Source organism: Paenibacillus ihumii, assembly GCF_001403875.1.
GTDB lineage: Bacteria > Bacillota > Bacilli > Paenibacillales > Paenibacillaceae > Fontibacillus > Fontibacillus ihumii.
In genome coordinates, this window is record NZ_LN884297.1 from 1 (window position 1) to 115,343 (window position 115,343).

97 protein-coding genes, 2 tRNA genes, 1 rRNA gene, 1 riboswitch and 1 other annotated feature (1 of these 102 running past the window's edge) are annotated in these 115,343 nt (G+C 51.5%); of the genes, 15 read left to right on the forward strand and 85 right to left on the reverse strand.

The genetic code is table 11. The features are described 5' to 3' along the window. The 25 genes from BN2762_RS02830 to BN2762_RS02950 all read right to left on the reverse strand — a co-directional run. A 16S ribosomal RNA gene (locus tag BN2762_RS02830) occupies positions 1-223 on the reverse strand; the annotation flags it as partial. A 415-nt stretch (positions 224-638) separates the two neighbouring features. Then, the gene (locus tag BN2762_RS02835) at positions 639-2,231 is read right to left on the reverse strand and encodes a LysM peptidoglycan-binding domain-containing protein (RefSeq protein ID WP_055105529.1); all 1,593 of its coding nucleotides are present in this window, start codon (positions 2,229-2,231) and stop codon (positions 639-641) included. 157 nt (positions 2,232-2,388) lie between these two features. Beyond that, positions 2,389-3,267: a branched-chain-amino-acid transaminase gene (gene ilvE, locus BN2762_RS02840; protein ID WP_055105530.1), complete on the reverse strand. Its 879-nt coding sequence runs from the start codon at positions 3,265-3,267 to the stop codon at positions 2,389-2,391. Then, the gene (gene pheA / locus BN2762_RS02845; protein WP_055105531.1) at positions 3,267-4,166 is read right to left on the reverse strand and encodes a prephenate dehydratase; all 900 of its coding nucleotides are present in this window, start codon (positions 4,164-4,166) and stop codon (positions 3,267-3,269) included. The genes ilvE and pheA overlap by 1 nt, the downstream gene beginning before the upstream one ends. Next, positions 4,163-5,131: a homoserine kinase gene (gene thrB, locus BN2762_RS02850; protein WP_055105532.1), complete on the reverse strand. Its 969-nt coding sequence runs from the start codon at positions 5,129-5,131 to the stop codon at positions 4,163-4,165. Before thrB ends, pheA begins: the two co-directional genes overlap by 4 nt. Beyond that, complete coding sequence (thrC, locus tag BN2762_RS02855; RefSeq protein ID WP_055105533.1) at positions 5,128-6,198, reverse strand: threonine synthase; 1,071 nt, start codon at positions 6,196-6,198, stop codon at positions 5,128-5,130. The genes thrB and thrC overlap by 4 nt, the downstream gene beginning before the upstream one ends. Positions 6,199-6,241: 43 nt before the next feature. Further along, positions 6,242-7,528 carry a homoserine dehydrogenase gene (locus tag BN2762_RS02860; protein ID WP_055105534.1) on the reverse strand — a complete coding sequence of 429 codons (1,287 nt, stop codon included), beginning with the start codon at positions 7,526-7,528 and terminating at the stop codon, positions 6,242-6,244. A 62-nt stretch (positions 7,529-7,590) separates the two neighbouring features. Continuing rightward, positions 7,591-8,028: an ACT domain-containing protein gene (locus BN2762_RS02865; RefSeq protein ID WP_055105535.1), complete on the reverse strand. Its 438-nt coding sequence runs from the start codon at positions 8,026-8,028 to the stop codon at positions 7,591-7,593. A gap of 169 nt (positions 8,029-8,197) precedes the next feature. Then, complete coding sequence (gene obgE / locus BN2762_RS02870) at positions 8,198-9,508, reverse strand: GTPase ObgE (protein WP_055105536.1); 1,311 nt, start codon at positions 9,506-9,508, stop codon at positions 8,198-8,200. Continuing rightward, positions 9,499-10,263 (reverse strand): Spo0B domain-containing protein, encoded by a 765-nt coding sequence (locus tag BN2762_RS02875; RefSeq protein ID WP_055105537.1) that lies wholly within the window; start codon positions 10,261-10,263, stop codon positions 9,499-9,501. Before BN2762_RS02875 ends, obgE begins: the two co-directional genes overlap by 10 nt. A gap of 262 nt (positions 10,264-10,525) precedes the next feature. After that, positions 10,526-10,837: a 50S ribosomal protein L27 gene (gene rpmA / locus BN2762_RS02880; RefSeq protein WP_055105538.1), complete on the reverse strand. Its 312-nt coding sequence runs from the start codon at positions 10,835-10,837 to the stop codon at positions 10,526-10,528. A 19-nt stretch (positions 10,838-10,856) separates the two neighbouring features. Further along, positions 10,857-11,189 carry a ribosomal-processing cysteine protease Prp gene (locus BN2762_RS02885; RefSeq protein WP_055105539.1) on the reverse strand — a complete coding sequence of 111 codons (333 nt, stop codon included), beginning with the start codon at positions 11,187-11,189 and terminating at the stop codon, positions 10,857-10,859. Positions 11,190-11,203: 14 nt separating this feature from the next. After that, positions 11,204-11,515: a 50S ribosomal protein L21 gene (gene rplU, locus BN2762_RS02890; RefSeq protein ID WP_055105540.1), complete on the reverse strand. Its 312-nt coding sequence runs from the start codon at positions 11,513-11,515 to the stop codon at positions 11,204-11,206. A gap of 14 nt (positions 11,516-11,529) precedes the next feature. After that, positions 11,530-11,612, reverse strand: a sequence feature (ribosomal protein L21 leader region). 74 nt (positions 11,613-11,686) lie between these two features. Beyond that, positions 11,687-12,871, reverse strand: a complete 1,185-nt coding sequence (locus BN2762_RS02895) for an Rne/Rng family ribonuclease (RefSeq protein ID WP_392391561.1) — start codon at positions 12,869-12,871, stop codon at positions 11,687-11,689. Between the two features lie 72 nt (positions 12,872-12,943). Further along, the gene (locus tag BN2762_RS02900; RefSeq protein ID WP_055105542.1) at positions 12,944-13,801 is read right to left on the reverse strand and encodes a M50 family metallopeptidase; all 858 of its coding nucleotides are present in this window, start codon (positions 13,799-13,801) and stop codon (positions 12,944-12,946) included. Further along, positions 13,794-14,729 (reverse strand): M23 family metallopeptidase, encoded by a 936-nt coding sequence (locus tag BN2762_RS02905; RefSeq protein WP_055105543.1) that lies wholly within the window; start codon positions 14,727-14,729, stop codon positions 13,794-13,796. Before BN2762_RS02905 ends, BN2762_RS02900 begins: the two co-directional genes overlap by 8 nt. Positions 14,730-14,934: 205 nt before the next feature. Further along, on the reverse strand, positions 14,935-16,083 hold the full coding sequence (locus BN2762_RS02910) for an FtsW/RodA/SpoVE family cell cycle protein (protein ID WP_055105942.1): 1,149 nt from the start codon (positions 16,081-16,083) through the stop codon (positions 14,935-14,937). A gap of 6 nt (positions 16,084-16,089) precedes the next feature. Continuing rightward, complete coding sequence (minD, locus tag BN2762_RS02915; RefSeq protein WP_055105544.1) at positions 16,090-16,884, reverse strand: septum site-determining protein MinD; 795 nt, start codon at positions 16,882-16,884, stop codon at positions 16,090-16,092. A 3-nt stretch (positions 16,885-16,887) separates the two neighbouring features. After that, positions 16,888-17,550, reverse strand: a complete 663-nt coding sequence (minC, locus tag BN2762_RS02920) for a septum site-determining protein MinC (RefSeq protein WP_055105545.1) — start codon at positions 17,548-17,550, stop codon at positions 16,888-16,890. 78 nt (positions 17,551-17,628) lie between these two features. Continuing rightward, complete coding sequence (gene mreD, locus BN2762_RS02925) at positions 17,629-18,162, reverse strand: rod shape-determining protein MreD (RefSeq protein ID WP_055105546.1); 534 nt, start codon at positions 18,160-18,162, stop codon at positions 17,629-17,631. Further along, the gene (gene mreC, locus BN2762_RS02930; protein WP_055105547.1) at positions 18,162-19,037 is read right to left on the reverse strand and encodes a rod shape-determining protein MreC; all 876 of its coding nucleotides are present in this window, start codon (positions 19,035-19,037) and stop codon (positions 18,162-18,164) included. Before mreC ends, mreD begins: the two co-directional genes overlap by 1 nt. 132 nt (positions 19,038-19,169) lie before the next feature. Further along, entirely contained in the window at positions 19,170-20,201 is a 1,032-nt protein-coding gene (locus BN2762_RS02935; RefSeq protein ID WP_055105548.1) for a rod shape-determining protein, read from the reverse strand. 39 nt (positions 20,202-20,240) lie between these two features. Further along, a complete protein-coding gene (gene radC, locus BN2762_RS02940; RefSeq protein WP_055105549.1) occupies positions 20,241-20,930 on the reverse strand; it encodes a RadC family protein in 690 nt (229 codons plus the stop codon). A gap of 170 nt (positions 20,931-21,100) precedes the next feature. Next, positions 21,101-21,712: a Maf family protein gene (locus tag BN2762_RS02945; RefSeq protein WP_055105550.1), complete on the reverse strand. Its 612-nt coding sequence runs from the start codon at positions 21,710-21,712 to the stop codon at positions 21,101-21,103. A gap of 166 nt (positions 21,713-21,878) precedes the next feature. Then, the gene (locus tag BN2762_RS02950) at positions 21,879-22,997 is read right to left on the reverse strand and encodes an SPOR domain-containing protein (protein ID WP_230202407.1); all 1,119 of its coding nucleotides are present in this window, start codon (positions 22,995-22,997) and stop codon (positions 21,879-21,881) included. 140 nt (positions 22,998-23,137) lie between these two features. After that, positions 23,138-23,249: riboswitch (TPP riboswitch) on the forward strand. Positions 23,250-23,385: 136 nt separating this feature from the next. Between BN2762_RS02950 and BN2762_RS02955 the strand changes: the two genes are divergently transcribed. From BN2762_RS02955 to BN2762_RS02970, 4 genes are read left to right on the forward strand one after another with little or no spacing between them, the layout of a single operon-like run. Beyond that, positions 23,386-24,021, forward strand: a complete 636-nt coding sequence (locus BN2762_RS02955; RefSeq protein WP_055105552.1) for a YkoF family thiamine/hydroxymethylpyrimidine-binding protein — start codon at positions 23,386-23,388, stop codon at positions 24,019-24,021. A 2-nt stretch (positions 24,022-24,023) separates the two neighbouring features. Next, entirely contained in the window at positions 24,024-24,623 is a 600-nt protein-coding gene (locus tag BN2762_RS02960; RefSeq protein WP_055105553.1) for an ECF transporter S component, read from the forward strand. Continuing rightward, the gene (locus tag BN2762_RS02965) at positions 24,623-26,449 is read left to right on the forward strand and encodes an ABC transporter ATP-binding protein (protein ID WP_055105554.1); all 1,827 of its coding nucleotides are present in this window, start codon (positions 24,623-24,625) and stop codon (positions 26,447-26,449) included. Before BN2762_RS02960 ends, BN2762_RS02965 begins: the two co-directional genes overlap by 1 nt. After that, the gene (locus tag BN2762_RS02970; RefSeq protein ID WP_055105555.1) at positions 26,446-27,255 is read left to right on the forward strand and encodes an energy-coupling factor transporter transmembrane component T family protein; all 810 of its coding nucleotides are present in this window, start codon (positions 26,446-26,448) and stop codon (positions 27,253-27,255) included. The genes BN2762_RS02965 and BN2762_RS02970 overlap by 4 nt, the downstream gene beginning before the upstream one ends. A 72-nt stretch (positions 27,256-27,327) precedes the next feature. Here the strand turns inward: BN2762_RS02970 and murC are convergent, their stop codons facing one another. The 26 genes from murC to BN2762_RS03100 form a co-directional block, all read right to left on the reverse strand. Continuing rightward, on the reverse strand, positions 27,328-28,647 hold the full coding sequence (gene murC / locus BN2762_RS02975; protein ID WP_392391556.1) for a UDP-N-acetylmuramate--L-alanine ligase: 1,320 nt from the start codon (positions 28,645-28,647) through the stop codon (positions 27,328-27,330). Between the two features lie 59 nt (positions 28,648-28,706). Then, entirely contained in the window at positions 28,707-30,083 is a 1,377-nt protein-coding gene (locus tag BN2762_RS02980; RefSeq protein ID WP_055105557.1) for a bifunctional folylpolyglutamate synthase/dihydrofolate synthase, read from the reverse strand. 127 nt (positions 30,084-30,210) lie between these two features. Next, positions 30,211-32,880, reverse strand: a complete 2,670-nt coding sequence (locus BN2762_RS02985; RefSeq protein ID WP_055105558.1) for a valine--tRNA ligase — start codon at positions 32,878-32,880, stop codon at positions 30,211-30,213. Between the two features lie 496 nt (positions 32,881-33,376). Beyond that, the gene (locus BN2762_RS02990) at positions 33,377-35,722 is read right to left on the reverse strand and encodes a glycoside hydrolase family 9 protein (protein WP_055105559.1); all 2,346 of its coding nucleotides are present in this window, start codon (positions 35,720-35,722) and stop codon (positions 33,377-33,379) included. A gap of 28 nt (positions 35,723-35,750) precedes the next feature. Then, entirely contained in the window at positions 35,751-37,958 is a 2,208-nt protein-coding gene (locus BN2762_RS02995) for an endo-1,4-beta-xylanase (RefSeq protein WP_055105560.1), read from the reverse strand. A 94-nt stretch (positions 37,959-38,052) separates the two neighbouring features. Continuing rightward, positions 38,053-40,233: a glycoside hydrolase family 6 protein gene (locus BN2762_RS03000; protein WP_055105561.1), complete on the reverse strand. Its 2,181-nt coding sequence runs from the start codon at positions 40,231-40,233 to the stop codon at positions 38,053-38,055. Between the two features lie 505 nt (positions 40,234-40,738). Further along, positions 40,739-42,097 carry a LysM peptidoglycan-binding domain-containing protein gene (locus BN2762_RS03005; RefSeq protein WP_055105562.1) on the reverse strand — a complete coding sequence of 453 codons (1,359 nt, stop codon included), beginning with the start codon at positions 42,095-42,097 and terminating at the stop codon, positions 40,739-40,741. A 164-nt stretch (positions 42,098-42,261) separates the two neighbouring features. Then, positions 42,262-43,122: an RluA family pseudouridine synthase gene (locus tag BN2762_RS03010; protein WP_392391562.1), complete on the reverse strand. Its 861-nt coding sequence runs from the start codon at positions 43,120-43,122 to the stop codon at positions 42,262-42,264. Between the two features lie 44 nt (positions 43,123-43,166). Further along, positions 43,167-44,468 (reverse strand): glutamate-1-semialdehyde 2,1-aminomutase, encoded by a 1,302-nt coding sequence (gene hemL / locus BN2762_RS03015; RefSeq protein WP_055105564.1) that lies wholly within the window; start codon positions 44,466-44,468, stop codon positions 43,167-43,169. Positions 44,469-44,567: 99 nt separating this feature from the next. After that, positions 44,568-45,572, reverse strand: coding sequence for a porphobilinogen synthase (hemB, locus tag BN2762_RS03020; protein ID WP_055105565.1), 1,005 nt, complete (start codon positions 45,570-45,572; stop codon positions 44,568-44,570). Positions 45,573-46,289: 717 nt separating this feature from the next. Next, positions 46,290-47,834, reverse strand: a complete 1,545-nt coding sequence (gene cobA, locus BN2762_RS03025) for a uroporphyrinogen-III C-methyltransferase (RefSeq protein WP_055105566.1) — start codon at positions 47,832-47,834, stop codon at positions 46,290-46,292. An 8-nt stretch (positions 47,835-47,842) separates the two neighbouring features. After that, positions 47,843-48,802 (reverse strand): hydroxymethylbilane synthase, encoded by a 960-nt coding sequence (gene hemC, locus BN2762_RS03030; RefSeq protein WP_055105567.1) that lies wholly within the window; start codon positions 48,800-48,802, stop codon positions 47,843-47,845. 2 nt (positions 48,803-48,804) lie between these two features. Further along, positions 48,805-49,458, reverse strand: a complete 654-nt coding sequence (locus BN2762_RS03035) for a precorrin-2 dehydrogenase/sirohydrochlorin ferrochelatase family protein (RefSeq protein ID WP_074048556.1) — start codon at positions 49,456-49,458, stop codon at positions 48,805-48,807. 276 nt (positions 49,459-49,734) lie between these two features. Next, positions 49,735-51,147, reverse strand: coding sequence for a glutamyl-tRNA reductase (hemA, locus tag BN2762_RS03040; RefSeq protein WP_055105569.1), 1,413 nt, complete (start codon positions 51,145-51,147; stop codon positions 49,735-49,737). Between the two features lie 243 nt (positions 51,148-51,390). After that, complete coding sequence (speD, locus tag BN2762_RS03045) at positions 51,391-51,789, reverse strand: adenosylmethionine decarboxylase (protein ID WP_055105570.1); 399 nt, start codon at positions 51,787-51,789, stop codon at positions 51,391-51,393. A 328-nt stretch (positions 51,790-52,117) separates the two neighbouring features. Beyond that, complete coding sequence (locus tag BN2762_RS03050; RefSeq protein WP_055105571.1) at positions 52,118-52,705, reverse strand: hypothetical protein; 588 nt, start codon at positions 52,703-52,705, stop codon at positions 52,118-52,120. A 210-nt stretch (positions 52,706-52,915) separates the two neighbouring features. Then, positions 52,916-53,524 (reverse strand): ribosome biogenesis GTP-binding protein YihA/YsxC, encoded by a 609-nt coding sequence (gene yihA / locus BN2762_RS03055; RefSeq protein WP_055105572.1) that lies wholly within the window; start codon positions 53,522-53,524, stop codon positions 52,916-52,918. Between the two features lie 15 nt (positions 53,525-53,539). After that, a complete protein-coding gene (gene lon / locus BN2762_RS03060; protein ID WP_055105573.1) occupies positions 53,540-55,876 on the reverse strand; it encodes an endopeptidase La in 2,337 nt (778 codons plus the stop codon). A 200-nt stretch (positions 55,877-56,076) separates the two neighbouring features. Continuing rightward, the gene (gene lonB / locus BN2762_RS03065; protein WP_055105943.1) at positions 56,077-57,786 is read right to left on the reverse strand and encodes an ATP-dependent protease LonB; all 1,710 of its coding nucleotides are present in this window, start codon (positions 57,784-57,786) and stop codon (positions 56,077-56,079) included. A gap of 566 nt (positions 57,787-58,352) precedes the next feature. Further along, on the reverse strand, positions 58,353-59,264 hold the full coding sequence (locus tag BN2762_RS03070) for an IS3 family transposase (protein WP_222861019.1): 912 nt from the start codon (positions 59,262-59,264) through the stop codon (positions 58,353-58,355). Next, positions 59,222-59,536 (reverse strand): transposase, encoded by a 315-nt coding sequence (locus tag BN2762_RS27450; RefSeq protein ID WP_055105575.1) that lies wholly within the window; start codon positions 59,534-59,536, stop codon positions 59,222-59,224. The genes BN2762_RS03070 and BN2762_RS27450 overlap by 43 nt, the downstream gene beginning before the upstream one ends. Positions 59,537-60,160: 624 nt before the next feature. Then, the gene (gene ispG, locus BN2762_RS03080; RefSeq protein ID WP_055105576.1) at positions 60,161-61,285 is read right to left on the reverse strand and encodes a flavodoxin-dependent (E)-4-hydroxy-3-methylbut-2-enyl-diphosphate synthase; all 1,125 of its coding nucleotides are present in this window, start codon (positions 61,283-61,285) and stop codon (positions 60,161-60,163) included. A gap of 119 nt (positions 61,286-61,404) precedes the next feature. Further along, positions 61,405-62,661 (reverse strand): ATP-dependent protease ATP-binding subunit ClpX, encoded by a 1,257-nt coding sequence (gene clpX, locus BN2762_RS03085; protein ID WP_055105577.1) that lies wholly within the window; start codon positions 62,659-62,661, stop codon positions 61,405-61,407. Between the two features lie 12 nt (positions 62,662-62,673). Next, positions 62,674-63,264, reverse strand: a complete 591-nt coding sequence (gene clpP, locus BN2762_RS03090; RefSeq protein ID WP_055105578.1) for an ATP-dependent Clp endopeptidase proteolytic subunit ClpP — start codon at positions 63,262-63,264, stop codon at positions 62,674-62,676. Positions 63,265-63,516: 252 nt separating this feature from the next. After that, positions 63,517-64,875 (reverse strand): trigger factor, encoded by a 1,359-nt coding sequence (gene tig / locus BN2762_RS03095; RefSeq protein ID WP_055105579.1) that lies wholly within the window; start codon positions 64,873-64,875, stop codon positions 63,517-63,519. Positions 64,876-65,077: 202 nt separating this feature from the next. Beyond that, positions 65,078-65,902, reverse strand: a complete 825-nt coding sequence (locus BN2762_RS03100; RefSeq protein WP_055105580.1) for a hypothetical protein — start codon at positions 65,900-65,902, stop codon at positions 65,078-65,080. A 402-nt stretch (positions 65,903-66,304) separates the two neighbouring features. On the opposite strand from BN2762_RS03100, the gene BN2762_RS03105 reads away from it, so the two are divergent. The 5 genes from BN2762_RS03105 to BN2762_RS03125 all read left to right on the forward strand — a co-directional run bounded on the left by BN2762_RS03105 (position 66,305) and on the right by BN2762_RS03125 (position 69,169). Continuing rightward, positions 66,305-66,378 (forward strand) — tRNA-Arg (locus tag BN2762_RS03105). A gap of 439 nt (positions 66,379-66,817) precedes the next feature. After that, entirely contained in the window at positions 66,818-67,285 is a 468-nt protein-coding gene (locus tag BN2762_RS03110) for a hypothetical protein (RefSeq protein WP_055105581.1), read from the forward strand. Positions 67,286-67,520: 235 nt separating this feature from the next. Then, positions 67,521-68,102: a thioredoxin family protein gene (locus BN2762_RS03115; protein ID WP_055105582.1), complete on the forward strand. Its 582-nt coding sequence runs from the start codon at positions 67,521-67,523 to the stop codon at positions 68,100-68,102. A gap of 4 nt (positions 68,103-68,106) precedes the next feature. Further along, positions 68,107-68,598: a glutathione peroxidase gene (locus BN2762_RS03120; RefSeq protein WP_055105583.1), complete on the forward strand. Its 492-nt coding sequence runs from the start codon at positions 68,107-68,109 to the stop codon at positions 68,596-68,598. Between the two features lie 193 nt (positions 68,599-68,791). Continuing rightward, positions 68,792-69,169: a PilZ domain-containing protein gene (locus tag BN2762_RS03125; RefSeq protein WP_055105584.1), complete on the forward strand. Its 378-nt coding sequence runs from the start codon at positions 68,792-68,794 to the stop codon at positions 69,167-69,169. A 254-nt stretch (positions 69,170-69,423) separates the two neighbouring features. On the opposite strand, the gene BN2762_RS03130 is transcribed toward BN2762_RS03125, so the two are convergent. The 9 genes from BN2762_RS03130 to BN2762_RS03170 form a co-directional block, all read right to left on the reverse strand. Then, the gene (locus BN2762_RS03130; protein ID WP_055105585.1) at positions 69,424-71,859 is read right to left on the reverse strand and encodes a hypothetical protein; all 2,436 of its coding nucleotides are present in this window, start codon (positions 71,857-71,859) and stop codon (positions 69,424-69,426) included. A gap of 31 nt (positions 71,860-71,890) precedes the next feature. After that, the gene (locus BN2762_RS03135; RefSeq protein ID WP_055105586.1) at positions 71,891-72,730 is read right to left on the reverse strand and encodes a carbohydrate ABC transporter permease; all 840 of its coding nucleotides are present in this window, start codon (positions 72,728-72,730) and stop codon (positions 71,891-71,893) included. Further along, the gene (locus BN2762_RS03140; protein WP_055105587.1) at positions 72,730-73,668 is read right to left on the reverse strand and encodes a carbohydrate ABC transporter permease; all 939 of its coding nucleotides are present in this window, start codon (positions 73,666-73,668) and stop codon (positions 72,730-72,732) included. Before BN2762_RS03140 ends, BN2762_RS03135 begins: the two co-directional genes overlap by 1 nt. Positions 73,669-73,776: 108 nt before the next feature. Continuing rightward, on the reverse strand, positions 73,777-75,099 hold the full coding sequence (locus BN2762_RS03145) for an ABC transporter substrate-binding protein (RefSeq protein ID WP_055105944.1): 1,323 nt from the start codon (positions 75,097-75,099) through the stop codon (positions 73,777-73,779). A gap of 182 nt (positions 75,100-75,281) precedes the next feature. After that, positions 75,282-76,319, reverse strand: coding sequence for a LacI family DNA-binding transcriptional regulator (locus tag BN2762_RS03150; protein WP_055105588.1), 1,038 nt, complete (start codon positions 76,317-76,319; stop codon positions 75,282-75,284). 121 nt (positions 76,320-76,440) lie between these two features. Beyond that, a complete protein-coding gene (locus BN2762_RS03155; protein ID WP_074048557.1) occupies positions 76,441-76,800 on the reverse strand; it encodes a YxeA family protein in 360 nt (119 codons plus the stop codon). A gap of 19 nt (positions 76,801-76,819) precedes the next feature. After that, a complete protein-coding gene (locus BN2762_RS03160; protein ID WP_083484744.1) occupies positions 76,820-77,554 on the reverse strand; it encodes an ABC transporter permease in 735 nt (244 codons plus the stop codon). Positions 77,555-77,566: 12 nt separating this feature from the next. Continuing rightward, the gene (locus BN2762_RS03165; protein WP_316246754.1) at positions 77,567-78,325 is read right to left on the reverse strand and encodes an ABC transporter permease; all 759 of its coding nucleotides are present in this window, start codon (positions 78,323-78,325) and stop codon (positions 77,567-77,569) included. Next, entirely contained in the window at positions 78,322-79,233 is a 912-nt protein-coding gene (locus BN2762_RS03170; RefSeq protein ID WP_055105589.1) for an ABC transporter ATP-binding protein, read from the reverse strand. The genes BN2762_RS03165 and BN2762_RS03170 overlap by 4 nt, the downstream gene beginning before the upstream one ends. Before the next feature lie 165 nt (positions 79,234-79,398). On the opposite strand from BN2762_RS03170, the gene BN2762_RS03175 reads away from it, so the two are divergent. From BN2762_RS03175 to BN2762_RS03190, 3 genes are all read left to right on the forward strand, one after another. Continuing rightward, positions 79,399-80,109, forward strand: a complete 711-nt coding sequence (locus BN2762_RS03175) for a response regulator transcription factor (RefSeq protein ID WP_055105948.1) — start codon at positions 79,399-79,401, stop codon at positions 80,107-80,109. Between the two features lie 134 nt (positions 80,110-80,243). Continuing rightward, positions 80,244-81,497 carry a sensor histidine kinase gene (locus BN2762_RS03180; protein ID WP_316246755.1) on the forward strand — a complete coding sequence of 418 codons (1,254 nt, stop codon included), beginning with the start codon at positions 80,244-80,246 and terminating at the stop codon, positions 81,495-81,497. Between the two features lie 770 nt (positions 81,498-82,267). After that, entirely contained in the window at positions 82,268-83,011 is a 744-nt protein-coding gene (locus BN2762_RS03190) for a DUF1266 domain-containing protein (protein ID WP_230202408.1), read from the forward strand. 1,256 nt (positions 83,012-84,267) lie between these two features. Here BN2762_RS03190 and BN2762_RS03195 read toward each other — a convergent pair. The 18 genes from BN2762_RS03195 to BN2762_RS03280 form a co-directional block, all read right to left on the reverse strand. Continuing rightward, a tRNA-Arg gene (locus tag BN2762_RS03195) sits at positions 84,268-84,341 on the reverse strand. A gap of 304 nt (positions 84,342-84,645) precedes the next feature. Then, positions 84,646-85,065, reverse strand: a complete 420-nt coding sequence (locus BN2762_RS03200; RefSeq protein ID WP_055105593.1) for an OsmC family protein — start codon at positions 85,063-85,065, stop codon at positions 84,646-84,648. A gap of 23 nt (positions 85,066-85,088) precedes the next feature. After that, a complete protein-coding gene (locus BN2762_RS03205) occupies positions 85,089-86,057 on the reverse strand; it encodes an ABC transporter ATP-binding protein (protein WP_055105594.1) in 969 nt (322 codons plus the stop codon). Beyond that, positions 86,041-87,030, reverse strand: coding sequence for an ABC transporter ATP-binding protein (locus BN2762_RS03210; protein ID WP_055105595.1), 990 nt, complete (start codon positions 87,028-87,030; stop codon positions 86,041-86,043). Before BN2762_RS03210 ends, BN2762_RS03205 begins: the two co-directional genes overlap by 17 nt. Before the next feature lie 73 nt (positions 87,031-87,103). Further along, on the reverse strand, positions 87,104-88,717 hold the full coding sequence (locus tag BN2762_RS03215) for an ABC transporter substrate-binding protein (RefSeq protein ID WP_055105596.1): 1,614 nt from the start codon (positions 88,715-88,717) through the stop codon (positions 87,104-87,106). A 28-nt stretch (positions 88,718-88,745) separates the two neighbouring features. Beyond that, on the reverse strand, positions 88,746-89,612 hold the full coding sequence (locus BN2762_RS03220) for an ABC transporter permease (RefSeq protein ID WP_074048558.1): 867 nt from the start codon (positions 89,610-89,612) through the stop codon (positions 88,746-88,748). Continuing rightward, entirely contained in the window at positions 89,605-90,615 is a 1,011-nt protein-coding gene (locus tag BN2762_RS03225; protein ID WP_055105598.1) for an ABC transporter permease, read from the reverse strand. Before BN2762_RS03225 ends, BN2762_RS03220 begins: the two co-directional genes overlap by 8 nt. Positions 90,616-90,651: 36 nt before the next feature. Then, on the reverse strand, positions 90,652-91,233 hold the full coding sequence (locus tag BN2762_RS03230) for a TetR/AcrR family transcriptional regulator (RefSeq protein WP_083484745.1): 582 nt from the start codon (positions 91,231-91,233) through the stop codon (positions 90,652-90,654). A gap of 207 nt (positions 91,234-91,440) precedes the next feature. Beyond that, complete coding sequence (locus tag BN2762_RS03235; protein WP_316246756.1) at positions 91,441-91,863, reverse strand: hypothetical protein; 423 nt, start codon at positions 91,861-91,863, stop codon at positions 91,441-91,443. Continuing rightward, positions 91,838-92,158, reverse strand: a complete 321-nt coding sequence (locus BN2762_RS03240; RefSeq protein WP_392391557.1) for a hypothetical protein — start codon at positions 92,156-92,158, stop codon at positions 91,838-91,840. The genes BN2762_RS03235 and BN2762_RS03240 overlap by 26 nt, the downstream gene beginning before the upstream one ends. 190 nt (positions 92,159-92,348) lie before the next feature. After that, positions 92,349-94,574: a Tex family protein gene (locus BN2762_RS03245; protein ID WP_055105601.1), complete on the reverse strand. Its 2,226-nt coding sequence runs from the start codon at positions 94,572-94,574 to the stop codon at positions 92,349-92,351. A 240-nt stretch (positions 94,575-94,814) separates the two neighbouring features. Continuing rightward, positions 94,815-95,177: a DUF4190 domain-containing protein gene (locus tag BN2762_RS03250; RefSeq protein WP_055105602.1), complete on the reverse strand. Its 363-nt coding sequence runs from the start codon at positions 95,175-95,177 to the stop codon at positions 94,815-94,817. A 205-nt stretch (positions 95,178-95,382) separates the two neighbouring features. Then, positions 95,383-95,733, reverse strand: coding sequence for a type II toxin-antitoxin system PemK/MazF family toxin (locus BN2762_RS03255; RefSeq protein ID WP_055105603.1), 351 nt, complete (start codon positions 95,731-95,733; stop codon positions 95,383-95,385). A gap of 3 nt (positions 95,734-95,736) precedes the next feature. After that, a complete protein-coding gene (locus BN2762_RS03260; RefSeq protein ID WP_019638235.1) occupies positions 95,737-96,018 on the reverse strand; it encodes a CopG family ribbon-helix-helix protein in 282 nt (93 codons plus the stop codon). A 258-nt stretch (positions 96,019-96,276) separates the two neighbouring features. Then, entirely contained in the window at positions 96,277-97,461 is a 1,185-nt protein-coding gene (alr, locus tag BN2762_RS03265) for an alanine racemase (RefSeq protein ID WP_055105604.1), read from the reverse strand. Between the two features lie 226 nt (positions 97,462-97,687). Further along, positions 97,688-98,791: a LolA family protein gene (locus BN2762_RS03270; RefSeq protein ID WP_055105605.1), complete on the reverse strand. Its 1,104-nt coding sequence runs from the start codon at positions 98,789-98,791 to the stop codon at positions 97,688-97,690. Between the two features lie 281 nt (positions 98,792-99,072). Continuing rightward, entirely contained in the window at positions 99,073-99,429 is a 357-nt protein-coding gene (locus BN2762_RS03275) for a hypothetical protein (RefSeq protein WP_055105606.1), read from the reverse strand. 179 nt (positions 99,430-99,608) lie between these two features. After that, on the reverse strand, positions 99,609-100,475 hold the full coding sequence (locus BN2762_RS03280; protein ID WP_055105607.1) for a response regulator: 867 nt from the start codon (positions 100,473-100,475) through the stop codon (positions 99,609-99,611). Between the two features lie 252 nt (positions 100,476-100,727). Here BN2762_RS03280 and BN2762_RS03285 point away from each other — a divergent pair, with 252 nt between their 5' ends. Beyond that, positions 100,728-102,275 carry a methyl-accepting chemotaxis protein gene (locus BN2762_RS03285; protein ID WP_222861010.1) on the forward strand — a complete coding sequence of 516 codons (1,548 nt, stop codon included), beginning with the start codon at positions 100,728-100,730 and terminating at the stop codon, positions 102,273-102,275. A gap of 69 nt (positions 102,276-102,344) precedes the next feature. Here BN2762_RS03285 and BN2762_RS03290 read toward each other — a convergent pair whose 3' ends face one another. The 5 genes from BN2762_RS03290 to BN2762_RS26730 form a co-directional block, all read right to left on the reverse strand. Continuing rightward, positions 102,345-106,097, reverse strand: coding sequence for an S-layer homology domain-containing protein (locus tag BN2762_RS03290; RefSeq protein WP_055105609.1), 3,753 nt, complete (start codon positions 106,095-106,097; stop codon positions 102,345-102,347). A 218-nt stretch (positions 106,098-106,315) separates the two neighbouring features. Continuing rightward, a complete protein-coding gene (locus BN2762_RS03295) occupies positions 106,316-108,121 on the reverse strand; it encodes a protein kinase domain-containing protein (RefSeq protein ID WP_083484746.1) in 1,806 nt (601 codons plus the stop codon). 116 nt (positions 108,122-108,237) lie between these two features. Beyond that, a complete protein-coding gene (locus tag BN2762_RS03300; protein ID WP_055105611.1) occupies positions 108,238-108,492 on the reverse strand; it encodes a hypothetical protein in 255 nt (84 codons plus the stop codon). Positions 108,493-108,581: 89 nt separating this feature from the next. Next, a complete protein-coding gene (locus BN2762_RS03305; RefSeq protein ID WP_055105612.1) occupies positions 108,582-109,832 on the reverse strand; it encodes an MDR family MFS transporter in 1,251 nt (416 codons plus the stop codon). Between the two features lie 416 nt (positions 109,833-110,248). Beyond that, positions 110,249-110,410: a hypothetical protein gene (locus BN2762_RS26730; RefSeq protein ID WP_154674761.1), complete on the reverse strand. Its 162-nt coding sequence runs from the start codon at positions 110,408-110,410 to the stop codon at positions 110,249-110,251. Between the two features lie 271 nt (positions 110,411-110,681). On the opposite strand from BN2762_RS26730, the gene BN2762_RS03310 reads away from it, so the two are divergent. Both BN2762_RS03310 and aspA read left to right on the forward strand, forming a co-directional pair. After that, complete coding sequence (locus tag BN2762_RS03310) at positions 110,682-111,929, forward strand: GNAT family N-acetyltransferase (protein WP_055105613.1); 1,248 nt, start codon at positions 110,682-110,684, stop codon at positions 111,927-111,929. A gap of 101 nt (positions 111,930-112,030) precedes the next feature. Beyond that, entirely contained in the window at positions 112,031-113,470 is a 1,440-nt protein-coding gene (gene aspA, locus BN2762_RS03315) for an aspartate ammonia-lyase (protein ID WP_055105614.1), read from the forward strand. Here aspA and BN2762_RS03320 read toward each other — a convergent pair. Both BN2762_RS03320 and BN2762_RS03325 read right to left on the reverse strand, forming a co-directional pair. Next, a complete protein-coding gene (locus BN2762_RS03320) occupies positions 113,446-115,209 on the reverse strand; it encodes a sensor histidine kinase (RefSeq protein ID WP_055105950.1) in 1,764 nt (587 codons plus the stop codon). The genes aspA and BN2762_RS03320 overlap by 25 nt on opposite strands. A gap of 25 nt (positions 115,210-115,234) precedes the next feature. Beyond that, positions 115,235-115,343: the end of a response regulator gene (locus BN2762_RS03325; protein WP_055105615.1), read on the reverse strand. It continues 1,466 nt past the right edge of the window; 109 of the gene's 1,575 nt are visible here — the last part of the coding sequence; its start codon lies beyond the right edge, outside the window; it ends in the stop codon at positions 115,235-115,237.

Consider the following 115,343-nt stretch of genomic DNA (forward strand, 5'->3'; position numbering starts at 1 on the left):
GCTCCGTCTTTCATTGCTTCTTCATGCGATGAAGCAAATTATCCGGTATTAGCTAACGTTTCCGCTAGTTATCCCAGGCTGAGGGGCAGGTTGCCTACGTATTACTCACCCGTCCGCCGCTAGGTTGGTTCGGAAGCAAGCTTCCAAAACAACCCCGCTCGACTTGCATGTATTAGGCACGCCGCCAGCGTTCGTCCTGAGCCAGGATCAAACTCTCCAATAAAGTTGGACATCCCTCACCCGAAGGCGATGACGATCCAGTTGGAATAAGCTGATTAAGCTCATTTTGAATCTGACGAGATCAGATTTGCATCTGACTCTATTATTTAGATTTCACTTCCGTGAAACCCGCTCACTCGTTGTTCAGTTTTCAAAGATCAACTTCGTTTTTTGTGTGTCGCTGTGTTTCAGCGGCGACTTAAATAATATAACATATACTATTTCGAATAGCAAGTATTTTTTGATAGAAATAATTTCTTTTAAATCCTTGCCATCCAACCCCGCGATGAAATATCCTGTCATCTTTTGTCGGGACATTTACTATATCATATGATGCAAGCATTCAGCAAGTGATTTTGCAATCATTTTATATAGAAAAAAAAGGGAGGAGTGCTCTTCGCGCCTCCTCTCGCTTTTGATTAACTATTAATCCACGGATTTCGTTTGCCTCTTCTTTTTTTAAGTGTTGATCTCTTTCCTTTTGACGCTGAGCCTCGCCCTTGTTGATTGCTTTTATTTGCTTCAGAAATCTTAACCTCTTTTTTTGCGGGCTGCTTTGCGCCTGTCGATTGTTTAGCCTCCGGATCAGAAGATCTTTCTCCAATTTCATTGCCTTCATTGACTGCCTGAGTCACACCTTGCTCTTCCCTAGTCCCGCCTTTATAGCAATATTCCTTCAAATGATCCGGTGCGCCGAATCCGCCTAACGGGGATTCAGGAACATTCGGCATACCTCCATAATATGGCTGGGCCGGATATGGCCCGTTAGCATAAGGCTGAATAGGCGCCGGATATCCCGAACAGCCGCAAGGCGAATAGGAATGCTTTGGTTCATAATAAGGCGCCTGCCAAGGATGCGGAGCGTTCGGTGAAGCATTAACCGCCGCTAAGGGAGCGTTGTTCGGTGGAAACTGGGCATGCCCCCAAGAAGCATTCTCCCCTCCATGGAACGGCGAATTAGGTCCGTAGCTTTCCGGCATAACATGGCCTTGCTCATGATAACCATAGGAAGGATAAGGTTGGTAAGTATGGCTGCCATAGTGTCCATAATGATCCATCGGAGCGCATGGGTTTACGTACTGAGGCGACTGATATGGAGCATTGGAAAGGCCCGGGTACTCGCCCTTGGCAGATTCGTTTGGCCAGGCTGGCGGAAAATCATAATAGGAGGACACCTTCTCATTCTCAACCTGATAAGGAAGGAACAAATTTTCCGTTTGCTTGCCGTGGCCCGAGCATCCGCAAGGCGGATAAGGCAGCGACTGCTCCGGCTTAAGCACAGGCGGCGGCTCAACCTGGAATTGATATGGCGAGATCAGCTCTGGACATTTCTGTTTGGGGGGGCAAGGCGGCTCCTCGTATTTGATCGGCTTGACCTCCATTTGTGGAAGCTGCTGAGGAATAACTGGCATGATGTTCTCGACAATTTTAATATTTTCGACCTTAACGCTTTCCAGCTTAATGTTCTCCGGCTTTACTATCGGGGCTGGGTTCGGCTTTTCCGCGATTGGTTTAACATTCTCAGGCTTAACATTCTCCGGTTTAATGTTCTCAGGCTTAATGTTTTCCGGTTTTATATTCTCCGGCTTGATATTCTCCTTAGGCGCCGTATTCTTCTTCTCCACCGGACTAACCGGTGCGGGATGAGCTGCAATATTATCAGGCGGATTGTTTGACCCCGCTGATTCGGGGCTCGGAATGTTGACAACCTCCCCTACTTTGAGGACGTTAGGGTCGCTTAACTGAGGATTCGCATTCACCAAAGCCTGCAAAGACACTCCCCAAGCTTTGGCCAGCTTCCAGAGGGAGTCCCCTTGCTTCACGGTATGCTTGTAGATGATCCCCTCCCCTACAGGTACAGCCGTTGCCGGAATTTTCACCTTCATCCCTACGCTTAGAACATCTGGGTTGCTGATTTGCGGATTGGCCTCAATTAACTTCTGTAAAGGAACATCATACTTTTTTGATAAATCAAATAAAGTATCTCCTTTTTTTACAATGTGTATTTTCACGCGCTAAAGACCTCCTAGGTATCTTCTCCGGACCGTGATCTTCGCCCGGGGCCCATTTAATACATCCTATGCAGGAGCCCGGCTTTTGACATCCATGTAACGAAAAAAACCTATCCTTCTTTGAATAAAAAAGGATAGGTTTCACAATAGAAGCTGATTACCAGACTTTCAAGCCGTCTTTATCAACGATGCTGCGGAATTCCTCCAGCAGCTGGAGCGTGATTGGCCCGGCATGTCCTTCACCGATAATGCGCCCGTCTACCTCGCGTACCGCAATTACCTCAGCAGCCGTCCCGGTCAGGAACACCTCGTCGGCTACGTATACGTCATGAAGCGTGAACGGCTCTTCCTTGAGCTTATAGCCCTTCTCGTGGCAAATATCTATGATCGCCTGCCGGGTAATGCCCTCAAGCGCACCCAGGTAGCATGGCGGAGTCGTAATAACCCCGTTTTTCACGATAAAAATATTATCCCCGGACCCCTCAGTGACGTAGCCTTGCGAGTTCAACATAATGGCCTCTCCTGCACCCGACAGGTTCGACTGGATTTTAACTAAAATATTGTTCAAATAGTTCAACGATTTGATTTTCGGATTCAGCGCATCCGGAATATTGCGTTTCGTGGAGACGGATACTGTCTTCAGACCAGTTCTATACGCTTCCTCTGAATAAATTGCGAGCTGCTCAGCGATGATAATGACAGAGGCCTTAGGGCACCGGTTCGGGTCAAGGCCCAGGTTGCCGGCACCGCGGGATACAACCAGGCGGATATAACCGTCGCGAAGCTCGTTGCGGCGCAGGGTCTCCACCAAGGCGTCCTCCATCTCCTGATAGGTTAAAGGAATATTCAGCATGATGGACTTCGCGGAATCGTACAAGCGGTCCAAGTGCTCCTTGCATTTAAAAATATTTCCGTTATAGATGCGAATTCCTTCGAATATTCCGTCGCCGTATAGGAAACCGTGATCGTACACGGATACCTTTGCATTTTCCTTTGTTACGAATTGTCCATCTAAATAAATCCATTGTTCTGCCATTATTTCCGCACCTCCAGCTTTTGGTTTTTTACAGAATAACTCGGGTAGGATCCGAGTATGCGCACTTGGCAGCCTAATGCCTCAATTTCCCCAATGGCCGACTGCAGCAACACAGAGTCCAGGGAAGATAGAACATCCATGTAAAAATAATAACTTCCAAGCCGTTTCTTCGTAGGCCTCGATTCGATCCGGGATAGATTCAGCTTGCGCCAGGCAAATGCCGACAGGACCTGATGAAGCGCACCCGGAAAGTCCTCCGGAAGCGTAACGAGGATACTCGTCTTATCCTGAGCCGCATCGTTCCTCTTCAACTGGAGCGGCTCCTGGCCGACCAGGACAAAACGGGTATAGTTGTTATCGTGATCCGTTACCTGTTCCGCTAAAATATCGAGGCCATGCGTCTTGGCGCCCAGCGCCGTGCCGATAGCCGTCAAGCCCTCTCCCGGCCGCTGCTTCACCATCTTAACGGCCTCCGATGTGCTTGCGACATGCTCCAGCTCCGCCTGAGGCATATGAGCCTTCAAAAACTGCATGCACTGCGCCATGGCTACCGGATGGGAGAGCACCTTCGTCACCTTGGAATAATCCAGCAAATTCGAATCGGAATCCGAAACAAACTCTTGCTTGTCACCGATTAAATTCTGGATGGACGGATATACCCACTCTACCTGCATCGGGATATCGACTTCGTGTACGAGCCAGTCCATATGCAAGCTGACAGAGCCTTCAATCGTATTCTCTACTGGGATAACGCTGTACTGGCTTTCCCCATTTGCCGTTGCCAGAAATACGTCGGAAATCTGCTTGCAATGGAGCAACTGAACCTGTTCTTCGCCGAATAGATGAAGAACTGCTTCATGCGATACCGTGCCTTCCGGCAGCAATGCGATCACTTTCATGCTCTGATTTCCCCTTTTATGGAATCGATAAACTGCTCACCTTTTGTTATAGTAAGCGTCTGAGCACCTTGTGTGCAAGGTCTCAGCCAAATCGTCCGAGCCTCAATTCCCTGCTCATTGAGCACTCCGAGCAAGAAATGCTCTAATTCTGTCCCTTTTCCCTCTCTGCGGTCCGTCAGTGCCAGCAGCGTAGGGCCAGCTCCGCTAAGGGCCGCCCCCAAAGCCCCGTGCTCTGCGGCCTCTTCCAATATCCGCGCCATGCCTGGAACCAGCGAAGCGCGGAACGGCTGATGCAGACGATCCTTCATCGCCGTGCGGATCAAGTCCAATCTGCCGGAAGCCATCGCGGCGGTGAAGAGAGAGGTACGGCTGATGTTGAACACGGCATCGCCCAGGCTGACCTGTTCCGGAAGCACCTGTCTTGCTTTCGCCGTGGAGAGCTGGAACTCGGGAATCGCCACCAGCACCTCCAGATCGTCCGGCGGCTCGATCCGCAAATAATCAGCATGGGATCCATCCCAGACCGCCGTAATCAATCCGCCGAATAAGGAGGCTCCGACATTGTCCGGATGCTTCTCCAGGGCGGTCGCCATATCGAACAGCTTGGCCTGATCCAGAGGAGCGCCAATTAGCTCATTCGCGGCGACGAGCGTACCGACGATCGCCGATGCACTGCTGCCAAGTCCTCGGGTAAGAGGGATGTCAGAATACATGGATATTTCCAGCTCAGGAAGGTCAACCCCCGCTTCACGAAATACGGATTGGGCTACCTCGTAAATAAGATTGTTCTTATTCGTAGGAATCCCCAGCATCTGATCGCCGTATAGGTGGATTTCCGTCGTATCCGCCGGCTTCATTTCAATCCAGGCATAGAGCGATAGAGCCATGCCGAGCGTATCGAAGCCCGGTCCAAGATTGGCCGTGCTGGCAGGCACCTTTACGCGCACGCCCGCTTCGGACATCATTGCTGCTCTCCTTGCAGCTTCGCGATAGCCGCCATAACCGCTTCTTCCGTATCCTTGACGACAAGCGGCTCGCTGCCGATGCTCTTGATCGCAATATTAGGATCCTTCAAGCCATGGCCGGTCAATACGCAGACGACGGTCTCCCCGCCTTTAAAATAGCCCTCACGATGGAGCTTATACACGCCGGCAACGGAAGCAGCAGAAGCCGGTTCAGCAAACACGCCTTCGCGTGCAGCGATCGTCTTATACGCCGTCAGTATTTCCTCGTCGGTTACGTAGTTGATTTGCCCGCCGGACTCCTCCGCTGCAGCGACAGCCGTTTTCCAGCTGGCTGGATTGCCGATCCGGATGGCGGTTGCTACCGTTTCGGGCTCCAGAATCGGCTCGCCTTTGACGATAGCCATGGCTCCTTCGGCTTCAAACCCGACCATGCGCGGCAGCGAACTGCTCTTGCCATGCTGATGGTATTCCTTGAAGCCCTTCCAATAAGCGGAAATGTTCCCCGCATTGCCGACCGGAATGGCCAGCACGTCCGGAGCCTTGCCTAACTGGTCGCAGACCTCAAAGGCTGCTGTCTTCTGCCCTTCAATCCGATACGGATTCACCGAATTAACCAATGTGATCGGATGCTTGGCCGTAATGTCGCGGACGATTTCTAGCGCACGGTCGAAGTTTCCTTCGATCGCAATAACCTTGGCTCCGTAGATCATCGCTTGGGCCAGCTTGCCGAGAGCGATGTTATTGTTCGGAATCAAAACGATACAGTTCAGGCCCGCGCGAGCCGCGTATGCTGCGGCTGCGGCGGAGGTGTTCCCCGTAGAAGCGCACATGATCGTGCTGCTGCCTTCCTCAATGGCTTTAGCCACCGCCATAACCATGCCGCGATCTTTAAATGAACCCGTCGGATTAAGTCCCTCGTATTTGAAATACAAGTCGAGGCCCAATTCCTCGGACAGATTATCCGCGCGCACAAGCGGCGTATTTCCTTCATGCAGAGTCAGCAGCGGCGTATTGTCATTGACTGGCAAATATTCTTTGTACGTATGCAGCAATCCAAGATATCTCATGAAATAAAACCCCTTCTATATTAGGAATGAAACGCAATTAAGCCTAACCTTCTACCCGGTATACACTCTTGACGCGGCGAATGACCTTCAGCGTCTCGAAATGCTTCAGCACTTTATCCATGTTGGCCTTCGAGGCATGGTGAGTAACGATAATGATTTCCGCATCCGGCGTATGCTCGTTCGGCGATTGCACAACCGATTCCAGACTGACGTCATATTCCCCGAACACCTGGGTAATTTGGGCAAGCACGCCTGCTTTGTCGTCAACTTCAAGCAGCAGGAAGTTCTTGTAGGCGATTTGCTCGTCGCTCTTAAGCTTCTTCGGCTTGTAGGGAACCATGGATTTCAGGCCGTTAACCCCCAGCTTCAGATTCTTTACAACCGCAACCAGATCCGCAACAACTGAGGTCGCCGTCGGCATTTCCCCAGCGCCGGCTCCGTAGAACATCGTCTCGCCCACTGCCTCGCCATGAACGTAGACCGCATTGAACACGCCGTTAACGGCTGCGATCGGATGGCTCTTCTTGACCATCGTCGGCTGTACGCTGACGCTGAACTCATCGTCCTGGCGATCGGCGATGCCAAGCAGCTTCATTTCGTAGCCAAGCTTCTTCGCATAAGCGATATCCTCTTTGGATACGCTCGAAATGCCCCGGACATCCACATCGCTAAGCTCCACATTCGTGCGGAAGCCAAGCGTGCCCAGAATAACCATCTTGCGGGCGGCATCCAGGCCTTCTACGTCGGAGGTGGGATCCGCCTCAGCATAGCCAAGCTCCTGAGCTTCCTTGAGAACATCCTCGTAGGATGCATCCTCCTGACTCATCTTGCTCAAAATAAAGTTCGTCGTCCCGTTGACGATCCCCATAATTTTAACGATCCGATCGGAGGAGAAGCCCTCAATCAATGTACGGATGATCGGAATGCCCCCGGCCACGCTCGCTTCATAAAATACGTCGCATTGCTTCTCTAGCGCCTTGGCCATAATTTCCGTGCCGTAAAGGGCCATTAAATCTTTATTCGCCGTCACGATATGCTTGCCGCGTTCCAATGCTTCAAGAATATAAGACCTGGTGGCCTCGACGCCGCCCATCACCTCGACGATGACATCGATTTCGGGATCGCGGATCACCTCCCAAGGATCCTCTGTAAGCTTGCTTGGTTCGATTTCAATGCTTCTGGCCTTCTCCAGATTCTTGACGGCTACCTTCTCAATGATGATCGGAGAGCCGACCTGGCTGCTCAAATCCTCCTGGTGACCTTCGACGATGCGCACAACGCCAGTTCCTACAGTGCCTAGCCCGAGTAAACCTACCTTAACGGGTTTCAATATAAGTCCCCTCCTGTTCCCTATGCGGGTTATTATCGAAAATTGTATTGCTGCGGGAGTACCTATCCTTGACCGACGATTTGGATTTTCTTTACGCCGGGAATATCCTGCAGAGCCTTGAGCATCTTATCCAGCTCCTCTGTCAGTCGCGACGTTTCTACAGATATGACTACATTGGCTCTTCCTTGCAAAGGGATGCTCTGATTAATCGTGAGCACGTTCCCGCCCGATCCGGCAATCAGAGACAGTACTTGGGATAAAATGCCGGAGCGATGCTCGAGGTCGAACGATATCGTTACGATTTCTTCCCGTTCCATTTGATTCAGTGGATGAATGCCGTCCTTGTACTTATAAAAAGCACTGCGGCTAAGCCCGACCTGCAGCGTCGCTTCATGCACGGTCTTGACGTCCCCTGCGGCAAGCAGCTGCTTTACCTGAAGCGTCTTGATTACCGCCTCCGGCAAAATATCCTCACGGACCAAGTAATAACGCTCCTTCACAAACGTCCTCCCCTTAGAGACTGTTGTTTTCGTATAGTGGACATTATAACGGAAAGAAAGTCCGGAGGCAACCTATTTTCCGTACAGATTTTTGCGGATTTCCATCGCCGTAGAATCTGTCCGGAAAACAACAAAGAGCACCCGGCAAGGTGCTCTTCTTATGCAAGCATTAATAGTAGCTGCTTCCCTCAACAAATTCGAATTCAAAATCGCCAATCCGAACGATCGTCCCATCCTTGGCACCACGTTTGCGCAATTCATCGTCCACGCCCATATGGCGCATCGTCCGCGCGAGCTTGAGAATCGCGTCATGCGTATTCAGTTGCATCCGCTTCATCATTCTTTCGATCTTCGCGCTCTCGACGACAAAGTCCTCGTTCTCGCGGCGAATCACGAAGTCCTGCTCTTCTTCCTTCTCCAGCTTGTAAATTTTGCGCTCGCTTAAATCGGTCACTTCTTCGATTGCCGGCTCCTCCGGAATTTGATCGAGCAGGTCGGCCGTTCTATAGAGCAATTCCTTAACGCCCTGCCGAGTCAGAGAGGAAATCGGCATAATCTCAAGATCAGGGCGAATTTCGCCGACCTGCTTGCGGAATTTCTCCAGATGCTCCTCCGCTTCAGGCATATCCATTTTGTTCGCGGCTACGATTTGCGGACGCTTCTCCAGCTCCGCATTATACAGCTTGAGCTCTTCATTGATCTTCATCCAGTCTTCAAAGGGATCGCGGCCTTCAGACCCGGCCATATCGACGACATGGATAATGACGCGCGTCCGCTCCACGTGGCGGAGGAATTCATGCCCGAGTCCGACGCCTTCATGTGCGCCTTCAATGAGCCCCGGCAGGTCGGCCATTACGAAGCTGCGTCCCTCGCTGACGTCCACCACCCCGAGGTTTGGGGTAATTGTGGTAAAATGGTAAGCCCCGATCTTCGGTTGAGCTGCGGACACGACCGACAGCAGCGTAGACTTGCCGACGCTCGGAAATCCGACCAGGCCTACGTCGGCCATCACCTTAAGCTCCAGCACGAGCCAGCGCTCCTGGCCTTCCTCCCCATGCTCAGCCAGCTCTGGAGCCGGATTGCTTGGCGTCGCAAAGCGGGTGTTGCCCCGCCCTCCGCGGCCGCCGCGGGCCACAACGACCTGCTGGCCGTGCCTCGTCAGGTCGGCGAGCACCTCCTGGGTATCGTCATCGATAATGACCGTGCCCGGCGGGATCCGGACGATCAAATTCTCGGCATTGGCGCCATGCTGGCTCTTGTTCCGGCCCTTGACCCCGCGGTCTGCCTTAAAGTGCCGCTGATAGCGGAAATCCATAAGCGTTCGCAGCCCTTCATCCACCCGGAAAATGACGTCGCCGCCCTTGCCGCCGTCGCCGCCCGCAGGGCCGCCTTCCGGAACATACTTCTCCCGGCGGAAGGCAACGATGCCGTCGCCGCCGTCACCGCCTTTTACATACACTTTTGCTTTATCTATAAACATGCATTCACCTCTTTTGAATTTCCGCACGGCATCCTAAGCCGCACCGAAGCCGCTTCGGAATCTCCATGTTCGGCACGGATTGGCTTCCCGGATACGGCCTCACCGAGCCGCTCCTGCAGGATCTCCCTGTTCCCGGGAGCACCCTCCTGCTCGAAGCTCACCAGCACCTCGCCCTGCTCTAGCCCTATCGACATTTTAAGCTGCAGCATTTCTCCCCAGGAGGAGCGGCCGGCAATTTGGAAAGCCCGGATCGTCGCAATGATCGCCTCTGTCAAATCCTCGGCATCCTCTGATGTTAGCAGCCTTCCGAGCTCCAATTCATCCTCGATGTCGACCGCTAGCTGAACGGAGCTGTTTACTTCACGGAAAGATTGCAGGTAAAATACCAGCGAAGGGATGCCTAACCGAGATATTTTGCTCTCGACAGCCATCCTTTCCTTTATTCTGTCCACACAGCTGGCCAGTTTATCAACTTTGCCAAGCTGAATGTATCCGTACAATATTTGCAGGTCGTTCATCCAATCATGCCGATGATGGCCCAGCGTAGCGGCCGCGGTTCTTTGGACCGATTCCAGCAGCTGCTTGCGTTCATGAGCCATCTGTTTCTTCAAATACTTCATATAGCCCCACAACACCGCCAGCAAACATACGCACAACACAACATACCATACTGTCGATTCAACGAAGTATAATATCACCAACATAGCAAGCGTAAGTATTCCGGCCATGACCGGTACTGTGAACCGATGTTTCATGAATTTCCCCGTTCCTCTTCATTTGGATACTAGACCTTTTTAACATCTTTACCCAGTATATCACAATCCTTGTCCCGGCAATATCTAAAGAAAAAAGTCTGCCGGACCGGCGACTCTCCAAGGAGCCAGGCCGCGTTAAGCGGAAAATGTCTCCGTGAGATCAGGCCGATAACGCTCCGCTGCTTATGCTTGCTGATATCTTAAAAAAGCCCCCGGCACGAATGCCGAGGGCTCATAAGCGAAGCTATGGCAGCGACAGCGATTAAGCTTCGACTGCAGCCGCTACAGGAGCAGCTTCCACAGGGTAGACGCTCACTTTCTTGCGATCGCGTCCCCAACGTTCGAATTTAACAACGCCATCCACTTTCGCAAACAGCGTGTCGTCTTTACCGATTCCCACGTTGGTACCCGGATGAATCTTCGTTCCGCGTTGGCGAACAAGAATGCTTCCGCCCGTTACAGTCTGGCCGTCGGCACGCTTCACGCCAAGACGTTTAGCGATACTGTCGCGTCCGTTCTTCGTGGAACCTACGCCCTTCTTGGATGCGAATAACTGGAGATCCAATTTTAACATCGTAGTCTACCTCCTTCTTTTAAATAATAATATCCTGTATCTGAATATACTCACCGTATGTCATTTCGATACTTTGCAGCATAACGACCATGGAAGCGAGGAGTAGCTGTGCCTGCTCCCGAGACTCCGGCTGTTTCACATGAGGAAGATTCGCGCTTAAGAAGCCGTTCTTCATCTTGGAATCCATCACGACTCCAGTGAGCGATTCGATGGAATTAACCGTACCTACGGTAACGGCGGATACCCCGGCGCACACAATGTCTTGACCCGGATCGGCATAATGGGCATGACCTTCTACCTTAAACCCCCGTATGTCGTTATCCTTGCCGCGCAATATGGAGACGCTAATCAAGATACGCCACCTTCTTACGCTTGGATTTTCTCGATGGTCACTTTCGTGTATGGTTGACGATGACCTTGCTTCTTGTGGTAGTTCTTCTTCGGTTTGTATTTGTAAACGACAACCTTGCGGCCTTTGCCGTGTTTTTCAACTTTCGCTGTTACACTAGCACCGGCTACTACAGGAGTTCCCGCCACCAAACCGTCGCCTTTGGATACAGCCAATACACGGTCGAACGTCACGCTTGCGCCGTCCTCTGCGTTCAATTTCTCGATGTAAAGAACATCGCCTTCTTGAACGCGGTATTGTTTACCGCCAGTCTCGATAATTGCGTACATTTTGCTTGCACCTCCTCATGTCTCAGACTCGCCTAATTCAGGTGCGCCGCGGCAAGCGGCGATCTTGTAGACCTGATCGGAGCGGTTACAGCATGTGTACAAGACTCACTCATAACACATACCTCAATATAATATCACGGAGTATCTCTAAAATCAATTTTTTTCGATAAATTAATCCATGCCTGATGCGGCCGATTCTTCGCGAATTCTTTTTCGTGTCATTTCCAGCAATCCAAGCCTCGTCCAGCCGAGAATATGATGCTGGGTCCGATCGCCCTGCATGCAGCTGTGGAGCTTGTCCAGTACGGCATCGCGGTGCTCATCGCGATCCATATCGATGAAGTCGATGATAATAATGCCTCCGGTATCCCGCAGGCGGATCAATCTGGCCATTTCAGCAGCCGCCTCCAGATTCGTCTGGAACACCGTTTCCTCGAGCGAATTCCCGCCGGTATATTTTCCGGTATTCACGTCGATAACCGTGAGCGCCTCCGTCTGATCCCATACCAGATATCCGCCGCCGGGCAGCCACAGCTTCCGCTGAAAATCCTTCTCCAGCTGGCTTTGGACGCCGTAAAACTCAAATAGGGGAATATCCTTGTCGTGTATTTTGATAGGACACGGACTTCCGGGAAGCATCATTTCCAGGAACTCGGCCACTTCCTCGGCCCGCTTGGCACAATCCATGATAATCTCATCCGTCTCCGGGCTGTAAACGTCCCTCATCAGCCGCTGGACCATGCTGAGATCCTGGTGCAGCAAGGCCGGAGCAGCATAAGACCTGCTCTTCTCCAGGATCGCCGCCCACTGCTTCCGCAGCAGTGACAAATCCAGCTCGATCGCCCCCAGCTCCTCCAGCTCGGCTACCGTCCGGAGAATAAGTCCTTCCTCTTCCTGCCGCAGCTGCTCGCCGATCGCTTTGAGCCGCTGCCTCTTCTCTTCGTCTATAATCTTCTTGGATACGGCGACATAGGCGGCCGAAGGCATGTATACGAGCCAGCGGCCCGGAAGGGAATAATGGGTCGTTACGCGCGGTCCCTTGTTGCCGATCGCATCCTTCACGACCTGGACAATCATATCCTGGCCGGGCTGGAGCAGCTCGGAGATCAGCGGCTTAACCTTGGGCTGTCTCTCCAAGTGCGGATGAAGCACGTCATCAATATATAGAAAAGCATTCTTCTTCTGTCCGATATCCACAAATGCAGCCTGCATGCCGGGCAGCACATTAACTACGCGCCCTTTAAAAAAACTGCCGACAAGCCCTCTTGCCTGATTGCGTTCGGCAGCGTATTCCACCAATCTGCCATCCTCCTGAAGCGCCATCTCGGTAGAGCCGGATTTGCAGTGAATCATCATCCGTTTCACGATCTCACCCTCTGTCTGCGTTGTTGCCACAATAAATATTTTATGATTATACCACGGCAGGAGCTACGCCACAGGCCCTCTCTTGAAGAAGGAATAAATTACCTTCTGTTCCGGCACGACGGCAATGATTTGTCCCTGACGATTCATCACATAGATAAAATGGTACTTCTCTCTTTTAAATAGACGCAGAATATGCTCCAAAGGTTGCTCTTTATCCGCAACGATCGGCTGCGCCAGGCTGCCATGCAGCAGATGGCGAGGAAGCGAACGCTCCCTGTTCATCAGGAAGCGCAGGAACCGATAGGGAATATTGCGGTAATCCACATAATTGGAATAGAGCAGGAACAGGCCGATCATTAGTAAATTCAACTGAAGTGTACCGCCTGGGAGCAGAAGGGGGAACAGCGCATATCCAATAAGGAGAAGGCTGAATAACAGGCTTATGCGGAGCGACCAGACCAAGGCCAGATGATAGGGAAACGCTATGCTGCATATAGACTGAAATATTTTCCCCCCATCCAGCGGAAGCACCGGCAGCAGATTAAAAAGAGCAATCAGGATATTCCCCTGCACGAAATACTCATAGAAGGGCCCGTCCCACAATCCTGCGGCATGCAGCAGCCAGGCACAGCCGATCAGCAGCCCGTTCTGCAGGGGTCCGGCAAGCGCAATAGCCATCTCCCGCCCTGCATTCAAATAAGCCGTATCCTCCATGACGGCGACGCCGCCGAAAGGCAGCATCTGCACGGAATTCACTTGAACGCCGAACCATTTTGCAGCAGCGATATGGCCCCATTCATGAATAAACACGATAGCGAACAAGGTCAGCAGCTCCAGGAAATGGCCGGTAATGACGGAAGCCAGCATAACGAGAACGAAGAACGGATGAAAGGATATCGCAATGCCGCCCCATCTAATCAAATGGAATCACATCCGCGGGATCAATATAGCGTTCATCCTTTTTCAAGGCAAAATATAGGGTAGGCACAACCTGCTCGCTTCGCGCTTCGAGCCGGCCGATCAATCCTCCGTTCTCCACCCAATCCCCTTTTTCCACGAAGGCCTGCTCCAAATGGCCGTATATGGACACATACCCTCCGGCATGCTGAATGACGATCGTCTCCCCGGTAAAGGCATCCTTGCCCATGCTGAGCACCCTGCCCGTTTCTACGCTTTTAACCTGTAAGTCCGTACTCGAATCACTGGCAGGGACAATGTTTATGCCCTTCAAGCTCAGTGCGAAGGAGCCGGCGATCTTCCCATCCATTGGAACCGAGAAGCTCTGAGAATTGTTGACCTTGACCCCTTGCTCCTCATTTTGCCGGAAGATCGGGATGAAGGTCGGCGCTCCCCCAAAATTGCGCTTATACCATGCTTCAGCTGCACCGAAATCCATTTCATAGGTTAAAGAATGGGCCACGAATACGCGGACCGATCCCGCCCAGGGAGGCTCGTACCGGTTGACTGCCCACAAAGCGGCAAAAATCACCATGCTGACGAATAAGCGAATGAAAAGCATGCTCCAAAAGGAAGAGCCCCTTCCGTCATTCGGCAGCACGGGAGCCTGCTCCCCGAATAGGCTGGATTCCCTCCAGCGTCCCTGGCCGTGCTTCCACATCCACTCCGGGTCCTGCTCCTTGCCGTCCGTCCCCTTAGGAACAGCTATCTCCTCCTGCGGCGGCCGTCCGGATATCCGGTCTATGCTCCGGCTCGAGGGATTGCTGCCCTCACGCCGCCGCGCCGCATCATAGTTTCCGTCATGCATGCCGTTCATTTCGCGGCGTTCTCCCGAAACCAATTGCTTGATGCGTTCTTCCCGCCGCCGCTTCACATTCGACTTTACGTCCATCGATCTCCTTCCCCTCCGAACGCGCTGGCCGCTCTTATTCTAAGGCAGGCCGAACGCAGGTTGTACCCAGCAAACATGTTGTACTTAGTTTATGAACGGCTTGGGCGGAATATGAACAAGCCCCGCGATTGCAAGAAGACGAAAGCAGCCGAAAGCAGCCGAACGCGCACAAAAAAAACCGGCACCTCCAGCACCGGTGCCGATTCTAATCCACTTCATATTTCTCCTGATGCAGCAGGATGCTGAACACCAGGCCTATGCACAGCATATTCAGCAGCAGTGATGTCCCTCCGTAGCTTATGAACGGCAGCGTAATGCCCGTAATCGGCATCAAGCCGATCATCATGCCTACGTTCTCGAAAATTTGAAAGAGGAACATCCCCGAGATGCCCACGATGATGTAGGCTCCCCGCCTATCTATGCAGCGAAGCGCAATTTGGATCATCCTGTAGATGAACAGGAAATAGAGCAGCAGCAATATCGACGAGCCTAAGAAGCCGAATTCCTCGCCTACCACCACGAATATCGAATCCGAATAAGGATAAGGGACAAATCGCTTATTCTTAAGCTCTCCCTCCAAAAATCCATCGCCCGTCAGCCCGCCGGAGCCGATGGCGATCTTGGCATAGCTGGACTGATGCTTGGCGTCGTTCGAAGCCTCATCCGGATTAATGAACGTATTGATTCGCTGATACCAGTGCAATTTGCCCTTCTCGCTTAAATAATCGTGAATCTGCTGGTTGTAAAGATTAAACAAGGTAACGAACGCGATCAGGAAGGCAACGAGCACCGTGAGGCCGATCAGCACATGACTGTACTTCGTATTGCCAATCCACAGCATGGCGCAGAGCACCACGAGATAAATGATGGCATTTCCCAAATCCGGCTGGATCAGCACCAGCATAAATGGAAGCAGGGTCACTGCCGTAATCGGGATAACGTCACGGCGGAAGCTCAGAGGCTGGCCCTGCCGTTTGCCGAGCAGATAGGCTGTAGTCATGATCAATATGATCTTGACCAGCTCTGCGGGCTGGAACAGCAGTCCCCCCGGAAGCGTGAACCAGCTCCGGGCTCCGTTGATTTCCGGCGCAAATAAGAAGACAAGAACGAGCAGCAAGCAGCCCGTTCCGTAAATATACCAGCTATATCGAAGCAGCGTCCGGTAGTCGACGATCGACACCCCTAATACCACGGCAAAGCCAAGACCATAGAACAACAGAGTCTTTAGATCGTAGTTCTTGAAATCAGGCGCATAAGGAGCAATTGCACTGTGGACGAGCAGAGTGCTCATGATCATGAAGACGGCCAGGATCGCCATCATAAGCCAATCGATTCTTTTGAGTTTAAAAAGCAACAAGGATCAACCCATTCCGAAAAACTTCTTGAAGCGCGTGAACATGCCTTTCTTCTGATCAAGCAGCATTAAAGGAACGGTATCCCCCAATATGCGCCGGGCAATATTCCGGTAAGCGATCGCCGCCCGGGATTCGGGATTCATCACGGTAGGCTCTCCGCTATTCGCCGCTTTGATAACAAGCTCATCATCAGGAACAATGCCGATCAGATCAATATTGAGCACCTGAAGTATGCCTTCAATATCCAGCATGCTGCCCGATTTCACCATATCTACCTTGATCCGGTTAACGACGAGCTTCGGCGAGCCGATGTGCGAGCTCTCCAGAAGGCCGATGATGCGATCCGCATCCCTTACGGCAGCATGCTCGGGCGTCGTGACAACGATCGCTTGATCCGCTCCGGCGATCGCGTTCTTGAACCCTTGCTCTATACCGGCAGGACAGTCGATGATCACATACTCGTATTCTTTTTTCAGCTCAAGAACAATATCCTTGACCTGCTCGGCCGAGACGGCATTCTTGTCCTTCGTCTGGGCAGCCGGCAGCATGTATAGCTCATCAAAGCGCTTATCCTTCACCAAAGCCTGGTTCAATCGGCAGCGCCCTTCGGCAACATCAATCAAATCATAAATAATCCGGTTCTCCAGCCCCATCACGACATCGAGATTTCGCAGGCCGATATCCGTATCGACAAGGCATACCTTCTTACCAAGCAGCGCCAGAGCCGTACCGATATTAGCGGACGTTGTCGTCTTGCCGACACCGCCCTTGCCCGAAGTGACAACGATAGCTTCTCCCATAGTTTACACCCCTTTGAACATCTTAAAGTCCGGACGAACCCGGGTTATGTTCGTTATTTTGTCAATTTGCATCTTCCCGTCACGTAAAAAAGCAAATTCCATGCTGCCTTCACGATGCTCCCATTCATCCGGCGGCCGGCTATACACCTCTGCGATGCGCAGCTGGGTTGGCGATAAATACGAAGCGGCTATGATCGACTCTTCCTTGCCCTCGGCCCCGGCATGAGCCATCCCCCGGAGTGCCCCCAGAATAAACACATCCCCGGTGCAGGTAATCGTCCCCCCCGGATTGACGTCTCCCAGAAACAGCAGATTGCCGTCATGGTGCAGAGCCTGACCGGAGCGGACAATCCCGGTCATCGTCGTCAGCTCCTCTTCCTTCGGCCGGTCGTTCTCCGCTAGCGGCGATTCTACAGACCGAACCAGCAAATTGCCTTTTTGCTTCAATATATCAAGGATCATTTCCTTCTGCGCATCCGTCACAATTCGCTTGCCCAGTTTGACATCGACATGGATAATCGGACCTGTCAGTATGTTCTGATGGCTGTGCTCCACCTTGTACCGAAGCTCATCCAGAAGCTGCTGTAATTCACACTCATCGTCAAGCAGGAAAACCAGGCCATCCTTGATGCCCTTGATCGTAACGTGGTTAGATTTCACTGTCATAAGCCTGTCCCCCCCCCTCCTAATCAATTCGTGCAGAGGCTGCAAAGTTCCTGCTTGCCTAGGGAAAAGCACGAAAGGTCAGGCTTGGCTCTGGGAGGAACGATGCTTGGTGATCAGCTCAAGCTGGCGCCTGAGAGGCACGTAAATGGCCAGAGCGAATACAAAATGAACAAATACATTCGGGATAATATGATTCATCAATGCCCAGGTATAAGGCTGATGGGTCAGCTCAAACAACGAATACGTACCAAATAGAATCGAGTCGAGCAGCAGGCTGCCAATAATGACGACGATCATCATCAGCGGCAGCGGCGCCCTTGGCGAACGGAAGACGAGTCCGAGCAAATAGCTGGACAGCCCCATAGCAAAGGAGTAAGCCCCGATGATCGACCCGTAGTACACTACATCCTGCAGCAGCCCGAATAACAGTCCAAGCACCAGGCCGCTATGCCGGTTATCGTAAACGGTGATGAACAATATCGCAATGTAGGACAGGTGGGGAACGATGCGCGTCTGCCACGCACCGGGAATAAGCCAGGGAACGACCGTCCCCTCGACAATGAACAGCACGAACAGCAGCAGGATCAGCACATGCTTACGTCTATTCCTCACTATTCCAAGACCTCCGGTGTATACACCACAATCAGCTCTTTCCAGTCCATGAAGCTGGCCGCCGGCTCAATATAAGCCGTATACGTCATCCCGTACTCCCCAACCTGAATGTCCTTGACCTTGCCGATAACCATTCCGCGCGGGAAGGCGCCGCCGACGCCAGAGGACACGATCGTATCGTCGATGGCAATCGTCGATGGGTCATCGATTTTGTTCATCAGGAACATTCCCTTGTCGGGATCAAACGTCTCTACGACGCCGAACACCTGATTCTCCTTCCCCTGGGCCGTGGCTGAAATGCCGTTGGAGTTCGGGTCCTTCGCATCCATGGTCGTCAGCAGCTTGACGGTGGACGTAAAATTGCTGACCCGGCTAACTGTACCTACAAGTCCTTCAGCCGAAATAACAGCATACCCTTCCTTGACGCCGTCCTTGCTCCCCAGATTCACTTTAATTGTCCGGTTGATCGGATCGTTATTTACGCTGACCACCTGGGCGATCCGGTAGGTGTAATTGTATTGATTCTTCTGGGCTTCTGTAAAATCGAGCAAATCAGTCAGACGGGCGTTCTCCTGCTCAATCCGATTATAGATGGCTTTATCCCGGGTATAGTGGGCCAGCGCAATCTTCAAGCTCTCATTCTCCTCCTGCAGGGCGCGCAGGTTGGATAAGTCATGGATCAAGCCCGCGATATATGAGGTAGGCTTATAGAAAATGGACTGCACGAAGCCGACTGTATCCTTCACGAACTTCTCCGGCCATGACAAATTCGCCCGGGGTCCGAGCGTAAATCCCATGATGGCGATAAAAAGAATGAGTCCCATAAGCAATATAAACAGTCTTTTGTTGCCAAGCAGCTTAAACAGTTTAAGCACCCTCCAACCTTACAAATTCTCCTCTCCACGAGTCCAACTATATTACTATAGAAAAACGGCACAGCCGTCCAATTCAGGACGGCGCCGTTTTATCATGAATAGTGCGTGTTCCCCCGGATCGCCTGCGCTGAATTAGCGCTTGCGAAGGGCCGAACTGCTTCTTGATTTGAACAAATGGATATTATCGAGAGCTCTCCCCGTGCCGATGGCAACGCAATCAAGCGGATGCTCTGCTACGATGACAGGCATGCCCGTCTCTTTGGCCAGAAGCTTGTCGAGATTGCGCAGCAGCGCACCGCCGCCCGTCAATACAATGCCGCGATCCATAATATCGGCAGCCAGCTCCGGCGGACACTTCTCCAGCGTCACCTTCACCGCCTCCACGATCGCATTGACCGTATCGCCCAGCGCCTCGGTAATTTCATCGGAAGTGATGGAGATGGTTTTGGGCAGCCCGGTCACGAGGTCGCGGCCCCGGATCTCCATCGATTCCACCTGCTCGAGCGGAAGCGCCGAGCCGATATCCATCTTGAGCTGCTCCGACGTTCTCTCTCCGATCATAAGATTATATTGGCGCTTGATGTATTGAATGATAGATTCGTCCATATCATCGCCAGCTACGCGGGCGGACTTGCTGGTAACGATGCCTCCGAGCGAAATTACAGCAACCTCCGTCGTACCGCCGCCGATATCTACGACCATGCTGCCGGTCGGCTCCCATACCGGAAGATCGGCGCCGATGGCCGCCGCGAACGGCTCTTCGATCGTGTAGGCTTCACGCGCCCCAGCCTGCTTCGTAGCATCCTCAACCGCCCGCTGCTCAACGGCCGTAATGCCGGAAGGCACGCAGACCATGACGTTCGGATGGCGCTGAAACAAGGAACGCTGCTTCTGAGCCTGGCGAATAAAATATTTAATCATCGTCGCAGTCGTGTCGAAGTCGGCGATAACGCCGTCCTTCATCGGACGGATGGCGCGGATGTTGCCCGGCGTTCTGCCGATCATTTTCTTAGCCGATTCCCCGACCGCTACAATGCTCTTATTGTCCGTATTTACCGCTACAACTGACGGTTCTCTCACTATGATGCCTTTACCCCGAATATAAACGAGCGTATTCGCCGTGCCCAAATCAATCCCTAAGTCTTTCGTGAAACCACCTAACATGCTGTAATCTTCCTTTCCTTCTGTATCTGGTCTATTATATTACATCAAGCCTTGCTCCTTCAAACTTACGAACTCCCCGTCTCCGATCACAATATGATCCAGCACGTCGATGCCGATAATTTCACCGGCCTCGCATAAGCGCCGGGTCATCTGGACATCCTCCGGGCTTGGCGTCGGATCCCCGCTCGGATGGTTATGGGCACATACAACAGATGCGCTGCTGCATTTAATCGCCGCACGAAACACCTCTCGCGGGTGGACGATCGAGGAATTCAGGCTTCCGATCGAAAGCGTCTCCTGAGCAATGATATGATTTTTCGTATTTAAAAATAAACAGACAAAATGTTCCTTCTGCAAATAGCGCAGCTGTTCCATAAGAACATCCGCCGCATCGCGCGGACTGCGGATGACCTGAACCTCGGGCAGCCGTGCTTTGGCCAGCCTTTGTCCAAGCTCGACTCCCGCCTTAAGCTGCACGGCCTTGGCCGGGCCGATGCCCTTCAGCTCCATCAGCTCGTCCAAACTGAGATCCACCAGATTGCGGATTCCGCCGATTCCGCTCAGAACACGCTGAGCCAAATGAATCGCCGATTCATCCCGGGTGCCCGTGCGGAATAAAATCGCCAGCAGCTCTGCATTGCTAAGCGAGCCGGCTCCGTATTGCATCATGCGTTCTCTAGGTCTTTCTTCAAAAGGCATATCGCGCAGCAGATATTGCGGCATATCCATTCATATCCCTCGCTTCCGAATGATTAGGCGTTTATCCGGATAACCGGACGCCTGCAAAATTCATGGCGGAAGGATATGCTTTATCTCTTCCTCTTTGTTAAAACGTACATATGCAGTTATTTGTTACATCCAAATTCACTTCAGCCTTTGGCTCTATCCCGGATATTCGGTCACTTCAAAACCGGAATTCCGAAGCGGCCGAGCATTTCGCTGAGCAAGGACAGCGGCAGGCCGACAACATTGAAATAGCAGCCTTCAATTCCCGTGACGAATATGGCCCCGAGCCCTTGGATCGCATAAGCTCCCGCTTTATCCAGTCCCTCTCCGGTTCTGGCGTAAGCGGCGATCTCTTCCTCGGCCGCCGGCCTCATTGTGACGATCGTGCGGCGATATTCAGCTTCCGCCCTTCCCGTGCCTGCATCGATGCAGGCTACAGCGGTCAGGACCTGGTGGCTCCGTCCCTGCAAGGCGCGGAGCATGGAGGCCGCCTCACCTTCATTCTTGGGCTTGCCAAGCACCTGCCCGTCCAGGACGACGATCGTATCACTGCCGATGATAACGGCATTGCGCGATTCCGAATCCAACGCTGCATGAACGGCCTTCGCTTTGCGCAGCGCCAGCTCCAGGACGACCTGCTCCGGCGCCCACTCGCTGGGCACAGCTTCATCTGCTTTGCTCGGAACAACCTCAAACGGGATATGTAGAGTGGCCAGCAATTCCCGTCTGCGCGGCGATGTCGAGGCCAAGATAACATGTCGTGGCGATGATGCTGCAAGTTCCAAGGCAGGATTCTCCTTTACTCTTCGTTCCGGCGGGTTGACAGAGCTGTTAACCTCGCCATTTTTTGACACTTTGGCACTTCATTATTATAAGGTTAATTGAACGGCAATACAAACATAAAAAAGGCAGGGGGAACTATTTCCAATTCCCTGCCTTTTCAAGCATCCTTCAGCCCTCGTTCGCCCTCAGAATTTTCTGTTCAGCCAGAATGAATCGCATCATTTCGTTCTGGACCTCCCAGAGCATCGTCTGCTCTCCCTTCTCGTTGAACTCCTCCATCGCCTCGACCGCGCCGTTCATCGCCTTCTCCATTTCCTTCGCTTCAGCTTCCCCGGCAGCCGCCAGCTTTCCGCGAATGGCCGCGGCGCTCTTGGTCCACAGCTGATGGCTCTCCCTGAGCTGAGCGATTTCCTCGGGGCTTTGGCGCGAGGGCGAGGCTTCCCCCAGCAGGGCTGCCGAGGAAGAACTGAGCATATAGGCCAGATCCGCGCTCTGCGCCAAATACTGCTGCAGGGATTCCGCGTCTCCGTTGTATGCGACGGCAGCCGATTCGGGCAAGGATATCTCGTGCAGAATCAGATGCACGCCCCCGGTCTTCAGCCGGCCGCTGAGCAATTTTGCTTCTTCGCGGTCAGGCGAGACTCCCGCATATACCCGCTTCTCATCCACGGTATCCCGAGCTGCGGCTATGCCGGAGGCACGCAGCTGCTCCTGGGCCAGCTCTACACCCTCCGCCGTGCTGAATACGCCGTATTGCAGAAAATGATAGCTTTGCGACGGCAGGACGACGTATACGAGGGGCGCCTGCTCCTCCGTCACTGCACTGCCCAGCACGGGAATATCCGCCGCTTCCCCGGCAGCCTCCTGCTTGGGTACGCCGATCCCCGGTATGGGGATCGTGATATCCTGATTAAACATCGATAGAACGACAAAGCCGAAAAGCGCTCCTGTAAGGATGGCCCCGGTCAATGAGCCCGCAACCTTCCACCAGGACGTTCCCGTTCTGCGAATATAGTAATCTCCTCCGCCTCCCGGCTCCATATGCTCTGGAAATACCGCCACTCCCGTTCCGGTATGATCCGTAAAAGGGTCTCCCCAATAATCCCCCGTCTCCACCGCCCGGTAGGTTACGGGGCCTTCCACCGAGTCCCCGTACGCGCTCCCGGGCGAATGATCATTTCCATGAGCAGGGGATAATCCCCCCCTATGCTGATCTCTTGTCTCCTCCGTATTCCGGGCTTTCCGGCCCTGGTCATCGAACCGGAATGTCATCTTCGCCTTGTTCACGATCCGCACGCTCCTTGTCCTCTCTTCTACCGTTACAATATGAATATTTGCGAGAATATAGACCAGTTCATTTGAGCAGGGACTTTACAATTCAAAGGAACTCTGTATAATGGGAACCATTGACAACAACCGCATATCTGAAAATGCACTAGGGGTGCCTTTGCTGGCTGAGAGATCGTTCCGACGAGGAACGGTTAACCCTTTTCACCCGATCTAGATCATACTAGCGTGGGGAAGTGCGGGGAAACGATAAATGCGCTCTGCGCCTGCTTGTATATTCTAAAGCGGTCAAGGCCTGTATCGATATAACTGCACTCTTCGGGTGCGGTTTTTTTGTCGTTCATTGCATTTATGCATTTATGAAATTACCCAAGGGAGGAATAGTATCATGAGCAATTCTATTAACAATCACCCAGTTCCCGCAGCGTGCGGCAGCAGCCGGATCGTCGGCTGCCGCTTCTCGCTATTTCCGATGAGCGACCGGTTCGTGCCGATCATTCTGGGAGCGCTGGAGAAGACCGATACGTCCAAGGTATGGATTCAAAGCGATGACGTCAGCACCTGCGTGCGGGGCCGTCATGAGCATGTATTCGATGTGGTCCAATCCATATTTCTTCAAGCGGCAACAAGCGGCGAGCACGTCGTGCTTAGCGCCACCTTCTCCGTCGGCTGCCCGGGAGACACGGAGGGCGACGCCTTCATGTCCGAGGATGACGTCCGCCTGAATAAGGGGAACGGAGCGGCCGTGGATACCGCCGTCCAATTCGCGCTCTACCCGATGGGTGTGGCGAACTACATGGATGTCATCTATGATGCGGTAAAAGCCGCTGAAGCCGAGGGAACCTTCACCGGCGGCATTCATTATGCCAGCCGCTTGGACGGCGACGTCCGCCAGGTATTCCGTTCGCTTGAGAATGCTTTTGTCGCTTCGAGCGCAAAGGCTTCCCATCTCGTCATGACGACTACGATTTCCTGCAACAGCCCGTCCGCCAAACCGGACCATGCGCAAAGGAAGGGGGAATAACGATGGCATCCTGGAAGCTTCGCGATATTATCGTTCTTAGCTCGCTGTCCGTCGTATTTGCTGTCGTCTACCTGATTTTTCTCCAGGTTGGCAACGTACTCGTCGGCTTTATGGGGCCGATGGGGTATGAGGTCATCTTTGGGATTTGGTTTATCGTGTCGGTTATTGCAGCCTACATTTTGCGCAAGCCGGGAGCCGCCCTGCTGTCCGAGACGATCGCCGGAACGATCGAGGTGCTGATCGGCAACGTCACCGGCCCGATCCTCATCCTTTCGGCCTTTATCCAAGGCCTTGGCGCGGAAGCGGCGTTTGCCGCCGTAAGATATCGTTACTACAATACGCCAGTGCTGATGGGAGCAGGGGTAGGCGCCGCCGTATTCAGCTTCGCCTGGGGCTACTTCCAGTCCGGATTCGCCGCTTTATCCACAGGGCTTGTCCTTGCGATGTTCATTGTGCGCGTGATTAGCGGAGCGGTGATCGCCGGTCTTCTCGGAAAATGGATTTCCGACGCGCTGGCGCGCACCGGCGTATTAAGAAGCTTCCCCATCGGAAAAGCCGCAGCCCAGGCTGCGCATCAAAAACAATCTTCGGTGAAGCTGTAATGAATACAGGGCTCCTCAATCAGAAATCGGTGGATCATAGGACGGTCGTTTTGGAGACGAAGGATCTGTCGCTGGCTTTTGCAGAGGAGGGCGGAGAACCCGTCTTCTCCTCCATCTCCCTGCGTCTCCGTGAAGGAGACTTAATGCTGCTTCTCGGCCCCGGCGGCTGCGGGAAGAGCTCCTTGGCCCTTTGCTTAAACCGGGTGTATCCCTCGGCCATCGATAGCGTAGTGAAAGGCGGCGTTTACTTGCATGGACAATCTTTGGAGGGGCAGGATCCCGGAGCAATTGCCCAGCAGGTAGGAATCGTATTTCAAGATGTGGACAGCCAGTTCTGCATGCTGAAGGTGGAGGAGGAGCTTGCCTTTTGCCTGGAGAATATCGGATATCCCAGAGAGCAAATCGACGCAAAAATAGACGAAGCCCTGCAGCTCGTCCATTTAACCAGCTGGCGGAATGCATATATCCATGCCTTATCCGGGGGAATGAAGCAGCGGCTGGCGCTGGCCTGTGCCCTGGCTTTAAACCCGGAGGTGCTTATTCTCGACGAGCCGACCTCCAATCTGGATCCGGAAGCCTGCTGGGAATTGTCGGCCCTCATAGACTCTATACGCAAGCAGCGGCAAATGAGCATCCTGCTTATTGAGCACCAACTGGATGCCTGGATGCCCTACGTAAACCGCCTGGCCATTATGGGGAGCGAGGGCAGGCTGATTTACGAGGGAGAGCCCAGGGCTTACTTCGCCAATTTCAAAGAGGAAGCCCGGCGATTGGGAATTTGGATGCCGGGTGCTGTCCGGCTCCATGATCAGCTGCAATTGGAGAACAAGCCTTCTTGGCAGCCGATAACCCGGGAGGAGCTTGCCGAGCTGTGGCTGAATGAACCCGATTCTGCCAAAAGAGCGGTGCTGCAGCAGCTGGAGCAGGCTGAAGCCAGCCGGACAGCACAGCAGGATCCCCGCAGAAGCGATACAGACGGCACGGAACGCAGAGGCGGTATGGGTCATACGGGCGATACAGGTGATACAGACCATCTGATGCATATCGACAACCTCTCCTTTGAGCGAAGCGAAGGAAAGATCATTCTGGATCGGCTGTCGCTGTCGATCCCGGCCGGACAGTTCATCGCGCTTGTCGGACCGAACGGTGCGGGCAAATCCACCTTCGCTGCGCTCTTGTCGGGCATACTAGAGCCCTCGGCGGGAAGGATCTCCCTCGCAGGCAAAGCCCTGTCCGAATGGCCGGAGAGAGAGCTGCGAAAGCGGATTGGACTCATCTTCCAGCATCCCGAGCACCAATTCGTGACGGATACTGTCTACGATGAGCTCGCCTTCGGCTTGCGGCTGCAGAAGCTGCCTGAAGATGCCGTGGAGGAGCGGGTTCATTCGCTGCTTGAGCAGTATCGCCTGCTGCACCGCCGGAATTTCAGCCCCTTTGCCTTGAGCCAGGGCCAGAAGCGCCGCTTGAGCGTTGCCGCCATGCTGTCCGACGAGCAGCAGGTACTGATCTGTGACGAGCCGACGTTCGGGCAGGACGCCTACTCTGCCCTGGAGCTGATGAAATCGCTGCGCGCCCGGGTGGACCGCGGGCTTACCGTCATCATGATCACTCATGATATGGAGCTCGTCCAGCAATTTGCCGATCGGGTCGTCGTTCTGGGCCACGGAACCATTCAGTGGGACGGCCCCCCCGAAGATCTGTGGAATTGGCCGGAGAACGACCTGCTGGATCACAAGCTCATTCCTCCGCTTTCGGCTCAGTTGAGAAATAAGCTGAAAGCAGCGCTTCAAGAAAAACAGGAGGCTCACAAGGAGGTGCTCCTATGAAAACATCTCATGCATGGGGCGGGTTATTGAATGAAATGAACCCCTCGATTAAGGGGCTCACCGTCATTCTGGGGGTAATCCTGCTTTCACTTGCTTTCGATCCGGTGACCGTTTCCATCAGCTTGATTTATGTGCTCTCGGTCACCGCGTTATTCGGACGTATTTCCTGGCGCAGATGGCTGCTTCTGTTCGTCCCCTTCTTCATTATGGCCATCGGCTATTTCTGGACGGCGGCTCTTTTTCCGCGCTCCGATCTGCCCCAGGACTCCCCGCTGATTTTTTCATGGGGGCCGCTGAAGATGACGGAGGCCGGATTCAGCCTCGCCCTTTCGCTTGCCCTGCGCACCTTGATGTTCTCGGCGCTCTCGCTCATGTTCGTCTTGACGACCGAGCCCGTCAAGTTCATGTTCAGTCTCATGCAGCAATGCAAGCTTCCGCCGAAGCTGGCGTATGGCATCTTGGCCGGCTTCCGCTTCCTCCCCCTGTTTCGCGAGGAGCTGCGCATTATGCAGCAGGCTCACCGGATGCGGGGCATATGGCGCGAGAAGCGCAATATCCGTTCGATGCTTCATGCCTTCAAGCGGTACAGCATTCCGCTCCTGGCGAGCGCGATTCGCAAATCGGAACGCGTGGCTGTAGCTATGGTATCCCGCGGCTTCACGGGCGGCAAGCGCGATTTCTACTGCCAGTTAAAAATCCGGCCGCGGGACTGGATGTTTATGGGGATCGTGCTGTCCGGCATCGCGCTGGGTTATGCCGTATCCTTTGCGTTGGGCACCTTGACGTGGTATGGGGGGCAGCTATAGAAATCTATATAAAAGGAGCTGTTCCCTCGCAGAGGCATCTCTGCGCAGGGGACAGCTCCTTTACCGCTTGCTCTAGGCCAAGCTCTTTGCGAGCTCATGCCCAACCTTCCAAATATCACCGGCGCCCATCGTAATGACCAGGTCGCCAGACTGCAGCCTTCCTTGCAAATCCTCGAGAACATCCTGCTTCGTCGGCAGATATCTCGCTCCCGCATTGCTATTGACTTTAATCAGCTCTACCAGCTTCGAGGAATTGACACCTTCGATCTGCTTCTCCCCGGCAGGCGAGTAAATATCCGTAATGATCACTTCATCAGCCCCGCCAAATGCCCGGCTGAATGCATCCAGTAGAAAAAAGGTTCGCGAATACCGCTGCGGCTGGAACACAGCAATGATTCGTTTGCCGGTCGCCTTGGCAGCAGCAATCGTCGCTTCGATCTCCGTCGGATGGTGGGCATAATCATCGATGACGAGAATGCCCCGGCTCTCGCCAAGCACCTGAAATCTGCGCTTGGCACCATGAAAATGCTTAATGCCAGCGGCAATGTCCGCGAACGGGATGCCCGCCTCAAGACAAGCAATGACCGTGGCCATAGCATTGTAGACATTATGCCGCCCGGGAACTGAAAGTTGAATTTGGCCCAGCGGCTCCCCGCCGCGTTTCATCGTGAACGTGACCTTCCGATCCCCCAGCTCGATATCCGCCGCCGTATAATCGCAAGCTGTCTCGATGCCGTAAGTAACGACCTCGCACTGCAGCTTGGGCAGCAAATCGCGAACGTTCCGGTCATCCCCGGAGACGATCGCTTTGCCTCCCGGCTTGATCTGATTCAGGAACTGCACGTAGGCCTCCTTCAGCCTGCCGAAGTCACCGCCGTAGTTCTCCAAATGATCCGCCTCGATATTCGTAACTATGCCAAGGGAAGGATGGTACTGCAGGAAGGAGCCGTCGCTCTCGTCCGCCTCCGCTACGACGCATTTGCCCTGCCCCGCTTTGGCGTTCGTGCCGATGTCCATAATCTCGCCGCCGATAATATAGGTAGGATCCGTTCCACACTGCTCCATAACGAGGGCGATCATGGAGGAGGTCGTCGTTTTGCCATGCGCTCCCGCAACAGCAACGCCCGTGCGCTCGTTCAGCAGTCTTGCCAGCATTTGCGAGCGGTGAAGAACCGGAATTCCCTGCTCCTCCGCTTCCACCCGTTCGACATTGTCCTTCGGCAGCGCCGTAGAATATACGACCAAATCGGCCCCATGCACCTGTTCCTTGGTATGTCCAATATAAATTTTAGCCCCTTGGGCCGCCAGCTTCTCGGTCAGCTCCTGGGAAGCGACGTCCGATCCGGTTACGGTGTAGCCCATTTCCAGCATAACGCGGGCAATAGCACTCATTCCATAGCCACCGATCCCGATAAAATGTACATGTTGTTCTGTTGTATTCAACAATATGGTCACCAGCCTTTTTCAGAATCGGTTTGATGCAAAAGGGTTGCCCGCACGTCAGCAATCATATAAAGCGTGCCCGTGACGACCCCAAGATCCTCCCGTTCCGTCCGTGATTGCAGCAGTGCCAGCGCACGCTTCCAGTCACGCTCCACAATGACTTCAAGATCCGCCTTCGCCGTATTCCTCCGCAATTGCTCTACGAGCTGATACAGCGAATCCGCATCCATTTTCTTGCGAAAATCGGGCTCGGTCAGAATAAGCGTATCCACTATTGGTAATATATGCTCCAAGTATTCGCGATGATGCTTATTAGCGAGCATCCCCATCATCAAATTCAGCTTCCGGTAGCTGAATGCTTCCGTAAGGCTTCGGGCCAGCGCCTCCGCACCTTCCGGATTATGAGCTCCATCCAGAACGATTCGCGGCTGCTCCGACACCTGCTCCAGCCGTCCGGCCCAGAAGGCCTTCCTGAAGCCGGCAAGCAGCTGCTCTTCCTCAAGCACAAAGGCCATGTATTGCCGCAGAACCTCCAGCACCATCATCGCTCCGGCCGCATTCGTGCATTGGTGCTCGCCTAGCATCGACAGCTCGATATCCATAGCACGGAACGGCCCTTCAAAGCGGAGAGATTGGGTTCTCGCGCTTGACTCTCCACGCTCGTAACGGAATTGTTCTCCCAGCAAATAGAGCGTCGAGCCCTTCTCTTTCGCCGTCTCTTTCAAAACAGCGATAATGGAAGGCTGGCTGACGCAGCTGACGACCGGTATCCCCGGTTTAATGATGCCTGCCTTCTCGCGGGCAATATCCTCCAGGGTATCTCCTAAAATATCGGTATGATCCATGCCGACATTCGTTATAAGCGACACGATCGGTGTAACCAGGTTCGTCACATCCATTCTGCCCCCGAGCCCTGTCTCCCATACCACGACATCGGGATAGCATACTTCCGCGAAATAGAGAATTGCGAGCGCCGTACTCACCTCGAACATCGTTGGAGATCCCCATTCACTGGCAGCGAGCTCTTTCGCTACGGGAGCAATCCGGTTGGCTAGGTCTAACAGCGTCTCCTCCGGGATATCCTCGCCATTGAACTGAAATCTGTTCGTGAATTTCGTTATATAAGGGGACGTGAACATCCCTACGTCATATCCGCATTCCTGGAGCGTTGAACTTAAAAAAGCACAGGACGAGCCTTTGCCATTCGTTCCTGCAACGTGTACGAACTTGAGTCTGCGATGCGGGTTGCCAAAGTGCTCCATCATCCGCTGGATGCGCTCCAGACCCGGACGAATGCCAAACGGTATTAAACTGTTAATCCACTTTACCGCATCCGTGTAACTTGTAAACGGCTGCCGAATCTCTTCCGAAAGATTAACCCCCATGTCATTTTCACCTTCATTAATGTATTGAACTCAAATGCTGCTGCAATAATGGAAAGGTACAGCAAGAGCTGAATAGGCGGCGCCTAGCTCCTGCTGTACTCGATTGAGCATATCAGCGTATTTATTTTTAGCCTTTTAATTCAGCGATGCGAGCCAGCACTTTATCGCGCTTGCTCGAATAGTCGGCCATTTTGGCTCGTTCTTCCTCGATGACCTTCGCAGGCGCTTTAGCAACGAAGCCTTCATTCGCCAGCTTCTTCTCTACGCGTTCCACCTCTTTGTTCAGATGAACGAGCTCTTTCTCCAAGCGGGCAATCTCCTGGCTGATGTCGATTAAGCCTGCTAATGGCAGGTATAGCTCTGCTCCCGTTACAACTGCCGTCATCGCCTTCTCTGGAACGGAGGCGCCCAGCGATGCCTCGTATTGCGAAGTGTTGCAGAAGCGGCGGATATAGTGGCTGTTCCGTTCGATAATGTCCAGAAGCTCGGCGGATTCCGGTTTGACGATCAATTCAATCTGCTTGCTCATCGGCACGTTCACTTCCGCCCGAATATTGCGAACGGAGCGGATGATATCGATCAGCAGATTCATCTCGCGCACAGCATCCGGAGCTTCTAACGCAGGATCGAACTGCGGCCATTCCGCCAGCGTGATCGTCTCGCCGCGATGCGGCAGATGCTGCCATATTTCCTCGGAAATAAACGGCATGAAGGGATGAATCAGGCGCAGCGTGCGGTCAAGCACATAAGCAAGCACGGATTGCGTTTTTCTTTTGGCCACAGGGTCTTCACCATAGAACGACAGCTTGGCAAACTCAATGTACCAATCGCATAGATCATCCCAGATGAAGTTATACAGCTCGCGGCCCGTCTCCCCAAATTCATAAGCATCGATCAGGCGGGTAATGTTGCGCGCCGTCTCATTGAAGCGGTGAAGAATCCAGCGGTCGGAGGTTGACAGTTCTCCTTGTATATCGATATCCTCGAACGTTACCCCTTCGAGGTTCATTAACGCAAATCTGGAGGCATTCCAGATTTTATTCGCAAAGTTGCGGGCCTGCTCAACGCGCTCCCAGTGGAAGCGCAAATCCTGGCCAGGCGTACTGCTTGTTGAAATCATGTAGCGCATGGCATCCGCGCCGTATTTCTCGATTACATCCAGCGGGTCGACCCCGTTGCCGAGTGACTTGGACATTTTCTGGCCTTCGCTGTCCCGCACCAACCCGTGGATCAGCACATCCTTGAACGGAATTTCACCCGTAAATTCAAGAGCGGTAAAGATCATCCGCGCTACCCAGAAATAAATGATATCATATCCGGTGACGAGGACATCCGTCGGGAAGTAGCGCTTGAAGTCCTCGCTGTCCTCATCCGGCCAGCCCAGCGTAGAGAACGGCCACAGGGCAGAACTGAACCAGGTGTCGAGGACGTCGTTGTCCTGCACCAGCTCATGCCCGCCGCACTTGGCGCAAGCCCCCACCGCTTCCCGGGCGACATGCAGCTCGCCGCAGGATTCGCAGTACCACGCTGGAATGCGGTGCCCCCACCATAATTGGCGGGAAATGCACCAGTCGCGGACATTTTCAATCCAATGGAGGTAGATCTTCTCAAACCGTTCCGGGACAAAATGAACCCCTTTGCCTGATTTTTGAGCAGCAATCGCCGCTTCCGCCAGCGGCTTCATTTTGACGAACCACTGCGTCGATAAATAAGGCTCTACCACGGCGCCGGAACGCTCGCTATGTCCAACCTGGTGCACATGGTCTTCAATTCTTACGAGCACGCCGGATTCCTTGAGGTCGGCCACGATCGCCTTGCGGCACTCGCTGCGATCCAGTCCCTGATATTTGCCGGCAGCCTCATTCATCTTGCCGCTCTCGTCCATGACGGTAATTTGCGGCAGATCGTGCCGGAGCCCCACCTCAAAGTCGTTCGGATCATGAGCTGGCGTAATCTTCACCGCGCCGCTGCCGAAATCCTTGTCGACGTATTCGTCGGCAATAATCGGAATTTCACGGTTCACAATCGGCAGCACGAGCGATTGGCCGATCAGGTGGCGGTACCTGTCATCCTCGGGATGAACGGCGACAGCCGTATCCCCAAGCATCGTCTCGGGTCTCGTCGTGGCTACAGTAATAAATCCGCTCCCATCCTTAAGCGGATATTGCAGATGATACAAATGGCCGTTGACCTCTTTATATTCCACCTCGATATCCGAGAGTGCCGTACGGGCCGCAGGATCCCAGTTAATAATATATTTGCCCCGGTAGATCAGGCCTTTCTCATACAGCTTGACAAATACTTCACGTACGGCCTTGGACAGTCCCTCATCCAAAGTGAATCGCTCGCGGGAATAGTCGAGCGAGAAGCCCATTTTCGCCCATTGCTCGCGAATCGTGTCGGCATAATGCTCTTTCCATTCCCAGACCTTCTCGAGAAATTTCTCGCGGCCTAGATCATAACGGGAGACTCCTTCAGCGCGAAGCGTCTGCTCCACTTTCGTCTGCGTAGCTATTCCCGCATGGTCGGAGCCCGGCAGCCACAGAGCATCGTAGCCCTGCATCCGCTTCGTACGGATCAGGATATCCTGCAGCGTAAAGTCCAGCGCATGCCCGATATGAAGCATGCCCGTTACGTTCGGCGGGGGAATGACGATCGTGTACGGCTTGGCTTCCGGTCTTTGACCCGCCTTGAAGAAGCCGCCCTCCATCCAGTAGCGATACCATTTCTGTTCTGCAGCCTTGGGATCATACGTTGTCGGCATATTCGCCGACGAATGCTCTTGGATCTCTGACATAATTTCAACCTCCGTTACAATTCAGCATTGCCTTAGCGTAATCAGGATAGTCTTGCTAAAAATACAAAAAGCCCCTCGTCTCAAAGGACGAAAGGCTTTACTTTCGCGGTACCACCTTTGTTTTGCGCGTTGGTCTGGCCGTTTCCGCTCATTCCGGAACAGCGACAAACTCGCAACACTCATACAGATAACGGCTGCTACCGGCCCGTTCTAACGGCTACGTCGTGCATAGCTGCTCAAACTAGCGACTCCCGGGTGACTTCGTCCAGCTGCATCCTGCGGAATCTTCCAGCGCTGCAATCCCGCTCTCTGAAGGGCTCACTGCCTACTCTTCCCGTTCCATGTCTTTCACACGATTATCTTAAGTTAATCCATATTATCATAGCGTGAAATCGACAGGGAGTCAATATTTGTCTGACCGCATCGCATCGAACATCTATGCCAGCGCTTCAAGTCTCAGGCGAGGGCTAGTCCAGCCAATGCCATCAGTCCCTAATCAAGGCTCGGTTCCGAATACGAGTTCTCCGTTATGGTGCAGCGTTACGCGTTCCCAATTTGCATAGGCGGTCTTGGATGGATCAAAGGAATAATCGTTATCCTCGTTAAGGTTCGCCCAGCTGCTGCTGTGGTTGCGCGTCTGGATATCCCCAGTCTGGCCGCCGGGCTGCAGAGAGCCTGCTCCCGCCTTGAACGTAATCTCCAGGTAGGTATCGGCATCCGCTTTGCCCGGGTTCATCGTCACGAAAACTCCGCTTAGGTTCGAGCAGCCGACCATCGCCCAATCGCAATTGAACTGCATTTGCCCGCTGCCTTCAGCCGTAAAATAATACCGAAGGCTCAGCTCGCTCAAAGGCACTGCAGCAGATCCATTATTCACAATATTGAAATGCGGCTTGAATTGGTTATCTGCCGCATTCGTATCCCCGGCTTTATACTGAACGACCAAATCCCCTGACGGAGATGGGTTCGGATTGGGGTTTGGACCCGGTCCGGGGTTCGGATTTGGATTCGGTTCAATGCTTCCGCCCAGCTGCTGGCTATGATCTTGGAGGTATTGGGCGACCCATGCAAGCGGCGCATTCCAGTTGATCGTATTCTCCTTCGAGACCCAGGCGTCTGGGGCGGTGTTCTTCGGGGCATAGGACTTAGCCGCCGGTCTTCCCGTCGGTGTAGCCGCATCATTGATGACCGTATTGTTCGGTCCTCCCGACAGCCAGCCCTTCGGATACGGGATACCGCTTTGGTATTTGCCCCAGGCCCAGCGGTCATGCGTATCGGTCTCATAATATTCGCCGTAGCCCGTAATGTAGGACAATCTCATCGCGTTATTGCCCATCAAATAATCCATAGCCCGGTACATGGCCTTGAGGTAATCCACATCCTGGCTAAGGTCGTAAGCATAGCCTAGCAGAATCATTTTGTTGACGATGATGGAGTTGGAGCCCCAGTCATAACCTTTGTTCCCCGGCAGCAGCACAGGATACCCTTCCCCATTTAGCGTCGCCAGCATACCGTTCGCCTGGTTCAGCACATTTGTCTTCATCGCCTGCAGATCGGAAGCGGGAAGATCGTTTGGAGCCGAGAGCAGGGACAGCGTTCCTGTCGTCGCCGTAGACTGCCAGCCGAACGGGGATACCTCGCGGTAATGCGGGGAGGAGGTCACCGCAGCCTGATAGGCCGGTTTATCGCCGTCGCCGAATGCATAGGCCGTCAAATATAACTCTGCGGCTGCCGCATACCGGTCGTCGCTGGTGCGGATGTCGTCATAGTCGCCGCCTCCCGGGGCATCCGGGGTCTGCGATGTGTAGAGAACATTCGGATCGGCCTGGGCTCTCGACCACGCGTCCTTGGCAATGCTCCACATCTCGGCAGCTTCCGCTTCATTATATGGCTGAAGAAGACGAGCCAGATGAGCCAGATTCCGGGCCACCGCATAGGTGGCATTCGTGGAAGGCGGCTGGGCCTGGCGATTCATGGCATTCTCCGCGTCAATATTCGTTACCGGGAATGCGCTCCAATTGTCGTTATGGATTTTATGCGAGGCCAATCCTGTCGAAGGCATGACTCCCTTCATAAAGGTCGAGCCGAAAACAACCTCATCAAGAATATCGGGAATGCCGTTGCCGCTCTCGGGAATGTTCAGAGAGCCGTCCGGGAACGCCCCGGGGTAGCGCTCATACAAATTCAGCAGCGTCCAGGCTGAAATGGCTTGATTTACCGGATAGATTCCGAAATCGCCTGCATCCGCCCAGGAATTCTTCACATTAAGCCTTTCGTTTCCGCACCAATTGTTATAACAGCCGACCGAGCTGTCTCCCGGATGGAGCGCTTTATGGGCAAAAGCCGGATTGCTCAAATATCGGGCCTCGATATCGACTCCCATCCGGTGAAAGTAGAAATATTCCATCGCCTCCTTAGGCAGGTTAGGATATAAATCGCCGCCGATGACGAAGGGGACGCTTTCCCCTAACCCGGATACCCACAGCCTGTAAGTGCCCGGCTCGGATACAGACGAAAAATCGGCATGATGGATATGATCGGAGGAGGCCTGATCCAGGCCGTAAACCTGCGTCTGTCCCTGAGCAGCCACGGTATTAACGCCTGCCTGGCGCAGCTCCCATGCAAGCGGGGATGGCGAGCTGCTGACGATAGACGCTATTTTGTCAGCGCCGGGCAGGTATCCGATTTGATTGACCCGGATGGGACTAGGATCGGTGTCCGCACTGGCCCCCATAGGCAGCAAACCGGATACGACTAGCATAAAAATGAGCATCATCGCGGTCAACCAGCCCAAGCCCGGTCCCCGTACTTCGCTTTTTAAATTATTCCTAAAGCTAATCATCGCTTAACTCCCTCTCTTCCCTTCAATATTAAGGCTCATTCCCCCAAACCAATGATCCGTTCCGGTACAATGTCACTTTCTCCCAATCTGCAAACGACGTTTTCATAGAATCGAAGGAATAATCATTGCTCTCGTCTAGATTCGTCCAATTGCTCCGATGGCTGCGCGTCTGGATTTCCCCGCTGCTTCCTCCCGGGGATAGAGAGCCGGCCGAGGCTTTAAAGCTGATTTCCAAATAAGCGTCGGCGGAGGGCGCGGGGTTCTCGAGTTGAACGAATTTCCCGCTCAGGTTCGAGCAGCCGACAACCGCCCAGTCACAGTTGAACACGAGCGAGCCGCCGCCGTCCAAGGTCAAATAATAACGAAGCGTCAATTCGCTTAGCGGAATCGCTGCTGAGCCATTGTTCACGATATTAAAATGCGGCTTGAGCTGATTATCGCCCGCATTCGTATCCCCGGCCTTATACTGAACCTTGAGATCCCCGGCCGGAACAGGCTCAGGTTCCCCGCCGGTATCCCCCAGCTGAACGTCAATGGACAGTACGCCGCTTCCCGGCTCCACTTCGAAGGTCTTCTTTGCGCGGAAACTGCCTTTCGTTACCGTTACGTCATAGGTCCCATGGAACCCTCTGAAGGCATATTCGCCGTTATCCGTCGTTGTCCCGGATTGATGCGTCGTCCATTCCTCCATCAGTGCCATATATCTTTGCCCCGCTGCATTTAGGGACCAGTCCATATTTACAATCGCTGCATCCGCGCCTCGCCAATGATTTCCCGCCCAGAAGCCCCACATCATAATTCCTTCTACGGACGGATGGCTGAAGGCGATTCTATATAGCGCTTCCAAATTATCCGCTCTAATATGCTCGTCAGGCTGAGTAGAATCATATTCGCTAATCCAAATCGGCAAATTCAGGGTCGCCAAGTTATCCAGTCTCTGCTTCACCACAATCGGATCAATCGTGGCTCCGAAATGCCCTTGAACGCCGATCCCGTCGATGGGTGCGCCCTGGCTAAGCAGCTCCTGGATATGCAGCTTATAATCATTGTCCCCCGGCTCGCTGATTACGTTATAATCATTCACGAACAGCTTGGCGTCCGGATCAAGCTCCTTCGTTCTCTGATACATATAAGGCCAAATCGATGCCCCCAGCCGATCTTTGAAAAAGCTGCCATGCATCATCTCGTTGTTCACGTCCCAATGTACGAATTTCCCTTTAAAATGATTCACTACACTGGTAATCCGGGCATCCATCGCTTCACGCAGCTCGCTGCCCTGCAAGTTCTTCACCCAGCTTGGCTGATACTGCTCAACCTCCCAGTGCACCGTATGCCCGCGGACGGTAATGCCATTCGCTTCGGCGAATTCCATCATTCGGTCAGCCACGCTGTAATTGACGTTGCCTTTGCTGGTCTCATTGGAATACCATTTAGACTCGTTCTCGAACACGGCCCAATTGAAATGTTCTTTAAAAAAATCACTGTACTGGCTGTTGGACAGCACCGTGCTGCTCATCGCCGAACCGAAAGGAAAGCCATGCCGGGTCTGCTTCACCTCGACATTCGCCCCCGATACCGGCCGCCCCTGTTCATCCTTCACGAGAATCTGCACATCGCCTTTGCGAAGCTGACCGATCCGGGCATTGGCCTCTGCTTTCCAGTCAATCTCAGCCCGCTCGGCGACAATTACGTCATCTACATAAAAATCAACGCCCGCCTCCGGTCCTTCAAAATAAAGCTTCAACGACGTTACCGTCCCAGAAGGCTTGTATAAAAAAGATCCTCTCAAGGTCATCCAGGAGCTGTCCGTGACCGGGGACTCAGATACCCGAAGATAGTTATCGCCGCTGCCATCGCTCTGCTGCATCGTCATCATTACCCGTCCGCTCGCCGCATTCTTTAGGCGTACAGAAGCGGATATATCGTACGTTTTGCCTGCCGTAAGCTTGCCCAGGAGACTCTGGGCGATGCCATGCCACCCGTCCTGCCTCCCGGCGACGAGAGCGCTGTAGGAGCCTTCGAATACCGGACTGCTGACCACACTTAACGCTTCTGTCCCGGCCATGCCTGTCCATCCGGACGTCGTGCCGGATTCAAAGCCCGGGTTATCCAGCAAATTGGCCGATGCCTCAGCAGCCTGTCCCCATGCTTGACCCCCGGAAATTAACCCGTTCGCCACCGTAATAAGCAAAACAATAACCACCGCCAGACTAAAGCGCCTTCTTGCAGCAATCATTATAATCCCTCATTTCCGCCTTGGTTTAATAATTCTCTGAACCTCCCTGAGTTAAACAGAACGGCGTCATATAGACGCCGTTCCTTGTCAGCTATTAAGGCTCAATTCCCCACACCAGCGTGCCGTTCTGGTACAGAGTTACTTTATCCCAATTCGCATAAGAGGTTTTAGTAGGGTCAAAGGAGTAATCATTGCTCTCATCTAAATTCGTCCAGTTGCTGCTATGATTGCGGGTTTGAATGTCGCCGGTGCTGCCTCCTGGCGCGAGCGTTCCTGCCGATGCATTGAATTTAATTTCGAGATAGCTATCGGCACCGGTTTCGATTTGGCTCATGCTAACAAATGTGCCTGTCAAATTCGAGCAGCCGACCATCGCCCAGTCGCAGTTGAATTGCAGTGTCTGGTTGTTATCATTCGTAAAATAATAGCGGAGTGTCAGCTCGCTTAAAGCTACAGGCGTCGTTCCGTTATTGACAATGTTGAAATGCGGCTTGAACTGATTATCCGTTGCATTCGTGTCTCCCGCTTTGTATTGAACAACAAGATCCCCGGTCGGTCCCGGATTCGTGCTGCCACCCTGCGGCAACGCAGAGGCCTGAGTAGAATTCGGGCTGGAGCCTACATTGTTCGCAGCACTAACCACATAGTAATATGTCGTCCCGTTCGTCACCGCGGTATCTGTATAGCTGGTCCCGCTAATGGTTGCCACCGTCGTGTAAGGTCCGCCGCTTGCGGTGGAGCGTTTAACAGTATAGCTGGTCGCACCTTGCGAAGCGTTCCAGCTCAAGGAGACCTGTCCGTCGCCAGCCGTAGCGCTCAGGCCAGCCGGTGCGCTAGGTGCAGTTGGAGGCGGATCTACCGGTCCCGGTCCTCCTCCGCTCGTCGGGATTGCAGGATAGGCATTTTGAACAAGCATTACGAACTGATCATGGAACCAGTGGCCGGATACAGGAGCATTAGGCAGCGCGCCAGTCAAGATTCCGTATTGTGTCTGGTAAGTCGGGTCGCACATGCGATCGAAGCCCTTGCCCTCGTTGTTCGGAATTTCAGAGCTGGAGCCGTCGGATTCACCCGGAGGCTTGACCCAGACAAATGCATCGATATGGGAAGCCGGGAAATCTGCCGGTGCAGTCTCAGGCGCTCTGCCCATTCCGGCACCGCTGTTATTGCACCACAGACCGCGATGCTGACGGCGATCCACGCGGCCGGAGTCTACAATCTCGTTAACCGTAGAACCAATAGCGCTGGTCGGTCGATCAGGTCCGCCCCAGCCGTTGCGGGAAGTATCGATAATAAAGCCAATGCTGCTCGGCCAGCCGGCGGCTACGAATCCGGAATACAAGCCTGCTGCAAAATCAGCCTCGCTGAAGTACGGATTCCACTCATAGAAATTGGCGGATCTGAGCGGCATTCCGTTCACGTTGCGATTCGGATCCGGGAGATTAGGCTCCTCCAGCGGAGTCGTATTGGCCGTGTTCAAAGCGAAGCCGTCAATGCTGGCAAAGCCGGCATTCGTAGCTTGAGCTACCTGCGTATACAGCTGGATAGCGCCTTGGCGGTTATCGTCCCAACCGAGCCAGCCGGAGTGACCGATATCAACGTAGGTATACACATTAGGAATTACAGCAAGCTTATTCAGCGTATATTTGAACGCATCTACATAAATGCCGCTGGAATTCGCCGCTGCACATGCCGGGGTGCTGAGGTTGGTCACCAGGTTGGGAAGGCTGTCCGGCTCAACAACCGTAACGATGCGGATATCTTGATATTTAGGATTAGAGAAAATGTCAGCAATCACATCGATATAATCAGTTTTGTACGTTTGCAGGCCTGCTTGCGTCAGCGGCAGCTCCCCGTTAGATGCAAGAGCGTGACAGTCGCGGCCGGGCAAATTATAAATGACGAACTCGGCAACGATCGGCGTATTGCCCTGCTTCTGGGCCAGGGCTGCATCGAGGTGCCCCTCGAGGCTGCGGCGGTTGCCATTGTTCTCGCCGCCATAAATTGCAGCGATGCGATCAAGCCAAACGTAAGTGTTGTAGGATTTAACGGTCTCCATTTTTGCTTTCAACGTGCTGTCGCTAACCTTAGCTATAGAAGTATCAATCAATGCAGCATAGTCAGGATTGATATACTTTGTCGCGCCAACATACGGGTTGTCTACATGAGCTTCCGCCGCCTGAGCGTTTGGATTTCCGAAAGGTGTGAACATCGTGACAACCAATGCTGAGATCAACGCAAACACCGCGGTGCGTTTGGGCAAATACTTTATCATTTCTTTCAGCTCCTGTTATAAATTTTCATTGAGTATTCATTCGCCGGTGAAATGTATGCGCTCTCAAAATGTTGCCTTTCGAATATGCCGTCCTTTGTCGTCCTACTCTTGCTCTCCTTACTTAACTCTTCCTAAAATAATTTCACAAACAGCTAACAAAATATGCTGAACGATCACTCCTTTCTTCTTTAAAACATTGTCATTACACGGCGATTATCCGTCGAAATGACATAAAAGGGAGAATCCCTGACGACAAACAACTGTTAAAAAACAAATTGTTCACCATCTAGGCACAAATATACCATAAATAGTAAAAATAATACAATCTTTTTATTCATTTTATTTTAAATAAGTTTAAAACCATGTTAGCAAGTTGTTTTTTAATTAGCATAAGAGATCACCTCATTGTTTTTCACAAGCTTTGTTTCAAAAACGCATTAAAAAAACTGCGCGTAGTTCGCGCAGTCAAATTATATTAAATACCGAGCCGGCAGGCTTTTAGTAATTAAGGGATATACAGTACCTGGCCTTCTGCTAGATTATGCTCCGCCAGCCGGTTATATAGCTGCAGCTCCCTCGTGCTGAGATTGTAGCGCTCAGCGATTTCATCCAAGGTCTCTTCTCGCTGAACGATGACGAGCCGGATTTTCCGGAAGGGAGATGGGTCCTCCGCATTACCAAAGAACAGGTTCTTCCAACGAACCTCCTCTTCGTCCCCTTGCTCCTCTGCTGCCAGCTTTACGTTCTCATCTTCCTGATCGGGCAAGCCTTCCATATCTTTATTCGGCCGATGGGTAGACAGCAGCTTGGTGATGCCGATATCATTCCCCTGCACCGTCTCATCCGCTTTTTTGCTGTTCAGGGCGATCTTCAGCTCTTTTTTCTCCTCAGGCTGAGGACGGATTTCCGGTTCCCCTGCCTCGTAAGAGAACTCTTCCGGCTCCGGTTCGGTAACTGCCGCCAAAGCCTCCTCTGAATTCGTGCTGAATTCAGGCTCGGGAGCCTTTGTTTCCTCCGGCTGCCTGGGGATAGCCTGTACGCCCTCTGCGGCATCGCTCTCCTGCGCCTCTGCCAGCTCCGTGATGACATGCTCCGATGCATCCTGACGTTCTTCTCCCTTGAACCAGACGTCGTAGTCCTCCCCCTGCTGCTCCGCTTCCCCTGCTGCGTGTACAGGGGCTGCCGCCTCCTTGTCCTTCCAAAGCGCGGAGGCCAGAAGCGGCGAATCCTCTGTCCAGGAAATCACGTTCTGTGGACCGGACTTCGGCAGCTCGGGTAAATCCGGCAGCTCAGCATGCCCCGGGGAGCTCTGCCCTTCAGAGGCGCTATAGTCTCTGTAGACCGGTGCTGCCTCTTCGGTCAACCATTCCTGCGGCTTCTCCTCTTCTTCCCGCCAAGGGCCGGCGGGCGGCTGCTCCGCGAAATCTGTCACATCGAAATTATCCTGCCTGGATTCGTGGGCCGCAAGGAACTCACTGTCCTTCCACTCTTCGCTTCCGGCCAATGTCGTTGTTTCGATGCCCTGGAGGGACAGAACCCCGGTAATATTCAAGCTGCGGGCGCTAAGCAGATTCACGTCGAAATTTTCAATTTCAACGGCGATCTCCTCAAGCTTATTAACCCGGCTAAGCGGAATCGTGATTTCGACCGGAATCCAGTGCTCCAGCTTGCAGCTCTCCCCTTGCCCCCGATACAGCCCTGACAGCAGCAAATGGCCGCGAAGCGCGGCATATTCCTCGCCAGGGATCACCTGAATTTGTGGAAAAAGCTCTATTTCCTCCAATTCTTCAATCCCAACCACATCTTCCGATAAATGAACGCGCTCATAAATATCAAACCTCAGACCGTAGGATTGATCAGCCAAGAATGATACCTCCTTTCAGCATTTCCAAACATGATTTCGTCATCCCATGGATGGCATGGTCCAAATCATCGCTCGTTATATTTATATGCTTGAAAGAAAAGTGCATGCCTGCTTTTTGGCGATCCACCCGTAATCCCTCATGCCTTATGCGTTCACGTATGCCCTTAAGCCCTCAGCCTCCTGAGCAGCCCTTCCCAGCTTGCAGGCCAGGGATCCTGCACAGACACGTCTTCCCCGGTCAACGGATGGGCAAAGCTCAGGCTCTCTCCATGAAGCGCCTGGCGGGGCGTAAGCCTTGTACTGCCACCATACAATGCATCGCCGATGAGCGGATGCCCGGCATGACTCATGTGAACGCGAATCTGATGCGTGCGTCCGGTTTCCAGCGTAAGACGGACGAGACTGGCCGACGAATAAGCCTCCAGCAGCTCTACGCGCGTTACCGCCCGTTGGCCCGACGGAGATACCCGCCGGCGCGACTTATGATGCCGATCCTTGCCGATCGGCTGATCGATGACGCGAAGCGCGGGATCTACGACGCCCTGCACCAGTGCAACGTAGACCCGGCCGATTTCCTTGCGCGCCATCGCCGCATCCAGCTTTAGCTGGGAAAATACATTTTTGGCATAGAGCACCGGACCTGAAGTAAATTCGTCCAGCCGGTGTATATGCTCAGGGGCAACGGCTTCGCCGCGCTCCAGATACAGCGCCGCCACCATATTGGCCAGGGTCGGCTGGCGGCTGTGCCCGTCCGGGTGCACCTTGACCCCTGCTGGCTTATGTACGACGAGGCAGAAATCATCCTCGTACAAAATTTGCAGCGGATGCTCCGGCTGCAGCGGATCATACTGCGAGAGTCTTGGGGGAAAAAGCCGCAGGCGCAGGCGATCCCCGGCCAGCTTGATGCCCTGCTCAGCTTCAAGCTGGCGCCGCAGCTTAGGAGGCAGGCCAAGCGCGCCTTCCAGCCATGCTATCGCCGCCTCCTTACGATCGCCGCCTTCCGGCACAGCGAGCCTGCCTGGCATCAGCTCCAGCCATTCCCCGCGCCTGGTCCCCGCAATCCTTGGACTCACAGCTTCTGCAGCGCTTTGCGATGCGCCTCGATCGTAGCATCAATGTCCTCGTCCGTGTGAACACCGGAGACGAACATTCCTTCGAACTGAGACGGAGCAATGTTGATCCCCTCTTGTACCAGCGCGCCAAAATAACGGCGGAACAGCTCCAAATCGCTAGTCTTCGCCGTATCATAATTGATGACCTGCTCATTCGTAAAGAACGGGCAGACCATGGAGCCAACGCGATTGATTACGCTAGGGATTCCAGCTTCCTTCGCATTCGCTTCCAGCCCGGCCTGAAGCTTCGCCGACAGACGCTCAAGACGATCATAAACCTCAGGCGTGAGCAGCGATAATGTAGTATAACCGGCAATCATGGCCAGCGGGTTGCCGCTTAGCGTTCCGGCTTGATAGATTGGGCCGGATGGAGCGATCTGCTCCATAATTTCGCGTTTACCGCCATAAGCGCCCACCGGAAGTCCTCCGCCGATCACTTTGCCGAGACAGGTCAGATCCGGGGTAACGCCATACAGGCCTTGGGCACAATGCAAATGAACGCGGAAGCCGGTCATCACCTCATCAAAAATAAGCAGGCTGCCGTACTCCGTCGTAATGCGGCGCAGGCCTTCCAGAAATCCGGGCTGCGGCGGTACAACGCCCATATTCCCTGCAACCGGCTCTACGATGACGCCTGCGATCTCTTCGCCAAAGCGTTCGAAGGCCAATTTGACGGATTCCAGGTCATTATAAGGAACGGTAAGGGTGTTCGCGGCTACGCTCTCCGGTACGCCCGGGCTGTCCGGCAGCCCCAGCGTCGCTACGCCGGAGCCGGCCTTGATGAGCAGGCTGTCGGCATGACCATGGTAGGAGCCCTCGAACTTCATGATTTTGCTGCGTCCGGTATAACCGCGAGCCAGACGAATCGCGCTCATCGTAGCTTCCGTGCCGGAGTTGACCATCCGCACGACCTCGATCGACGGCACGCGCTCTGCAACGAGCTGAGCCATTTGCGTCTCCAGCAGCGTAGGCGCGCCGAAGCTCGTCCCTTTTGCAGCCGTTTCCTGCAGGGCTTTTACGACCTCCGGGTGAGCATGTCCCATAATTAACGGTCCCCATGAACCCACATAATCGATGTAGCTGTTCCCGTCGATATCATATATGCGCGAGCCGATGCCGTGATCCATATAAATCGGCGTCAGCCCAACGGATTTGAACGCGCGAACCGGGCTGTTGACTCCGCCGGGCAGCACTTTTTTCGCTTCTTCAAAAGCCTGATGGGAACGTTCTTCCCCTTTGCGTCCGATAATTGTACTCATTGACGTCACGCTCCTTGCTTTGTTTGATCTGTGATCTGTACTCGAACTCCCAAGTAAGCCTCAGGTAAATCTTAGGCAAGTCTTAAAGCATCAGGTGATTTACCTGCCTTCGCGCAGCCAGCGCGCCGCATCTTTGGCAAAATACGTGATGATAATGTCTGCACCGGCCCGCTTCATGCCTAGCAGCATCTCATTGACGACCGCCTGCTCGTTGATCCACCCTTGCTGGGCTGCTGCCTTGACCATAGAATACTCGCCGCTCACATTGTAGGCCACGATCGGCAGGTCAAATTGGTCCCGAAGCATGCGGATCACATCCATATAGGCTAGCGCCGGCTTAACCATAAGCATATCCGCACCCTCTAGCACATCTGTCTCCGCTTCGCGCAGCGCTTCGCGGGCATTCGCCGGATCCATCTGATACGTCTTGCGGTCGCCGAATTGCGGCGCCGAATCCGCAGCCTCCCGGAACGGGCCGTAGAAGGCCGAGGCATATTTTACGGAATACGACATAATTGGCACATGGGTATAGCCTGCTTCGTCTAGTCCGTGGCGAATCGCTTGGACGAAGCCGTCCATCATATTCGATGGAGCGATGATGTCAGCTCCCGCTTGCGCCTGTGACACTGCCGTCTTCACCAGGAGCTCCAATGATTCATCGTTCAACACGTCCCCGCAGACATGGCCATCCCGTTCAAAGGTGTGTACCATACCGCAATGGCCGTGATCCGTAAATTCACATAGGCAGGTATCCGCGACCACGAGCAAATCGGGGTACCATGACTTGATGAGCCGGGTGGCTTCCTGCACGATGCCAGTTTCGACGAAGGCCGACGTACCTACGCTGTCCTTTTGTTCAGGAATGCCGAACAGCAGTACCGCCGGAATGCCAAGATCAACAATCTCCTTCACTTCCTCCTGAAGACGGTCTAAAGAGAAGTGGAACACGCCCGGCATCGAAGAGATTTCACTTTTTACATTGCTGCCATAGGTGACGAATATCGGCTGCACAAAATCATCGATGGTGAGCACGGTTTCGCGAACCATGCCGCGGATCGCAGCCGATTGCCGCAAACGGCGGTGTCTTACGATTGGAAATGTCATAGTTGGTATCGTCCTTTCAATTGGATCCCATCCCACCCAAACCCTCCCTTGTCGTAAGGGAGGGCTCCAAGGGCTGCGCCCTCTGGACTCCCGCAATGGGAATAACGTAGGAGGGGCAGAGGCGCTCCTGCATTGCTGTCCCCTGGCGGGGATGCGCTTAGGTTTGGTGTGTGGAACGCTTTTCCCCCTTCGGGTACGTCTTACTTTTGGCGCCCCGGGGCAACCTGGGTAAACATTCTGCTCAGCCCTGCTGCGGGTGGCGCTCCCGGGCAGGCAGTGTGCAATCAGCCGCTTGTCGCCCTGACGGGCCCGCTCTACGTTAAGCGCTCCTGCTGTCGGGTGGATGGAGTTTATTTGGCTGTATTGAGTTAGGATGGCTGTGAGGGGCGCTGTCCCCTGCGGGGAGGCGCTCACTGCGGCGCAAGGATTGTTACTTTGCGCGGTGCCTCTTTCTTTCTACTGACTACGGTATTGGCGCTCTCCCTTGCGGGGATACGCTCACTACGGTGCAGAGATTAGTTACTTTACGTGGTGCCTCTTACTGCTACTGACTACGGTACTGGCGCTGTCCCCTGCGGGGATACGCTCACTACGGCGCAGAGATTAGTTACTTTACGTGGTGCCTCTTACTGCTACTGACTACGGTACTGGCGTTCTCCCTTGCGGGATACGCTTGCTGCGGTGCAAAATATATAAATTATGAGAGCTATTCCATAGCTAATCACGATTACTGGCACGCCAGTCGCAAAGGGATTGGACAAGGCTGTTGATCGTCGATTCTTCAGCCATCATATCGACGTTGAAGCCAAGGTCCCTAGCCGTTTGCGCAGTAAGCGGGCCAATGCAGGCGATGGCAGCGCCAGACAAGGCTTGAACGGGGTCTGCAAGCCCCATTCCCTTTAGGGCAGCAACCAGGTTCTTTACTGTCGACGAGCTGGTGAAGGTCACGACATGGATGCCGTCCTCTTCGATGAGCTTCAGCAGCTCATCGTCGTCTTCGGCGGCGGGTACGGTCTCGTACATCACCGCGTCGGTGACGTCGAGCCCCTTCTTACGCAGCGCCTCCGGCAGCCAGCTGCGGCCGAGGTCTCCCCGCGGCAGCAATACTCGCTGTCCCGGGTGCATATCGGCGCCGTACGCCTCGAACATGCCCTCGGCCTGGAATTGGCCGGGCAGCTCCTCGGCGGCAATGCCGCGGGCGCGCAGCGCTTCCTTCGTTGCAGGCCCGACTGCAGCGATTCTCGCTCGATGAAGTGAGCGGACATCTTGTCCCAGTTTCTCCAAGCGCCTGAAGAAATACTCGACCCCGTTGACGCTTGTGAAGAACACCCAGTCATAGGTCTCCAACCGGCATAGAGCTGCATCCGCATAAGCGGTCTGTTTCTCGTCCTGAGGCCATCGAATATCGATGACAGGGAATTCGTACGGCTCGCCGCCCAAATCCTCGATCTGCGCAGCGAGCTCGCTGGCCTGGCTGCGGGCACGCGTAACGAGTACGCGCGTTCCGAATAGAGGGAGGGTCTCCGCCCATTTCAAATGCTCGCGCTGCGTCACGACGTCCCCTACGACGATGACGGCCGGAGGCTGGAAGTTCGCCTGCTGTACCTTGCGCTCAATATTCTCCAGCGTGCCGGTCAAGGTCTCCTGCTCTGCCCGCGTCCCCCAGCGCACGAGAGCGACGGGCGTATCGGGAGATCTTCCGTACGTTATCAGCTGCCTGCTGATGTACCCGATCTTGGCTACGCCCATCATGAAAATGAGCGTCCCCGTCGCATTCGTGACCTTCTCCCAGTTGATGGACTTGTCCAGCTTCTCCGGGCTTTCGTGCCCGGTAATGATAGACAGGGAAGAGGCCATATCCCGGTGCGTCACCGGAATGCCCGCATAAGCAGGAACCGAGATCGCCGCGGTAATTCCCGGCACAATCTCATAAGGAATTCCGTGCTTGCGAAGCAGCTCGGCTTCCTCGCCGACCCGGCCGAAAATCGTCGGATCCCCGCCCTTCAGGCGGACAACGGTCTTTCCCGTCAGCGCCAAATCCACGAGCAGCTGGTTGATTTCCTCCTGCTTCATCGTATGACGGTCTGGAAGCTTGCCTACATAGACCTTCTCTGCACCGGGCTTCATTTTCCTCAGCAAGCTGGGATTGGCCAGCCGGTCGTATACGACGACATCCCCTTTTTCCAGGCATTGCAATCCCTTTACCGTAATCAATCTAGCATCGCCGGGCCCCGCCCCGACTAAATATACCTTGCCAGCCATCCCATCACTCACTCCCTGACTTCCGCCAAAATTTCATCCGCTCCTCTGGAGATCAGCTTAGCTGCGACCTCTTCGCCCAGCTTCACCGGATCCCCCCCGGTCAGGACATCCTTGAGGACAAGCCGCCCATCCGGCGTACCGACCATTCCCGTCAATTCAATGCGAACAGCTCCAGAGCCTGGTTCAGAATCGCCCTGAGCCAAGGTAGCATATGCACCGATCGGCACCTGGCAGCCTCCGTTCAATACGCGCAGGAATTGGCGCTCTGCCGCGACGGTCAGCTCCGTATCCCGGTCATTGTACAGCGACAGAAGATGGCGCACCTCCTGATCGCTTTCACGGCATTCAATGCCCAGTGCGCCCTGGCCGACGGCTGGCAGACATACCTCTACGGGCAAAAATGAGGTGATCCGATCCTCCCAGCCCATCCGGTGCAAGCCCGCCGCAGCAAGAATAATGGCATCAAAGCCCTCCGTCTCCAATTTGCGCAGCCGGGAATCGATATTGCCCCGAATCCATTCCAGCTTTAAATCCGGCCGGTATTTCTTCAGCTGACTGGAGCGGCGCAAGCTGCTCGTACCGATTTTCGCTCCTTGCGGAAGCTCATCCAGGCTTAGGCCGTTCCTGGAAATCAGCGCATCCCGGGGATCGACCCTGCGAGGGACAGCGCCAGTGACAAGACCTTCCTGCAGCACAGATGGCATATCCTTCATGCTATGTACCGCCATATCGATTTCGCCGCTCAGCATGGCCTGTTCGATCTCCTTCACGAACAAGCCTTTGCCTCCGACCTTCGACAGCGTCACGTCCAAAATACGGTCGCCCTTCGTTACGATTTTGCGAGTTTCAAAATCATAAGGCAGCGCGTGCTCCTCGCATATCGCTTTCAGCGCATCAATGACCTGCCCTGTTTGCGTCAGCGCCAATTGGCTCTGTCTCGTCCCAACAATTATTGTACGTTTCTTCATTTCTATTCCTCCCGGTATGCATCGATCCATGAAGCAAGCTCATCTTCGCTCCAGGGCCGGAATCGTCCCTCGCGAATTTGCGCCAATATATCCATTTTGGCTAATGCCTTAAAAAGCACCTGGCGTCTGCTGCGATCAGCCACCTGTTCTTTAATCCGTACTCTGGCCCCGCTCAAAAAATCGATATAAGCCTCGTAATGTTCACCGAACATCGCATCGACTTCCTCGCACAGCCTCTTGGATGCGGCTGGTCCCGCCCCGGAGGTGGATACGGCCACAATCAGGCCGCCTCTGCGTGTCACAGCAGGGGTGATAAAAGAGCCCCTGCCCCCGTCTCCCGCATCATTTACCGGCAGCCCCAGTCTTTCGGCCTCCGCTACGACGGCCCCGTTCACCTGCTCATCGTTCGTAGCCGCATAAACCAAGAAGGCTCCGTTCAAATCCCCCTCCTGGTATTCGCGTTTCCTCCAATGAAGCTGCCCCTTCTCGTAACAGGACTTTAAAAAAGAGGTAAGCGAGGGGCTGATGATGATCGTCTCGGCAGAGGATGCCAGCAGCGCTGCCGCCTTTCTCTCTGCAACCCGCCCGCCGCCGACGATCATGCAGCGCCTTCCTGAACAGTTCAGCATTACGGGCAGATAATGCGGCACTTCCATGCTTACCACTCCCCAATCCGGCCTCAGCGGCGGATTCTTTATACATTATTTCACATTGTTATTAGCATAACCTACCATGCTTTATTTTGCCACGTCCGCCGGCCGAATTTATGTTCCAGGCCCGAAGCAGCGATTCCCCTAATGATCACAAATGCCCTGCACCCTCCGTTTTACGGATTGCACCCTAATGCAATACGACAAATAAAACAGAAGGCTCAGGGCATACATTGATGATCCCGGCATATATTCAAGGATGGAGAATGAAGCTGCAAGCCTTTAAACCGATACCTGCACGAGCGGAAGCTCAGCCTCCGCTTCGAGAGGCGGCTCGTTCTTCTTCTCCTTTTGTTCTTGCGTTGGATGCTCTTGAGTCGCAACATTCGGCTTATCTGCAGATGCAGAGGATTCAGACAGAGCTTCAAGCTGCTCCTCCAGCGCAAAAATTTGCGTGAACATTTGGAGCGCCTCCGCGCCACGTTCCTCTCCGGCCATTTCCTTGATCCGATTGATCGGATCATGCATCATCTGGTTCACGATGCTCTTGGTGAGCCGCCGGATGACCTTCCGCTGCCGCTCATCCAGCTCAGGCAGCTTGTTGAACAGGCTCTCCATCGTGCTCTCATGAATCGAAGAAGACTTCTCCTGAAGAGCACGAATCACCGGTCTGACGCCAAGCGTCTGCAGCCAGCTTGCGAATGCCCCCATCTCCTCTTCGATCATCCAGTCTATTTTGAGAGCCTCGCCGCGGCGCATCTCCATATTGCTCTCCACGATTCCTTCCAAATCATCGATATCGTACAGGAACACATTATCCAGTTCGCCAATCGACGGATCGATATCGCGAGGCACTGCTATATCTATAATAAACAGTGGCCGATCCGGCCGCTGCTTCATGCTGGTTTGCACCTGGGAGGAGGTAATCACGTAGCCATCCGCCCCGGTAGAGCTGATCAGAATATCGATATCCTGCAGCCGCTGCATCGCTTCCTGCATCGAGCACGGAATACCATCAAATTTGGCGGCAAGCTCCTGCGCCCGGCCGAAGGTACGGTTAGCGACAAGCACCTCAGCCGCGCCGCCGCCGCTCAAATGCTTCGCCGTCAGCTCGCTCATTTTGCCCGCGCCAAGAATAAGCACCTTCTTGCCCTCGAAGCTGCCGAATACCCGCTTGCCCAGCTCCACAGCCGCGTAGCTTACCGATACGGCGCTTTCCCCAATCGCGGTCTCTGAATGAGCTCTTTTACTAAGGGTGATCGCTTGTTTAAAGAGCATATTAAACCATGTACCCGTAACCTTCTCGCTCTGGGAGAGCAGAAAAGCGTTCCGGACCTGTCCAAGGATTTGCGTCTCGCCAAGCACCATCGAATCGAGGCCGCAAGCGACCCGGAACAGATGGCGAATAGCCTGCTCATCCTCATACATATACAAATGCTGGGTAAATTCCTGTCTTGGAATACCGAACCACTGCTCCATGAAGCTTCGGATAAAATAACCGCACATATGCAAGCGATCGACTACGACATAAATTTCCGTTCTGTTGCAGGTTGCTATAATGACGCCTTCCAATACACTCTTGGTGCGTTTCAACTCTTGCAACGCTTGCGGCAAATCCCGTTCGGCAAAAGTAAAACGTTCCCTGACTTCCACAGGCGCTGTTCGATAGTTCAACCCGACTACGACGATGTGCATTGCAAGTTCACCTGCCTTGTTAAGATGTCACAGCATCAATCGAAAATAAACTATGTTAATTATATCACAGGACTGGCAGATTCCCCGGTGGATTTGATGAGCGATTTATGAACTCTTTATGAAGATAACCAAAAAATTCCGCCAAAAAACAAATAACCATGGAATTGCTCCATGGTTATCCTATTCTACCCAATTTTCCGCAAACTTATGAGCTACGAAACCACTGAGTCTTCAATTTCTTCTTTATACGAGCTCCACTTGATTTATAACCGGCGTTACAACCTCAAGCTCGCCCAGCCCGCGAATGATCTTCTTCGCGTACATCTTCTCCGGCTTCAATACGGACACCAGGTAATCGATCGCCAATTGCGGATCCACCGTTTCCCCGCAGGTATAGCAATCAATAGCAGCAAACCCTCTCTCAGGATACGTATGAATCGAGAGATGGCTCTCCGACAACAACACAAGTACCGTCGCACCTTGCGGTTCGAACTGTTTGGATTGCACGGACAATACCGTTGCTCCACAAGATTCAGCAGCTTCCACCAAATGAGCTTGCAATAGCTCTGCATTGTTCAGTACCTCAAAGTCGACTCCCCAAGTATCAACAGCAACGTGTCTTCCGAAAGTTGAATATTCCATCCTTCGGTTCCCCCTTCCTAGGAATAAAATGTTTGAAAAAATTTCATCCGCTAGGACCTACGTCATTCACTTCCCGAGGGAAAAATCTCTCGCAACATCTCCATGTCCTGAGTGAATCCTGGTTCCTATATTCTTTTCAACGAGATTAAAAATACCATCTATCCGTAACAAATGCAACACTTTTCGCAAAAAAAGTTGATTTGTTGGCCCGGAAAAAAAACTACCCTAGCATTAGGGTAGTTTTCCTTACCACTTTATGTCACTTCCTTGATCATGGTGACAGCTGTCTAGAAAAGAATATTGCTCTCCTAGCCCCTTCAGAGCCCCTTCAGGCCTCCAGAACGAACAGCCGGCGAGTATGCTTGCGCAGCTCGCTATCGATCCGCTGCACGGCCGCTGTATCCTGTGCAACAAAACGCTGATCCAGCAGAGCGTTGACTTCACGGTGAATCTGTTCAATCTCCCGCTCCACATCATTGTTGCGATAAATCCGCTGCAGCTCTCCGACCGTATCCTTATACTCATAGACCAATTTGTAGGAATCGCGGGAATACTCCACGATTTTACGTACGCGTCCCTCGTGATAATAATACATCATCATGAATCCGTTATAAATGCGTGTAACCATACCCGAGCCTTTAAAAGCGGCAAACAACAATCGCATTACATTGGTTAAATGGGGTTTTTCCAAGCGGAAAGACAATTCACAGACATAATATCCGTCCTTACGGTCAAAAGGCAGATGGACTTCTTCTCCACTATCATCCTCCAGCACCACCTCCTGGCCGCCGTTATCCAGCACCTTTACCGTCTGGCGGACATGAGGATCGTATACCTTGTGAATAAACTGAGACATCTGAACTTCCGACAATCGTAAACTGGCATTAACATATTCTGTGGCTAACCGCTGAGCCATAAAAATCTCCTCAATTCTTTTAGCAATCCTTAATTATAATTATACACTACTCATTAAAGATATTGCTCAGCGTTTGAAACGTGAATTCCTGCCATTTTTCAGAAAAAAACGGATTTAGCCGTTCTCAGCTGCAAAAATCCCCCTGCATGCTCACTTTCCTGCTGAAACTTCTTCAAATCCCTTTATCATCCGTCGATTCTTATGATTTTTTCATTCCGAAGCATCCTGCTGCTCCTGAAGGATATGACGGCTGATATGGCTCCACAGCTCGTCCCTGCCGATTCCCTCCTCGGAGGAGAACATGACGAATTGATCCCTCGCCCGGAGGACGAGTGAATCCTTAATAATTTTAATATGTTTCTGCCAGCGGGACCTTGGAATCTTATCCGCTTTTGTGCCGACGACGCAGACCGGCAGGTCGTAATGCTTGAGCCAATCGTACATCATCTCATCGTCCTTGGTCGGAGGATGCCTCAAATCAATGACGAGAAGGATCAACTTCAACTCGTCCCTCTCGAGCAAATACTTCTCGATCATCTGCCCCCACACCTGGCGCTGCGTCTTGGACACCTTGGCATAGCCGTATCCCGGCAAATCAACGAAATACAGCTGATCATTAATCCGATAGTAGTTCAATTGCTGCGTCTTGCCCGGCGTCGAGCTGGTCCGCGCCAGATTCTTGCGATGAATCATCCGGTTGATCAGCGATGACTTGCCAACGTTGGAGCGCCCGGCCAGAGCAATCTCCGGCAGGGCGTCTCCTGGATATTGATCAGGGCGCACGGCACTGATCACAAATTCTGCACTCGTTACTTTCATACGTAAAATTCCTCTCTAGTGGATCCCCGTTTGGTCTACAAGAGCATGCTCCAGCACCTGATCCATATGGGACACAGGAACAAACACGACGTCTTCCTTCACGCTATCCGGGATATCCCGCAGATCGCGTTCGTTGTCTTTGGGGAGCAGAATCTTCTTGTAGCCTGCCCGGTGAGCAGCCAGTGATTTCTCCTTCAAGCCGCCGATAGGCAGCACGCGTCCCCGCAGCGTGATCTCGCCCGTCATCGCCACATCCTTGGACACGTAACGGTTCGTCAAGGCAGAGATCAGCGCCGTGGCTATCGTAATGCCTGCGGAAGGCCCGTCTTTCGGAATGGCTCCTTCCGGTATATGAATATGGATATCGTTCTTCTCATGGAAATCAAGCGGAATGTTCAGCTCGGCCGCCTTGGATCTCGTGTAGCTGAAGGCCGCCTGAGCGGATTCCTTCATCACGTCGCCCAGCTTCCCGGTCAGGGTAAGCTTACCGGTTCCCGGAACGACAGTGACCTCGATGACGAGGGTTTCACCGCCGACTTCCGTCCAGGCGAGGCCGGTGACTGTACCGATCTGATCCTCCAGATCCGCTACGCCGTACCTGAATTTCGGAACGCCTAGATAATCCTTGATGTCATCCGGCTCAATGACGATGCGCTCCACAGCCTCGGATACGACTTTCTTGGCTGCTTTGCGGCATAACGCCGCGACCTGCTGCTCCAGATTACGTACACCCGACTCCCTCGTGTATTCGCGGATGGTCCGCAGCAGGGTAGCCTCGCCGATCTCGAGCTGCTCCTCCTGAAGCCCATGATCGCGCTTCTGCTTCGGAAGCAGGTAGCGCGAAGCGATCTGCAGCTTCTCCAGCTCAGTATATCCCGGAATATAGAGCATTTCCATCCGATCGAGCAGCGGACGCGGAATGTTATGCACCGCATTCGCTGTCGTAACGAACATGACGTTCGACAAATCGAACGGAAGCTCGATGAAATGGTCGCTGAACGTATTGTTCTGTTCGGGGTCCAGCACCTCCAGCAGCGCTGCGGAAGGATCTCCGCGGAAATCGGAGGCCATCTTGTCAATCTCATCGAGCAGGAATACGGGATTCAGCGTTCCTGCTGTCTTCATTCCTTGAATGATCCGGCCTGGCATCGCTCCCACATAAGTTCGGCGATGGCCGCGAATTTCGGCTTCGTCCCTTACGCCGCCCAGGGAAATCCGTACGAACTCCCGATCGAGCGAGCGGGCGATCGAACGGGCCAGCGAGGTCTTTCCGACTCCCGGCGGTCCAACGAGACAGAGTATTGGCCCTTTGAGCTTCTTTACCAGCTTCTGCACCGCCAAATATTCCAGCACGCGCTCCTTCGGCTTATCGAGACCGTAATGGTCCTCATTGAGCACCTGCTCGGCCTTGGCCAAGTCCAGATCATCCTCGGTTTTTTCGCTCCAGGGTAAGCTTAACAGCCAATCGACATAATTGCGAATGACACCGCCTTCAGCAGAGCTTGCGGGCATTTTCTCAAGGCGGTCGATTTCTTTCTCGATCTTCTCGCGAACATGCTCCGGCGGCTTCTTCTCCTCCAGCTGGGCGCGCAGCTCCTCCGCTTCGCCAGCCCGGCCTTCCTTCTCGCCGAGCTCCTTCTGAATCGCCTTCATCTGCTCGCGCAAGTAGTATTCCTTCTGCGTCTTCTCCATTTGCTTCTTGACGCGCTGGCTGATTTTGCGCTCGAGCTCCAGTACTTCGCGTTCGTTATTCAATATATCCAGCAGCTTCTCCAGCCGGTTCCTTACGTCGATCGTCTCCAGAATCTCCTGTTTGTCCTTAATCTTAAGCGACAAATGGCTCGTGATGACATCGGCCAGACGACCGGCCTCCTCAATGTCGGATACTGCAGCCAGAGTCTCGGGTGTAACCTTCTTGGACAAATTGATATAGTGCTCGAATTGATTCAATACAGTGCGCATAAGCGCATCCACTTCAGGATCAAGCACTTCCTCCTCAGGTCGCTCCTGGGCGAGCACCTCGTAATGCTCATCATTATCCAAATATTCAATGATTTCGGCGCGCTCCACCCCTTCAACCAGTACACGAATCGTTCCGTTAGGGAGCTTCAGCATCTGCCGAACTTTCGCTACGGTACCAATGCGGAAAATATCTTCCTGGGTCGGCTCTTCTATGTTCACTTCGGATTGAGAACAGAGGAGAATCAAATTGTCGTCTACCATCGCTTTTTCCAGCGCCTTTACGGATTTCTCCCGGCCTACGTCCAAATGCAGCACCATGCTCGGATAGACGAGAAGGCCGCGCAAGGGCAACAAAGGAAAACGACGGCTTTTGGATTTATGGGATCCCATCGCTTTCGCACCTCCAAACGTTCTCGTTAGATATTAGTCCTATTTTAGCAAATGTTTCTTGAAAACACCAACGAAGAGCGACTGCTTCATGCAGCCGCCCCAATGAAAAATTCCGACGGTCGGATTCTCCAGCACCTCTAAATTTCTGATTTTGCCACTGCAATATCTCATTATCCATTTGCACAGACTGCGGCCACAGCCTACAGCGACCCGCCCTGCGGAGACTCGGCATGCAGAAAAGAAGCCGGCGCCGGTACGAAGGTTTCACCGCCCAGCGACAGATCGAAGTTCTTCTCCGCCTCAGGGCCGAAGACATGCCGGAACACCTCGGATACGGATTCCACCGGTATGACTCTTAGCCCCTGCAGGCCCTCGAATAGCGTCTGCCAATTATCCTTCGGAATAAGCACGGTCGTCGCCCCTGCCTGAAAAGCCGCTTCGACCTTGGCCACGACTCCGCCGACCGGCTTCACCTTCCCATGAATGCCCAGCTCGCCGGTCATGGCGATCCGGTTATCGACAGGTACCCGCTTGATCGCTGAAGCAATCGCTGTAGCGATAGCCATTCCCGCAGAAGGTCCGTCGATCGGCGTGCCCCCTGGAAAGTTGATATGCAGGTCATAGTTCGCCGGATGAAGCCCAATGCTTTTCAGCACAGTCAGCACGTTTTCCACTGAGCCCTTCGCCATACTCTTGCGCCGCAGCGTCCGGTTCCCCCCGCCGATCTCTTCCTCATCGACTACGCCGGTGATCGTATAGACGCCTTTCCCCTTCTGAGCGGGGACGGCCGTTGCCTCGATCTCCAGCAAGGTGCCCATATTCGGGCCATATACCGCAAGCCCATTCACAACGCCGATCTCCGACTGCTCGTTGATCTTGCGATCCGGGCGCGGCGCGAGCTGGCTGCTCGTGGCCACCCATTCCAAATCCGAAGCCAGCAAATGATCGCGCTGCTCGGTCAGAGCCAGCCCGGCGGCAAGCTGAACCATGTTCACCGCTTCCCGCCCGTTCGTGGCGAACTTCTTGATGACCTCGATCGCCTCGGGGCACGGCTGGAAGCCGATTCTTTTAACCGCGTCCTCGGCAATTTGGGCAATCTCATCCGGCAGCAGCGGACGGAAGTAAATTTCCATGCAGCGCGAACGAAGGGCCGGAGGGATTTCATGTGCAGAGCGTGTCGTTGCCCCGACCAGACGGAAGTCAGCCGGCAGCCCATTCTGGAAAATGTCATGGATATACGCCGGCGTCCCAGAATCCTCGGAATTGTAATAGGCACTTTCCAGAAAAACCTTGCGGTCCTCCAGCACCTTTAACATTTTATTCATTTGTATGGAGTGAAGCTCCCCAATTTCATCAATAAACAGAATGCCGCCGTGCGCCTTCGTTACCGCTCCCGGCTTCGGCTGCGGAATTCCCGCCACTCCCATGGCGCCAGCGCCTTGGTAAATCGGATCATGAACCGACCCGATGAGCGGATCAGCAATGCCCCTCTCATCAAATCTGGCAATCGTCGCATCCATTTCAATAAACTTGGCATCTGACTTAAAGGGCGATATCGGACTTTTCTTGGCTTCCTCCATCACCACTCTGGCCGCCGCTGTCTTGCCGACCCCTGGCGGGCCATAAATAATGACGTGCTGGGGATTGGCGCTACATAATGCAGCCTTTAAAGCCCGAAGCCCATCCTTCTGGCCGACGATGTCGTTCATGGTCGCCGGCCGCGTACGCTCCGCAAGCGGCTTCGTCAGCGATACCGCCCGCAGCTTGCGCAGCTTTTCCAGCTCCTTGCGCGACTCCTTGTCCACCGCGGTCCGGTTCCCCCTTTGGCTGCGAAGCTGATTCCAGAAATAAAGGCCGATGACCACGGCGAAGAACATTTGAACGGACATCAAAATTACATTCAGTTCCATCATACAGAGCCTCCCACACTTTTACTGATACATGGTAGTATTGCCCTATTCGCCCATCATAAAACGCAATTGTTAGCTAAAATGAATTAAGAAAAACGTCAATTGATGTTATTTCCTTTAAAATGCGGATTCATTTAGGGAATACTTGGAATGTAGCTTGGGAATCTAAACGTAGACGGGAAGGGGTTATGATAGTGATGAGTGATGGTAATGGGTGATGTGGGTGGGTGATGTGGGAGAATGTTACTAAATGTCAACGAATTGTTATGGGTCATTATGAATGTTGCGGGATGTCGGGGAACGTTAGCGGTTGTAGTGGGATGCCGGGAATCGTAATGGGATATTACGGATGTTTGCGGGTGCGGGAAACGTTATGGGTTATTGCGGATATTGCGGGATGCGGGAAATGCCATGGGTTATTGCGGATGTTCTAGTGCGCTATTTGCAAAGGGGAAAATAACCAAATGTATTTCATACATTTAGTTTAATGGTTTTAGCCCTATTGGAGGCAACCAACTGCAGAACTGGACTTCTGTCAAGAAAGTGGACACCTATTAAGTGAAAGTTTATGCCGTCTCCTTCTTGAATTGCGCAGCAAATTGAACCGGCGACAAATAGCCGATTGAACCGTGGATTCGTTTGCGGTTGTAGAAAAATTCAATGTACCTGTAAATGGTCTCGTAAGCCTGTTGTTTGGTCTTGAACTTCGTTCTGTAGATGAGTTCTTTTTTCAAAATGCTGTGAAATGACTCGATACAAGCGTTATCATAGCAATTCCCTTTACGACTCATGCTAACCTTCATGGAATATGATTCAATCTTGTCGCGGTACTCCTTCGATGCGTACTGTGAACCGCGATCGGAATGGTGAAGCAATCCTTTATCTGGTTTTTTCGCATCATATGCGGCTTCTAGAGCATCTAAGACAAGTTCTGTAGTCATCCGGCCGTAAAGCCGCCAACCCACGATCTCGCGTGTGCACAGATCCATCAGACTAGCCAAGTACAGCCGTCCTTCTCGGCAGGGGATGTAGGTAATATCCGCAACCCACACTTTGTTCGGTTCAGATACGGCAAAGTTCTGGTCCAGCTCGTTGGGAGCAATGGGTGAGTCATGATTGGAATCGGTCGTCTGCACCTTAAATTTACGGGAGACACAAGAACGCAACCCCAGTTCTTTCATGTAGATGCTAACTGTGCGCTCCGCGATCTGGATACGTTCTTTCCACAGCATTCGGGTAATCTTAGGACTGCCGTAGCGTTCCTCGGAGTCATGAAAATGATACATGACCCTCTCCAGAACCTTCGCCTTTCGAAGTTTCTGCTCGCTAGGCAATGCCTTTTGCCACTTGTAGAAGCCACTCCGAGACACTTGTAAAACCTTGCACATCTTCTCCACCGGAAACTCGGAGCGATGTTCTTTGATGAATTGGAACCTCAGTTCCTTTCTTTGCTGAAGATGTGCAGCGCCTTTTTTAATATAGCGAGTTCTTCCTGGAGATCTTGATTTTCCCGCTCCTTCTCTTGATTCTCCAGTTCCTTTTTACGCAGTTGTTGTTCGAGTTGACGCACTCTCTCCGGTGTGACTAAAGATTCCAGCTGGATATCATCACGGTAAAGTGCTTTCCAGTTATGCAACACACCCGCAGATATACCGAGTTCTTCGGCCAACTGCGACATTGACTTACTTTGCTCTAAAATATACTTCACTGTCTGCTTCTTAAACTCTTCACTGTAACTATTACGTTCCATCCGGACATCTCTCCCTTAAGGATTATTATCTAGGTTCACTTAAGGACTGTCCACTTTTTATTCTAGCTGCAAACCTACATTTAGTTTTAAGCTATTCCGACGAATTTGCTCCATTCAGGCAAACTAACTGTATGATTTACATTTAGCACAAGTACTTTTTAAAAAAACAATGGAACTAACTGTATAAAATGCATGTAGCACTCGAATCCACTATATAAACCGGGTAACTTGGGTGGAACGAAACGATACAGAATACATTAACGATACAGAATACCCATAAACGACGATACATGCCAACCAGCGATGTAACTCTATTTCGTCCAGCTCCGTCAATCATTAAGCAGTCATAACACTGTTGCTGTCACCCGCTCGCGCACCGCCGTCATGCAGCGAAGCACCGCGCGCTGGGAGCTGCGCGGTTACACTATTGCATTCCTGAAACCATACTTCATAACCGTTAATGCTCGCATCCCATAATCAGAAGTAGTAAAAAACCGCAAACTGCACTTGCGTACAGCTTACGGTTTATTTATCGAACGGTATATCCCGCATGTTTTACATGACGCGTTATTAACGCTGCTGCTGACGTAATCTTAATAATTTGGGCGTATTAATCCCCGCCGCTTATGCTTTAGCGCTAGCGGCCCGGTGCTCCTTGCGGCCGGGAATCTCGCCTGTCGCTTCGTAGACCTCGACGATATGGTCGATTTCTTTCTTTAATTCCGACACCAACTCGGCTTCTGGCACCTTGCGGATCATTTCACCGTAGCGGAACAGCAGGCCCTCGCCGCGGGCGCCAGCTATACCGATATCAGCCTCGCGGGCTTCGCCCGGCCCGTTCACGGCGCAGCCGAGCACGGAAACCTTGATCGGAACCTTCAGATTGGCGATATAATCCTCTACCTCATTCGCGATTGCAAACAAGTCGATATCCAGCCGGCCGCAGGTCGGGCAGGACACTAATGTGGCTGCGTTCGAAATCAAACCGAAGGTCTTGAGCAGTTCGCGGGCAACCTTGACCTCCTCCACAGGATCCGCGCTCAGCGAAATCCGCAGCGTGGAGCCGATGCCCATCGACAGCAGCGCCCCGATGCCCGCCGCGCTCTTGACAGTTCCCGAGAACAGCGTGCCCGCTTCGGTAATGCCCAGATGCAGCGGATACGGTATGACCTCTGCGGCTTTGGAATAAGCGGCAATGGCCATTGGCACATCAGACGCCTTAAGTGACACGATAATATCATGAAAATCCAGCTCTTCCAGAATGCCGATATGGAACAATGCGCTCTCTACCATGGCCTCCGGCGTTGGATAGCCGTATTTTTCGAGCAAATGGTTCTCCAAAGAACCTGCATTGACTCCGATGCGGATTGGAATGCCTTTCTCCTTGCAGGCTTTAACGACGGCTTCAACTTTTTCCCGGCGGCCGATATTTCCCGGATTGATGCGCACCTTGTCGATGCCGTTCTCAATCGCGAGCAAGGCCAGTTTGTAATTGAAATGAATATCTGCCACAAGCGGTATATGAATTTGCTTCTTGATTTCCTTGATCGCCGCTGCAGCTTCTTCATTATTCACGGTCACGCGAACCAATTGACAGCCTGCTTCCTCGAGCCGATGAATTTCCGCTACCGTAGCCGCGACATCTGCTGTCTTCGTCGTACACATGCTCTGAATGATTACTTCGTTACTGCCGCCGATCGTCAGATTGCCGACTTTGACCGGCCGGGTATCTTGTCTCAAGAATGTCATTTCAGGTCTCTCCCATAACGTCAAAGCTCCACCCCTGCAAGCGAAGCGTATGTTTAACGCACTTCTCGCAAAGGTGGAGAACCTGACATCTATTTTGTGGCGTATTCGGCCGCTAAGCCTTATGCGCTCTCTTCTTGCTTCTTATTCTTCTTCGGCTGAAGCTCTGGAACCGTCTTGTCCTGAACTACCTTCTCCGTAATGACGCAGTCCGTAATGTCCTCGCGGGAAGGCACTTCATACATCAGGTCGAGCATAATGCCTTCGATGATCGCACGAAGACCGCGCGCGCCCGTATTGCGCTTAATCGCTTCCTGGGCGATCGCTTCAAGCGCCTTCGGCTCGAAGGTCAGATTGACGTTGTCCAGCTCAAGCAGCTTCTGATATTGCTTCACCAGAGCGTTCTTCGGCTCGGACAAAATGCGCACCAGGGTCTTCTCGTCCAGCGGCTCCAGCGTGGAAATGACCGGCAAGCGGCCGACGAATTCGGGAATCAAACCGAACTTCAGCAAATCCTCTGGAAGAACCATGGAGAGATATTCGCCCGGTTTAAGATCCTTCTGCCCTTCGCTCACCGCGTTGAAGCCAATCACTTTCTTGCCGATCCGACGTTTGATGATTTGCTCCAGTCCATCAAAGGCACCGCCGCAAATAAACAGAATGTTCGTCGTATCGATTTGAATGAATTCCTGATGCGGATGCTTGCGTCCGCCTTGTGGTGGCACAGATGCTACCGTGCCTTCTAAAATTTTGAGAAGGGCCTGCTGCACGCCCTCGCCGGATACGTCGCGGGTAATAGACGGGTTCTCGGACTTGCGGGCCACTTTATCGATCTCATCGATGTAAATGATGCCGCGCTCCGCCTTCTCCACGTCATAATCCGCAGCCTGGATCAGCTTCAGCAAAATATTCTCGACGTCTTCGCCGACATATCCGGCTTCCGTCAAGGAAGTTGCATCCGCGATCGCAAAAGGCACGTTCAAAATTCTTGCCATCGTCTGCGCAAGCAATGTCTTACCGGAGCCCGTAGGACCCAGCAGCAGGATATTGCTCTTCTGCAATTCGACGTCGTCCACCTTGCCTTGGATATTAACACGCTTGTAGTGGTTATATACCGCAACGGACAGCGATTTCTTCGCCTGCTCCTGACCGATGACATACTGATCCAGAATGTCGCGAATTTCCCTCGGCTTCGGAATTTCCTTCAGATCCAATTCCTCTTCATGTCCGAGTTCCTCTTCTACGATCTCCGTGCACAATTCGATGCATTCGTCACATATATAAACGCCGGGTCCAGCAACAAGCTTGCGGACCTGCTCCTGCGATTTACCGCAGAACGAGCATTTCAGTTGTCCCTTTTCATCGTTGAACTTAAACATGTAAACACCCCTTTATGGATTAATCGGCTTACTAATGACCTGATCGATGATCCCGTAGGCCTTAGCCTCTTCCGCGCTCATAAAAAAGTCGCGGTCTGTATCGCGTTCGATTTTTTCAAGGGGTTGACCCGTCCGATCTACGTAAATCTGGTTCAGCTTCTCTCTCGTCTTGATGATCCACTCGGCATGAATTTTGATGTCCGCAGCTTGACCGCGCACACCGCCAAGCGGCTGGTGAATCATCACTTCACTGTTCGGAAGTGCGAATCGTTTGCCCGGGGCACCCGCTGTAAGCAGGAGCGAGCCCATACTGGCAGCCATTCCTACACAGATCGTAGAAACGTCCGGCTTGATATATTGCATCGTATCATATATACCCATCCCGGCTGTAACCGAACCACCAGGGGAATTGATGTACAGATGAATATCCTTGTCAGGATCCTCCGCCGCCAAGAACAACAGCTGGGCTATTACGAGATTGGCAACATCATCGTCAATCGCGTTGCTGAGAAAAATGATTCGATCCTTAAGAAGTCTCGAATAAATATCGTAAGACCGTTCTCCCCGGCTTGTTTGTTCTACGACCATAGGTACCAGACTCATGCGACCAACCTCTTTTCCTTTTCAAATTCTTACGCTTACAGAAATATTCTATCACGTTCAAAGGCGCATGTCATTTTTCACTCGATACAGTGTATGACATTCTGAACGTATTATATAACAAAAGACTTGTCCGATTCAGCAATACCAATATATGTATTTCAAAAAGGTTAAAAATTAAGGCACGCATCTTATATACGTGCCTTAATGTTATTGCTGAAAGCTTCAAAAGCTTAAGCCGGCTCGGCGCCGATCCTATTCTTCAGCTGCTTCTTCTTTGGATTCTTCTTTAGCGTCTTCCTTAGCTTCTTCCTTCTTCTCAGCAGGAACCTCTTTACTGTTCTCCAGCAAGAATTCGATTGTCTTGCGAAGAGTTACATCCTCGTTCAAGCTGCCAAGGGAACCATTAGCTGCAAGAATGTTGCGGATTTCTTCCGGAGAACGCTTGTACGCTTCCGCCATATCGTTAAGCTCCTTGTTGATTTCTTCCTCGGTAGCCACGATATTCTCTTCCTTCGCAATTTTCTCCAGAACAAGGTTGTTGCGAACGCGTTTCTCTGCATCGGCCTTCATTTGCTCCTGCAGATCCTCGATCGTTTGGCCGGAGAAGCTCAGGAACATTTCCAGGTTCATGCCCTGGGAGCGAAGACGATTGTCGAAATCGCGAACCATGTTTTGAACTTCACTTTGGATCATCGACTCAGGAATTTCAACTTCAGCGTTCTCGCTTGCTTTTTCAACGACGATTCCTTCGCGTGCAGCCTTTGCATCTTTCTCCTTACGGGAAAGAAGCTGCTTCTTCAGATCCTCTTTATATTCAGCTAGCGTATCGAATTCACTGACGTCTTTCGCGAACTCGTCATCCAGCTCAGGAAGCTGTTTGCGTTTGATCTCATGCACTTTTACTTTGAAGACAGCTTCTTTGCTAGCCAGATCCTCAGCATGATAGTTCTCTGGGAAAGTTACTGTAACGTCTTTGAAGTCTCCTGTTGCCATGCCGACAACCTGTTCTTCAAAGCCCGGAATGAACGAGCCGCTTCCAAGCTCCAGCGAATAACGCTCGGCTTGTCCGCCTTCGAATGGAACGCCGTCTACGGAGCCGTCGAAATCGATGACTACAGTATCGCCGTTTTGCGCTGCTTCTTCATCGATGACAATTAGCTCTGCATGACGCTGCTGCAAGCGCTCAAGCTCTTGGCTGATTTCTTCTTCAGTTACTTCCACAGGCTCTACAGGCACTTCGAGGCCTTTGTAGTTGCCAAGGGTTACTTCAGGTTTAACGGTTACTTTCGCTTTGAATTTGAAAGGCTGTCCTTTCGCAAATTGCTCTACGTCCACTTCAGGACGGTCAACCGGGAAAATATCCGTTTGCTCAACCGCTTCGGTATAAACCTCCGGAAGCAAAATATCGATCGCGTCTTGATAAAGGGATTCAACGCCGAAACGCGCCTCAAAGATCGGCCGAGGCACTTTACCTTTACGGAATCCAGGTACGTTTGCTTTTTTTACGACTTTTTGAAACGCTTTATCTAGTGCAGCAGACACGCGTTCTGCTTCTACTTCAACCTCGAGAACGCCGAGGTTCTTCTCTATTTTTTCCCAAGTTGCTTTCATTTTATGCCTTCCCCTCCAAATTTCACATAATACTATATTGTAATACTGAAACCGAATCGCGATAAAGCAGCTATCATGGTTCCAGTATAGCTGTCTCTATTCCACGTTCAGAATAACCACTATATTATAAACAACAATATTTGTTTTTACAAGAGCAGAACTAGAGCGTTATTCGAGAACGGCATGCATCCATGCCGCCGAATCAGCCGCCCACGCCAGCTGACACGAACTGCCGCATCGCACGGCAAGCCTGCTCAAATTTTAATCGCAGATCATCCGTTATGCCATAAAGAGTTCTTATTTCCTCGTCGCTTTTTCCGCCGGGAAGGCTGTCCGAGACCATTAAATGCAGAGCTGCCGCCCATACATCGATGATCGCATCCTCCTCGCTCAGAATCGAACGGTAATCCTTCGTACCGTAAATGGCCATAATAAACTGCGACCACAGCTCCTGGGCAAAATAAAACAGCGTCGGATCATGCACCTGCGTCTCGCTGCCCACCCTTTCCAAAACCGCCTGGACCGGCGCCGGGAACTGCTCCGGCTTCAAGGGAACGGCCTCGATATCGATCTCCACAGGCTCACCGCCGCGTTTAAAGCTAAGCATTCCCTGCGTGCCCCGGCGCTGCAAGGTTTGAAGGACGCGGTACTGCAGCAGCGGATGCATATCCGTTTGCTCAATCCACCGTATCAGCACCTCGTCTACCTCTGGCCTGTCCAGGTACACTAGCTGCTCTAGCGCCAGAAAGGTCTGCTCCGATAAAGGCCGCTCAGTTACGGCCTGCAGCAGCTTCTCGGCATACAGATGATCCTCTGCCAGCTTGGCTTCGGCATGCTGCCTGGCCATCTCCTCCTCGGCATAGGCCTCTTCTTCGGGCTCCTCCTCCCTCTCAAAGGTCGGGAAAGCGCTGTTCAGCCAATCCAGCAGCGCCTGCCACTCCTCATAATGACGGGGATCCTGCCCCTGGCATTGCAGCAGAAATTGCAAGAGCTCCGCAGCCTCCCGGTATCTCTCCGTTTCCAGCATTCGCGTAAGCTCGATTTGATAGTAATCTAACGTTTTGGGAAATAAAACGATGTTGTCCTTTTCATCGGGTCGAGAATTGCTGATATGCGCAACCTCCTTTGTGTCCGTATTAACAATTAATTGAGATTATAGCATAGACGTATTCGAGATAAAAATACTTCCATTCATTCATTTATTTGCGGAATTATTGACGAGGCTGGCGCGACTTGTTTGGTGAAATATTCCACAGGGCGGCAGCGGCCTATTTGCTGGCTGTTAGTGTGGTTAGCGCAGGCTGTTTGCTGAATTTATTAGCGAGGCTCGAGCGGAGTATTAATGAAGTAAAGTTTTTATTTACTTACCTATTGATTCGAAGCGTTTGCTGTGTTAAAATATTTTTTGCTTGCGTTTTTAATATTTTTTGTCCCAGTAGCTCAGCTGGATAGAGCAACGGCCTTCTAAGCCGTCGGTCAGGGGTTCGAATCCCTTCTGGGACGTATAAGCAACTCTCCATTTGGGAGAGTTTTTTGCGTCCAGGGGATGAGAACCCCTTGGGGGTTCGTCGAAGTGAGACCGCCAGGCGCAGCGGCAGGACAAACGGAGTCTCGCGCATGGAGCGCGAGTATCCCTTCTGGGACGTATAAGCAACTCTCCATTTGGGAGAGTTTTTTGCGTCCAGGGGATGAGAACCCCTTGGGGGGTCGTCGAAGTGAGACCGCCAGGCGCAGCGGCAGGACAAACGGAGTCTCGCGCATGGAGCGCGAGTATCCCTTCTGGGACGTATAAGCAACTCTCCATTTGGGAGAGTTTTAAAAAAATATTTTACGACAACATACGTCAAAACCCTGCAATATCAGCCCTCCATATAAACCCTGTGAAAAAATATCCCAATTCCTCCGATATAAGTGATGTATTTAAAGACTAAGGAGGAATATGATGCGTTACAATATTTATCCCCCAGGGTTCGAAGGGCAGACCGTAGAGGTCGTCACTTCCGGGATTGGCGGCAAGGCCAAGCTCTACCTCAATAACCAGGAGGTTATCTCCAAGAAAAAGCAGCCGATGATTTTGCGCCGGAACGACGGCCAGGAGGTGGAGGCTGTCTGGAAGAAGGATTCATTCGGAATCGATGTTCCTAACGTCATTATTGACGGCTCGCTCATTCAGGTCACTAAACCGCTGCCTGTGTTGGTCAAGCTATGGTGCTTCCTGCCTTTGATACTCATTTTTATCGGAGGCGCGATCGGCGCTCTGATCGGCATACTTACGGCGGCAGCCAATATAAGCGTGTTCCGGTTATCAACAAATATAACGTTAAAGTTCCTGCTGACCCTATTCATTACTCTGGCAGGAGCGGGGCTATTTTTATTCCTGGCAAGCACCCTGCATCTTCTGCTTCAATAACCATTTCCCTCTCTGATATCCTGATGATTAATGGCATAAAATACATAGAATATCCGGCGAGTTTTTTCGACAAAAGTCATCATTTTGGGAGGCGAAGGGCCTGCCTTTCATTTGTTTTTCAATTAGGCATATTCAGGAAAATGAAGTACAATATAGACGTCTGACTGTTTACCAGTTCTTTGCTCAAGTTGAAACGCAATCTATCAAAACTTATGGATGAGGAGGTACGTATTACATGAGTTTTACATTGCAAATTGGGGCTCAAGCCCCGGATTTTGAACTTAAGGCGACAGATGGAGCTTTGTATTCATTGGACAGCTTCGCTTGGGCCGATGGCCTGGTTGTCTTTTTTACATGCAATCATTGTCCTTACGTGGTCGGTTCTGATGAAGTGACTCGCCAAACAGCTGAGAAATTCAGGGATAAAGGCATAGCCTTTGTCGGCATTAATGCAAACAGCGAAAATACGTATCCAGAAGACTCTTATGAGCATATGATCCTTAGAATGGAGGAGCACCGTTTCCCTTGGGTATATCTCCGGGATATGGATCAGGACGTAGCTAGGGCTTACGGCGCACTGCGTACCCCTCATTTCTTCGTGTTCGACAAGCAGCGCCGCCTGGTTTATACAGGCCGTGGAGTGGACAACCCCCGCGATACTTCAAAAATGACGACCAACGACCTGGAGAGAGCGCTCACCGAGCTTACCTCAGGCCAGCCAATTAGCGTTGCGCTAACGAATCCAATTGGCTGCAATGTCAAATGGGAAGGACAGGACGCCCACTGGATGCCAGCGGAAGCCTGCGATCTGGTGTAGCGCGATGTCACAACTATTTCAATTTGAAGTTCAAACCATCGACGGAGAGGTTACAACGCTGGAGAAATATAAGGGGGAAGTCCTGCTTATCGTGAATACGGCCAGCGCTTGCGGATTAACGCCGCAATATGAAGGCTTGCAGCAACTATATGATACGTATGGTGACCAGGGATTGGTCGTTCTAGGATTTCCCTGCAATCAATTCGCCGACCAAGAACCAGGGACGGAGGAAGAGATCAGGAATTTTTGCAGCTTGAACTACCAGGTTACCTTCCCGCTGTTCGCGAAAATAGATGTCAAGGGCGAGAATGCCCATCCGTTATACGAATATCTCGTAAACCACGTACCGGATCCTTACCGTACCGGCGATATTGAGTGGAACTTTGTCAAATTCCTTATAGGCAGGGACGGAAGCATTATCAAGCAGTACAGTGCCCGAACGGAGCCTTCCGCCTTGGAGGAAGACATCCGCCAAGCGCTTTCTGCCACCGGATAACCGGTGCGGCAGCATGAGGTTGTCCAAAGAGTACTCCTCTTCGGGACAACCTCTTTTATTTTTGGGAATGCTTCTAGATCAGTCCGCTTGCTTCATTTTTTAAATATATTCGGATAGGCATCACCGCTACATATCATTTCCCTGGAATTTCCGATATAATCGGAATATATTTCCTACTCCGGAGGACGCAATTATGACAACAAGAAGATCGGAGCCCTTCCGTTACACTATGACAACGCCGTTGCCCTGCTGGTTCGAGATCAGGGAGATCAATGGGCTTCCTGTTCACAGTAAGTTAGCAGAAGTCGAGCTGCTCGATATTAGCAAATCAGGATGCCGGGTCCAGTCAAAGCTGGATTTCCGAGCTTCTAATAATCAGATTCAAGCTACGGTTCATGCCCGCTTATACGAGGAGCTGCATTTATTCCCCGGCAGCATTCGCTGGCAGAAGGAGTGTGAGGACTCCGTGTTCCATTATGGCCTCTCGCTCGAGCTCACCGAGGAAATGAAGGAACGCCTTAACGTCGAGCTGCGGTCCTTGGCTGCCGCCCGCCGGATCGTGGTGCTGTAATCCATGGCAAATAGCCGCAGCCAAACCAGAAATTTGATTTGGGACTGCGGCTTGATTTGTAACTGCAACCTGATTTGTAACTGTAGACTGGTTTGCGACTGCGGACTGGTTAACTGAGGGGAGCATGATCTGTGGTTGCGTTTATGCCCCGGGTCAGTTTTACAATACGGCTTGAACTGCGAATGATTTGATGAGTTTTACGGTTAAGTTGCGATAGTTAGAACAAAATGATCGTTACGTTACACCGTTCACATTCACCGCTCGCCTTCACATAAGGCTTCCAAAGCTGACAGCTTCCCTTCCCGGTACCGTACCCGCCTCAGCTCTTCGCCTTTGTCCGCCTGAAGAACCAGTCCTTCTTCCTGTACTACATATTTCATCGGATAGGCTGCATAGCTGGTTATAATCCAGCTGTCCTCCTCCTTCGTCATATACCCGTTAACACAGCGCAGTTCTCCTTGCGCATCGCGGTATAAATAAGTCGTGGTGCCGAACCCGAGCAAATAGGCAACGAGCTCTTCTCCCATATCCCAATCATCGCCGGTCGCATTAGAGAATAGGGAAGCGAACAACGGATCACTCGCGTTCCGGAACACGGATTGTCCAAATCGGTCCCGCGACAGGGAAGGCATGTTCAAATTCGGAGCAGCGGCGCTGTAAGTCGAAGCAGCTTCTCCAGGCTGCAGGCGGCGAGGGGTGGAGGTGACGTTCCAGTCATAGCAATTAAAGACGGCCATCGCCGCGCGATAGGCGGCCTCCAGATACTGCGGGTTTCCAAGATGCTCATAAGCTACCCGCGAAGAGGCGGCAACCAGCCCTCCCCATAAGGAATGGATCATGTACGACAAGGCTTCCCACCAGCGATCCGGATTCTGCGCCCGATAGTCGTTGCTGAAGCCGATGTTGGCAAGGATTAACTGGCCGTATTGCTCCGCTTCATCCCGCATACCCACAGAGAGCAGCGTCTCGCACGTCGGCCCGAAGCCGGCATTATCATAGAAATGCTCCGTAATTGCCCCGGCAAACGGCTTCGTATTTCGTTGCAGCCTTCCCCCGAACTCTTGCCACAGCCGGGTCAACCGCTGATGCTGCTCCAGCATCCCTGCCGTCCATAAATCCTTGAGCAAATCATCGATATATAAAATGAATACGCCGCTTAAACCGGCTTCATCCTTCTCCCTTTGTCCTGGATGACAATCCGGATTCAGCCGGACAGACAGCACCTCTGCCGCCCACTCCAAATAAGTATGCGGAGCATTTAGTTTAAGCAGCGGAGCCTCAATGCGGGAGAGCAGATAAAATACGTGGGCGATATAATCCAGGTCAAATATCCGATAAAAGCTTCCATATAAAGCCCGCGGCTTCAGAAAGTTGCCGCACTCGAACCAGTGACGCTTCATATCCAGCACGGCAGATGCTTCCGCGATCTCCACCTGCTCGGAAACCGGGGCCGTCAGGCTGTTTTTCATGAGCAAAAAGGTTAGCTTGCCTAACGATTCCCCCTGATTGGATAGAGGTAAAAATGCATGAGGCCTTCCCATCTTCCCCTCTGCGTCATAGTTGTTACGGCACAGCCATTCCGCGCGCTTCTCCAAAATTCGATCGATTGGCTCAAGCACATTCCATACGAGCAGATCCTTGCGTCCATCCTTCAGCAGCAGCTCCAGCTTATGCTCCCCTGGCTCCATTCGCTGCAATGCAGCCCGGAATCCTCTTCGATGGCGGCCGGCCGCCACGAAATAAGCGGTAACGTCCTCCTCCAGAACTGCCCCGCTACCGGGCGGCGAAGTAAGTAGCTTGACCTGCTGCAGCTGCTGGCCATACGGAAGCTCCAGCTCCGCTTGAAACAGTCCGCCTGCCGTTAGCACTGGAGTATACGTCCAGCGGGGATGTCCGTGCTCCAAAGCTCGCTTATAGAAATCCTCCTGATCATCGCATACAGCCATCACATATTCCCACTGAATACGCTCCCCGGCTTCCAATGTCACCGGATAATACTCATCGCCATAAATCCAATCGACCGCTGCCGATTCCGGCATCGAGCTGCCGTCCTCAACGAGCGACAACCGATGAAACAGCACCCCGTCTAGCGATGGCGATACCTGCTCCAGAAAACGATTCTCATATCTGCAAAATGAACCGAATGCGGCTGTCCGGCCCTTTTTCCCGTAAATGCCGAGATGCGGCGCTTCATTGCTGCGGCGGATCGCTGCAAACTTGGTGAAGTGGCCTCCCGTATGCGCAAATACCGCGCAGGATTGACGGATATTGCGCAGTACATCTTCATCGCGGAACATGACGTAGGCCAACGAGAACCAGATATGCAGCCCGTCGACCTGCAGCGCTCCTCCCGTCCGGTTATGGCTCTCGATCCCCCAGCGAACTTGCTCCTCCTCAAGCCGGTAAGTAAGGGAGATTGCGAAGCCATCCGCGTCAAAAGAAATTACTGCAGTATGTTCATTCTCCTGTACGATGGTTGGGATCAGATCAAAGCTGTTAATCTTCCGGCCATTTACTACCGCTGTCCATTCCCCGAATAGCTTATCAACATCATCATAACCAGCCTCTGCCAAATAACCGGGATCAACGACCCAGTTCATCGCGTAAGGATCGTCCTTCATCCTCAGAGACTTTACCGCTCCACGCTCTGTAAAGGCAAGTTCAAACTTTGGACTATTCAGTATGTTCATATGTCTCCACCCCTCAGTCTTGTCACCTTTATCATTTTTTGACTCCGCTGAGCGAAATGCCCCCTAGAATAAGGTTTTGCGTAAAATAAAACAGTGTTGCCGGGAACAGAACCGATAAGCAGGATACCGCCATCAGTTTCTCGTATTCAATATTAAAAGCATTTTTGAATAAATTGATTCCAAGCGGCAGCGTGTACATGCTCTGGTCATTTATAAAAATGAGCGGCGTTAAAAATTCATTCCAGCACCAGACAAAATGGAACACCCCAATGACGACCACAATCGGACGGCATAACGGCAAAATAATGCTCCAATAAATTTGCCAGCGGTTGCACCCGTCAATTTCAGCCGCCTCGTCCAAATCTCGCGGAACTCCCATAATAAACTGCCGGGCTAGGAAGATGAAAAACGCGGAGCCAAACGCCCCCGGCAAAATCATAGGCCAAAGCGTGTTAATGAGTCCCATTTTGTTGTATTGGATATATAACGGAATCGCCGTTACGTCCCAAGGAATTACCATCGTACCGATTACGAATAGAAACAGAGCATTTCTGCCCCAGAAATTGATCCGAGCAAAGCCGAAGGCAACCATCGTAGCGGACAGCATGGCAAACGGAGTCGAGACGCCCACTACAATCAGCGTATTCAGAAGGAAACGGCCAAACGGCTGCGCGTTCCAGGCATCGGCAAAGTTATGCAGCTGCCAATTTGTCGGTATAAGCTCTGGCTTTGCTGTAAAAATATCCTCCGGCGCTTTCACCGCCGTGGACAGCATCCAGGCGATCGGAAAGAGGAAGGCTGCTGCACAGAGTACCGTCAAAGCAAAGAACAGGACGGTTTGGGTACGTTTTTTACTCTCTAGCGCATGCATTAACGTCCACCTCCGTCGTCTTCATAATGAACCCAATACTTGGACGAAGCCAGAACGAGGCCGGTCAGCAGCACGATCAGAACAAACATTACCCAAGCCATAGCGGAAGCGTACCCCATCTTAAAGTGGGTGAACGCATTGCGGTATACATGCAGGGAATAGAAATACGTCGAGTTCGCCGGCCCGCCGCCTGTCAGCACGAATGCTAGCACGATCGTCTGGAAGGCCGATATAAGGCTCGTCAAAATATTAAATAGAATCGTCGGTGTAATGAGCGGAATCGTAATATTAAAAAACTTGCGAATCGGCCCGGCTCCATCCATATCCGCTGCTTCGTAATATTCGGAGGATACCGAGCGCAGCGCCGACAGATACAGCACCATCGGGGAGCCTACGCCCCATAAAGCAATGAATATGAGTGCGTACAAAGCGACGTTGGGATCGGTCAGCCAGTGAACCCGCGGGAGCCCGACGAGCTCCAGCATATAATTGACCGGCCCAAAATCGTCGTTCAGCATCCAGCTGAAGATTAGGGCCAGCGTTACCCCTTGAATTAGGGATGGCAAATAAAAAATCGATCTGAAAAATTTAATGCCGTACGTAGCCCGGTTTAGCAGGACAGCGATAAGTATCGCAAACACGACCTGCAATGGCACCATAATGAATACGTATTTAAATGTAACGATCATCGATTTAAAATAGAAAGGATCGCTCGTGAACATGTGGATGTAATTTTCAAGACCGATAAATTTCGGGCTGCCGACCATATTCCATTCCGTGAAGCTGATCCCCAAGGAGAAAACCATAGGGCCGAACATCAACAGTAGAAAACCGATGAGCCATGGAGATATGAAAAATAGGCCTGCCGCATTCTCACGAAGTCTTTTTCGTCTGAAGGATCGTTTCATTGGAGCTAGTTCTGAGCCGGATTGTGCCATGTTGTCATCACCTCGATTTGAGGAGAAGGGGAAGCCCAGCATCCTTTCGCCTGTGAGCTTCAAGCTTCCCATCCTTCCATTACTGTAAATCCCTATTAACTGAACCCGTTATTTTAAAACCGCTTGAGCCTGCTTGGCCGCCTCATCCAAAGTGCTCTGGATGTCGGCATTATTATAGAAAATGGCCTGCACCCCGGCGCGGATCATATCCTCGGCTTCACTCCATCTCTCATTCCGCATGCTCGCAATCAGCTTGTCACTGCCTTCCAATTCTTTAGCGAACGCTTCCAAATAAGGATCCTTGGCGTAACCGTTCTCTTCGTCTACGGAAATGACAGGGGAGAAAGTAAATTTATCGGCTGAAATGATTTTGATTCCTTCCTCGCCCGACATGAACTTGATTAACTCCCAAGCGGCTTCTTTGTTCTTGCCAGACTTCGGCATGGAGTAGCCTGAGGTATGGATAATGCCTTTCAAGCTGCCTCCCTCTGGCAATGGATGCGTAACGGTGCCGATATCTAATTTGCCTTCCTTCAGAATGTCCCCAAGCGGCCACATTCCGTTGTCAAACATGGCGATTTGTCCGGTTTGAAACGATTCCAAGCCATTGTTGGTGCTGAACTTGCCGGCGGAGTTTATTTTTGAGGATGCATCGTACAGCTGTTTCAGGAACTTCATAGTTTCCACGTTCTCCGGGCTGTTCAATACCCCTTCGACCGTTTGGCCGTCCTCGCTTACCATATCTCCGCCATTGCTCCAAATATAGGGCTGCATCGTCATGACATCATCCGGCGTCATAATGAAGCCGTATTGCCCTGGCTTGGTCAGCTTCTGAACGGTCTCAACGAATTCATCCCATTTCCATCCGTCTTGCGGATACGGTACGCCTGCCTCGTCAAACAGCTTCTTGTTATAGTAAATCGCTCGTGTGGAGTAGGTTGTCGGAAGACCCCACAGCTTGCCGTCATATTTCATGTAATCCATTAGGATCGGATAATATTTGCCAAGATCATAATTGTCCTTGTCTACCCAAGCCTGCATATCCTCCAGCGCTCCGCCGGGAACATACAGCGGATAGTTCCAGGCCATGAATACATCTGGAGCCGTATCTGACGCAAGCGATGTCAGCAGCTTCTGATCGTAATTATCCGGCACGGATTCGACTTTGACTTTGATGTTAGGGTGCTTCTCCATAAAGGCGTTGATCGCATTCTGGTAAGGCTGAAGCGTCTGTCCCGAATCCCATGTCATAAAACGAAGCGTCACTTCGCTTCCTTCCGCTCCTTGATTATTGCCCCCATCTGCCCCTGTCCCGGGTGAGTTGGCACCGCTTTCAGTTTTACCGCCGCAAGCGGACAGCAAACCAAGGCACAACACTGTTATTAGAGATACAATAAGCCATTTCTTGTTCTTGCCTTTACTCATGCTCATTTTCACATAGACCCCTCCCTAATATGTGGTACATGTATATGTGAGCTTGTGAGGGAAATCCGCAGGACTGATCACCCGGAGTCCGGCTCCTGCGGTATCCATCGACAAGTTGTCACCAATCGGTCAATAATTTAAACGTTTAGATTTTACTGGAAAAGAGGAGCTGTCACGAAAAATGCTTCTCACTTTTTCGGGGCAGCTACAGAATCTCGCTCTATCAATCGGCATTCCGGCATTTTCATAGTCTCGATTTTCTTACCGCGCATCAAATCGTTGAGAACCTCCATCGCCCGGTAGCCCATTTCATGCAAGGGAATATCCATCGTTGTAATTCGGGGAGTCAAATAATCGCTGAACTCCCGATTATCGAAGCCGATTACGGACAAGTCCGCCGGCACCTTTACTCCGGCTTCATTTGCCGCTTCCAAAACCCCGACGACCATGACGTCATTCATGGATAGGATCGCCGTCGGCGGCTCCGGCAAAGCCAGCAATTCCTTCGTTAACCGGTAACCCGACTCCCGCTCCCAATCCCCCATTTTGATATATAGCGGATCGAAGGGAAGCTCGAAATCGGTAACTGCTTTATAATATCCATTCAAGCGAAGACGGGAAGGAATCGAATCCATCAAGCCGCTGATTATGGCGATTCGCCGGTGCCCTTTCTGTACCAGATAGGACATGGCTTCATAGGACGCCTGTTCATCATTATATTGGATCGCTACATCGTCCTGGGTATAGCCATAGGTATAAACGATCGGTTTACCTTCAGTATCGATTAAACCGCTCAAATCCCGGGTATGTACGCCAATGTAAATGATCCCGTCCACCTGCTTGCTGAGCAGCTCGGACACAGCGCTAGTCGCATATTTCTTGTACTTGTCAATGCTGCCAAAATCGCGGCCAATCCGCTTATCCAGACGCAGGTTAGTCAGCAAAATATGCAGATCATGCCGGTCCCCGTAATCATTAATGCCGTCGATAATTTCCGGCGTATTAAATACGGTAACGTCCTCGGCAATGACGCCGATCGTATCGGTCCGTCTGCGCTTCAGGCTCTTAGCGATATCGTTCGGCTTATAGTTGAGCTCTTCAATGACCGCCAGAACCCGATCACGTGTTTTGGGACGAACATTTCGCGTGCCATTAAGGACATAGGAGACGGTAGCTGTAGACACATTCGCTTTGGCTGCGATATCTTTGATGCTAATGTTAGACATACTCCACCTCCTTGAAATGTAAAACCCAGGAATCTAAACGTTTAGATTTATATTTTTTATACCATAGCTTATCTCCGTTTGCAAGCGATTTCTTTCCAAGGAGCTCATGTGATAAGCAGCCCTACGGTATATAAATGCTTTGGATTCGTTCCGGCAGAGCCTCAGCCTGTACTTCATGCCAGTAAGTGACGCCCCGAATTCGCGACACATACAGCTCCAGATAAGCACCCTTGCGCAATGGCCTGCTGCTGGTAAAGAGCAGGGCTTTCTCTTTGCCTTTTTCGTCATAAGCATCTATTTCGTACGCATACCGCTGATTTCCGTCTATTTTCGGGTCAGCATTAGCAATTCTGGTGTAGTAGCGAATTTTGCCCTCCGGATTTTCCGGATCAAGGCGATTGGGATTGGCTAAAAAGAATACAACAGATGAGACAACGATTAGGGTCAGAGCTCCCGCTCCAACGAACGTCAATAATTTCACGAATAATTCCTCCTGTATTCTAAGTGATTACATCTGATTTCCGCATACAGCGTATGGCTGCTGTGCTAATGATGGTTATATACAACAAGCTGACGAGAAGGAATCCAAGCTCTTGACTCCAAGTAGAGAGGCTGGTCTGACTGAGTACGCCCATGCCGATACTTAATAGCGAATGGGGGAAAAACTGCCCCAAGTCAAGGACGTACATCCCCAGTCCAAGAAAAGTGGCGCACAGGCCGAGGCCAACGGGAACAGCAAAGCTGCGAATGCGCATGGACAAAGCTAATTGCAGCGTACTGATGGCAAGAGCAGCAATCCAGCCCCGCAGCAGCCACCCAAGCAGCTCTCCCGGAGGCATGGAGTTAAACCCGAGCCATATACCGCCTAGGACGTACAATCCCCCAAATATGCCCTGTACCAATAGCAGCAGTATTCCGACTACGACCCATTTCGACAGAAAGATAGCCGCCACCGATACGGGGGCAGTCATGATCAGATTCCAGTTTTTTTGAAAATGCTCCAGCCGCCAAACATAGGCACAGCAAATCGCAATCAGAATGGGAAAGAAAAACTCCCCGTAAAACAGCCCCACCTGCGACCAAAGACTGTACCATTCATTTTTCAATATCCCACGATTCATATAATAATTGGCACAGCCAATCAGTATGCTTATGACCGGAAGGGTAACCACCAGCAACCATATATACGAATGGCGCAGCTTTGCCCATTCCGCAGCAACACAACGTTTCAGCATCGACAATTCCTCCTATAATTCCCGTTTGGATACATAGATGTTCCCTGCCAAATACAGGGCTGCCCCAACCACTGCCAGCAGCGCCATCACGGGGAGCAATGTGCCTATATCGCGTACCGCAAACGACATTTGTTCGCTTTCATAGCTCTGAGCAATCGGGCTCAAGCCACTGTAATAGGACCATACGAGTAGTCTTCGCAATCCGGACGGCAACAGATCCGCCGTCAAGCCGATAAAACCGCCGATCATACCGAGGGACAGCGCAAAAGCCTGATTTTTCACAGCCACAGATATCCATAGCTGCAGGGTGATAATCGCCAGTGTGGTTATCATCGTCCCCAAGAGAAAACGAGTCAGCAGAACCACAGGAACAGCAGGGTTAAAATCGTTAAGCATGCCGAAGACGAAAATAGAGAAGACCTGAAATATACATCCCCACAATCCCATGATCGATGCTGTCATGAACTTGGCGGCATATAGCTGGCCTGGACTGACCATAACGGTTCGCAGCAGCTTCCATGTATTTCCTTTATGCTCCATATCGCATATTCGGGATACGCATATGGCGGTAAGTATAGGCAAGAACAGGCCGTTCATAGAGGATACCGTCGCTATAAGCGACTCCCATCCGGCATGTTCCGGATTGCGGGAAATTGACACGCTGGTAGCCATGAATGCCCAGGCCAGTTCAACGAGCAACAATAAGGTAATCATCCCGAGCAGGCGCTTACGCCGCAATTTATACCACTCCAGCCTGACTGCGTTCATCATAGACTGCGCTCCTTTCCAGTCATGTCCAGAAATATGCTTTCGAGGCTTTTCTTATGCTCTTCAATACGCAGCACATCGATATTGGCGGTGATCAGGCTTCTATTGGCCTGAGCCACCAGTTCATCAGTCAAATTCTCAAATACCAGTGAATCTCCGCGATGGCAGGAGGAGAACCCTTCTGACATCAGGACTTTCTCCGCCAAAATATTATTTCGTGTTCTAATGGAAATAGTTGGACGATTATTATTCTTCAGAACATCCATCCTGCCTTGAAACTTCAGTCTTCCTTCATGGATAATGCCTACCGTAGTCGCAATCTGCTCAATTTCTGCAAGAAGGTGACTGGATAGAAGCACCGTCATGCCATACCGCTGAGGAAGAGATTTAATCAATTCCCGGATTTCGCCGATGCCGGCAGGGTCTAGCCCGTTGGTCGGCTCATCCAATATCAGCAGCTTCGGAAATGCCAGCAGCGCCATGGCAATGCCCAGCCGCTGCTTCATGCCCAAGGAATACTGCGCCACTTTTTTATCCTTCTGCTGGGTTAAGCGGACAATCTTCAGTGCCTCCGATACGTTCCGATCCGGGACATTGCGGAGCTTTTGCACAACGCGCATATTTTCAAGCCCGCTAAGATGTCCGTAATAAGAGGGAGATTCGATCAATGAACCGATTTGACTTAATATTAGGCGGCGATGGGCGGCAAGCTCCTTGCCAAAGACCGTCACCTGGCCATCTGTAGGCTGGACCAATCCCAGAATCATTTTAAGGGTGGTGGATTTCCCCGCTCCGTTCGGGCCGAGGAAACCATAAATTTCCCCTTCGCAAACCGATAAATTCACATCCTTCACACAATAGACCGTGCCATACCGTTTGGAAAGGCTGGTGCTCGCGACAACTTGACTCATTTTGCAACCTCCATTCTGCTTCGCGCTATTCCCTGATAAGGTTAACAGCCCTGTCTTGCGGCAAGCTGACAATTACCTTACGCCAGCATTAAATTGCGAGAATACGCGGAGAGAGAAGGAGATAGGGAAATAAAGTACGCTATAATGAAGTCGGGTGATTTGAAAATGGATGATATCAAGAATAAGAAGCTGCTGCTCGTAGATGACGAACGCGAAATCAGAAACATGGTGGACGGATTTCTGCGAAAAGAAGGCTTTACACGTATTTATCAAGCATCCGATTGTGCGGATGCCTTGGAGGTATGCCGGTCTGAACAACCCGATGCCGCTATTTTGGATGTTATGCTTCCCGATGGAGATGGGTTCGCCCTGCTCTCCTCCTTGCGCCAGTTCTCTAATATTCCCGTTCTCTTCTTGACGGCCAAAGGCGAGGATGAGGACCGATTGTTGGGACTGGGGCTCGGCGCAGACGATTATATCGTAAAACCGTTTCTGCCGCGCGAACTGCTTCTCCGCCTGACTGCTATCTTAAGGCGGGTATATTCACCTCCCCAGCAGGAGCGGCGTCCTGTCTTCCGCTTAGGAGATCGCACCGTTGATCTCGATAGCGGGGTAGTACAATACAGGGACAGCGAATGTGCGTTAACAGCCAAAGAGCATACTCTGCTCAGCAAGCTTTACGACCATCGCAACAGGATCGTAACTAGCGATGCGCTGTGTCAGACAGCGTGGGGAGTGAATTACTACGGCTGCGAAAATACGCTGATGGTGCATATTCGCCGAATCCGGGAGAAGATCGAAAACCGGCCATCCCATCCGGAGTATCTCCAGACCGTACGAGGATTGGGATACAAATTGCTCGTACAGGGAGATTAGCTATGGGGAGCGCTATGCGTATCTTAAAACGCTTTATAGGTGCAACTATGCTGATTTCGGTATTTTTACTAATCATAAATTTTGTACTGTTGGGCGTGTGGGGCTTCACTGGAATCAACAAAGGTCAATCTCCCATGACAGTGGTTCAAAACGTAGCAGCGGGCTTGCAGCGTACTAACAATACCTATTCTTTGGCCTCAGCCTCCGCCGATTTGCTGGAGAAAAACTTGGCGTGGGCCATGCTGATTAACGATACCGGGCACGTCGAATGGAAGCATCAGGCTCCAGACGAGCTTCCTTCCGTCTATTCCTTGACCGATATGGCCAAGCTTTCCCGCAGCTACTTGCTGGATTACCCTGTGTTTATATGGGAGCATGAAGCGGGGATTGTGGTAATCGGTTACCCAAAAGAAAGCCTGGCCAAATACCAGCATATTCTCCCGACAGATTGGGTGTCCTCCCTGCCGCTAAAATTGACTGCATTATTCATCATCAACATTGTGCTTGTCCTGCTGTTGTCTGTACTGATCGGTTCCAGGCTTATTCGTTCCATTCATCCGTTAACCAAAGGCATACAGGCTCTTGCTAAAGGAAACGAGGCATATGTTGAGCCTAAAGGGATTTTGACCGAGCTTGCCCAAAGCGTTAACGGAGCTTCTGCGTTATTGCAGCAAAGAAATGATAGCTTGAAGAACAGGGATGAAGCCCGGTCCAATTGGATTGCCGGCATTTCACACGACATCCGCACACCTCTGTCTATGGTGCTGGGCTATTCCAGCGAACTGGAGGAGAATGGGGATATTCCGCCGAAGCAAAGGCAGCAAGCTGGCATTATCCGACAGCAGGCAGAGCTGCTGCGCTCGCTAGTGCGTGATTTGAATCTCGTTTCGATGCTGGAATATGAGATGCAGCCGTTAAACAAGAAAACGATCCATCTCTCCGTCCTGGCGAGACAAATCGCATCTGATTTCCTGAATAATGGGTTGGATGAAAGGTTCGAGCTGGAGGTCAGTCTGGATGATAAGGAAGACGCTCAAATCTATGGTGACGAACGTCTGCTTACGCGCGCTATGAGTAATCTGATCCATAACTGCATCCGCCACAACCCGGATGGCTGCCGGATACGGCTGCACACCTCAAGCAATAAACGCCAGCAGAGCTGCAGCTTTATTGTAGCCGACAACGGTAAAGGAGTGCCGCAGCATGAGCTTGCCGATCTGCTGGAATTGCCTTATTCCTCTAAAAGAAAGCATCCCCGGCAAAATGGACATGGGCTGGGTCTGCCCATGGTGGCGAGAATAGCCAGGGCGCACCAGGGACAATTGATCCTGACAAGCGATGCCGGGGCAGGGTTTCAGGCAGAGTTGGTGCTGCCTTCGTGCTCATAAATAACAACGGGCTCTGCAAGCAGGCAATCCTCGCGTTAGGTATGTGTTTTCTATGTGTTTTAATCCAGCAGTTGAGTATAAAATTTAATGTGATAAAATAATTTAAGGAAGGCCGAGCGCTGATAGCACTCGGCCTTACAATTGGTTTGGATGAGGCACCCGTCCTCCGATTGAAACATATCAAAGGCGCAGTTTAAATTTTTTGCAGCTTTGTAAGGGCTTCTCTTGGTTGTCTCGCATATGCTGACGCCCAATACCAGCGACTTGTTGCAAATGTTCCGTGCAGCAAGATACATATCTTCATTAAGAATACATATTTGTTTATTTGGTAATTGCATTCAGGCGGCCGCTCCACTCTTTTGAGCGGTTTTTCGGTCCAACATTCGCCTCCCTCATTCAGAGGCGAATGTTGGTTTCGTCTGCTTTGACAACCGTTACCGGAGAACTGATCCTTGGCCTAAAAAAAGGGCACATGAAGAAATTTTGTATCGCCCTGAAGGTTGCTGGTACTTAAACGCCTGCTGGTTCGGCACATTTGCGAATGGGGAGTCCCTGCTCCAAAGCTGCCAAATTGTTTACCTATTTATCTGGAAAATGGGTTTGATGAAAAGGGGGATTTGTTAAACATTAAAGTACGCTAACAAGAATCAATCATTTTTCTGATTTAAACGTATTGTCAGAACGAGTATTTGTATGCAGCAATGACCTTAAACTGCGCCGAATAAAAACATGGAGAGGAACATGCTGGTTTGAAGACTTTTCTAATTATTGTGGGAATTATTTTGGCGATTGTGATTTTACTTATTGCGGGTTTGATTACAGCGAGCAAGCGAATTGAGAAAAAGAATAAGAAATTGCGACAAGAAATGGAGATGGCTAACCCTTTGCCGAAGGAGAAACAGCATTTGCTGGCCTATGGTGCCAATCTCGCTCTTTACCGGTCTGAGTCGCCACGTATACTGCCAGTAAAGATAGATCATGAAACCTTGAAGGATGGCCTTTCTTCCGCCTGGGACGTTAGTAATCAGGAGGAGGCTGTACAAACCCTGGAATGGCTGCTTACGGAAGGGCATCGTGCGAAATATGATGAGCTTCTTATGGCATTGAAAGCTGGACAGTCTTTCACAGAGGAGGAAGTGGGGAAATCACAGGAATGCTATGAATCCGCCCAAGAAGCGATGATGAAGAAGCTTTCCTTTGCGAAATCCGATTTTGACCGGGTGAACACGATTGCTGCCTGGGATTTTGACCGGGCTGTAAATATTGCAAGATGGAGCTGCATACTGGGCTATATAACCGAAGAACAGGCATGGGGCTATATGGAGAGAGCAGCTGATTCCGCCAGCCATATCTTCCAATCCTGGAAGGATTACTTTACTTCATTTGCATTTGGCCGAGCCCTTGCTTACGAAGGGAACATTTACGATATCCTTTGGAATGGAAAAGAATTGCTGGAGGAAAAGGACTCCATCTGGAATGAATTTGGCATTAAGCGATCCCTGAATAGAAAGTAACATTTGGAAAGGGTCTTTCAAGGGCTGTCCCCTCAGTCATCTATGATGGCTGAGGGGAGCCCCTTACTTTTAGAAAGCTATCTGTTTCTGCGGAATCAATTCTCCCTTGTCTGTGTCCTATTCTTTGGCTCATCTTATATAAGCTGTCGATCTCGAACACTAAATGGAATTCATGTATCTAACTATGCCCTAAACGAATGTTTCGGGAGATTAAATGGATATCATGCATTTAAAATCAAGAATTCAGCCTATGATAGCGATCTCCCTTCTTAATAACAACATGAAATCCATTTAAATCTACTTTTCTTTCTTTGCCACAGAAACTAACTACTATAAATCCATTTAGAACGTAAAATCCGCGATTTATGCTCGGCGTAAAAGGGAGCAGGGAGCGTGTTTGGTCACATCAAGGGCAACCCGAGGCAGAGAGCGTGGTTGGCCAAAGGGGAACCGACTGTTTTGCAGGTTTTCCCTGCAAAGCTTTAATAAGGTTTATGGGCAGTTTAGGCTTGTTGCCTTAGCCTACAATCTACTGAAAGTAGCAGGCCCTGCTTTCCTACAAAAGCCGTGGCCATAAAAAGGTTGGAGTGGAAACTTTACGTTTCCCTCCAACCTTTTATTTTAGGAACTTATTGCACAGCCGTCGGACAATTGTATAAATTCCATACTTACTTTTACGTGAAGTCATGTGCAAATGGAGAACCAGGGAATACCGCCTCTGGGTTCTTAGTTTGTAAGGTCGAAGGAGGCGACCTGAGCTTGAACAAAGCCCCATTTGAGGGCTTTCTCATCCCCTGGGAAACATAAAAAACTCTCCTAATGGAGAGTTGCTTATACGTCCCAGAAGGGATACTCGCGTTCCAGGCGCGAGACTTCGTTCGTCCTGCCGCTACGCATGGCGGGCTCACTACGACGAACCCCCAAGGGGTTCTCATCCCCGGGACGAAAAAACTCTCCTAATGGAGAGTTGCTTATACGTCCCAGAAGGGATACTCGCGTTCCAGCGCGAGACTTCGTTCGACCTGCCGCTACGCATGGCGGGCTCACTTCGACGAACCCCCAAGGGGTTCTCATCCCCGGGACGAAAAAAACTCTCCTAATGGAGAGTTGCTTATACGTCCCAGTAGGGATACTCGCGTTCCAGCGCGAGACTTCGTTCGACCTGCCGCTACGCATGGCGGGCTCACTTCGACGAACCCCACAAGGGGTTCTCATCCCCGGGACGAAAAAACTCTCCTAATGGAGAGTTTCTTATACGTCCCAGAAGGGATTCGAACCCCTGACCGACGGCTTAGAAGGCCGTTGCTCTATCCAGCTGAGCTACTGGGACACATTTTGACGCAACAGTATTATTATACCGCATTGAGTCTTTTTTTTCAAGACCTTAAACCGATATATCTATGGTTTCGAAGCAACTTTAATCCACAATCGAAAGTGTAGAAGATACCCATCGCCGCAGTACTTTTTTAAGTGTCCTGACCATGGGTACCTGTACACCTCATCTATCCGGCCCTAGCTTAAGCTTCGTATCTGGTTCCAGCTCTCGCGCCAGCTCTGACTCCAGCTCCGTACCTGATCCCGCCTACAGCTCTAATCACCGAGGCCGGCCCCAAACTCCAGATCCGTCCTCTCTCTTACTTAAACACCTCTACGCCATTCAGAATGAGTCTGTGTGTAATGACCGCATTCAGCGAATCCGATACAGAACAATACTTCATCGTTCCAAGTTCAATGGCCTTCCAAATCCGGTAATCCGGAATATCGCCGTCTACCTTGAAGATCAGCTCGATCGATGCAAATCCCTTTGGAGGCTCTTCCTTGCGGACTCCGTTCGTTACAATCTCAATTTTATCAATAGAGGACAGGAAGTTGTCCAGAATCATCGTTACATCGATGCCGATGCAACCCGCCAAGCTGGCTAGCAGTACCTCAACAGGGGAAGCACCATGGCCTTCTCCCCCCCATTGCGGAGTGGCGTCCATATTGACTGTGTAGCCGGAAGGACCAGCTGCCTGAAAAAATCTTTTACCCTGCCATGTTGTCGTTACTTGCATGTGGTTTACCTACTCTCTTTGTTCTATTTATGATATAGATGACAAGCTGTATAACGATTCTCGGATACTTTAAGCCATTCTGGCTGAACGCTGCTGCATTGCGGCATGGCATGAGGGCAGCGCGTATGAAATACGCAGCCTGAAGGCGGCTTGCGCGGACTCGGCACCTCTCCGGACAGAACAATTCGCTCTCTTCTCTTGTCTATATCCGGCTCGGGAATAGCTGAAATCAGCGCCCTTGTATAGGGATGAAGCGGATTTGTGAACAGCTCCTCCGAAGGGCCCATCTCCATCATTTTCCCCAAATACATGACCCCGACCTGATCGCTAATGTAGCGGACAACCGACAAGTCATGGGAAATGAACAGATAGGTAAGCGACAGGCGGCTCTGGAGATCCTCCAGCAAGGTCAGAACCTGAGCTTGAATGGATACATCCAGCGCCGATACGGGCTCATCAAAAACGATGAATTTCGGCTCCAGGATCAATGCCCGTGCGATGCCTACTCTCTGCCGCTGTCCCCCCGACAATTCATGCGGGTATCTTGAGGCATGCTTTGCCGTTAACCCTACAACCTCGAGAATGTCATTCACTTTCTTCACAAGCTCTTCCGCCGGTAATTTATAATGGGTACGCAGCGGCTCCTCCAAAATACGACGAACCGTCCACTTCGGATCCAAAGAGCCGAACGGGTCCTGGAATACCATTTGCATATCTGTCTTGAGCCTTCTCATCGCTTCCGTCCCCAGCTCCGTGATATCCGTCCCTTCGAACAGTATGCTTCCAGATGTAGGCTCTATTAATCTAAGCACGGTTTTGCCCAGCGTCGTTTTCCCCGAGCCCGATTCGCCTACGATCGCGAACGTTTCCCCTTTTTGAATCGCAAAGGAGACGCCGTCGAGCGATTTGGCAGCACCGGTGACCCGGCCGAACAGACCCGTTTTTACGGGATAATGCTTCTTTAAATCCTTAATCTCAAGAATGGGCAGCATCCGTATCCCCCCTATAGAGATGGCATTTGCATCTATGCTGATTGCCAAAGTCGTAAAGCGCTGGCTCTATGCTCACGCACACATCCATCCTGGAAGGGCACCGCTCGGCAAAGCGGCAGCCCGGTAAATACTCCGAAGGATGAGGAACCTGTCCGGATATAGCCTCCAGACGCTTCTTATCCCCCGAAAATTGAGGCATCGAATTTAGGAGGCCGATGGTATAAGGATGCTTCGGCTCCTTGAATAGTGTCCGAACATCCCCCTGCTCTACGATTTGGCCGGCATACATCACCGCTACCCGGTCGCACATTTCAGCCACTACTCCGAGATCATGAGTGATAAAAATAATTGCGGTTCCCCGCTCCTTCTGAAGCTTCTTCATCAGCTCGAGAATTTGTGCCTGGATCGTGACGTCCAAGGCTGTTGTAGGCTCATCCGCGATCAGAATGTCCGGGTTGGAGGCCATGGCCATCGCAATCATCACGCGCTGCCGCATGCCGCCGGACAGCTGGTGCGGATAGGCCTCCATAATTTGCTCCGGCGCGGAGATGCCGACTTCACCAAGCAGGGCAATCGCTTCTTTGTGGGCCTCTCTTTTACTCTTCTTCGAGTGCTGCCGTATCGATTCTCTAACTTGCCGGCCGATCTTGAAGACCGGGTTCAAGGCAGTCATCGGCTCCTGAAAGATCGTAGCAATCTGATTGCCCCGCACCTTCTGCATTTCGGCTTCGGACATGTCCAGCAGACTCCGTCCATGAAGGCGAATATCGCCTTCTGCGACCTTGGCCAGACCTTTGGGAAGCAGTCGCATAATGGATAATGAGGTCACACTTTTGCCACTGCCGGACTCCCCGACAATGCCAAGCGTTTCCCCGGCCTCCAGCTCCAAGCGAACACCGTTCACTACCCGTACCGTACCTGAACCACTGGCGAATTCGATAGACAGCTGATCGATTTCCAAGAGCTTTGTCATAGCTTAGCGGCCTCCCATGATAAATTAAAGTGGGCAAGACCCCCTATGCCCTTCGGCCCGGGGGTCCTTCTTCTTATTTGTGCAATGAGCTGAAGCGAATAATCTCATCCGGGTAGAAGATGTACCCTTTTACGTCCTTGCTGATTCCAACAATCAAATTGCTCTCATACAGGTACGCCCATGGAGAATCCGCCGTAACCTGTTTTTGTACTTGCTTGTACAGCTCTGAACGCTTCGCATCATCCGCCTCGGCATTGGCCTGCGCCAACAGGTCATCGACGACCTTGCTGCTGTAGCCGGTATAGTTGGAAGCACCTTTGCTATCGAGCAGGAATCCATAATGATAGGATGGATCATTGACCAGCGAGGTGTATTTGCCCAGAAAAGCCGCTGCTTTTTTATTGTTAACCAGCTCACGGTATTGTGCAGGAGCTACTTTGTTAATATTCAAGGTTACTCCGATTTGCTCCAGCTCCGATTTAAGCAGGACAGCAATGTCCTCATAGTCTTGAGTAGCGGAGCTGACGGTCAGGTCAAAGGTAAATCCATTCTCATAGCCTGCTTCTTTAATCAATTCCTTGGCTTTATCCAGATTGTATTCATACTCATTTCCCTCGGAAGTGAAATCCGGGGATTTGCTGGAAATCGAGCTCTTCAGCGGAGAGGCTTGTCCGAAGGCAACATCCTGAATCAGCTTGTTCTGATCAATTACGTAGTTTAAGGCTTGTCTTACCTTCAACTGGTCGAATGGCTCGAAGTTCGCATTCATGCCAAGATATACAATCCGGTTGGAAGATTCCGAGCTGATCGTGATGTTGTCTTTCTTCGATAAGCTTTCCACGTCCTTGGCCGGAATGTCCAGCGCTACATCAACCTCGCCTTTTTCAAGGAACATTTCACGGTTCGAAGCCTCTGCTACATACTTAACGATTACTTTGTCGACCTTTGGAGCGCCGTTCCAGTAGTCTTTATTAGCTACGAATACGGCTTCTGTAGCCGGATCCCATTTTTCAAGCTTAAACGCCCCGGAGCCTGCGGAATGCTGAGTCAAATAATCATCCGCTTGGCTCTCAGCCACTGATGGATCAACGATGGAGAAGGTAAAGGTTGCCAAATATTTCAGGAACAAATGGTTAGGAGCACCAAGCTTGAATTCTACCGTCTTGTCGTCGATTTTAGTAACGGATTGAATATTCGCCAGCGTATAGAGGCTTCCGCCCTCACCTTTGGTTTTAACCCGCTCAAACGAATACAAGACTGCATCTGCATTTACAGGGTTGCCGCTTTGAAAATTGGCTCCGTCGCGGAGGGTGAAAGTATATGTCGTCAAATCATCGGAAATTTTCCAGGATTCCGCTAGCGAAGGAACGACTTGATCGGTACGCCCCACGGTTTTGCCATCGACGGTTTCCGTAGCACTCGTTACAAGCTGGTCATATAGAGCAAACGCATATGAAGCCGAAGTCAGGTCCGCTGCATCATGCGGATCCATCGTTTGACCAGCCCCCTGCGAATAAGCGATCGTGATGGTTTGTCCTGCCGAGGAATCAGCCCCGGAGGATTTCTCCGCATTGGTCCCGGTGTTATTGCTGGCGGCTCCCTTTGGATTGGAGCTTTGCGCGCATCCGGATACTAGCGCCAAAACCAGTAAAGCTGAAATGAGAATAAATAATTTGCTTTTATTCATGTCTTCCACTCCTAATCTATGTTGTTAATTATTTTCTGGAGGATTGGCCATGCGGATCAAGAACATCGCGTAATCCATCTCCAAGTAAAATGAATCCAAACGTGGTTGTTGCAATGGCCGCTCCCGGAAACACCGTCATCCACCATTCGCCCGAAATAATATAATCACGGCCATACGAGATCATAGCGCCCCATTCTGCTGTCGGAGGCTTAACCCCCAAACCGAGAAAGCTGAGGCTAGAGGTAATGAGAACGGCCGATCCCAAGCCAAGCGTAATTTGCACAACGAGCGGAGCCAATGCATTCGGTAGAATATGCTGAAAAATAATCGAGGAATGCCGAACCCCCAATGCTCTGCTTGCTTCAATAAACTCCTTCTCTTTAATCACTACGGTCTGGCCGTACATCAATCGCGCAAATTCCGGTATCGCCACGATGCCGACTGCCAGCAGCGCGCCAATTAAGCCCGGGCCAATCGAGGCTGCAAGCGCCATAGCCAAGATCAGCGATGGAAACGCGAGCAAAATGTCCATAAATCTCATAATGAGATTACCGATTCTTCCTCCAAAATAACCCGCGATGGCGCCAAGCGGAATCCCAATCACACAGGCTATGCCTATCGCCACCATCCCTGTCCAAATCGTGACCCTAGCTCCATACAAAATCCGGCTGAAAATATCCCTGCCGAAATTATCCGTACCGAACCAATGAGCCATATTAGGAGATTGCAGCTTGTCCTCTGTTCTGATTTCATTTGGTCCATACGGGGCAATCCAGGGAGCCAATAATGCCAAGATAATCCATATCATTACTAGGGTTAAGCCGATGAATAACAGCTTTTTTGACGTAAATTTTCCTATGAAGCTTGTCCATGATCGTCTCATTGATTTATTCATATCTCACCCGGGGATCAAGAACCCCATACAATAATTCCACAATAAGATTAATGAATCCATACAATATGGCGCTTATAAGCGTCATCGCCTGAATGGGAGCGTAGTCTGCCGAAAGAATCGATTCCGTTACATAATTTCCGATTCCCGGCCATACAAAGATCGTCTCCGTAATCACGGCTCCGCCCAACAGTGCGCCGAATTGCAGACCAATTACCGTCAGAGAAGGGATTAATGAATTAACAAGACCGTGTCTATAAATCACGGACCTGTTCGATAATCCTTTCGCTTTGGCCGTCCTCATGAAATCCTGGCTGATCACCTCAAGCATGCTTGCCCTGATCATTTTAGTCACAATAGCCATCGTACCCATGCTCAGGCAGAGCGACGGCAGAATCAAATGATGCAGAGAGCTCTTCAGAGCGATCATATCCCAGCTTAGCAGGCTATCCAGCACATACAGGCCCGTAATATGAGTTGGCGGGTTAATGCCGCCGCTAATCCGTCCAATCGGAGCAGGCAGCCATCCAAGCTTGGCATAGAATAACGCAATCAGCAGCAACCCAAGCCAGAATATAGGAACAGATGATCCGATAAAGGAGAGCACCCTGGAGATATGATCAAAAATAGAATTTTGTCTGGAGGCAGCCGCAATACCGAGAGGAATGGCGACGACTAAAGCTATAAACATGCTTGCCAGTGTAAGCTCCAGGGTAGCTGGAAAACGAGAGGCAAAATCGGAGGCTACCGAGTGTCCCGTATGCCAGGCATACCCTAAATCTCCCCGGAGCAATTGCTTGATATAATCCCAGAATTGGATGTACAGCGGCTGGTCGAAGCCGTACTCCTGCCGAACCTTTTCTACAACCTCCGGAAGCGCCTGCTCCCCCGTAATCATTAATGCCGGGTCCCCTGGTAAAATTCTCGTCAAGATGAACGTGATCATAACGATACCTATGATACTTGGGATCATCATGGCTATACGTCTCAGCGCGTACTTTAGCAACTCACATCATACCCCTTCTCTTGCTGTCTGAAGCTGTCATATCCCAAGCAATCCGAAAAATTCGAAGTGAACGGCCTCGGCTGCCAATTCCTCTACCGTAAGTTCAGCCAGATTAGAATCGGCGGGATTAGGGCCAAACAGCCACCTCGCAACAATGCCCTCAATCAGACTCATCAGCAGCGCTGCCCGTATATGTATGTCTGATGATTCCGGCAGCATTCCCAGCTCAATGGCACGTTCGATATTGCGCCTGAAGGACTTCTCCATTTCAACGCGTGTTTCACGGAAGGCATTTCGAATGGCTTCCTCTTCGCCATTGCTCGTAAGCAGCAGCTCCATGAAATAACGATGCTCCTGAGCAAATCTGAAAATATCCGCCAGCAGGCGTCCAGACCCCTGGACCATTTCCTGCACAGTGCCGCCTTCCGTCCGATAGCCTCTCTGAATCACGGCGAGCAGCGCTTCTCTGCCCGACTCGATGATTTCCAGAGCTATGGCCTCTTTACTCTTGAAATACCAATAGAACGTGCCCTGCGCAACTCCAGCATCATTGACGATGTCCGAAATTTTAGTATTCTGATAGCCGTATTTGGCAAATCTCTCAACTGCTATATCCATCAATTGAGATTTTCTCGTATCACGTAGTCTAGACTGATTTACGCTTGCGATGAAAATCATTCCTTCCAGATTGACTGGTCAGTCAGTTTATTTTCATATCTTATAGGTTTAGTCGGTATTTGTCAATGGTTAAATCTCATGCCCAAAAAAACAAGCAACCCGATAAGGGTTGCTCTAAGGCTGCCGAAAAAAGCACATATAATGTATCTATTGCTGGCTGTTGTCACCGCTCAGTCTTTCCCTCAGCTTATCGGCAATATTGCCATAAGCGAGCAGCTGCTCCTTGAAGCTGGCGCGCTGCTCCGCAGGTTCAGGCCAGCCGGTATCGCCGAAATACTCTTCGGCCACCTCCGCATAGGCTTGATGAAGGCTGTTATCGTACCAATCGATCTCCAGGTCGGCCTCGCTCCGAATCATGCGGATAATTTCATAGTCCTCGCCTTCGTTCCCGGATCGTGCTACATACACAAACAGCTCGGGATCGCCGGCTGCCCCGGGCCATACCTGTATCTCGGCGCATTCCCGGCCGTTATGCTCCGCCAGCCGGCGAAACTTAGCTTCCTTAATATAGTACATATTCCATCGCTCCTCCTTCTTGTTGTAATCAGAGTTCGTCTTGCCCAGTCCCATAGCCGATGCGCTGGAGCTCCTGCCGGGTCTCCTCCGTACCCAGCCGGTAAATTTCCCGGTAGACCTTGTCCATCTGACTCTGGTACCCGCTGTTCACTTGAGCTTCAGGCGTATCCGGCCACGGAAATGTATAAGCCAAAAAGGAGCTGTCCGCCTTCTCCCCGAGCCGCTCCAGCATAACTCTCAAGTTGACTGCCTCCTCGTGAGACGCCTCGATCGTCCATTCATAAGCTGTGGCGCCCTGATCCTCCAGAACCGAACGTCCTGGTATGGACACATAATAACGCGTACCCACTGTCATTCCTCCTTATTGAGAACAACTTCACTGTAGAGCCAGCATGGGCAGAAAGCATGCAGAGCCGGCCGTATTTACCATTGTGTACAATGCGAAAAAAAACATGCACGAAAGAGACTGCGGCGCCCCTAAAAAAACAAAATTGCCAGTCCGGGGGATCCAGACTGGCATTTGCAAGGTTAATGCGTGGTTATTTTGTTTCAGCAGGCTTGCGCATCGTCAGTCCCACGCGCCCTTTTTTGGCGTCGACGGTAAGCACCCAGACCGTCACATTATCGCCCACGGACACTACGTCCATCGGATGCTTCACATAGCCGTTGCTGAGCTGGGATATATGCACCAGACCATCGTTCTTGATGCCGATATCGACAAATGCGCCAAAATCGATGACGTTGCGGACAGTACCCTGAAGCTCCATGCCCGGCGAGAGGTCCTCGATCTTGAGGACATCCGTACGGAAGATCGGCGGCGGAAGCTCTTCACGCGGATCGCGACCCGGACGCTGCAGGCTGTCGAGAATGTCCCGCAGCGTCGGTACGCCCACCCCGAGCTGTACGGCCAAGCTCTCCGGCTCCAGGCTGGAGAGCATTTCAGCCAGTTCCTTCGTACCCAGCTGGCTCAGCTCCACGCGAAGCTCCTGGAACAATTGAGTAACGACGCCATAGGATTCAGGGTGAATCGGCGTCCGGTCAAGCGGGTTCTCTCCCTCATTAATTCTCAAAAATCCAACGCACTGCTCGAAGGTTTTGGCCCCCAGCCGCGGAACCTTCTGAAGCTGCTTGCGGCTCGTGAATTTGCCATTCTCTTCGCGGTATTTGACGATATTCTTGGCAATCGTCGCATTGACGCCGGACACATAGGACAATAGGGATGGGGATGCCGTGTTCACGTCCACACCGACATGGTTAACCGCCGACTCTACTACCGCCGTAAGGCTCTCATCCAGGCGCTTCTGGGATACGTCATGCTGATATTGGCCGACGCCGATCGCTTTAGGCTCGATCTTAACAAGCTCGGCCAGCGGGTCCTGCAGCCGTCTGGCGATCGAGACCGCACTGCGTTCGGCGACATCCAGATCAGGGAACTCCTGCTGCGCCAGCTTCGAAGCCGAATAGACGCTTGCTCCCGCCTCGTTCACGATCAGATAAGCCAGCTCCGGATCATTGCGCTCCGCAATGACCTCGGCTACGAATTGCTCTGTCTCGCGGGAGGCCGTGCCATTGCCGATGACAATTAGCCCCACGCCGTATTTATCGATAAGTTCATTGAACTTAACAGCGGCTTCCCGCTTCTTATTGTTCGGCGGCGTCGGATAGGTTACCGCCACCTCCAGCAGCTTGCCCGTATCATCCACGACAGCCAGCTTGCAGCCTGTACGATAAGCCGGATCGACGCCCAGCACCGTCTTGCCCTTAACGGGCGGCTGAAGCAGCAGGCTCCGCAGGTTGGCCGAGAAAATCGATATCGCCTGCCGCTCAGCCTTCTCAGTTAACTCCGCGCGAACCTCCCGTTCAATCGAAGGGGCAATCAGCCTTTTATAGGCATCCTCGATCACGGTTTGCAGAATGGCCTCGGTCACGGACCGGCCTTTCAGGATCCGGCCGGCAATATGGCGATGGATGGCTTCGGCATCCAGCTCCAGCGATACCTTCAGCACATTCTCGCGCTCGCCCCGGTTGATCGCCAATATGCGATGGGGCGGCAGCTTCTTCGCCGGCTCACGGTAATCGTAATACATTTCGTATACGGATTCTTCCTCGGGATTCTTGGCCTCCGACGCAACTACTCCGTGATCCATGCTGTATTTGCGTACCCAGGCTCTGATGGCCGCTTCATCCGCAATCTCTTCGGCCACGATATCCATGGCGCCCTGCAGGGCTTCCTCGGCCGACTCCACGCCTAGCTCCGTATTGATATACTTTGCGGCTTCCGCCAGCGGCTCTCCGCCTTTGGGCTGTGATAACAGCCATTTTGCCAGGGGCTCCAGCCCCTTCTCCTTCGCGACACTGGCTCTGGTTTTGCGCTTCTGCCGGTAAGGACGATACAGATCCTCGACCTCCTGGAGCTTCACTGCCTGTACGATGGCCGACTCCAGCTCGCCGGTCAGCTTGCCCTGCTCGGCAATAATGCGGATGACTTCCCGCTTGCGAACCTCCAGATTCCGCAGGTACTGCACCCGGTCATCGATACCGCGCAGCTGGTTCTCATCCAGCTCGCCGGTCATTTCTTTGCGGTAGCGGGCCACGAAAGGAATCGTGTTGCCTTCATCCAGCAGCAGGACGGTCGTCCGCACCCCTTTTAAAGGCAGTCCCAGCTCTTTGGCTACCTGAGCCAGGATTCGCTCCTGAACCTCAGCCTCGATTTGCTCTGCATTTGCGGTCGTTTCCGGATTGATTTCAGTTTGTGACAAGGTCATCCCTCTTTCATCCTCAAATTCCACTGCTCCTATTATCACAAAATTTACGTCTTATTGCCAGCGAGGGTAATCTAAGAGGGGACCCGCCACAACAAGAAAAACGCTCCCCCGGCGTATTCCCAATAGAAAACAGATCGGTCGTTCTTCTTCGACATTAACGAAGAAGCGGCTTCAGCACGGTGTGTCTTATATCGTAACGACAAAAACACCGTACATGAAGTACGGTGTCTGATCATCGGTTTAGAAGTTCGAGTAGTTCCAATAATTATCCGGTGCAGATGCGGCAGCGATAATGACGATGATAAAGAACAGCATGATGAGCCCGTAAATAACGGTGCCGATAATGCCGCAAACCATTCCAGCTACGGAGAAGCCATGCCCTTTCTCATTGGTGATCTTGATTTCCTTAAAGGATAGCGAAGCAATAATAATCGCCACGATCCCTAAGAAAAAACCAATGTACGGAATAGCAATAGCCAAAATCCCCAAGACCAAAGCTGTAACCGATTTGCTATTCGTATTGGGTCCAGCAGGCGGTGTAGGCGGCTGGGGCGGTGCGGGCGGATAATTGTAATTGTATTGCCCGGAAGAATTATAATCCATTCAAAACGATCCTCCTCAGAGAAATAGATACACCCATTATACCAGATTAAGCCAATGAAACCATGCAAAATTGAAAATTTCATTCCTTTTCCATAGCGAATTTCCGCGAAAAATCGCAAATGGACACGCTTTATAAGAGATGAATTCAAGAAGAAAGACGCCTCTGCATAGGCAGGACGTCTTAAGGGACTACTCCCCTGTTACATCAAAAATCGATTAATCCAAGACTAATAAGCAGCGAATCGTTAACCTTCTTCATCGTCTCATCATCCAAATGGGTAATCTTGTCCGTCAATCTCTGCTTGTCGATCGTACGAATCTGTTCAAGCAAAATGACGGAATCCCGGTCAAATCCATGCGTAGCTGCATCAATCTCCACATGAGTCGGCAGCTTCGCCTTTTGAATTTGAGCAGTAATGGCAGCTACGATCACCGTTGGGCTGAATCGGTTGCCAATATCGTTCTGGATGATAAGCACAGGTCTTACCCCTCCCTGCTCCGAACCGACAACAGGGGAAAGGTCTGCAAAAAATACGTCGCCGCGCTTTACAATCAATGGTCACACCCCGCTAACTAGGCGGTCCAGAGTGCTGTCTGCATCTTCCTCCGCGTGAAAAGCTTCAGAGGCCATGGTTAAATTGATCTTGGCCATTTCCATGTAGCCACGCTGCATGGACTCCCGGATGAAGCGCTTCTTCCGTTCGTTCAAATACAGTTTCATGGCCTGCCTAATAAGCTCACTACGATTGGAGTTCTCCATAGCTACGATCCCATCCACTTCCTGTAATAGATGATCCGGCAAGCTGATCATAATTCTTTTGGTGTTCTGCATATTGGCCATCTTTAAACATCCACCCCCAAAACCTTGTCGACCCAGATCCTTGTGACTCAGTATAGCAATATTCAAGGATATTTATACAAAAGAATATATGCTAAGTGTATATCAAGTATGCTGCATTTCATTATAACCAAAATTGGCATGAGCGTACATACCTGATCATTTCCATCTTTATGATTCGAGCATAATGTATATCATTCGATGGACCTAGCATAAATTCCTTCCATAGGAAGAAAGTTTTGTAGTTTTTTGTCTGCCTTTTTAGGCAAACAGCGGATTTACCAAAAGATGCGGTCTATTTGTGCCTATGTATAGACGGGGCACACGATGAGCCAACATACAAATCAATTCATAGGGAATGGTGCCGAGCATGGAGGCCAGTTCGTCCGCTGTAATCGTTGCACCGGACTGCTGGCCGATGAGCACAACCTCCTCACCGACTTGGATTTCTTCAGCTTCTTCAGCTAAAGATTGTAGCGAAACCATACATTGGTCCATGCAAATCGTTCCCACAACGGGGACGCGTCGTCCGCGAATGAGTACCTGCGCCTTACCGCCAAGCATCCGTGAATATCCATCGGCATAGCCTATCGGCAGCGTTGCGATAACCTCTTCCCGCTCCGTCACGTATTTCGCTCCATAGCTGACGGAGGAATGCGGCGGCAATGTCTTCACATGCACCGTTTCCGTCTTAAGAGACAAAACAGGCTGAAGCAGAACCTGCTCCTTATGAACCTCATCTGACGGGTAGAGACCATACAAAGCGATGCCGATCCGCACCATCTGGCACGAAATTTCCGGTAAGTCAATTGCAATCGCGCTGTTGCCTGTATGTATAATCGGGATATCCAAATCATAATGCTTCAGCGCATGAACTACATTCTGAAAAAGCCGGTATTGTTCCAATGTATAGCTCTTATTTTGTTCATCCGCTGTAGCAAAGTGGGTAAATAAGCCCTCCACCTCCAATTGCGGCAGGCTCATCGCATCACGGATGAAATCCAACGCCTCATCTCCAGGCAGGAGTCCGAGGCGCCCCATACCGGAATCGATTTTGATATGGACCTTCAATTTGCCAGGATACTCGCCGGGATCAATTGCCTTGATCGCGTCAAGCACTTCCTTGCTGAAGAGCGTAAGCGTGATTCCATTCTCCCACGCTGCACGTATTCCGTGCGGAGGGGTATATCCCAGAACTAGAATCGGAATGGCCAGACCTGCTTGACGCAGCTCCAAGGCTTCGTCCAGGAAGGCTACGCTCAGATAGTCAGCCCCATAGCGCTCAAGTTCTTTGGCGATAGGAACAGCGCCATGTCCATATGCATTGGCCTTAACGCAGGCTAACAGCTTCATGTCAAACGGTATTCTTCTCCGAAGAGCAGTATAGTTGGCATAAAGCGCGTCTAAATCGATTTCGGCATGGGTAGGTCGATACTTCACTTGCACTTTGTAGGTCACCTTCTCTAATGAGTGAAAAATCCATCATCAAACAATACATTAATCGTAATGTTCCTGAAGGCGACTGTCAATTATACAGAATAAACCATTTTGTGCATATGAAGTTATTTTAAACCATAATCCTCTTTTATCCAAATAAAAGAAGAGACAGACCGACGGGTTCGGGTAGCTCCTACTGCCTATCCGAAGAACCGCAAGTCCGCCAGCCTCTTACTCATTTACCCGTTTGCTCCTCCATAGACGCGGCGATTTTTACCATTTCGCTCACGGGAAGATTGTCGCTTGTAATGCGGAATTCCAGCCCATCCATCGTCCAGGTTAGAGTCTGCAGCTCATCGCCTGTCAACAGGCCGGCCGTAAACCCGAGATCGATGACTGTTCCGGCTACCAGTGAAGCGGTGCGATCCGGGGAACGGGATTCGGCCAATGTGAATTGGTATGTACCGTCATAACGGAGCAGCACGCTGCTTCTATCACTATCATCTACGACTTTGTCATCTTTATACACAACGCCCTCCGGCAAATATGTCGGAAGAATAACGCCGAACGGCTCACTTAGCGCCGGAGCTGCTGGCCCCTGCGCTTCTGCTCCCTGATCCTCAGCGTCTGGTCCGGAGGCCTCCTTGCTCTCGACGAGCATTCCGTTCTCGTCCACCTCGAGGAGCGTTCCTTTTGAGTGTTGACCCGCCGTATCCAGGTTATGCTGCATATCAAAGGATTTATCATCAAACTTGGCATCAAAATTAAACTTATCAAATTTCACTTCGACCACGACCTTCGCTTCGGCATCTGAGACCTGGACCTGCTTTGGCGCATAGTCATTTTTGGCCAGCCATATTTTTTGCCGAACAAGGGCATGGGTATTGTAATTTGCAGCCACATCGAACACATAGCTATCCTTATCGCTTACAAATTGGCGAGTGTTGTCGCTAAGGATGCTTCGCACAAGCGTCTGGTACAGGTAGACCTGACCTTGGTTTTCGGGCCAGTCGCTTTGAAAGCGGAAGCTCTTGTTCAAGCTCGGCGTCAACACGTAGACCCCCTGATCGTTCTTGAGAACGATTTGCGTAATGTCCTTCTGAGCATTCGTCAGGGCAATCCGATAATAAGACGGATTCTGATACCATACCTCTACCTTATACTCCTGGGGCTTATCCCCCGTATGAAGCGTCATCGTTCCCGAGCCTTGGTAGCTCTCCAGCTTCGTAACAACTTTGTCCAAATCCTTGACAACACCATCAGCGTCCTTCTTGCCGCACCCGCTCAGCACTGCGCTCAAGCATATCACTATGACTAACGCCCAAGTGATCCGTCGCATGAGATCATCCCCTCTGCAGATTGATTTCCTAAACTGATAACATGTCTATGAGGGAACTTGGCCGATTATGCGGACTAGTTAGACAAGGGTGAACAGGTAGGCGATGCCACGTGCCGACGAACGGTAAACTGTTCGGAATTCCGTTGAGATTAGGCTGCTCGGGGATGAGGTTTATGAAGAACTGGGCCCAATAGAATGTTATAAATAGAAGAATAAGCCCTATGAATTCTCATAAGGCTCCTTTCAATGATGATGTCCCTTTACTCCAATTTGATCAGTCTTCATAATTTAATATCTATAAAACCATTGTTTTGCTTTGGCTGGCGATCGGGTTGAATCAAGTCGCTTGGCGACGGTGGAAGCGGGGCTTCCCCCATTTCAACTGCGGACTTTTTTTGTTTTTCCATTTCCATCTTTTTTTTCATCAGCTGCTGAATTTGAAGATCGATTAAATTGATTTCCATTTTGAGCGCTTTGATTTTTTCCTCTTTAACTTTTTGTTCATCATCACTATGAATAACATCGGCAATTTTTTGAAAAATAGCTTCTTTTCGCCTGTTCAGCATTTGAATTTGTTTGTCGATGCTGGCCTGTCCGCTTGTAATTCCACTCATTGGAAGCGCAGCAGATACCTTCATGTAAGAAGCCTCCTTATATTAAGAAATACTCGCATTAGTTCTACCCTAATATATATATCGGAAATTTGCCGTCCATATTGAATTGCTTAATGGCGACCCTTTTGAACTGAATTTCCAGCATACTAACTCGACTAACGGCTTCTGATGTTGCCGTTGCCGGTCTAGCAGCAAGGAACGATTCAAGGATCCCAGCCATTCAAAAATAATACGTCAAAGGATTCTTTCAAATGGATAGACCACGCATAGTCCTTATCATTAAATAAGGGGCCTGCGTATAAATCATGCATAAGTTGCAGCTGATCTGCCGTCAAATCCCTTTGAGCGGACAATCCTCTAATGATATGGAAATCAATTTCCGCCTCTCCCTCTACTTCGAGCACATAGCCTTCATTAATTACCCTAATCGACAAAGGTAAGGAATATTTCTCAAACGTCTTTTTCATGCGGTAAATCGTATTGTAGACATTATGTATGGCTCTGGAACTATCCATCTCCGGCCATAGCATATCCGCAATGATCCATTTGTTTACAATCTGCCCTTCCTTCACGATAAAATAAGCAAACATTTCTTCTGTTTTTTTAGTTGGCCACTTCACGATTTCTCCGGCTTTATTTGTCGTTTGAAACGAACCGAAGCATTGCACCTTCATAACAGACGCTCTGGATTCTATAGATTGTATCGCCAATAATTTTTTTATCTTTTCCAATTTGGATGCGACGGAGTCGATCGCTTTACGCGTAATCGGCTTCAGCAAATAATCCACTGCCTCGACGCGAAAAGCCTCTAGCGCATACTCTCGGTAAGCCGTCGTAAAAACGATTTGCATGAACTCATTCTTTACTTGCTCCGCCAATTGCAGGCCATTTATACCCGGCATACCAATGTCGATAAAAAGCACGTCAGCCTCCAAGCCCGGAATGTCTTGCAAAGCCTCGAGCGGATCAGAATAAGCCCCGACAAGCTCATACTTCGGATGCTCGCCTACATATCTTTTCATCATATTTAGGGAAAGCAATTCATCCTCTACGATAACTGTTCTAAGCATGACATTTACCTACTCTCAAGCTTATTTATGTCGCGGTGACGAAGCGCGGTCAAAGAGCAGTACATTTTGTGAGAATTCTGTGAGTCAAACGATGTATGATCGTACATTATGCCCAAAATAACGAGTCGCCGAGTTGAACCTTATTCCATGGGGATTTGAATACTAATTCGGCCAATACCGTCCGTTAATTAATAGTTTCACAAATTTGTAACTAAAAACATCAATAAAGGAAGGTTTGAAACCAAGATGAAGTTGAAGCATTTGCAAAAAAATTCAATCATGCTCATTTTGTCCAGCGTCTCTATATTTCTATCGCTAGGAACACATGCCGCACACAAATATACGTCTTTATTCGATGCCCACAAAGCGTTGAACGGCATCAGCAATTTGACACAGGGGCTATCCTTGTTCAAGAATCTGCTCTTTCTCATTCCAATTATCCTGCTGGCCTGGAGCCTCTTTATTTACCGGAAAAATGCACAGTCCCCGGCTTTGCCCTGGCTGGTCAGCACAACGCTGACATTCAGCAGCATTTCCATTATAGCTGGCGGTGACGGATTCGTAGAATACCATTTCTCCATATTCATGACGATCGTCATTATCGCCTACTATGAAAATATCAAAATCCTAATCTACAGCACCGCGATATTCACACTGCACCATTTGGCCGGCTACTTCTGGTTCCCGCAGCTGCTCTGCGGCACATCCGACTACCGCTTCTCACTGCTGCTCATCCATGCCCTCTATTTGATTCTTACGAGCGGTGCAACGATCTGGTTCGTCTATTCCAAGAAAATACATACCGGCGAATATGAAAGAACGGTGGCTTCCCAGCAGAAGGCCATCGACGAAGTTCTCCGCAACATGAACGCTTCCAGCGAATCGGTGCTGAAGGCAGTTGCCCAGCTTCTGTCCGGCGCCAGCCAGTCCGCCAAGGCCAGTCAAGAAATCGTAGTCTCCATAGAAACGATCTCGATGGGGGCATACGAGCAGTCGAATAAGCTGGGCTCAGGGGTTAACAGCGTTCAAACCATGCTGGAGCAGGTAGAGCATATTAATGATAACGCCAATAGGGTCACGGAGAATTCTCAGGCAACCTCGCTCCAGGTTACTGCCGGACAGGAGAGAATTCATTCGCTGGCAGGCCAGATTCAGGTTATTACTTCCGCCGTCAACCACGTGAACGAGGTCATCCATCAGCTCGCAGACAGCTCGCGGGAAATCGAGAAGCTTGTGGATCTTATTTCATCCATCGCGGATCAAACCAACCTGCTGGCGCTGAACGCCTCGATCGAAGCGGCCCGGGCGGGAGAGCATGGAAGCGGCTTTGCCGTAGTCGCTGCAGAGGTCCGCAAGCTGGCCGGCCAATCGAATGATTCCGCTGCCGAAATCCACAGAAACGTCCAGACCTTCCAGGGCCGCATTGATCAGGTGTTGAGCGAGATGAACCTCAGCTTGGGAGAAGTGGAGAAGGGACTGGAGCAACTTGCGGAAACGCAGCATGTCTTCGAAGAAATTTCAGAATCATCGAGCAAAGTGGATCTGCAAATCAAGGAAATGTCCGTTGCAACCGACTTGCTGCTTAAGCACTCTAAGCAAACCAATGACATGATGATGCAGACGTCGGAGATCACCTCGGCCTTCTTCGCGAACATCGAAAAAATATTATCCGCCGCAGAAGAACAATCCGCTTCCTCCGACTCGGTCCATGATATCGCCGTGGAATTGGAATCACTCGTTACCGAGCTCGGCGCGATCGTGAAGAGCATCAGAATGAGTTTATCGGCCGATGAATCCTAGCCAGACTGCAAAAAGAAGGCATACGGCGCTTAGAGCCGTATGCCTTCTTGATAATCCTACGCAAACCTGCTATTCAAATTGTGTAATAAGCTTCAACAATACAACGGCAGCCTCTCCTCTTGTCGTCAGCGCCTGCGGCTGGAAGCGAATGTCGGGTGTGCCAATCATAATCCTCTGCTCCGTTACCCGCAGAACGGCCTGCTGCGCCCATCCGGAAATACGGTCAGCATCCCCGTACAACAGACTGCCAGTTCCTTGCGCAGCATCATCGATAGCCGTTGGCCACCTCGAAGCGCTGGCTTGAGCCAGGATTACCGCCAATTGTTCGCGCGTAATCGGCGCATCCGGAGCGAATACGCGGTCACCGTAGCCGTGAATCAGCCCATAGTGCTGTGCTGCGGCAATGGTCTTCTGCGCCCAATGTCCTTGCACATCGTCAAACACAGGGGCGTACCTTCCGGAATCCGGCGCCTCTAATTTCAGAACCCGAACCAGCATAGTGACGAACTCGGCTCTCGTTAGCTCGCGGCCAGGCTGAAAGCTTCCATCAGGATAACCTTTAACATAACCCCTCCTTGCAAGCTCACGGATCGCTCCACCAGCCCAATGTCCATCAATATCGCTTAAGGATACCTGGCTATTATTATCGCTGCATCTGGCTCCCGCCGAGCATTCAAGTTCAACCTCCGGAAGACCAGGCTTGGAATAATCTCCTGTCTCCTTAGCAGGAGCGGCGGTGTCCCCTTTGGAAGGAGTACCGCTGCTGTTGAAAGGGCTGCCGCCACTAGAAGGCGATCCTCCGTTACTGCCGCTATTGCCCCCGCCTCCCTGCCCGCCGTCATCAATAATAGGCCGGGGTGTTACTTTCACCGTCCGTACAACCTCTTCAGCTGCATTCCCCGCTGCATCAGAGACGTTATAGCGCAGTATATACTCGCCGGCAGCACCTGTGTCTACCTGGCCGGACACCCTGATCTTACGGGAAATATCTCCGTCTACATCATCTGCAGCTGCGGCTCCGGGATCTTCAAAGGAGCTGCCTTGTACAACGCTTATAATCGGGTCGCCCTTTAACGTAATAACCGGCCGGTTGCGATCAATATTCGCAATTTCGATTTGCTTCACTGTTTCATTGCCGGCCTCATCCTTAGCATAGAAGCTGATCCAGCCGTTATCCACAGCGGCTATTTCTGGCAATAGCGGATCCCCGTAAAACTCGAAATAAGATGACTCATGAAATCCGAACGCCATTTTTTTTGCGACCAAATTCACTGGTGAATATACAGCTGTAGTCACGGTGACGTTCTGGTTCGTAGATGCCGTCGGAAATACCATAAGCTTAATAACGGGGACATCCCTATGGATATTCGTGATTTCGATCGTTTGTATAGCAGCATTGCCGGCACGATCCTTGGCGTAAACTGTGTAAATATCATTCAACTCAGCTTCAAAGGAGCCTGATCCCCCAAAATCCGTACCGGCCAGCTCAAAATAACTGACAGGCTGATCTCCAGCCGCCCATTTCACTTCACTGATTCCGCTTAAACGGTCATATACGTCGGCGGTTACCGTCACGCTCTGGTTGGTCGGCTGACCGTTCCCAATGCTGAGATGAATCGTTGGCTCAGTTCCATCATAATGGCTGACCTCAATCGTCTCTACAGCTCCATTTCCCGCGTGATCCTCAGCGTAGATCGTGTATTCTCCATTTCGGCTGACCTGGAAATAATCCTGGAACGATCTCCCCCCGCCATTTTGAAAGAACGAAACGGGATGTCGCCCTTCACTCCATTTCAGGGCTGCGTGATCATCCGTATTGTCGTTAGCAGCAACGGTGATCGTGACAGGCCGATTCGTCCAATCCATTGAATCCAAGCTTACATCCAATCGGGGAGCCTCTATATCAATCCGGCTCACCTCAATATCAGCACTAACCTCAAAGCCGGCTTTGTCCCTGGCATATACCGTATAAACTCCGTTCTCATGCACGAGGAATTGGATATCGTCCGTATCCAGGGCAACCCGCTGCTCATTCGGCCCTTTCTTGGACCATTCCAGCTTGGCGATCCCGCTTCCGTTATCGGAATAGAGGATATTTACGGCAAGCGGCTGATTACTCCAGCTCGTTGAAGATAAAGAGAGGGAGAGGCTCGGGCCGGTCTTGAAAATATTCGTTACGGACATCGTCTGTACAGTTTCATTCCCTGCATTATCCCTGGCATATACCGTATATATGCCATTCTCGGAAACAAGGAAACTGTCGTTAAATACGCTGCCTCCCTGGGCGAAATAGGCAGCATTGAGATCTCCCTTGGCCCACTTCAGCTCTGCTATTCCGCTCTCCTGATCAAGCGCGCTGACATCAATGATTACATCCTGACTTGTCGGCGCCCCCGTGGACGGCGTTAATGTTAGGCTTGGCGGAATGAGATCGATTTGATCGATGGTAATGGTCTGGAACGTCTCATTGCCAACCTGATCCGCGGCATAGACGGTATACTTGCCATTACTACCGGCAAGAAAATTATTATTCACGATTAAGGTGCCGCCCGAACGAAAATAATCAGCTGCCTGCTGCCCAGCAGCCCATTTGAACTGCCCCGAATTCAAACCGCTCTGAACGTCTTCTGCATTGGCCGTAACCGGAATCGGCTGATTCGTCCATCCCTGCTGCGTCGTAAAGACCTCCAGCGTCGGTGCCAGGCGGTCCATATTCGTAACTTCAGTGACTGCGACGCTTTCATTGCCGACATGGTCTTTCGCGTACCAGGTATACTTCCCGTTATCGGTGGCAATAAAGTAATTTCCAGGCACTGTGGTTCCATATTTCCGCATGGATGTGGCATCATGTTCGCCCTTTAACCATTTTTGTGCAGCAACGCCAGAGCCATCATCTCTGACGGAACCAACGACGTACACATTCTGCTGCGTCCAATCTGCAGGTGAATGCCTAAAACCAATGATTGGCGGGGTTTTATCAACTTGAACCTTGCTCCCGTCCGTAGTTGTGTCAAGCTGGCCGCGCCGCTGTCCTGTTTCGTCCTCATATTCGAGCATAAAGGGGACAGTACCTTCAGGAACGGAGGAATCCAGCGTCAAGGCAGCCTTCCAATTTTTACGGTTGCCATTTTGCACTGCCTGGACCTCCTGCCCGGCAATTCGTACGACGGGAGGCTTCAGATAGAATGCAGAAGAGATAGATAGCGTCACCGTATCTCCAGCCTGAGCATACTTCGGAGCATTCGGATTACTCGATGAAATACTCAGTTTCTGTATCGTATCGATGTTTAACGTATAAGTGCCCGAAGATCTGCTGTAATCAAGCGTTTTGGTCTCGCCGCCCCAAGAGCTCTCAAAAGAACTTAAGGTAGCCCATATCGCTTCCGCTGGAACCGAATCCCCTTCCAGTACAGTGACGCCGTCCAGGCTGTATCTGTATTTTTGGTTGTAAATCGGATTCTTTTCGCCAAAACCGCCGTCGAAATTGCTGACCGTGATCCATCTGACATCAGTCGGAAGCCCATACCAATAGTCCGTGATGAATTTTTTCTCGGTCGTAACTCCGTCACGGCTATAGTAGATTTCTACCCCCTCATCCAAACCTCGGAATGGAAGAAACGTAGCCCACTTCGCGTTGGAAGGCAGTTGACTAAAGTTTAAATCAATATAGAATAATTCCTTTCCATCGCTATAGCGATGCGACATCGATGCGAATCCGCTCGGATTGTAATTAATCATATAGATCGCTTCGGCTTGAATCTGCTCGGCTGAAGCTCTGCTTGCCGGTCCGGCAAATAAGAGCGTCGCGGTAAAACAGACCATCGACAACAAACCAATAAAACTTTTTCTACCCGGGTATTTAATAATGTACTCTCCTTTCTGGATCAGCCCGCCCTGACCTATCTCTTTTAAATTGTAGATTGTAAAAAATGAAATAAATATCCCCCGACCGAGGGATTTTTCCCAACACCTGCATTAAAAAAGGACGCCGTCCGGCGTCCCTTCACTCTTTCAAAACCAAGCTTAAAATATAGCGCTCGCTAAGGATCCCTGTCATCCAGCAAGCCTATCGTCTTTGCGATAGCAGCCGCCTTCATGCGCCGATCCACCTTCAGCTTTCCGAAGATGTTCTTAAGATGCGTCTTGACCGTCTCGCTCGTGATCGTCAGGGAGTCGGCAATTTCCTTATTCGACAGCCCTCTAGCCAACAGCTGCAGCACCTCCTGCTCCCTTGGAGTCAGAGAGTGCCTGAGTTCAGCATAGCCTTCAACCCTTGCGGCAGGCTCCTGTCGCACAGCACCGGCTTCAAGGGTCATGGCCGGCGGTCTCGACTTCAGCACGAACAAGGCTTGAGAAGCCAGATTGCGCAGTACGGACAATCGTTCCGGGGCAAAATACCTGGAGGTCAGACGATTCTCAATGTATAGAAGACCTTGGAGCTGATCCTGTACAAGGATCGGCATGCAGAGAGCAGAGCCTCCCCGGTTCGCATCGCTATAATGCGCCCCCTGCAGAGGCAGCTCCGCCGCTCCAGCTCCTTGAAGGATCATTTTCTCCCCGATGCTGCTGGCAATCAACCTATGGGGAATATCGGAATATGCCTCCAGAGGCAGATGCGGAAGCTCGGAAACCATACCCCTGTCCGTCAGCGCGATTTCCAAATCCACGAACCAGTCCTTCGCATATGGAAGCAGCAGCAGACCGCGCTGCGCTCCGGCATTGGTCGCAATGAGCTGCATAAGCTGGGCTGCGATCTGCTCCCCGCTGCTGGCCTCCGAGAAAATCTGCGAGGCCTGAACAACCGCGGCAAGATCGAGGACCTGCGGGTAACTGACGATATTGTCGTTGATGACCAAGGATGGACGATAAGCGTCCACGGGGCCTGTCCCGGCGGGAGGCATTGAATGTAACGCAGCCGAATATTTCTCTTCCGGTAAATCTATCCTTTCACAGGCGGCGGCTGCCTCTTTGCTGTCAAACCAATGGGGGGCCTGCATTCTCAGCATCTCTATGGATGGCCCTGAACAGCTCTCCAACTGCTCCAGCAAGGCTCCCATGCCGGCATACCGCTGCCCGGGATCCTTGGCGAGCATCCTCATCACTATCTCCGATATGGCCGGAGGAACCGCCGGGTTAGCGGTGGTCAGAGGGATAGGTGTTCTCGCCAAATGAGCATGAGCCCATCCCAGCGCTCCGCCAGCCGTGAAAGGGAGCTGCCCGGCCATCAGCTCATAGAATGTCATCCCCAGTGAATAAATGTCCGCACGCACATCGACGCCGCCATTCATCCTTCCCGTCTGCTCTGGCGACATATACACAGGATTGCCTTCCAGACTGCCCTGGCCTGTCTCTCCTCTTTCGTCCAAATGGATGGCGTAGCCAAAGCCCGTCAAATAAATATTATCCGTATATTGCTGAATGAGCAGCGTATCGGGCCTGATATTTAAATGAAGAATATTTCGCTGATGAAGCTGATGCAGGCGCATGATTACACGCTTAAATATCTGCACGCACCTATCGGAAGTGATTATAGCCTTCGACCAGTAGTCCCTTAATGTCAACGCATAAATCGGCTCATACTCCAGAATCATCATATTCTTGTGATTCATATACGAATTCGGCCTGAACAGCCCTTCCATATCCAGCTCTTTCAAGAAGTTATATTCGTGGATCAGCTTGGCATTCTCGATCATCGTGTTTTTTCCGCTTTTGACAATCTTAAGCAAGACCTGCTCCGCTGATGGTTCTGAAAGGGCAAAAGCCACCAGAAGATACGGATCCTCATAGACCGTATGAGCGATAGAGTAACCGGGGATATTTATCATGGCGCTGCAATCCTTCTTCATCAATAATCATCGAATAATTAAATTCATTGTACTATAGATTAGTCACTTACATGTTCTGTATCTGCAAAAAAAGAGCCTCGCGGCTCCTTTTATTAAGTACCTTTTCATATGGCTTTTTACAAAATACGCCGCCGTCTTCTCCGTCTCTTCAACAGCAAGATGGCAAGCAAGTCAAATAACACCAGCGGAATGATGAACGGAGCGAGCGTCGCATGGGCCTTGCTGCCCCGGTCATGGACGGAAGCCACTTGAAGATACAGCTTCTTGCCGCTGACCTTGACGATCTTTCCGTACAGCACCGCACCAGTCTTCGTTTTGATTTTGACCCGTTTATTTAAATGCTTCCTGGCTTGATCACTGATTTTTACCAACTGATCACCTCCCCGGGCTCATGACACAATATACGCGTCATTTACAGGGGGAGTGTGGACGATAGCCTAATGTATGAATTCTATATATTTCAAGATGAGATGAATGGCTGTCCTTCCCGCTTGACTCGGGCCAGCTCGAGCCGCTGCATGCTCCGATGGGCCAAATACAAAAACGGAATGCCGGCAAAGGTCGTCAATCCGAGCAGAGCAAAGATAAGCTGTGACGAGGCGACCCCCAGGCCCTCGAGCAGAAAGCCGCCCAGCAAAGGGGCCAAAACCGCTCCAAGGTTATTGAAACCAAACATGCCGAAATACGCTCCCCGCAGCTCAGGCTCGGCTATCCGATCGACGAGCACATCCGTTGCCGTGAACACCAGCACTTCGCCAATGGTAAAAATCACGACGCCGAGCATTAGAAGAGGAAGGGTATCGAACATCCCGAATAAAACGAGGCTGGCCCCCGTGAACAAATTGCCGGCAATGATCGGCAGGGCCGGCGCAAAGCGGGCGGCGAACCGGACGAGAGGATATTGAATAACGAGCACGACTACCGCATTGAGCGATATCAGGTAGCTGAACCATCTGACCCCCTCTTCGATCCGGGGACTCATCTCCATATATTGAGCCAGTGTGGAGTCGAAATGCCCGTAACCAAGCACGCAAAAAATCATTCCGATCAGCACGAGCATAAATGTCCGGTTCCTGCCTGTCGCTTTCAAGGCCTCGATGAGACCAAGCCGCTGCTCGTTTGCTTGGTTAGCCTGGCCCAGCTCAGGATAGCGGCGAAACTGCACAACCAGGCAGATCCCATAACAGGCGTAAACTGCGGCCGCAATCAGGAACACGCTATTGGAGTCGGAGGCCCCTGCCTGCAATCCGAGGAGCGGACCTATAACGACCCCGATATTGATGGCCGCATATCGCAGATTGAATACGAGCAGCTTGCTCTCCTTGGGAGTAATATCGGCAAGGAGCGCGCGGGAAGTGGGCTCGAAGGTGGCCCTGCATAGGCCGTTTAAGGCATTCATAATGAAAAATATCCATACTTTATTAGCAAAAGCAAAGCCTGCAAACACAAGAACCCAGCCAAAAATAGCTATGAAAAGGACTTTCTTGCGGCCAATAACATCGGAAACATAGCCTCCATAGAAGCTGGCAAATACGCCGATCAGCGAACTGGCGGCTACAACGATCCCCGTCTCTGCCGGCGTCGCGCCCATGGAGCGGATCAGGTAGATGGACAAGAACGGGATGCTCATCGAAATCGCGATGCGGCCGAATATAGTGCCAATGATGATCGTCCAGGACAACGGGTGGATTTGCTTCAAATGAGCATTCATTTATGCGCCTTCTTTTTTACAAATTATTCAAAACCATTTCAGACCATTTAACTCTTATTCCTCCGAACTGTCAAGGCATATTGCCATATTGTAAATAGAATAAAGCAGTTTCGAACCCATGCCTGGGTGCACAGAAGGAAAGTGGGCAACCGGCATGACTCAAAGCATACAATTTAATGAAAAGAATTCGGAGGCAGAATTAACGATGGCAGGAAGTTCGATGAACAGCATTCGGGGGAAATTTTTGGTCGAAAGCTGCAAGCGAATATGAAGGGGCACTAGAAAGGCGAGGCATATGTACCTGGAACCTATGGTGTATTCGCTGAGGCTGTATTTGCGCAGTACGTTGATCGCTAGCGGGCTGAACAGCTTCCAACGTGGAATGTCCGAATCCGCTGATCTGTCGTGAATGCTGTTTAACGCTTCTGCTTGTCGCGGTTGGCCTTCATTTTCTCCTGAAGCACGTCCTTGAACCGGACGGCCTTGCGCGGGTCGTCATTTTTCCTGGAAAGATGCATCATGGTGGATCTGGGTTGTTGGGAGTAATAGGGCAATGAACTATGAACAACGATATTCATCGTGGCTTCCTCCTCTCATGTGTTAGCCGCTTCAGTCATTGCAGCATAATGATTCTTAATTTCAAATGTATGCACGGATGCATCCGCTTCAGCTCTGCTTCATCCGTTGCTACATGCTTTAAACTTATTACGTTATAAAAGGAAATAAAGTTGCAGTCTGGCCAGGCATGAACAATTCATCATTCCGTCTCATCAATCTTGTAGGTATATTGCGGAACATGATACAGTAGAATTATCTAGTTAACTAATCAGCATGGGATGTGACTAATACATGTCAAATATCGAGATTCGCCCGGTTCAAAGCCGAATCGAACTGGAAGCGGTTTACGAGCTGCTGAATGCATGCTTCCCCGTAGGTAAATCCTATTTTCAATCCCGTCTCGACAACAGTACGGCTTACCGTTTTGATACAACCTGGGTTGCCGTCGTGGATGGCATTGTTGCTTCGACGGTTCAAATTTTCCCTTACATCTGCCGTATAGAGGATGTCACGCTCAAGGTCGCCGGCATCGGCAGCGTAGGAACGAAGCCCGAATTCCGCGGACAGGGGTTGGGTCTGGAGATTTTAAAGAAGCTAACGAAATGGATGGCACAGGAAGGCTACGACTTGTCGCTGCTCTTCGCGGTCATCCATCCTTTTTATGAGAAATTGGGCTGGACCATCGTTCCCGAAACAGAGTATCACCTGCCCGCTGATCAGATCGTTGACCAGACAAATCAGGCATTGCAGAGCCTGGATCCGGAAGCACGTTCCTCTTATTCGATCAGGCACCTTGATCCGTCAGCCCATGCAGCCCAGCTCGCCGGGATCTATGAGCGATTTAATGCGAGACGCACTTTGTCGCGAGTGCGCAATGCAGCTTATTGGCAGGACATGATGAAATCGGCGGAATGGCAGCAAGGCGTCTGGTCTGTCGCCCTGCAGGGCGACTCCGTTGTCGCTTACGGCCGGCTGGGCCGGCAGGATAATGGGGCTATCCCCCTTGAGGAGCTATGCTATTTGCCGGAACACGCATCCGCCATCCTGCCGATTCTGTCCCACTTGCTGACAGATCGCCCGGAAGTGAAGACGGTGCAATTCAGACTGCCTCCAGATCACGCCCTGCTGCCTCTCTTGAAGGAATGGAACGCCGAAGCAGATGCCTCCAATCTGATGATGTGGAAAATCATCCGGCTGGCCGAAGCTCTGCATATCATAAAGCCGGTATTGGAGCGCAGGCTGCGTCATGAGTCGGCCGGAGACTTCAGAGTTGCTCTATGCTGCGAAGGCCAGTCTGCGCTGCTTATCTATGAAGAAGAGCATTTAGCCATCGCCACGGATTATGATTCCAGCAAGGTGACTACTCTGGAACTCCGTCAGTCGGAGCTCGTAACGATGCTGCTTCACGGCTACAACAGCGGCATGAGCATCAAGCAATGCCCCGGAGAGAGGCAGGATCCGCGCCCTCCGGTGGATGAATTGCTGCGGATGTTATTCCCGGCCCAGCAAGCCCTGTTCTATTTGACGGATAAATTCTAATAACAATACATCAGACGCGCTAAAACAGGCCACTGTCTGGATATCCTCCCGCTCAAAAAGGTTACAATATAGATGTAGATATAAGGAGAGGTGGAAGAATCATGCCGATCAACTCATTTCGCATCGAAAAAGATTTCCTGGGTACTTTGGAGGTTCCGAAGGAGGCTTACTACGGCGTTCAGACGATGCGGGCCGTAGAGAACTTTCCCATTACCGGATACAGAATATATTCCGAACTCATTCATGCGCTTGCTCTGGTAAAGAAAGCGGCGGCACAAGCGAACATGGATATCGGCCAGCTTGACCCTGCAATCGGTAAAGCGATTATCCAAGCAGCGGATGAAATCATGGGCGGACATTATCATGACCAGTTCATTACCGATCCGATTCAAGGCGGCGCGGGCACCTCGATCAATATGAATGCCAATGAAGTAATTGCCAATCGGGCATTGGAGATTCTTGGCAAAGAGAAGGGCGATTACGCCTCGGTCAGCCCGAACACCCATGTGAACATGTCCCAATCGACGAATGACGTCTTCCCGACGGCGAACCATATCGCGATTCTGAATCTGCTCGACCGGCTAATTAAGACGACTCGTTCACTGGCCAATACGTTTAAGAAGAAGTCGCAGGAATTCAACAGCATCATCAAAATGGGACGGACCCATTTGCAGGATGCCGTGCCTATTCGCCTCGGACAAGAGTTCGAAGCCTACCGGCGCGTGCTGGAACGCGACATTCGCAGAATGGATCAGACCAGACAAGCTTTATTTGAAATCAATATGGGAGCTACGGCGGTTGGCACCGGCCTAAACGCAGAGCCCAAGTATATCGAGAGGGTCGTCAAGCTGCTGGCCGAGCTGAGCGGATATCCTATGTTCTCGGCAGGCCAGCTCGTTGACGCCACGCAGAACTGCGACGCGTATACGGAGACATCGGCCGCGCTTAAGCTCTGCATGATCAACATGTCCAAAATCGCCAACGACTTGCGGCTGATGGCCTCCGGACCTAGAGCGGGGTTCAGGGAAATCTCCCTGCCGGCCCGCCAGCCCGGCTCTTCGATCATGCCGGGCAAGGTGAATCCGGTCATGTGCGAGCTCATTAACCAGGTCGCCTTCCAGGTCATCGGCAACGACACGACCATCAGCATGGCTGCCGAAGCGGGGCAATTCGAGCTGAACGTCATGGAGCCTGTACTCGTGTTCAACCTGATGCAGTCGATCAGCATTATGAACCAGGCCTTCCAATCGTTCCAGAAATACTGCCTGGAAGGAATTACAGCGAACGAGGAGCAATGCAAAGCCTACGTGGATCAGAGCGTCGGCATCATTACCGCGCTCAACCCGCATCTCGGCTATGAAACGGTCAGCAAAATCGCCTCCGAAGCCATTGCCACGGGCCGCTCCGTGCGCGAGCTATGCCTCGAATATAAAGTATTGACCCCGGAGGAGCTCGATGAAATCCTCGATCCCCACGAAATGACTACGCCGGGGATTGCCGGGGCCAAATTCCTGCATCAGTCCACTTCCTCCAGGAAGTAAGGGGTGGCCGGGATGACGATCTGCACCGTCGTCCCCATCCCCGGTCTGCTGCCGATCGTTACGCCGTATTCCGCGCCGAAATGGAGCTGAATGCGGCTATTTACGTTGCGGATGCCGAAGCCGACATTCTGGCCTTCGACCGGATCGAAGATGCGGCGAATGAGCTCGGGCGGCATGCCGAGACCGTTATCGATCACCTTGAATACGATGTTGTCACCAAGCTTCCTCGCCTCGATCCGAATATGAAGGGAATCCCCAAACCAGGCATGCTCCATCGCATTTTCAATGAAAGTCTGTAAAATCAGTTTGATCGTCACGTAACGGACAATCTCTGGATCCAGATCATAGGAGATCGTCACCTTGTCCCCGTACTTCGTCCTCTGGATATTAATGTAGGCCTCTGCCTGCTCCAGCTCATGACGAATCGGAATCACCGTCCTTCCTTCATTCAGGGAGAGGCGATAGAATTTGGCGAGATCAAGCACCATTTTCTGCAGCTTGTCGATTTCGCCGAATTTGGCCAGCCGGCTGATGGAGGACAGCGTATTATATAGAAAATGCGGATTGACCTGCGCCTGCAGGGATTCCAGCTCCGCCTCTTTTTTCTCGATTTGCGTCAGGTAGACCTGTTCGATAAGATGGTCGATATTCTGGCCCATCTCATTCAGCGCGGAGGCAATTTGCGAGAACTCATCCTTGCCCTGATAACGCATCCGTTTGTGCAGATCTCCCTCCCGGAAGGCGTTCAGCACGGACACGATCTTCATGACACGTACCGAGAAGTATCTCGATATGAACATGCCTACGATAGAGAATACGACCAGTAAAATGACGCAGGTTCCCAATATAAACATGCTGACCCGGGCGGAATCCCGCTCCATAATCGTCATGGGCACATAGGCAAGAAGTTCCCATTTTCCTTTATTCAAGGTCTCCGTGATGATTAAGTAATCCTTCTCCGAAAGATCTCCCACGCTCACCCCAGTTGGAATTGCACCCGACTGATACAAGACCTTTCCCTGCTCATCCTTAAGCAGTAATAGACTGCCTTCCCCGATTTTCAAATAATCCATCGCTTCGAACAGATCCTGAATTCTGACGCTAAAGCGCATAAACCCGATTTCCTTGACCTCCAGCGGAAATACATCAACCATACGCCGCAATAAGGATATCCGTCCGTAATTCTCATCCCGCTGCACCATTTTCCAGGCCCAAGTCTCCCCGAATTTCTCTTCGGGGAAACTCTTGTACCACTCCAGGTCCTCCAGCCGGTCCAGATGATAGATATTATATTTGCGTTCGAGCATGTCCAGATCCTCCTGCTCGAAGTCGCCGTAATAGGATTCGTTGAAATTATGATTTTGCAAAAAAATGAACATTGCCATGTTCAGCCTCGTTGCCAGCATCGCGTTCTGGAATTTGGGTCTAAGTGCTATTGTCGTACTCTCATAGGTTTCCCAGCCGTTCTCAAAATGGCGCAGGCGCAGCACCAAAGAATAATCATCATATATCATAGAAGATGCTCGTTCTACATCCTCCAGCTTATATTGGATATTATCCCTCATTTGCTGCAAGGTTCCCTGCAGATTCGTCTGCGCGTGCTTGCGGATCGATTCCTGATACATCGCATTCGAGAAAAATCCAATGGCGATGACTGGAATCACGATGAAAAACATATATGTCAGCATCAACTTATAACCAAACGGAATATAATGCCTTTGCCTCTTCTTCTCCTTCATGGGCAGCAATCTGTCTTCCCTCCCATTACTCTCGTTTGCGGAATTCCATCGGCGTCATCCCGTAGGTTTCTTTAAATTGCCTGCTGAAATAAGGAATATATCGATAACCAACCTGGTCGGCCACTTCGTAAATT

Coding starts and splice junctions, on each gene's coding strand:
- ilvE (WP_055105530.1), bottom strand. CDS start 3,267: ATGGCAGAACAATGGATTTATTTAGATGGACAATTCGTAACAAAGGAA.
- pheA (WP_055105531.1), bottom strand. CDS start 4,166: ATGAAAGTGATCGCATTGCTGCCGGAAGGCACGGTATCGCATGAAGCA.
- thrB (WP_055105532.1), bottom strand. CDS start 5,131: ATGATGTCCGAAGCGGGCGTGCGCGTAAAGGTGCCTGCCAGCACGGCC.
- thrC (WP_055105533.1), bottom strand. CDS start 6,198: ATGAGATATCTTGGATTGCTGCATACGTACAAAGAATATTTGCCAGTC.
- obgE (WP_055105536.1), bottom strand. CDS start 9,508: ATGTTTATAGATAAAGCAAAAGTGTATGTAAAAGGCGGTGACGGCGGC.
- BN2762_RS02875 (WP_055105537.1), bottom strand. CDS start 10,263: ATGAAACATCGGTTCACAGTACCGGTCATGGCCGGAATACTTACGCTT.
- rpmA (WP_055105538.1), bottom strand. CDS start 10,837: ATGTTAAAATTGGATCTCCAGTTATTCGCATCCAAGAAGGGCGTAGGT.
- rplU (WP_055105540.1), bottom strand. CDS start 11,515: ATGTACGCAATTATCGAGACTGGCGGTAAACAATACCGCGTTCAAGAA.
- BN2762_RS02895 (WP_392391561.1), bottom strand. CDS start 12,871: ATGATGATTCACTGCAAATCCGGCTCTACCGAGATGGCGCTTCAGGAG.
- BN2762_RS02905 (WP_055105543.1), bottom strand. CDS start 14,729: ATGGACGTAAAGTCGAATGTGAAGCGGCGGCGGGAAGAACGCATCAAG.
- minD (WP_055105544.1), bottom strand. CDS start 16,884: ATGGGAGAAGCTATCGTTGTCACTTCGGGCAAGGGCGGTGTCGGCAAG.
- minC (WP_055105545.1), bottom strand. CDS start 17,550: ATGACAGTGAAATCTAACCACGTTACGATCAAGGGCATCAAGGATGGC.
- BN2762_RS02935 (WP_055105548.1), bottom strand. CDS start 20,201: ATGTTAGGTGGTTTCACGAAAGACTTAGGGATTGATTTGGGCACGGCG.
- radC (WP_055105549.1), bottom strand. CDS start 20,930: ATGGATATGCCGCAATATCTGCTGCGCGATATGCCTTTTGAAGAAAGA.
- BN2762_RS02955 (WP_055105552.1), top strand. CDS start 23,386: ATGAGCAATTCTATTAACAATCACCCAGTTCCCGCAGCGTGCGGCAGC.
- BN2762_RS02960 (WP_055105553.1), top strand. CDS start 24,024: ATGGCATCCTGGAAGCTTCGCGATATTATCGTTCTTAGCTCGCTGTCC.
- BN2762_RS02965 (WP_055105554.1), top strand. CDS start 24,623: ATGAATACAGGGCTCCTCAATCAGAAATCGGTGGATCATAGGACGGTC.
- BN2762_RS02970 (WP_055105555.1), top strand. CDS start 26,446: ATGAAAACATCTCATGCATGGGGCGGGTTATTGAATGAAATGAACCCC.
- murC (WP_392391556.1), bottom strand. CDS start 28,647: ATGAGTGCTATTGCCCGCGTTATGCTGGAAATGGGCTACACCGTAACC.
- BN2762_RS02980 (WP_055105557.1), bottom strand. CDS start 30,083: ATGGGGGTTAATCTTTCGGAAGAGATTCGGCAGCCGTTTACAAGTTAC.
- BN2762_RS02985 (WP_055105558.1), bottom strand. CDS start 32,880: ATGTCAGAGATCCAAGAGCATTCGTCGGCGAATATGCCGACAACGTAT.
- BN2762_RS02990 (WP_055105559.1), bottom strand. CDS start 35,722: ATGATTAGCTTTAGGAATAATTTAAAAAGCGAAGTACGGGGACCGGGC.
- BN2762_RS02995 (WP_055105560.1), bottom strand. CDS start 37,958: ATGATTGCTGCAAGAAGGCGCTTTAGTCTGGCGGTGGTTATTGTTTTG.
- BN2762_RS03000 (WP_055105561.1), bottom strand. CDS start 40,233: ATGATAAAGTATTTGCCCAAACGCACCGCGGTGTTTGCGTTGATCTCA.
- BN2762_RS03010 (WP_392391562.1), bottom strand. CDS start 43,122: ATGCCAGGCAGGCTCGCTGTGCCGGAAGGCGGCGATCGTAAGGAGGCG.
- hemL (WP_055105564.1), bottom strand. CDS start 44,468: ATGAGTACAATTATCGGACGCAAAGGGGAAGAACGTTCCCATCAGGCT.
- hemB (WP_055105565.1), bottom strand. CDS start 45,572: ATGACATTTCCAATCGTAAGACACCGCCGTTTGCGGCAATCGGCTGCG.
- cobA (WP_055105566.1), bottom strand. CDS start 47,834: ATGGCTGGCAAGGTATATTTAGTCGGGGCGGGGCCCGGCGATGCTAGA.
- hemC (WP_055105567.1), bottom strand. CDS start 48,802: ATGAAGAAACGTACAATAATTGTTGGGACGAGACAGAGCCAATTGGCG.
- BN2762_RS03035 (WP_074048556.1), bottom strand. CDS start 49,458: ATGGAAGTGCCGCATTATCTGCCCGTAATGCTGAACTGTTCAGGAAGG.
- hemA (WP_055105569.1), bottom strand. CDS start 51,147: ATGCACATCGTCGTAGTCGGGTTGAACTATCGAACAGCGCCTGTGGAA.
- speD (WP_055105570.1), bottom strand. CDS start 51,789: ATGGAATATTCAACTTTCGGAAGACACGTTGCTGTTGATACTTGGGGA.
- BN2762_RS03050 (WP_055105571.1), bottom strand. CDS start 52,705: ATGGCTCAGCGGTTAGCCACAGAATATGTTAATGCCAGTTTACGATTG.
- yihA (WP_055105572.1), bottom strand. CDS start 53,524: ATGAAAGTAACGAGTGCAGAATTTGTGATCAGTGCCGTGCGCCCTGAT.
- lon (WP_055105573.1), bottom strand. CDS start 55,876: ATGGGATCCCATAAATCCAAAAGCCGTCGTTTTCCTTTGTTGCCCTTG.
- lonB (WP_055105943.1), bottom strand. CDS start 57,786: ATGGAACTGAATGTAATTTTGATGTCCGTTCAAATGTTCTTCGCCGTG.
- BN2762_RS27450 (WP_055105575.1), bottom strand. CDS start 59,536: ATGGAACGTAATAGTTACAGTGAAGAGTTTAAGAAGCAGACAGTGAAG.
- ispG (WP_055105576.1), bottom strand. CDS start 61,285: ATGACATTCTTGAGACAAGATACCCGGCCGGTCAAAGTCGGCAATCTG.
- clpX (WP_055105577.1), bottom strand. CDS start 62,661: ATGTTTAAGTTCAACGATGAAAAGGGACAACTGAAATGCTCGTTCTGC.
- clpP (WP_055105578.1), bottom strand. CDS start 63,264: ATGAGTCTGGTACCTATGGTCGTAGAACAAACAAGCCGGGGAGAACGG.
- tig (WP_055105579.1), bottom strand. CDS start 64,875: ATGAAAGCAACTTGGGAAAAAATAGAGAAGAACCTCGGCGTTCTCGAG.
- BN2762_RS03100 (WP_055105580.1), bottom strand. CDS start 65,902: ATGCTGGAAACGGAGAGATACCGGGAGGCTGCGGAGCTCTTGCAATTT.
- BN2762_RS03110 (WP_055105581.1), top strand. CDS start 66,818: ATGCGTTACAATATTTATCCCCCAGGGTTCGAAGGGCAGACCGTAGAG.
- BN2762_RS03115 (WP_055105582.1), top strand. CDS start 67,521: ATGAGTTTTACATTGCAAATTGGGGCTCAAGCCCCGGATTTTGAACTT.
- BN2762_RS03120 (WP_055105583.1), top strand. CDS start 68,107: ATGTCACAACTATTTCAATTTGAAGTTCAAACCATCGACGGAGAGGTT.
- BN2762_RS03125 (WP_055105584.1), top strand. CDS start 68,792: ATGACAACAAGAAGATCGGAGCCCTTCCGTTACACTATGACAACGCCG.
- BN2762_RS03130 (WP_055105585.1), bottom strand. CDS start 71,859: ATGAACATACTGAATAGTCCAAAGTTTGAACTTGCCTTTACAGAGCGT.
- BN2762_RS03135 (WP_055105586.1), bottom strand. CDS start 72,730: ATGCATGCGCTAGAGAGTAAAAAACGTACCCAAACCGTCCTGTTCTTT.
- BN2762_RS03140 (WP_055105587.1), bottom strand. CDS start 73,668: ATGGCACAATCCGGCTCAGAACTAGCTCCAATGAAACGATCCTTCAGA.
- BN2762_RS03145 (WP_055105944.1), bottom strand. CDS start 75,099: ATGAGCATGAGTAAAGGCAAGAACAAGAAATGGCTTATTGTATCTCTA.
- BN2762_RS03150 (WP_055105588.1), bottom strand. CDS start 76,319: ATGTCTAACATTAGCATCAAAGATATCGCAGCCAAAGCGAATGTGTCT.
- BN2762_RS03160 (WP_083484744.1), bottom strand. CDS start 77,554: ATGCTGAAACGTTGTGTTGCTGCGGAATGGGCAAAGCTGCGCCATTCG.
- BN2762_RS03165 (WP_316246754.1), bottom strand. CDS start 78,325: ATGATGAACGCAGTCAGGCTGGAGTGGTATAAATTGCGGCGTAAGCGC.
- BN2762_RS03170 (WP_055105589.1), bottom strand. CDS start 79,233: ATGAGTCAAGTTGTCGCGAGCACCAGCCTTTCCAAACGGTATGGCACG.
- BN2762_RS03175 (WP_055105948.1), top strand. CDS start 79,399: ATGGATGATATCAAGAATAAGAAGCTGCTGCTCGTAGATGACGAACGC.
- BN2762_RS03180 (WP_316246755.1), top strand. CDS start 80,244: ATGACAGTGGTTCAAAACGTAGCAGCGGGCTTGCAGCGTACTAACAAT.
- BN2762_RS03200 (WP_055105593.1), bottom strand. CDS start 85,065: ATGCAAGTAACGACAACATGGCAGGGTAAAAGATTTTTTCAGGCAGCT.
- BN2762_RS03205 (WP_055105594.1), bottom strand. CDS start 86,057: ATGCTGCCCATTCTTGAGATTAAGGATTTAAAGAAGCATTATCCCGTA.
- BN2762_RS03210 (WP_055105595.1), bottom strand. CDS start 87,030: ATGACAAAGCTCTTGGAAATCGATCAGCTGTCTATCGAATTCGCCAGT.
- BN2762_RS03215 (WP_055105596.1), bottom strand. CDS start 88,717: ATGAATAAAAGCAAATTATTTATTCTCATTTCAGCTTTACTGGTTTTG.
- BN2762_RS03220 (WP_074048558.1), bottom strand. CDS start 89,612: ATGAATAAATCAATGAGACGATCATGGACAAGCTTCATAGGAAAATTT.
- BN2762_RS03230 (WP_083484745.1), bottom strand. CDS start 91,233: ATGGATATAGCAGTTGAGAGATTTGCCAAATACGGCTATCAGAATACT.
- BN2762_RS03235 (WP_316246756.1), bottom strand. CDS start 91,863: ATGGGACTGGGCAAGACGAACTCTGATTACAACAAGAAGGAGGAGCGA.
- BN2762_RS03245 (WP_055105601.1), bottom strand. CDS start 94,574: ATGACCTTGTCACAAACTGAAATCAATCCGGAAACGACCGCAAATGCA.
- BN2762_RS03250 (WP_055105602.1), bottom strand. CDS start 95,177: ATGGATTATAATTCTTCCGGGCAATACAATTACAATTATCCGCCCGCA.
- BN2762_RS03260 (WP_019638235.1), bottom strand. CDS start 96,018: ATGGCCAATATGCAGAACACCAAAAGAATTATGATCAGCTTGCCGGAT.
- BN2762_RS03270 (WP_055105605.1), bottom strand. CDS start 98,791: ATGCGACGGATCACTTGGGCGTTAGTCATAGTGATATGCTTGAGCGCA.
- BN2762_RS03275 (WP_055105606.1), bottom strand. CDS start 99,429: ATGAAGGTATCTGCTGCGCTTCCAATGAGTGGAATTACAAGCGGACAG.
- BN2762_RS03280 (WP_055105607.1), bottom strand. CDS start 100,475: ATGCTTAGAACAGTTATCGTAGAGGATGAATTGCTTTCCCTAAATATG.
- BN2762_RS03290 (WP_055105609.1), bottom strand. CDS start 106,097: ATGGTCTGTTTTACCGCGACGCTCTTATTTGCCGGACCGGCAAGCAGA.
- BN2762_RS03295 (WP_083484746.1), bottom strand. CDS start 108,121: ATGAAGAAGGATTGCAGCGCCATGATAAATATCCCCGGTTACTCTATC.
- BN2762_RS03305 (WP_055105612.1), bottom strand. CDS start 109,832: ATGAATGCTCATTTGAAGCAAATCCACCCGTTGTCCTGGACGATCATC.
- BN2762_RS26730 (WP_154674761.1), bottom strand. CDS start 110,410: ATGAATATCGTTGTTCATAGTTCATTGCCCTATTACTCCCAACAACCC.
- BN2762_RS03310 (WP_055105613.1), top strand. CDS start 110,682: ATGTCAAATATCGAGATTCGCCCGGTTCAAAGCCGAATCGAACTGGAA.
- aspA (WP_055105614.1), top strand. CDS start 112,031: ATGCCGATCAACTCATTTCGCATCGAAAAAGATTTCCTGGGTACTTTG.
- BN2762_RS03320 (WP_055105950.1), bottom strand. CDS start 115,209: ATGAAGGAGAAGAAGAGGCAAAGGCATTATATTCCGTTTGGTTATAAG.